At 57.1% G+C, this 115343-nt stretch carries 88 protein-coding genes and 18 pseudogenes (1 of these 106 cut by a window edge); 77 read left to right on the top strand and 29 right to left on the bottom strand.

The window, feature by feature from the left end; translation table 11 throughout:
- Nucleotides 1–63: 63 nt before the first annotated feature.
- Both tnpB (B0G81_RS42505) and B0G81_RS42500 read right to left on the bottom strand, forming a co-directional pair.
- Nucleotides 64–417, bottom strand: coding sequence for an IS66 family insertion sequence element accessory protein TnpB (tnpB, locus tag B0G81_RS42505; protein WP_106285458.1), 354 nt, complete (start codon nt 415–417; stop codon nt 64–66).
- Nucleotides 398–895, bottom strand: a complete 498-nt coding sequence (locus B0G81_RS42500) for a transposase (RefSeq protein ID WP_106285457.1) — start codon at nt 893–895, stop codon at nt 398–400. The genes tnpB (B0G81_RS42505) and B0G81_RS42500 overlap by 20 nt, the downstream gene beginning before the upstream one ends.
- 54 nt (nt 896–949) lie before the next feature.
- Between B0G81_RS42500 and B0G81_RS44095 the strand changes: the two genes are divergently transcribed.
- Nucleotides 950–1240 carry a hypothetical protein gene (locus B0G81_RS44095; RefSeq protein ID WP_166679217.1) on the top strand — a complete coding sequence of 97 codons (291 nt, stop codon included), beginning with the start codon at nt 950–952 and terminating at the stop codon, nt 1238–1240.
- A gap of 32 nt (nt 1241–1272) precedes the next feature.
- A pseudogene (locus tag B0G81_RS42485) lies at nt 1273–1880 on the top strand (IS3 family transposase); the annotation flags it as partial.
- On the opposite strand, the pseudogene B0G81_RS42480 reads toward B0G81_RS42485, so the two are convergent.
- From B0G81_RS42480 to B0G81_RS42450, 7 genes and pseudogenes are all read right to left on the bottom strand, one after another.
- Nucleotides 1872–2225 (bottom strand): annotated as a pseudogene (locus B0G81_RS42480) (IS3 family transposase); the annotation flags it as partial. The pseudogenes B0G81_RS42485 and B0G81_RS42480 overlap by 9 nt on opposite strands.
- Nucleotides 2226–2358: 133 nt before the next feature.
- Entirely contained in the window at nt 2359–3813 is a 1455-nt protein-coding gene (locus tag B0G81_RS42475) for an MmgE/PrpD family protein (RefSeq protein WP_106285456.1), read from the bottom strand.
- 77 nt (nt 3814–3890) lie between these two features.
- Nucleotides 3891–4745, bottom strand: a complete 855-nt coding sequence (ehuB, locus tag B0G81_RS42470) for an ectoine/hydroxyectoine ABC transporter substrate-binding protein EhuB (RefSeq protein WP_106285455.1) — start codon at nt 4743–4745, stop codon at nt 3891–3893.
- Between the two features lie 332 nt (nt 4746–5077).
- Entirely contained in the window at nt 5078–5779 is a 702-nt protein-coding gene (locus B0G81_RS42465) for a GntR family transcriptional regulator (RefSeq protein ID WP_243856931.1), read from the bottom strand.
- Nucleotides 5780–5967: 188 nt separating this feature from the next.
- On the bottom strand, nt 5968–7104 hold the full coding sequence (locus tag B0G81_RS42460; protein ID WP_106285516.1) for a pyridoxal-phosphate dependent enzyme: 1137 nt from the start codon (nt 7102–7104) through the stop codon (nt 5968–5970).
- 36 nt (nt 7105–7140) lie between these two features.
- The gene (locus tag B0G81_RS42455) at nt 7141–8169 is read right to left on the bottom strand and encodes a succinylglutamate desuccinylase/aspartoacylase family protein (protein ID WP_106285453.1); all 1029 of its coding nucleotides are present in this window, start codon (nt 8167–8169) and stop codon (nt 7141–7143) included.
- 20 nt (nt 8170–8189) lie between these two features.
- The gene (locus B0G81_RS42450; RefSeq protein ID WP_134143979.1) at nt 8190–9386 is read right to left on the bottom strand and encodes a M24 family metallopeptidase; all 1197 of its coding nucleotides are present in this window, start codon (nt 9384–9386) and stop codon (nt 8190–8192) included.
- A gap of 218 nt (nt 9387–9604) precedes the next feature.
- Between B0G81_RS42450 and B0G81_RS42445 the strand changes: the two genes are divergently transcribed.
- The 9 genes from B0G81_RS42445 to B0G81_RS42405 all read left to right on the top strand — a co-directional run bounded on the left by B0G81_RS42445 (nt 9605) and on the right by B0G81_RS42405 (nt 17827).
- A complete protein-coding gene (locus B0G81_RS42445) occupies nt 9605–10090 on the top strand; it encodes a transporter substrate-binding domain-containing protein (protein ID WP_106285451.1) in 486 nt (161 codons plus the stop codon).
- Entirely contained in the window at nt 10091–10495 is a 405-nt protein-coding gene (locus B0G81_RS42440; protein ID WP_106285450.1) for a hypothetical protein, read from the top strand.
- Nucleotides 10496–10523: 28 nt separating this feature from the next.
- Nucleotides 10524–11174 carry an amino acid ABC transporter permease gene (locus tag B0G81_RS42435; RefSeq protein ID WP_106285449.1) on the top strand — a complete coding sequence of 217 codons (651 nt, stop codon included), beginning with the start codon at nt 10524–10526 and terminating at the stop codon, nt 11172–11174.
- Nucleotides 11171–11836 (top strand): amino acid ABC transporter permease, encoded by a 666-nt coding sequence (locus tag B0G81_RS42430; protein WP_106285448.1) that lies wholly within the window; start codon nt 11171–11173, stop codon nt 11834–11836. Before B0G81_RS42435 ends, B0G81_RS42430 begins: the two co-directional genes overlap by 4 nt.
- A gap of 48 nt (nt 11837–11884) precedes the next feature.
- On the top strand, nt 11885–12676 hold the full coding sequence (locus B0G81_RS42425; protein ID WP_106285447.1) for an amino acid ABC transporter ATP-binding protein: 792 nt from the start codon (nt 11885–11887) through the stop codon (nt 12674–12676).
- A 217-nt stretch (nt 12677–12893) separates the two neighbouring features.
- Nucleotides 12894–14039: a porin gene (locus tag B0G81_RS42420; RefSeq protein WP_106285446.1), complete on the top strand. Its 1146-nt coding sequence runs from the start codon at nt 12894–12896 to the stop codon at nt 14037–14039.
- Nucleotides 14040–14479: 440 nt separating this feature from the next.
- Nucleotides 14480–15292, top strand: coding sequence for an Asp/Glu/hydantoin racemase (locus B0G81_RS42415; RefSeq protein ID WP_106285445.1), 813 nt, complete (start codon nt 14480–14482; stop codon nt 15290–15292).
- A 120-nt stretch (nt 15293–15412) separates the two neighbouring features.
- Complete coding sequence (gene ehuB / locus B0G81_RS42410; protein WP_106285444.1) at nt 15413–16300, top strand: ectoine/hydroxyectoine ABC transporter substrate-binding protein EhuB; 888 nt, start codon at nt 15413–15415, stop codon at nt 16298–16300.
- 345 nt (nt 16301–16645) lie between these two features.
- Nucleotides 16646–17827 carry an aminotransferase class I/II-fold pyridoxal phosphate-dependent enzyme gene (locus B0G81_RS42405; protein ID WP_208328657.1) on the top strand — a complete coding sequence of 394 codons (1182 nt, stop codon included), beginning with the start codon at nt 16646–16648 and terminating at the stop codon, nt 17825–17827.
- A gap of 358 nt (nt 17828–18185) precedes the next feature.
- On the opposite strand, the gene B0G81_RS42400 is transcribed toward B0G81_RS42405, so the two are convergent.
- Entirely contained in the window at nt 18186–19502 is a 1317-nt protein-coding gene (locus B0G81_RS42400; RefSeq protein WP_106285442.1) for an IS701 family transposase, read from the bottom strand.
- 169 nt (nt 19503–19671) lie between these two features.
- On the opposite strand from B0G81_RS42400, the pseudogene B0G81_RS42395 reads away from it, so the two are divergent.
- The 4 genes and pseudogenes from B0G81_RS42395 (at nt 19672) to B0G81_RS42380 (ending at nt 24367) form a co-directional block, all read left to right on the top strand.
- Nucleotides 19672–20360 (top strand): annotated as a pseudogene (locus tag B0G81_RS42395) (IS5 family transposase).
- 79 nt (nt 20361–20439) lie between these two features.
- A pseudogene (locus tag B0G81_RS42390) lies at nt 20440–21763 on the top strand (IS701 family transposase).
- A gap of 283 nt (nt 21764–22046) precedes the next feature.
- A complete protein-coding gene (locus B0G81_RS42385; RefSeq protein WP_106314846.1) occupies nt 22047–23465 on the top strand; it encodes an MmgE/PrpD family protein in 1419 nt (472 codons plus the stop codon).
- A 125-nt stretch (nt 23466–23590) separates the two neighbouring features.
- The gene (locus B0G81_RS42380; protein ID WP_243856930.1) at nt 23591–24367 is read left to right on the top strand and encodes a hypothetical protein; all 777 of its coding nucleotides are present in this window, start codon (nt 23591–23593) and stop codon (nt 24365–24367) included.
- 151 nt (nt 24368–24518) lie between these two features.
- On the opposite strand, the gene B0G81_RS42375 is transcribed toward B0G81_RS42380, so the two are convergent.
- Nucleotides 24519–25325 carry an IS5 family transposase gene (locus B0G81_RS42375; protein WP_116146006.1) on the bottom strand — a complete coding sequence of 269 codons (807 nt, stop codon included), beginning with the start codon at nt 25323–25325 and terminating at the stop codon, nt 24519–24521.
- 150 nt (nt 25326–25475) lie between these two features.
- Here B0G81_RS42375 and B0G81_RS42370 point away from each other — a divergent pair, with 150 nt between their 5' ends.
- The 10 genes and pseudogenes from B0G81_RS42370 to B0G81_RS42320 all read left to right on the top strand — a co-directional run.
- A complete protein-coding gene (locus B0G81_RS42370; RefSeq protein WP_106285440.1) occupies nt 25476–26243 on the top strand; it encodes an ABC transporter substrate-binding protein in 768 nt (255 codons plus the stop codon).
- Between the two features lie 310 nt (nt 26244–26553).
- Nucleotides 26554–26709 (top strand): annotated as a pseudogene (locus B0G81_RS42365) (transposase); the annotation flags it as partial.
- A gap of 725 nt (nt 26710–27434) precedes the next feature.
- On the top strand, nt 27435–28205 hold the full coding sequence (locus B0G81_RS42355; RefSeq protein WP_106285513.1) for an ABC transporter substrate-binding protein: 771 nt from the start codon (nt 27435–27437) through the stop codon (nt 28203–28205).
- A 1162-nt stretch (nt 28206–29367) separates the two neighbouring features.
- Nucleotides 29368–29796 (top strand): annotated as a pseudogene (locus tag B0G81_RS42350) (dihydrolipoyl dehydrogenase); the annotation flags it as partial.
- A 620-nt stretch (nt 29797–30416) separates the two neighbouring features.
- Nucleotides 30417–31763 carry an EAL domain-containing protein gene (locus B0G81_RS42340; RefSeq protein WP_106285437.1) on the top strand — a complete coding sequence of 449 codons (1347 nt, stop codon included), beginning with the start codon at nt 30417–30419 and terminating at the stop codon, nt 31761–31763.
- A 228-nt stretch (nt 31764–31991) separates the two neighbouring features.
- Nucleotides 31992–32525 (top strand): EAL domain-containing protein, encoded by a 534-nt coding sequence (locus B0G81_RS42335; protein WP_134143978.1) that lies wholly within the window; start codon nt 31992–31994, stop codon nt 32523–32525.
- A 117-nt stretch (nt 32526–32642) separates the two neighbouring features.
- Entirely contained in the window at nt 32643–33068 is a 426-nt protein-coding gene (locus tag B0G81_RS42330) for a transposase (protein ID WP_243856929.1), read from the top strand.
- Nucleotides 33065–33409 (top strand): IS66 family insertion sequence element accessory protein TnpB, encoded by a 345-nt coding sequence (gene tnpB / locus B0G81_RS42325; protein ID WP_106285434.1) that lies wholly within the window; start codon nt 33065–33067, stop codon nt 33407–33409. Before B0G81_RS42330 ends, tnpB (B0G81_RS42325) begins: the two co-directional genes overlap by 4 nt.
- 30 nt (nt 33410–33439) lie before the next feature.
- Nucleotides 33440–33871 carry a transposase gene (locus B0G81_RS45280; RefSeq protein ID WP_243856928.1) on the top strand — a complete coding sequence of 144 codons (432 nt, stop codon included), beginning with the start codon at nt 33440–33442 and terminating at the stop codon, nt 33869–33871.
- A pseudogene (locus tag B0G81_RS42320) lies at nt 33771–34727 on the top strand (IS66 family transposase); the annotation flags it as partial. The gene B0G81_RS45280 and the pseudogene B0G81_RS42320, both read left to right, overlap by 101 nt.
- Before the next feature lie 108 nt (nt 34728–34835).
- Here B0G81_RS42320 and B0G81_RS42315 read toward each other — a convergent pair.
- Both B0G81_RS42315 and B0G81_RS42310 read right to left on the bottom strand, forming a co-directional pair.
- The gene (locus B0G81_RS42315; protein ID WP_134144111.1) at nt 34836–35555 is read right to left on the bottom strand and encodes an IS6 family transposase; all 720 of its coding nucleotides are present in this window, start codon (nt 35553–35555) and stop codon (nt 34836–34838) included.
- Nucleotides 35556–35637: 82 nt separating this feature from the next.
- Nucleotides 35638–36570: a LysR substrate-binding domain-containing protein gene (locus B0G81_RS42310; RefSeq protein ID WP_134143977.1), complete on the bottom strand. Its 933-nt coding sequence runs from the start codon at nt 36568–36570 to the stop codon at nt 35638–35640.
- Between the two features lie 345 nt (nt 36571–36915).
- Between B0G81_RS42310 and B0G81_RS42305 the strand changes: the two genes are divergently transcribed.
- The 9 genes from B0G81_RS42305 to B0G81_RS42265 all read left to right on the top strand — a co-directional run bounded on the left by B0G81_RS42305 (nt 36916) and on the right by B0G81_RS42265 (nt 47083).
- Nucleotides 36916–38157 carry an aromatic ring-hydroxylating dioxygenase subunit alpha gene (locus B0G81_RS42305; protein ID WP_106286174.1) on the top strand — a complete coding sequence of 414 codons (1242 nt, stop codon included), beginning with the start codon at nt 36916–36918 and terminating at the stop codon, nt 38155–38157.
- Nucleotides 38158–38231: 74 nt separating this feature from the next.
- Nucleotides 38232–39218: an iron-sulfur cluster-binding domain-containing protein gene (locus B0G81_RS42300; protein WP_166679216.1), complete on the top strand. Its 987-nt coding sequence runs from the start codon at nt 38232–38234 to the stop codon at nt 39216–39218.
- A 242-nt stretch (nt 39219–39460) separates the two neighbouring features.
- Entirely contained in the window at nt 39461–41878 is a 2418-nt protein-coding gene (locus tag B0G81_RS42295) for an FAD-dependent oxidoreductase (RefSeq protein ID WP_134143975.1), read from the top strand.
- A gap of 61 nt (nt 41879–41939) precedes the next feature.
- Nucleotides 41940–42689, top strand: coding sequence for an electron transfer flavoprotein subunit beta/FixA family protein (locus B0G81_RS42290; RefSeq protein WP_106286177.1), 750 nt, complete (start codon nt 41940–41942; stop codon nt 42687–42689).
- 21 nt (nt 42690–42710) lie between these two features.
- Nucleotides 42711–43667: an FAD-binding protein gene (locus B0G81_RS42285; protein ID WP_134143974.1), complete on the top strand. Its 957-nt coding sequence runs from the start codon at nt 42711–42713 to the stop codon at nt 43665–43667.
- A 37-nt stretch (nt 43668–43704) separates the two neighbouring features.
- A complete protein-coding gene (locus B0G81_RS42280; protein WP_166679215.1) occupies nt 43705–44751 on the top strand; it encodes an ABC transporter substrate-binding protein in 1047 nt (348 codons plus the stop codon).
- A 162-nt stretch (nt 44752–44913) separates the two neighbouring features.
- Entirely contained in the window at nt 44914–45732 is an 819-nt protein-coding gene (locus B0G81_RS42275) for an ABC transporter permease subunit (protein WP_106286204.1), read from the top strand.
- Nucleotides 45729–46670 carry a betaine/proline/choline family ABC transporter ATP-binding protein gene (locus B0G81_RS42270; protein ID WP_243856927.1) on the top strand — a complete coding sequence of 314 codons (942 nt, stop codon included), beginning with the start codon at nt 45729–45731 and terminating at the stop codon, nt 46668–46670. Before B0G81_RS42275 ends, B0G81_RS42270 begins: the two co-directional genes overlap by 4 nt.
- Nucleotides 46667–47083 (top strand): hypothetical protein, encoded by a 417-nt coding sequence (locus B0G81_RS42265; protein WP_120298538.1) that lies wholly within the window; start codon nt 46667–46669, stop codon nt 47081–47083. The genes B0G81_RS42270 and B0G81_RS42265 overlap by 4 nt, the downstream gene beginning before the upstream one ends.
- Nucleotides 47084–47151: 68 nt before the next feature.
- On the opposite strand, the gene folD is transcribed toward B0G81_RS42265, so the two are convergent.
- The 6 genes from folD to purU form a co-directional block, all read right to left on the bottom strand.
- Nucleotides 47152–48051 carry a bifunctional methylenetetrahydrofolate dehydrogenase/methenyltetrahydrofolate cyclohydrolase FolD gene (gene folD / locus B0G81_RS42260; protein WP_120298539.1) on the bottom strand — a complete coding sequence of 300 codons (900 nt, stop codon included), beginning with the start codon at nt 48049–48051 and terminating at the stop codon, nt 47152–47154.
- Nucleotides 48052–48121: 70 nt separating this feature from the next.
- On the bottom strand, nt 48122–48715 hold the full coding sequence (locus B0G81_RS42255; RefSeq protein ID WP_120298540.1) for a sarcosine oxidase subunit gamma family protein: 594 nt from the start codon (nt 48713–48715) through the stop codon (nt 48122–48124).
- The gene (locus B0G81_RS42250) at nt 48708–51707 is read right to left on the bottom strand and encodes a sarcosine oxidase subunit alpha family protein (RefSeq protein WP_134143972.1); all 3000 of its coding nucleotides are present in this window, start codon (nt 51705–51707) and stop codon (nt 48708–48710) included. The genes B0G81_RS42255 and B0G81_RS42250 overlap by 8 nt, the downstream gene beginning before the upstream one ends.
- Complete coding sequence (locus B0G81_RS42245; protein WP_131240828.1) at nt 51694–52005, bottom strand: sarcosine oxidase subunit delta; 312 nt, start codon at nt 52003–52005, stop codon at nt 51694–51696. Before B0G81_RS42245 ends, B0G81_RS42250 begins: the two co-directional genes overlap by 14 nt.
- A gap of 12 nt (nt 52006–52017) precedes the next feature.
- The gene (locus tag B0G81_RS42240; protein WP_134143971.1) at nt 52018–53268 is read right to left on the bottom strand and encodes a sarcosine oxidase subunit beta family protein; all 1251 of its coding nucleotides are present in this window, start codon (nt 53266–53268) and stop codon (nt 52018–52020) included.
- 36 nt (nt 53269–53304) lie between these two features.
- Nucleotides 53305–54177, bottom strand: coding sequence for a formyltetrahydrofolate deformylase (purU, locus tag B0G81_RS42235; protein WP_106286186.1), 873 nt, complete (start codon nt 54175–54177; stop codon nt 53305–53307).
- 413 nt (nt 54178–54590) lie between these two features.
- Between purU and B0G81_RS42230 the strand changes: the two genes are divergently transcribed.
- Together B0G81_RS42230 and B0G81_RS42225 are read left to right on the top strand one after the other, a co-directional pair.
- Complete coding sequence (locus tag B0G81_RS42230) at nt 54591–55277, top strand: TetR/AcrR family transcriptional regulator (protein WP_243856926.1); 687 nt, start codon at nt 54591–54593, stop codon at nt 55275–55277.
- A 379-nt stretch (nt 55278–55656) separates the two neighbouring features.
- Nucleotides 55657–56706, top strand: coding sequence for a porin (locus B0G81_RS42225; RefSeq protein ID WP_134143970.1), 1050 nt, complete (start codon nt 55657–55659; stop codon nt 56704–56706).
- 682 nt (nt 56707–57388) lie between these two features.
- Here B0G81_RS42225 and B0G81_RS42220 read toward each other — a convergent pair.
- The 3 genes and pseudogenes from B0G81_RS42220 to B0G81_RS42210 all read right to left on the bottom strand — a co-directional run.
- Nucleotides 57389–57576, bottom strand: a pseudogene (locus tag B0G81_RS42220) (IS6 family transposase); the annotation flags it as partial.
- A gap of 40 nt (nt 57577–57616) precedes the next feature.
- Nucleotides 57617–59305 (bottom strand): tannase/feruloyl esterase family alpha/beta hydrolase, encoded by a 1689-nt coding sequence (locus B0G81_RS42215; protein ID WP_134143969.1) that lies wholly within the window; start codon nt 59303–59305, stop codon nt 57617–57619.
- Nucleotides 59306–60020: 715 nt separating this feature from the next.
- Nucleotides 60021–60701 carry a TetR/AcrR family transcriptional regulator gene (locus B0G81_RS42210; protein WP_120298546.1) on the bottom strand — a complete coding sequence of 227 codons (681 nt, stop codon included), beginning with the start codon at nt 60699–60701 and terminating at the stop codon, nt 60021–60023.
- 281 nt (nt 60702–60982) lie between these two features.
- Between B0G81_RS42210 and B0G81_RS42205 the strand changes: the two genes are divergently transcribed.
- The 3 genes and pseudogenes from B0G81_RS42205 to B0G81_RS42195 form a co-directional block, all read left to right on the top strand.
- Nucleotides 60983–62671 (top strand): AMP-binding protein, encoded by a 1689-nt coding sequence (locus tag B0G81_RS42205; protein ID WP_134143968.1) that lies wholly within the window; start codon nt 60983–60985, stop codon nt 62669–62671.
- Between the two features lie 26 nt (nt 62672–62697).
- Nucleotides 62698–63381 carry a nitroreductase gene (locus tag B0G81_RS42200; RefSeq protein WP_134143967.1) on the top strand — a complete coding sequence of 228 codons (684 nt, stop codon included), beginning with the start codon at nt 62698–62700 and terminating at the stop codon, nt 63379–63381.
- A gap of 75 nt (nt 63382–63456) precedes the next feature.
- Nucleotides 63457–64153, top strand: a pseudogene (locus tag B0G81_RS42195) (SDR family oxidoreductase); the annotation flags it as partial.
- Between the two features lie 262 nt (nt 64154–64415).
- Here B0G81_RS42195 and B0G81_RS42190 read toward each other — a convergent pair.
- Nucleotides 64416–64559, bottom strand: a pseudogene (locus B0G81_RS42190) (IS3 family transposase); the annotation flags it as partial.
- Between the two features lie 1652 nt (nt 64560–66211).
- Here B0G81_RS42190 and B0G81_RS42185 point away from each other — a divergent pair.
- The 16 genes and pseudogenes from B0G81_RS42185 to B0G81_RS44085 all read left to right on the top strand — a co-directional run bounded on the left by B0G81_RS42185 (nt 66212) and on the right by B0G81_RS44085 (nt 82529).
- Nucleotides 66212–67576 carry a DUF1329 domain-containing protein gene (locus B0G81_RS42185; RefSeq protein ID WP_120298549.1) on the top strand — a complete coding sequence of 455 codons (1365 nt, stop codon included), beginning with the start codon at nt 66212–66214 and terminating at the stop codon, nt 67574–67576.
- 84 nt (nt 67577–67660) lie between these two features.
- Nucleotides 67661–69496 carry a DUF1302 family protein gene (locus B0G81_RS42180; RefSeq protein ID WP_120298660.1) on the top strand — a complete coding sequence of 612 codons (1836 nt, stop codon included), beginning with the start codon at nt 67661–67663 and terminating at the stop codon, nt 69494–69496.
- Between the two features lie 69 nt (nt 69497–69565).
- On the top strand, nt 69566–71926 hold the full coding sequence (locus B0G81_RS42175; RefSeq protein WP_134143966.1) for an efflux RND transporter permease subunit: 2361 nt from the start codon (nt 69566–69568) through the stop codon (nt 71924–71926).
- A 32-nt stretch (nt 71927–71958) separates the two neighbouring features.
- Nucleotides 71959–72924: a YCF48-related protein gene (locus B0G81_RS42170; protein ID WP_120298551.1), complete on the top strand. Its 966-nt coding sequence runs from the start codon at nt 71959–71961 to the stop codon at nt 72922–72924.
- 368 nt (nt 72925–73292) lie between these two features.
- Nucleotides 73293–73364 carry a pyrroloquinoline quinone precursor peptide PqqA gene (gene pqqA, locus B0G81_RS42165; protein ID WP_082194460.1) on the top strand — a complete coding sequence of 24 codons (72 nt, stop codon included), beginning with the start codon at nt 73293–73295 and terminating at the stop codon, nt 73362–73364.
- An 81-nt stretch (nt 73365–73445) separates the two neighbouring features.
- Nucleotides 73446–74357 carry a pyrroloquinoline quinone biosynthesis protein PqqB gene (gene pqqB, locus B0G81_RS42160; RefSeq protein WP_120298552.1) on the top strand — a complete coding sequence of 304 codons (912 nt, stop codon included), beginning with the start codon at nt 73446–73448 and terminating at the stop codon, nt 74355–74357.
- 72 nt (nt 74358–74429) lie between these two features.
- The gene (pqqC, locus tag B0G81_RS42155) at nt 74430–75182 is read left to right on the top strand and encodes a pyrroloquinoline-quinone synthase PqqC (protein WP_134143965.1); all 753 of its coding nucleotides are present in this window, start codon (nt 74430–74432) and stop codon (nt 75180–75182) included.
- On the top strand, nt 75179–75454 hold the full coding sequence (gene pqqD, locus B0G81_RS42150) for a pyrroloquinoline quinone biosynthesis peptide chaperone PqqD (RefSeq protein ID WP_120298554.1): 276 nt from the start codon (nt 75179–75181) through the stop codon (nt 75452–75454). Before pqqC ends, pqqD begins: the two co-directional genes overlap by 4 nt.
- A gap of 22 nt (nt 75455–75476) precedes the next feature.
- Complete coding sequence (gene pqqE / locus B0G81_RS42145) at nt 75477–76625, top strand: pyrroloquinoline quinone biosynthesis protein PqqE (RefSeq protein ID WP_243856947.1); 1149 nt, start codon at nt 75477–75479, stop codon at nt 76623–76625.
- A gap of 226 nt (nt 76626–76851) precedes the next feature.
- Nucleotides 76852–78504, top strand: coding sequence for a S9 family peptidase (locus B0G81_RS42140; RefSeq protein WP_243856924.1), 1653 nt, complete (start codon nt 76852–76854; stop codon nt 78502–78504).
- Between the two features lie 122 nt (nt 78505–78626).
- Nucleotides 78627–78759: pseudogene (locus B0G81_RS44090) on the top strand (transposase); the annotation flags it as partial.
- A gap of 173 nt (nt 78760–78932) precedes the next feature.
- Nucleotides 78933–79823: an SDR family NAD(P)-dependent oxidoreductase gene (locus B0G81_RS42135; RefSeq protein WP_120298557.1), complete on the top strand. Its 891-nt coding sequence runs from the start codon at nt 78933–78935 to the stop codon at nt 79821–79823.
- Nucleotides 79824–79862: 39 nt separating this feature from the next.
- Complete coding sequence (locus B0G81_RS42130) at nt 79863–80165, top strand: Rieske 2Fe-2S domain-containing protein (RefSeq protein WP_120298558.1); 303 nt, start codon at nt 79863–79865, stop codon at nt 80163–80165.
- A 165-nt stretch (nt 80166–80330) separates the two neighbouring features.
- A complete protein-coding gene (locus B0G81_RS42125) occupies nt 80331–81257 on the top strand; it encodes a 3-hydroxyacyl-CoA dehydrogenase NAD-binding domain-containing protein (protein WP_120298559.1) in 927 nt (308 codons plus the stop codon).
- Nucleotides 81244–81942 (top strand): aspartate/glutamate racemase family protein, encoded by a 699-nt coding sequence (locus B0G81_RS42120; protein ID WP_134143964.1) that lies wholly within the window; start codon nt 81244–81246, stop codon nt 81940–81942. The genes B0G81_RS42125 and B0G81_RS42120 overlap by 14 nt, the downstream gene beginning before the upstream one ends.
- Nucleotides 81943–82343: 401 nt before the next feature.
- Nucleotides 82344–82529: a hypothetical protein gene (locus B0G81_RS44085; RefSeq protein ID WP_166679214.1), complete on the top strand. Its 186-nt coding sequence runs from the start codon at nt 82344–82346 to the stop codon at nt 82527–82529.
- 409 nt (nt 82530–82938) lie between these two features.
- Here B0G81_RS44085 and B0G81_RS42110 read toward each other — a convergent pair whose 3' ends face one another.
- On the bottom strand, nt 82939–83850 hold the full coding sequence (locus B0G81_RS42110; RefSeq protein ID WP_134143963.1) for a LysR substrate-binding domain-containing protein: 912 nt from the start codon (nt 83848–83850) through the stop codon (nt 82939–82941).
- Nucleotides 83851–83916: 66 nt separating this feature from the next.
- Between B0G81_RS42110 and glaH the strand changes: the two genes are divergently transcribed.
- From glaH to B0G81_RS42085, 5 genes and pseudogenes are all read left to right on the top strand, one after another.
- Nucleotides 83917–84876, top strand: a complete 960-nt coding sequence (gene glaH / locus B0G81_RS42105) for a glutarate dioxygenase GlaH (protein ID WP_243856923.1) — start codon at nt 83917–83919, stop codon at nt 84874–84876.
- A 59-nt stretch (nt 84877–84935) separates the two neighbouring features.
- Nucleotides 84936–86174: an alpha-hydroxy acid oxidase gene (locus B0G81_RS42100; protein ID WP_120298562.1), complete on the top strand. Its 1239-nt coding sequence runs from the start codon at nt 84936–84938 to the stop codon at nt 86172–86174.
- Between the two features lie 23 nt (nt 86175–86197).
- Nucleotides 86198–86386 (top strand): annotated as a pseudogene (locus B0G81_RS42095) (3-hydroxyacyl-CoA dehydrogenase family protein); the annotation flags it as partial.
- Between the two features lie 94 nt (nt 86387–86480).
- Nucleotides 86481–87472, top strand: a pseudogene (locus tag B0G81_RS42090) (IS3 family transposase); the annotation flags it as partial.
- A gap of 540 nt (nt 87473–88012) precedes the next feature.
- Nucleotides 88013–88960 (top strand): LysR family transcriptional regulator, encoded by a 948-nt coding sequence (locus B0G81_RS42085; RefSeq protein WP_120298563.1) that lies wholly within the window; start codon nt 88013–88015, stop codon nt 88958–88960.
- 290 nt (nt 88961–89250) lie between these two features.
- Here the strand turns inward: B0G81_RS42085 and B0G81_RS42080 are convergent.
- Both B0G81_RS42080 and B0G81_RS45275 read right to left on the bottom strand, forming a co-directional pair.
- Nucleotides 89251–90350 (bottom strand): annotated as a pseudogene (locus B0G81_RS42080) (IS5 family transposase).
- Between the two features lie 196 nt (nt 90351–90546).
- Nucleotides 90547–90747 (bottom strand): annotated as a pseudogene (locus B0G81_RS45275) (IS701 family transposase); the annotation flags it as partial.
- A gap of 125 nt (nt 90748–90872) precedes the next feature.
- Here B0G81_RS45275 and B0G81_RS42070 point away from each other — a divergent pair.
- Nucleotides 90873–92369, top strand: coding sequence for an IS5 family transposase (locus tag B0G81_RS42070; protein WP_243856640.1), 1497 nt, complete (start codon nt 90873–90875; stop codon nt 92367–92369).
- 18 nt (nt 92370–92387) lie between these two features.
- Here B0G81_RS42070 and B0G81_RS42065 read toward each other — a convergent pair.
- Together B0G81_RS42065 and B0G81_RS42060 are read right to left on the bottom strand one after the other, a co-directional pair.
- Nucleotides 92388–93506 (bottom strand): annotated as a pseudogene (locus B0G81_RS42065) (IS701 family transposase); the annotation flags it as partial.
- A 190-nt stretch (nt 93507–93696) separates the two neighbouring features.
- Nucleotides 93697–94251 carry a hypothetical protein gene (locus B0G81_RS42060; protein WP_134143962.1) on the bottom strand — a complete coding sequence of 185 codons (555 nt, stop codon included), beginning with the start codon at nt 94249–94251 and terminating at the stop codon, nt 93697–93699.
- 236 nt (nt 94252–94487) lie between these two features.
- Here B0G81_RS42060 and B0G81_RS42055 point away from each other — a divergent pair.
- The 16 genes and pseudogenes from B0G81_RS42055 (at nt 94488) to B0G81_RS41980 (ending at nt 114480) form a co-directional block, all read left to right on the top strand.
- A pseudogene (locus B0G81_RS42055) lies at nt 94488–95813 on the top strand (IS110 family transposase).
- A 12-nt stretch (nt 95814–95825) separates the two neighbouring features.
- A pseudogene (locus B0G81_RS42050) lies at nt 95826–96302 on the top strand (transposase); the annotation flags it as partial.
- Nucleotides 96303–96627: 325 nt separating this feature from the next.
- Nucleotides 96628–97533, top strand: a complete 906-nt coding sequence (locus B0G81_RS42045; protein WP_120298567.1) for a polysaccharide deacetylase — start codon at nt 96628–96630, stop codon at nt 97531–97533.
- A gap of 63 nt (nt 97534–97596) precedes the next feature.
- The gene (locus tag B0G81_RS42040; protein ID WP_120298568.1) at nt 97597–98781 is read left to right on the top strand and encodes an aromatic ring-hydroxylating dioxygenase subunit alpha; all 1185 of its coding nucleotides are present in this window, start codon (nt 97597–97599) and stop codon (nt 98779–98781) included.
- A gap of 108 nt (nt 98782–98889) precedes the next feature.
- Nucleotides 98890–100062 (top strand): serine hydrolase, encoded by a 1173-nt coding sequence (locus tag B0G81_RS42035; RefSeq protein WP_134143961.1) that lies wholly within the window; start codon nt 98890–98892, stop codon nt 100060–100062.
- A gap of 159 nt (nt 100063–100221) precedes the next feature.
- Nucleotides 100222–101004, top strand: a complete 783-nt coding sequence (locus B0G81_RS42030) for an SDR family NAD(P)-dependent oxidoreductase (protein WP_166679213.1) — start codon at nt 100222–100224, stop codon at nt 101002–101004.
- 143 nt (nt 101005–101147) lie between these two features.
- On the top strand, nt 101148–102593 hold the full coding sequence (locus tag B0G81_RS42025; RefSeq protein ID WP_134143960.1) for an aldehyde dehydrogenase family protein: 1446 nt from the start codon (nt 101148–101150) through the stop codon (nt 102591–102593).
- A gap of 114 nt (nt 102594–102707) precedes the next feature.
- Nucleotides 102708–103919, top strand: coding sequence for a hypothetical protein (locus B0G81_RS42020; protein WP_134143959.1), 1212 nt, complete (start codon nt 102708–102710; stop codon nt 103917–103919).
- 84 nt (nt 103920–104003) lie between these two features.
- Nucleotides 104004–105518, top strand: a complete 1515-nt coding sequence (locus B0G81_RS42015) for an APC family permease (RefSeq protein WP_208328655.1) — start codon at nt 104004–104006, stop codon at nt 105516–105518.
- A 179-nt stretch (nt 105519–105697) separates the two neighbouring features.
- Nucleotides 105698–107794, top strand: coding sequence for a PQQ-binding-like beta-propeller repeat protein (locus B0G81_RS42010; protein ID WP_134143958.1), 2097 nt, complete (start codon nt 105698–105700; stop codon nt 107792–107794).
- Between the two features lie 188 nt (nt 107795–107982).
- Entirely contained in the window at nt 107983–109308 is a 1326-nt protein-coding gene (gene gabT, locus B0G81_RS42005) for a 4-aminobutyrate--2-oxoglutarate transaminase (RefSeq protein ID WP_166679212.1), read from the top strand.
- 38 nt (nt 109309–109346) lie between these two features.
- Complete coding sequence (locus B0G81_RS42000; protein ID WP_134143957.1) at nt 109347–110774, top strand: aldehyde dehydrogenase family protein; 1428 nt, start codon at nt 109347–109349, stop codon at nt 110772–110774.
- A 49-nt stretch (nt 110775–110823) separates the two neighbouring features.
- Nucleotides 110824–111135: a high-potential iron-sulfur protein gene (locus B0G81_RS41995; RefSeq protein WP_120298577.1), complete on the top strand. Its 312-nt coding sequence runs from the start codon at nt 110824–110826 to the stop codon at nt 111133–111135.
- A 295-nt stretch (nt 111136–111430) separates the two neighbouring features.
- A complete protein-coding gene (locus B0G81_RS41990) occupies nt 111431–112768 on the top strand; it encodes an aspartate aminotransferase family protein (protein ID WP_120298578.1) in 1338 nt (445 codons plus the stop codon).
- A gap of 123 nt (nt 112769–112891) precedes the next feature.
- On the top strand, nt 112892–114142 hold the full coding sequence (locus tag B0G81_RS41985) for an FAD/NAD(P)-binding oxidoreductase (RefSeq protein ID WP_243856922.1): 1251 nt from the start codon (nt 112892–112894) through the stop codon (nt 114140–114142).
- A 17-nt stretch (nt 114143–114159) separates the two neighbouring features.
- Nucleotides 114160–114480 carry a 2Fe-2S iron-sulfur cluster-binding protein gene (locus B0G81_RS41980; protein WP_120298580.1) on the top strand — a complete coding sequence of 107 codons (321 nt, stop codon included), beginning with the start codon at nt 114160–114162 and terminating at the stop codon, nt 114478–114480.
- 268 nt (nt 114481–114748) lie between these two features.
- Here the strand turns inward: B0G81_RS41980 and B0G81_RS41975 are convergent, their stop codons facing one another.
- Nucleotides 114749–115343, bottom strand: the 3' portion of a protein-coding gene (locus B0G81_RS41975; RefSeq protein ID WP_120298581.1) for a TetR/AcrR family transcriptional regulator. Its footprint extends 77 nt past the window's final position; 595 of the gene's 672 nt are visible here — the last part of the coding sequence; its start codon lies off the right edge, out of view — the gene reads right to left on this strand; its stop codon occupies nt 114749–114751.

Here is a 115343-nt window from a genome sequence, read left to right as displayed (position 1 = left end):
TCAAAGTGTAACAACCACGCCGGGCGTCGCGCGCACCACGCCCGGCGCGCGGCTACTGAACGTTCAACTCACGTGTCGGTACTGCCTCGAAGGGTGACGACGCACCGCGTCGATGTCGATGCCGTCGAGTAACCAGTGAAGTTGCTCGCTCGTAAGTTCCATCACTGCCTGCTGTCGACGTGGCCAGACGAAACGGTCAGCCTCTAACCGTTTCATCATCAGCCAGAAACCCGAGCGCTCGTAAAACAGCAGTTTGATGCGGTTCGCACGCTTGTTACGGAAGGCGAAGACCGCACGGGCAAATGGGTCAAGCTGCATGGACTGCTCGACCAGGATAACGAGACCGTTAATCCCGTTCCTGAAATCGACCGCGTCGCGGTGCAGGTAGACCCGCAGTTCAGCGTCCAGCCGGAACATGGTAGCGCCCCAGCGTTTCGATCATCGCCGACACCAACGTCGTGTCCTGCCCGCTACACTCGAGCTTGAGCGTAATGCCATTGGGCATTTCCACCGTCAGCCGTGAGGGGGCCGGTGGGCGCAGTGAGCGGCGCACGGATTCGCCGCGCGCCGGCAGGAGTTCCGATTGCGCTCCGGATTGCCTCGACTGCGCGTCGGTGCGGCCAATCTCGACGACCGGCACGAACGCCGACGGCGTACCTTCGATTACGTCCATCGCGACGGTGCCGTCGCGCTTCTCCTGGTGCTTGCTGACCCACCGGCGCAGCAAGTTCGCGTTCACACCAGCCTTGAGCGCCATGCCAGCCAAAGACACGCCCGGCTGCAGGCAGGCCTCGACCAACTTCTGTTTGGCCTCTTCGTCATAGTAGCGCCGTCGGCCATCACTGCTTACGCCGACGGGCTCAAGCTTCAACGGATCTGAGGGATTCTGCGTCATATGTCCACCTGTCAATGAGTGGACATATGCTGCGCGATCAAGACTCAGGAAACCATGTGCGCTTATTTCACCGCTTACTTGGCCATCCGTGGTGCGCTACGCCAGTTCGAAAGCAGCTTGGGATCTTCACTGGATGCATTGGCGCAGAGCAGTCTGGCCGCGGCACATGTGTCCATCGTTGCAGTCCAGGCGCGCTATCCGGAGCGATCTCGCATGGCGGCTACCATGGTCGGCCTATTCATTGATCGCCTGCGGGGTCTGGCCCAATGGATCCATGCCGGCGACGGCCGCCTATATCGTTTTCGACGCGGTGAGCTTGCCCGGCAAAAATGGATCCCTTGCTGAGTGTGTAAAACTCACGCAAGGAGGTAGCAACGATGGGTAATCCAAGAGCACGGTATACGCAGGAATTCATGATAGAAGCCGTGCGCATGGTCCGCGGCGGCCAGAGCATGGCGGCGGTGGCAAAGATACTGGCCATCAGCCCGAAGACGCTGCACAACTGGGTGAAGGCCGATGCCGCTGGCAAGCTGAACGGCGCAGGCAAACAGACCTCTCCCGAACAGATGGAGATTGCGCGGCTACGTGCGGAGTTGGCACGCGTGAAGATGGAACGCGACATATTGGAAAAAGCCACGGCGTACTTCGCAAAGGTGTCGGGATGAAGTACGCCTGGATTGAGCTTCACAGCCGACAATGGCCGGTTTCCCTGACCTGCCAGGTGCTGGGCGTCAGCCCCAGCGGTTACCACGCCCGCAAGGCCCGGGACGTCGATACGAACCGTCCGCGCCGACGCATCAGCAATGACGCCCTGCTGGTCCACATCAAGGCCGTACACGCGCAATCCAAAGGCGAGTACGGCTGGCCGCGCGTGTGGAAGAAGCTGCTTGCGCAAGGCATTCGCGTCAGCAAGGATCGAGTCCAGCGACTCATGAAGCTGCACGGCATCAAGGCGAAAACCAAACGCCGCTTCAAGGCCTCGACGGCTCATCGAGCTGCGCATGCCGTAGCCCTTAAGCAGGTCCTGGAAGTCATGACTGCAATACTGGCTACCCCGGTCGCTATGGACGATCAGGCCCGCTTCCGGCCGGCGGCGAAACCATGCCATACGCAGCGCGTCCGACACCAGCTCCGTGCGCATGTGCGGCTGCATCGACCAACCCACCACCTGACGGCTGAACAGGTCGAGGATAACCGTCAGGTACAGCCAGCCCTCGTCAGTCCAGATATACGTGATGTCTGTGCTCCAGGCCTGATCGGGGCGAGCGGGCGAGAAGTCGCGTTGCAGCAGGTTCGGCGCGACCGGCAGGTTGTGGTTGCTGTCGGTGGTGTTCCTTGAAGATTTCCGGTCGGCGTTTCCGGAGGAATGACGCAATGCCTATCGTCGAGTTGATGGTTTGCGATCGTCCTACAAGCGTCAATCAACTGCTCGAGGAAAAACGCGAACAAAGATAGCTGGCGACCTATGAGGCGCGAAGCAGGTCGGTGAGGTCATTGAGCGCGTGCAGTTCATCGAGATGCATTATTTTCTCTACAACCTGTGATCCCCGTTGATCTAGCGACGTCCCCTTCACGTTACTAAGGAATTTTTCTACAACGTCTGCGTCGCTTAGAGGCCTCTGCCATTCGCCCGGCGCCCAACGAACGTTCGCCGAATAGGACTTACCGTTTTTCATATACGCGGTAACGGTCGACATGCATTGTTCTTTCTCGCCCCAGAACGCTTCTTCAGCCACCGGGTCAATTCCTACGTCCATCTTCGACATCGATGCAGTGATTTGAGCATCATTGAAGACGTCTGGCGAATACCAATCGCGGCCGGGTTCGATGGAGTGAAGTGCCATAGCAGCCACGTATTCCACCGAGAACTGAGCATCGAGCGCAGTTTTCGGCGCCCTGTCAGAGAACCACTCGACAATTCTTTCGAAGCAACGAATTTCAAGCTTTTCAACGTCATCTGGATCGATGTCATTGGCCTTTGTTATTTGAGACACCGCATCGATCGTCGTGTGAAGGAAAGCACAACTCGGAAACTTCTTCAGCATTACCTTTCTTGTCCGCCAATCCTCGCCCAGAGCCAAAGAAAACTGAGCTGGGTCGAATCGGTCCGATCCGATAACGCGTGCAAAGCCTCGCTCGGAATCGCTCAACATGGCGAACGGACCGATGATACCTTGACGGGCGCAGAGCGCGGCATCGACACCACCCAACGCCATCTGGCCGTAGTTAGCTTTCAAGGCGTGCGCCGGTCGACCGTATTGGACATACCAGAGTGGTATGTTAGTGTTCGCGGCAGCATGCCCCAAGGCAGAGCGGAACTGCTCTTCCGTTCCTCCGGAGACCACCATGGCGGCAGCACCAGCCGCCACCCCATGCCACGCGTGATAAACGGCAAACCGTCGGTACGCTTCCGGGCTCGCGCGCGTCGCATCATGAACGCGAAGGCCCGCTTCATAGCCAGCGACAATACCGGCGAGCAGCTGCCTGGGCGTCGCCTTCAGTCGCTCAGCTACGGCCAATGCCGCAGGAATGACCGTTGCACTCGGATGACCGCTCGCAGTGTCCTCGTAGTCAAGAACGTCGGAAAGCCACCCGTTAATCTTCGCGGCGAGCGACGGATGGAACTGCAAAGAGGTTCCGGGGACACAGCACCCGCCACCTGCACTTCCGCAGTCGTAGGCGGCCAATATCTCTCTGCCTAATGCGGTTTGGGTTCCAGCGATAATGCACCCGACCGTATCAAGCGTGATGAGTTTGGCCATGTGAACGACGTCGGCGGGAATTTCTTCGTAAGTCAATTCTGCGAGAAACCGCGCCAGTACACCGGCGTCGTGGTGAACCGGCTTGCTGGGAAAAAGGATGTGGTCGACGCGCGACGGGGATTCGCTTTGATGGGGCTGGCGGTCTGGCGCTTCCATAACTTGCCTTATAGATTGGAAGGGGAGGCCGTGGGCCAGCCTCCGAACGTTTGGATCAGGTGCTTGTTCGCCCACGCTTACTTGCACAGATCTGCCGCAGTCAGGTTCTCTGGCGGGAGATCCGTCTCCGAGAAGCCATACTGCTTGAGAATTTCCAGCATCTTGCCGCTTTTCCGAAGCTTCTTGAGTTCGGCGTTGTACGCATCACGGAAGTCGGCATCGGCCGGCCTGAAAGCAAGCGCCGGATAACCGTAGAGCGTTCTCCCGTCTGCGCTTACCGGCTGCGCGAATGGCAACGCACGCTCAATGTTGCCGGACGCTTTTGCCCAAACGCTGACGGTCGCTGCGGTTTCGACGACGGCGTCTGCACGGCCGGTCGTCAGCGCGGCAAGTTCGGTATCGTTGTCCGTGAAGGCACTTATTCGCTCTTTCGGGATGCCTGCGTCGATTGCATGCTGATACTCAACGTTTCCTCTGCCCGTTGACAGCGTTACGGACTTGTCCTTTGCAATGTCAGCGTAACTATGCAGGTATTTTGGATTCCCTTTGTGAACCAGCAAAGCGTCGCTCATCTGAATGTCGGGGTTTCCGAAAGCAACCAGCTTGCATCGCTCCGGCTTGATATACAGGCCGGCAGCAATGACGTCAAACCGCTTGGACAACAGGCCCGGTATGAGCGCCCCGAAGTCAGTCACGACCGCGTCGATCTTCGTGATTCCAAGCGGAGCAAATGCCGCCTTGAGGATATCGACGGTCTGTCCTTTCACGTCTCGATTTGCGTCAACGTATCCCCAAGGAGCCTGATTGAAGATGCCGACCCGTATCGTTCCTGTCTCCTTGGCCTTACTCAGAACTCCCTGAGCATGCACTGCTTGTGCGCCAAAAAGCGCCGCAACAACCGCGACCGTATTAAAAACCTTTCTCAGTCTCATGCCAGCGTCTCCTCAGTGTAGTCCTTGTGATAGTATATCAAGCATAGCTGGTATAACAGGTGTCGTCAAACGCAACGGGTTGTCGTTCGGCGGTCCTGCCAAGCCGTACGTAGCGCCTCTTTTTTGAACGTCCCAAACAGTGGGGATAGTGCTGTGGGCGTCGCATCCGGTTGCGAAGGAGGTCCTGAGTTCAAGCATCAGGTGTTCGCTGGTCTCTCGATAAGGCCCGTAACAGGCGCATTGAGAGGTGGATTAGACGCGACGCTAAGGGCTGAGTTTGCACCGCTTACAGCTCGGTCGGATTCACGGCGTGCGACCGTCGGTACGCCGTTTCAAGTGAATTCAATCCTGCACGCAAGCCGGTCAAACGGCGCCTGCAACACGCCATAGACCGTGACGTTGGGATCGCTCGTGACCATCTTGTAGAGCCGACGTAGTGTGGGGTAGCCATTAGGCACCGCGAATAATTCCTCGACGGCACCCGACGCCGGAGCGGCGTCGATGACGACGTGTGTCTTGACTACGTGGATCGAGTGCCGCTCCAATACGTCTACGACGAAGTGGCCAGCAAATTCTTCGATGATCTGGTCACTCAAATCGGTGGAAAGATAGGTAGTGTCGTAGACTAGCGGAGCGTCGTCCGCCCATATCGTCTTTCGAACGCACAGCATGACACGGTCGGACGGTTCCAACGAAGCCATGGTCGGGTCAAGTATCTTCTCTCGCGTCACTGATATTGGACGAATGCTTGTGTCGTCGAGAAAGGGCTGCTTTACATCAAGCTGCCGCATTAACCTACGCTGCTTCTTGACGTAAGTTCCTTTGCCTGGTATTGACACGATTGCGCCGGCGGCCTGGAGATCGCGCAACGCACGTTTGACCGTAATGGTGCTAACGCCGAACTCTTCACTGAACATTGCCGTCGAGGGGATTGGCACATCCGGGTCATACGTTCCCGCCGTGATGCGGCTGCGAATCTCCTCCCGAACCGTTTCGTGAAGAGACAGCGAGGACTGCAGTTGGGATTTGTTCACTTTTTCTCCGTTCTTGCCTTCGATCGCCGCGGCTAGAGCAGCCGCAGCGTATCCGGTATCCCTAGTATACATGCTTGATACGGAGTCGGCGCGTGCGCTCAGCTTGCGACGCGGCGGCGCGTGCATGTTCTGCAAGGCAGGTGTGGGCGAATGATCAGCATCGACTAGTCCTTGCTTTCTCGCTGGACCTAAACCGTGATGGGTCTCAGCGCAGTTGTAAAGCTGGCAGGTTCCTTATAGCCATGCGATGTAGAAACGAGAACAACACGCGAGCTCGCGCCAATGTTGCCGTTCTCAACGAGTTGACGCAGTCCAGATAGCGGTGCGACGCTCGACAGTTCAAGGTAAAGCCCTTCGCGCGCCAAGGCCCGCTGATCCTCCAGCGCGTCCTCGTCCCTGACTGAGATCGCGGACGAGCCGCTCTCGTCGAGCGCCCGTAGCGTTTGATGGGTAACCGTGTTGCCACCAATGGAGCCCATTGCTGTATCACCCGAATAATTGCTTATCACCATGCCGCGTCCATGGTGCGCATGCGCTACACGAGGGTATGGTTCAACCGCATGGACTTTGGGAGTTGCCGCAAGCAGTCCTGCAGTCTGCAGGTCGCGGTAGCCTTTGGTGATGCCCCACAGCAAGTCGCCACGAGATGTTGGCACGACAATGTCGGTGGGCGGCGCGTCGGATAGCTGCAGATAAAGTTCCAAAGCTATAGTCCTGTACCCGTCCACTCCGAACGGATTGCTGCCGACCGGTGGAGTCATGTAGTTCGTGGCCGGATACCAGTCTCCATTCCGGGCATGCCGTTTGATAAGCGTCCATCGGTCATCCGCGCTTTTCGTCGCGACGATTTCGGCGCCGTACATCTCGATTGCGCGGCGCCAATTCAAGCTGATGTCCGGTGTGGTTACCACAACGCACCGGAGGCCGGCCCGGCACGCGTAGGCGGCAACTGACGCCGCGGCGTTGCCGCTTGAAGCAACTGCGATGGTCTTGGCACCTATGTCGAGTGCGCGTTGCACGATCAACGCGGCCATCCGGTCCTTCTGGGAGCCCGTTGGATTGGTGAATTCGTTTTTCGAGTGCAGGGCGCGTATGTCCAGCTCCGCGGCGACTCGCGGCAACGACGACAAAGGGGTCACGCCCTCGCCAAGGCCGGACGTGCCGGAATAGCATAGCCAGTCCCCGAGAGTCTCGAACCTGACTTCACGCGGAAGCGTCGTGTACCGAGGTGCCACGCTCGCGGGATTGCCGCTCGCGAGGCAGGAGGGACAGCCCTCAAAGTAATCGGCCACTGGATGCAAAGCATCGCAACGTATGCATTGCATGCCTCCGATGTTCGCGTTGAGAATGCTCTCCACCGCTCACCGCCGGATATCTGGTGAGGGTTCGACGTCTTCCAGGAGGCCATAAAGGCAGTCTCCGCGAACCGTCAGAGCTAGGTGGCGCTTAAAGGCAACCATTCCGCGACGGACGAACACAATCTCTGTCGGCGGGCTATGCGGCGCTTCAATAGAGTGCAGCAAGCCTGCGAGCTGTCCTTCATCTACCTCGTCGCCAATGTCGACCATGGGCTCGAAGATCCCGTCGCTGTCCGCATAGAGAAACAGGTCCATGTTGTCCCCGTTCATCAACCTTACCGGTCCGGGGGCTGGCACCTCGCAAGAAGGCAACATGCCGAGGTGCTTCAAAAGACGCAAGACACCCTGTTCTGCAAGATCCGACCCAGCCCTTCTTAGCGTCGCGGCCCCTCCTAATTCCGCCGTGATCACGGGCACCCCTAGTTGCGCAGCAGCAGCTGGGAGGGTCGTATTGCCGCCGCCACCGGTGCCGTCAGTGAACTCGGCGAAGGGCACTCCAAAAACGTCGAGCAGATCATGCAGTTTCCTGTTTTCGGATAACGTCTTACCGCCTCGAACCAGGGCGCAGGGAACGTAGTCGAGCGAGCGCCCGCCCGAGTGCAAATCGACGACCAGGTCGGCCATCGGAAGTAAGACTTCGGTGACGTAGTGAGCGATCATCTCAGTCGCCGTCCCGTGCGCGTGCCCCGGATAAACGCGGTTTAGATTGCCTTCGTCGATCGGAGATACCCTTCGGCCGGCCCGTACGGCGGGGAAATTGAGGGAAGGCAGCATGATCACTCTGCCTCTCAGGTCATGCAGTTGCAGCTGTCGGGACAGTCGCATCAACGCAACCTGGCCTTCGTATTCGTCACCGTGGGTACCTGCTATGAGCACCGCGGTGGGGCCGTCCCCATTCTTAAGGACAATAATCGGGATTGGAATCCATCCGTAAGCGGACGTATCCGTCGATATAGGAAGGCGCAGGCAGTCGACCTGCTTTCCATCCTTGCTGTAGTCAACAGGAGACCAAATGCGTGTAGTACCAGACATATGCGACCTTCGGAAGGAGATCAACGGATCACCGGAAGATTTTCCGGCGACTGGGCGCAAATGAATTCGACACCGGATTCAGTCACGAAGACGACTTCCTCGAACTGGAAAACTGCGCCATCGCGCTCGAGCTTGGGTTCAATATGGAGAACCATGCCTGGTTGAATTAGAGTCGTATCCGCTCTGGATAACGAAGGTGGTTCGGTCACGTCCAGTCCGCCTCCGTGGCCGATACGGGAAACGGCGCTATAGACCGTTCCGAGATCTGCCTCGCTCCACATATTCTCGAACCGTTTATAAACGTCCGAGCACCTCATGCCGGGGCGGATTGAGTTAATAAGGTCGAGCGTGAGAGAACGCACCGCCGCATAGGTATTACGCTCCCAATCGGCCGGCTCACCGGCGCGCGCGATACGGTTGCGGTCGGCCGGGTATCCGCCATAGGTGGCGCGGAAATCGGTCCAAACGTAATGGCCTTCCTGAAGCTTGCGCTGTTTGGCCGTGCGCGTGTAGTCGAAGTCACCACGTGAAAAAAGCATCGCGATAGGGTCAGCGCTTTCTGCGCCATTCAGATAGATCTGCGCCTGCATCAGGTAATACAGCTCATACTCGGGCATACCGATGTACGCCTGCTGGATGATGTGGTCCCAAGCGGTATTAACGATCTCGTAAGCAACCCGATTCAGCTCCGCTTCGGACCTCGACTTGATGAGCCTGACCTTCCAGATCGCTCCTGTGGCGCTTGTAACAGTCCCGCTGGAATCCAGCGCGCTAAGCGCCTCAAGCAAACCGAGTGAACCCCGGCCAAACATGTCCTGTCCGTAGTCGACGGCGATGCGGACGTGCTTGCCATCGGTCGCTGCCTTTATCCAGTCCGAGACCGAGGCCACCGCCTCATCAAGGTAGCCGTTGTAATAGACGGCGCTAAAAACGCGCGGTCTCATCTCGACCGTCCTGGCTTCTCCGAGGCTGCCAAAGATGGCGATGTTCTGCATCGAGACCACAGCAAAGATGGGACGAGCCTTATGGTCCCAGGACAGCTCCTGGTAGTCCGTGAAGTAGTCCACGTTCTTTTTGTCCGTCAGAACGATGATGTCGAGATTTGCCTCGCTCATTTCACGTCGGATGTTGGCAAGTCGCTGACGAAGCTCGTCCATGGGCACTGCAGGGGCAGGGGTACGAAACACGCTGGGAATGTTTAGTTGCGGCGCGGTCATTCTTTGTCTCCGAAAAAAAGGCGGGCGGAAGCCCAGCTATCACATACGGCTCAGATCAAGTCTTCGTCCTGCCAGCCGGTAGCTGCGTCAAGGATGCACAACATATTGCTGCACATCGAGCTCTTCGGGAAAACACTGCCAGCGCGCGACTTTTGTTTGCTTGACGTACCTAGCATACCAAGTATACTTCATCCGTCAACTAGGAAGAAGAGGCAAGCATGAATCTAGGGGGGACTGGCAGAGGGACGGCGGTACGTCTGGCCGTTGCAATGGCGTTGACGTGCGACGGCGTCTCACGCGCAAACGCCCAGTCGATCGAACGAAAAGTGCTGCGGGACGGCAAAATTACGATTGGTATTCACAACCAGGCGCTGTGGGGCTATAAAAATACAGACGGCAGCGTTGCAGGTCTCGGCCCGGATATCATCCGCGCTGTGCTCGGCCCAATGGGGGTAAAGCAGATTGATTTCGTGGTCGTGGACTTCGACGCTCTTATCCCCAGCTTGCTGTCCGGGCGAATCGACGCCGTCGCCTCGGGTCTCGCAATCACGCCGCAGCGCTGTCAACAGGTCGTTTTTTCAAACCCAGACCTGGCGATTGGCGACGCGGTGTTGGTCAGAAAGGGCACTCTCCTAAATGTTCATAAATTCGCCGACGTCGCAAAGAATCCGGCGGTCTGCATGGCCGGCGGACGCGGGAGTTGAGTGACCGAGCAAGCCGTTTCAGCGGGCATTCCAAAAGATCGGATTGTCTTGCTCAAAGACCTGGAATCGTCGGTCGGTGCGTTGCTCGCTGGTCGAATCGATGCCGATGCCGAATTAAGTGCGACAGTGATCAACGTCCTCAGGGATCCCAAGGTGAGCGATAAGCTAGAGCGAGCTACGCCGTTCACAGGGCTGGTCGCAAATGGCCGTCCAGTGGCGAACTATGCCGCGATCGCATTTCGACCAGAAGACGTTCAACTCCGCGATGTCTACAACAGCGGACCTACGAAGCGAAGGGTCGATGGGACCGTCAAGCATGTATTTGCAAAATATGGTTTCAGTGAAGCTGAGGTCGCGCCGGAGGACGTGACGGCGAAACAGATCTGCGGCGCTAGCTATCGGTGAAACCGCACTTTTTTGACGGGAGGCCAGAATGACATTTCCAGAAGTTATGCTCGCGATTTACAAGGGCTTCGGCGTTACTGCGACGGTAACGATTTTCGCGCTCCTGTACGCCATTCCCTTTGCGCTTGTGGGTGGAGTCTTGCAGCATTTTTCCACGGGATTTCTTCGAAAGACTGTAACTGCGGTAATTGAATTATGGAGAAGCTCACCGGTGATCGTGCTTCTCTATGCGTTCTATTACTCATTGCCGGCTTTTGGCATCTTTTTATCGGGTATCACAGTGGGCGCACTTGTTCTAGGAATGAACTCTGGCGCCTACAGCAGCCAGGCTGTCAGAGCTGCGTTGCAGTCCCTGAGCCGGGGACAATGCGAAGCCGGTCTGGCTCTCGGATTGAACCGCTTCGATGTCCTGCGATTAGTCGAACTGCCTCAGGCTATCCGCGCAATGATTCCAACGTTCATCAACGACCTCATCCAATTGATGAAGGGCACTGCACTCGTATCCCTGATTACGCTGAGCGACATGACATTTCGCGCTAAGGAGATATCACAGTTGAGTTACAACCCACTGCTTATTTATTCGAGCCTGCTTTTAGCCTATCTGATCATTTGTTATCCGGTGACAATTTTCGGTCGCTACCTCGAAAGATTTTTTGGGACCGCACGGAGTCGGACATGACTTTCGATTTTGCCTTCGCTTTGCGGATCGTCCCGCTAGTATTAATGGGTATCGGCAATACGGTTTTGGTCGCCATTTTAAGCTTCATCGGCGCTCTTTTCCTCGGTTTTTTCTGGGAGATGCTGAGGCGATCGCATAAAGTGGTTCGGCCGGCAGCGCAATTTATCATTGATGCAATCCGATCAACGCCTGCGTTAGTTCAGCTCTATTTCCTTTTCTTCGTGCTCCCCTCGTATGGCATCGTGTTGCCAGCGATGTTTGTTGGCATCTTCGGGGTGAGTTTCTACTACTCAGGATATATGGCCGAGGTTTTCAAAGCGGGTATCGATGCGGTGCCAATCGGACAAAGCGAGGGAGCCAAGAGTCTCGGGCTTGCCTGGTTGGACGCGTTGTACTTCGTGATTGCGCCGCAGATGATCCGCAACGTCGCGGCACCGTTGGGGGCGTATGCCATTGCAATTCTCAAATCGACGCCTTACCTGGCTGTCATCGCCGTTCCAGAAATGCTCGGCAGTGCTATGGACGTCGCCTCGGACACATACCGATATGCCGAACCCATGCTTGTTGCTGGAATTCTCTTTTTGTTGCTTGCATTCATCGCAGTCTGGCTCGTTGCGAAGGTGGAGCGATATTTCGGGATTACCGTTCGGAACCACGGATAAAACCGGTCGCAGGCATATTGCCGGACCAGAGTCGTAATGGAGAGAGACATGGCATCTGAAGTGATGCAGCCGAAAACGCATTCTTTCGCACCAGAAAGAAGCGAAGGCGTAGCCGTACGTATGCAAGGCGTATCGAAGTGGTACGGAAGATTCCAGGTACTACGAGACGTCAATCTGGATGTGAGCTTCGGAGAAAAAATCGTCATTTGCGGCCCCTCAGGATCAGGCAAATCGACGCTGATACGCTGCATTAATCAGTTGGAGACGCACCAGCAAGGCCACATTTTCGTCGATTGCAACGAAATGCACGTGAAGATGCGGGGCCTGCCTAGCCTTCGACGCGAAGTCGGAATGGTATTTCAGCAGTTCAATCTGTTCCCGCATCTGACAGTTATCGATAATTGCACGCTGGCTTTGATGCGCACACGCAAGATGAAACGGTCGGAAGCGGAGGACGTCGCCATGATGAATCTCACGCGCGTTCGAATCGCCGACCAGGCGAAAAAGCATCCCAGCCAGCTGTCGGGAGGTCAGCAGCAGCGTGTGGCCATTGCCCGAGCACTGTGCATGAAACCCAGAATCATGCTTTTCGATGAGCCCACTTCGGCACTCGACCCCGAGATGATCAAGGAGGTTCTTGACGTCATGATCAACCTGGCCAACGATGGCATGACGATGATCTGCGTGACCCACGAAATGGGTTTCGCCCGGCAGGTCGCAGACCGGGTCGTCTTCATGGACAGTGGCCAGATTCTCGAATGCGCGGCGCCCGAGGCGTTCTTCGGCGCGCCCGAACATGCCAGAGCGCAGAAGTTTCTCAGCCAGTTGTCGCATGCATAAAGGAGCGTTCCAGTTTGTCCATGTTGTGTTGGTTCGAGAGCATGTGACATTTGGTCTGGAGTTGCATTAATCCTTGAGCACTGAAGAGCCTGCTATGGGCGCACTCGTGATGCGCCCAGGTAGGGAGGCTCGCTCCATGCGTCCTCGGCCGAACAATGTTTGCAGCGTTGTATGAGCTTAGAACTACTAAGAGGCGAAGTACTACTTTGGGGTCTAAATGAAAAAGAAACTTCTTGCGGCATCGATTTCGGCCGGTCTGGCGATATCAGCACATGCACAAAGCTCAGTCACCCTGTACGGGCTCGTCGACGAAGGGTTTGACTTCACCAACAACTCGTCCGGCAGCAAAGCGTATGAGTTGCAAAGTGGCTATGTCCAAGGTAGTCGCTGGGGCCTGAAAGGCGTCGAGGATCTGGGAGGACAACTGAAGGCGGTGTTTCAGATAGAGAACGGGTTCGACGTGAACACCGGCCGTCTGGGCCAGGGCGGCCTGATGTTTGGGCGACAAGCGTTCGTGGGGCTCTCCAGTCCAACGCTGGGTAAGCTGACGCTTGGGCGTCAATACGATTCTGTAGTCGACTATTTCGCCAACACCACAGCGAATGGTTCATGGGCGGGCTATCTTTTCTCCCACCCTTACGACAATGACAACGCCGATGGCACGTTCCGAGTGAACAACACGGTCAAGTACACTAGCCTGGTCTACGGCGGCTTCCAGTTCGGCGGAACATACAGCTTCTCGAATGACGTTAACTTCGCGAACAACCGTCAGTACAGTATCGGAGCCCAATATTCCACTGACAGCCTTCTGATCGCGGCTTCGTATTCCCAGGCGAACAATCCCTCAGCAACGGCATACGGCGCCGTCAATAACGGCGGAGACGAGAACTTCGTCGCAGACCGGGTTCGCATCTTCGGTGTCGGTATCAACTACACGATCGGCAGTGCAACGCTGGGGGTTGCTTACTCAAACACGGATGTCAAGAATCCGGTGTCGTCGGGTTACGTTGGCCCTATCGCCCCGACCGGCGGGAGCGCATCGAGCCTGCGGTTCCAAAACATTGAGCTGAACGCCAAGTATCAGTTCACGCCCGCATTCTATCTTGGAGCGTTGTACACCTATACCCGCGCGACACTGCACACGGCCGCCGGTGAGAGTAATCCCAACTACCAGACAATCGGTCTCATGGCTGATTACTTTCTTTCGAAGCGGACTGACGTCTACCTCCAGGGTGCCTACCAGCACGTCGGTGGTGATACGACCGGTTCTGTCTTAGACGTTGCATACGTACCGGGCGCGAATGGTGTCTCGTCGACTCAGAATCAGCTAGTGGTCCGCGCCGCAATACGCCATAAGTTCTAAAAGTCTTCGTGGCTCGATGTGGCGCATGCTCGACTGTTAGCCGCCGCGGCTGTTCTCGAACGCCTGCGGTGGCTAGTCGAAAATGAAGCTTTGTGCGGACATGCGCTAGCGGCCGAGTGCCGGGAAGCGCGTGAGCGACGGGAGGCGACTGCCCATGATGTGCTCGCTTTCTGAGGTTGACATTCTAGGTATGCCAGGTACACTTTACAGTGTATGCTCGGAGCACTCTGATAGTGCGAAGGAGTCGCAAGCCCGGCCAACGCACCGTGTTCGAGAAGGCACGAATCGGTGCGAGGCATCGTCGGGGCTGCTTGCACGATGCGCTACGGTACGACGGCGCGCTATGGATCCTTCGAAAACTCTTTCCACGCGGACGACGACGCGGAGCAAAGATCACTTGCGTCTTTCAGTTACATGGTTCTCTATTGTGAGCAGACGTCATGCTTGAAACACACGAAAAATCCGGCGGCATGTCTTGGACCGCTATTCCCTACCGGACGGACGCAGGATTCGGCGCACGGGCGCAGATTGGCATGGTTGTGATCGACTGCGATCAAACGCTGTCCCACGAAGCACGTGCCATGTTGGCAATCCCCGGTGTGGCGCTTTTTGAAAGCCGGATCTCGTCGTCGCCGGACGAGGAGAGTCAGCCGATATCGGAAGACCTTCTGGCGGACACGTTCGACGGCATCGAGGTGGCACTTCGCCAAATCAACTCTCGGCTCGCTTCAGATGTCGTGGCGCTTGGTTGTACGTCGGCAGCGGTGGTAATCGGTCCCGAGAACCTGAAGCGTTGCGTACGCGCTATTCACCCGAAGGCGGAGGTGACGGATCCTTTCACCGGGATCCTTTCAGGTCTGCGTGCTCTTGGCTCTGCTCGGGTTGGCTTTATATCGCCATACCCGAAAGAAGTCGCCAATATTGCGATTGAAAAAATTGAAGAGGCGGGATTTCAGGTGAGTGCCGTGGGCGAATTTGACAATGGCCATGGCACCGTCAGAGATGATGCACCGTTTATCTCGCCGGATAGCATTGCAGATGCGGTGCGGCAGATTGTCAGAAGTTCGGACGTGGACACTATCGTTATCTCGTGCACGCAGATGCGGGCAGCCACCATCATCGAGGATCTGGAAACGGAGACCGGCAAGGCGATTGTCACATCCAATCAGGCGCTATGTTGGCATGCGCTGCGTCTTTCGGGGTGTGAGGACCTTGTACCCGGCTGGGGACGCTTGTTCCGGACCGCCATTTGATGAAGGGCGACCGGGGTCGGGACGCCGCGGCCGGCAGTCCATGTCTGTCAGTAATTCGCGGACTTCAATAGATCATCCGAAGGTATTCCATTGTTTGGAATCGACAGGAGTTGGATAAGCATGAAGACGATAGACTTGAAGCGGCGCATGGTAATGCTCGGACTGGCATTCGCAGTTGCGACAACGACGATGGTGCCCGCTGCTAACGCGCAGACGCTGAAAAAAAAGGTATCTGAAGAGGGCGAGCTCACGATCGGGATTGCAAACACGTGGCCTTGGGGAGTGGACAGTAAGTCAGGTGAAGTTTCGGGCATCTATCCTGACGTGATTGAAGCAGTGGTCAGTACGATGGGGGTTAAGAAAGTTGATTTCGTCGTCATGGATTGGGGCGCTCTCATCCCCAGTCTTCTGGCAAGAAGGATCGACGTTGTCGCCGCAGGCCTATACATTACGCCGGCGCGGTGTGAGCAAGTTATCTTTTCCCATCCGGTCGACTCCAGTGGCGTCACTGCTATGGTGAAGAAGGACAGTCCCTTGGATATCCATGGGTTTGATGGAATCGCAAAGAATCCTCAGATTCGAGTAGGCGATATTCGTGGCGACTCCACAACGGCCGATGCAGTCGCGGCGGGTATTTCAAAAGAACGCATTCAGATGTATCAGGACAATACCGCTGGTATCGCCGCTCTGCAGGGAGGCCGGATTGATGCCTTGTTGCTGTCCAGCGGAACCGTGGCCGGGCTCCTCAGAGACCCCAACCTCGGTGGACTGGAGCGTGCTGTGCCATTCAAAGGACTCGTCGTGAATGGGCGAGAGAAGAAGGACTCTGGCGGGATTGCCTTTCGGCCTGAAGACACTGAGTTTCGCGACCTGTTCAACAAAAGCCTGGCACAGAACGAGTCCAACGGTACCATCAAAAAGATCATGCTGAGCTATGGCCTCACGGCGGAAGACGTGGCTCCGAAGGGCCTTACGGTGAAGGATTTCTGCGGGCAGTTCTACCGATAGTGTGGCCGGTTTCCGCCAGCTTTAGCAGTGGTCGATCTGCAAACGTTAGTAAGCAAGTTCGCCGGTTGCAGATCGAGACTAACGGCCGTCGCATCGTGATTGCGATCGCCCGCGAGTGCGGCAACCAGGCGCTGCACGCGGGCAACGCGACTACTCTTGAGAAGCCGGGTCCGCTGCGGGCGACAAATTTCGCGAATTGCGATTTCCTGGAGCGTGGACACGCCGTCAGAAACCGGTGCGCGACCTGCTCGATGTCTTCGCAAGGTGCCTGGTTTTTCGTCTAGTCTCCACAGTCCGCTCGAGGAGCGGTGCACTAATTTTCTCTTGACGCATGTAGGAAGTGAAATGACTGACCAGGTTTTTGAACCGTCGACAATGTGTGTGCATAGGGAACTGGCGCAGATAGAAGGCTTCCGGAGCTTTTCCACGCCAGTGTACCGCGCGTCAACGATTGTTTTCCCGGACGCACAAAGCTACCGTGAACGCGGCCTTCGATTCCCAGATGGATACAGCTACGGTCTCATGGGAACCCCGACAACTCGGGCGCTCGAGGGCCAGCTCACGCAACTCGCGGGCGGCGTTAGGTCCGTCCTGGTACCGTCTGGGCAGGCTGCAATAACCGTAGTGATGCTGACCCTGCTTTCCCAGGGCGACCATGTTCTTATTCCCGATAACATCTATCCGCCCGTCAAGCAGTTCGCGCAGGAGGTACTAGCGCGCTATGGTGTGGCGTTTGATGTTTACGATCCCATGAACTTGCAGTCGCTTTGTGATTTGGTAAAAAGCGGCCAGACCAAACTTATTTGGATGGAGGCACCCGGTTCCACCACGATGGAGGTCTGCGACATGCGGTCCATCGTGCGAGTTGCAAAGGAATGCGGCGCGTTGACAGCTTGCGACAACACATGGGCAACCTCGCTATTCTGCAAGCCTTTATCCTTTGGCGTCGACATCGTCGCTGAAGCGCTAACGAAGTATGTAGGCGGACATTCGGACTTGCTGCTTGGCGCGCTGAGTTTTGCATCGATGGATGTTTACGTGAAAGTGCGCGAGCAACTGGCGAACCTGGGGGTAGGCGTATCGCCAGATGACTGCTCTCTCGCCTTGCGCGGCATCGAAACCATGCCTGTGCGTCTGGCACATGTAGGGTCGATCGCGCTCGACTTTGCCCAACGGCTAAGCAGCCACCGCAGCGTCGCTCGCGTCATTCACCCCGCGTTTCCCGAGTCTCCGGGGCACGAGTTCTGGCGGCGAGACTTCCATGGAAGTACGGGCGTCTTTACGATTGAGCTCCGGTCGCGAGACGCCTCTCTTGTCGACCGCGCACTTGGTTCTCTTGAGCTGTTCGCCATTGGCGCCTCGTGGGGGGGGACTCGTAGCCTCCTGGCGCCAATGTCGCTTGATGGTCTACGCAACTACGGGTCTGACAATCCGGATGCGATCTACTTGCGCATCAGCATCGGACTAGAAAGCCCCGTGGACCTTTGGCGCGACATTGAGCGGATGTTGACATTCTTGTCGTCCTGATTAATCGAAAAAAATCACCCCGTACCCTACGGTAGTGGTTTGGACGAGCTAGGGGAGTTACCGACGCGCACCATCGCATAGCTTAAAGACGCAGATTTTGGTGGGGCCACGCAACGTTGCTACACGGCATGGGCTCCTGTAAACCACAGGGCAGCTTCCGCGCGCGTCGAATCAAGATGTGGGTTTCCCGGGACAAGGCGAAAAGAGCGCGAGCCGAGCGAAGCGGTGGGACAGTTCTCATTCGACATCTTAATACTACTGTGTCATATAAGTAGTTGCGCGGTCTGTTACCGTACAGGAAGAATGCCATCGTTGCATGAGCTTTAGTCCAAGCAGGATGCGCAACGTGGAAATGGAATCAGGAACGTGACGCTGAGCGCGCTGGACTGCCCCGGGGGATGTAATCCGGGGGAAGAGCAGGCAGCGCGCGTTCGGGGAAGTTTTTTTTATCGCGCTCATCCGAGCGCATTCTGAGTCGCTGAGCCATCAGAAACCCATATGCGGCGATACTCAGTGTGGCGTGGTGGTGAAAGCCACGCCAGCCTCGCCCTTCGTAATGACCGAGCCCGAACTCCTGTTTCAGGTCCTGATAGTCGCGCTCGATGCGCCAGCGCATTTTGGTCACGAACACAAGCTGCTCAAGTGTCGCCTCCCCGGGGGCAGTAGTGAGAAAATATTTGAGCGGCTCCGTATCGCCATCAGGCCATTCAACAAGCAACCATTCTTCGTCGCGAACGGTGCTTCGCCAATAGTCGCGATGTGCGGGACGAACCCGTACGGCGGCAAAGCGCGAGGAAAGTGCTGCGTTGCTGCCTTCCCGCCAGGTTACGGATTGCCAGGCGTTCATGGGTAATTGCATGGCTAGTTCCTTCACCACGAGCGGTTTATGGCCGGGCGCACGGCGCAACAATTTCGGTGGCTTGCCGCGCCCGCTCCAGGGCTTGGGCGGAAGCGGCGCCGTACCTGGCGCCCATACAGAGGTGCCCGGCCGGATCCCTACCGCGTACAACAAACCCAATTCAGTTACGCCATCCCGGAATGCGGTTTCGTCGCCATACCCGGCGTCGGCCAGTACGATGCCCGGCGCAACGCCGGATGCTACAGCCTCGCGAAGCTGGGCCAGCGCAATCTGTGGCTTGGTCTGAAAAGCCAGATCGTCGGGAATGCCAGCGCGACAGGCACGTTCCCGGTCCCCAATCCATTCCTTGGGGACATACAGTTGCCAGGCAACCGGCAGGCTGCCGCGTTGCGTCGCGATCGACAGGCTCACTGCAACCTGACATTTGTCTTGCTTTCCGAGCTGCCCACAGTACTGACGTGCCACCCCGACCGAATGACGCCCCTTCTTTGGAAAACCGGTGTCGTCAATAATCCAGTAATAACCGCTTTCTTCAGCAGCGTGTGTGTCTAATGCGGGCATCACCCATTCGCGTACCTGCTGCAGGACCGCACGGTCAGACCAGTCTGCCTTGGCCACAAAGTGGTGGAGTGACTGGTGCTTCGCACTCGCGTGAAGCGGGTCAATGTGCGCGGCCATCGGCTCGACGCTCTTGCGCGACAGCGGCAACACCAGACCTGAACAGTAACCCTTGAGGCCGGCATGACGATCGGCGTGCCCTAACGATTGCCCCAGATGATTCAGATACGCGTCAAATTCGTCGACATCTTCTCTCATCGCGATCGCCCGAAGTCTGTATTATTCAATACTACCAGGTATCGCTTCGCTGCAAATATTTCTTTGTGACACAGTAGTATTAAGAAGCTGTTGCGAAATTAAGTTCTGGGGCTGTTAACTTTTCTGGCTTGGTGTTAACTTTCTGTCTTGTTTTGCCTGACAGGAAGCGATGCCTAAAGAACTCATAGACGACGAACTGTGGTCACTCATCGAACCACTTCTGCCTGCGCGAGCACCTCGCAATCGGCAATATGCGGGGCGCAAGCCAACACCCGACCGCGCGGTACTGACAGGCATCGTGTTCGTACTGCGCTCAGGCATCGCGGGAATCTCCTGCCGCAGGAGATCGGGTGCGGCTCAGGCACTGCCTGTTGGCGACGGCTCGTCGCATGGCAGGAAGCAGGCGTCTGGATCCCACGGACCGGCGCAAGCTCGGCAGCAAACACCACCTCATCGTCGACGCGCAAGGCATCCCGCTCGCGGTCATCCTGAGTGCAGCGAACCGCCACGACATTACCCAACTCAATGCGCTGGTTGAGGCAATTCCGCACATCAGAGGCAAGCGGGGGCACCCCTTGCATAAACCACAAATCGTTCAGGGCGACCGGGGCTACAGTTCCGAACCACATCGGCAACGTTTGAGAGAACGCGGCATCACGCCGGTGCTCGCAAATTGGCTCGCCCCATGGAAGTGGTCTCGGCAAAACGCGCTGGCCAGTCGAGCGTTCGATTGCATGGCTTCACTCGTTTCGACGCCTGAAAATTCGCTACGAACGTTATGCCCATATCCATGAAGCCTTCCTGTCTCTGGCTTGTGCCTTAATTTGCTGGACACGTCTCAAGCCACTGTTTAACTAATTTCGCAACAGCTTCTAATACTACAGCCGTAGATTTTTCATTATACTTATATGAATAAGGACTACTACACGTTAAGGCTATGCATTCGACTGCAAAAGCGTGGGAGCGTGAACTGGAGGTACTGCACCAGCGGCTCGGGGAACTGTTCAGGCGTCCGGAGCCCCGACAGCGGTCGCTCGCATACCTGAAGGGCCTGCTGGGTACAGTCGAGCGCAAGAACGGCTGGCAACTCGCCGAATGGATCGGCGAAGCGACACCCGATGGCGTACAGCACCTGCTGGAGCGGGCGCAATGGGACGCGGATGCCGCTCGCGATGTGCTGCGTAGCTATGTAGTGGAAGAACTGGGCGAGCGTGACGCGGTGCTGATTGTGGACGAGACCGGCTTCCTCAAGAAGGGACAGCATTCGGCCGGTGTTCAACGCCAGTACAGTGGCACGGCAGGTCGTATCGAGAACAGCCAGATCGGCGTGTTCCTCTGCTATGCCGGTCGTGGCGGCAGTGCGTTCATCGACCGCGAACTGTATGTACCCAAGGTGTGGACCGATGACCGGGTGCGCTGCGAGGCAGCGGGCATTCCCGGGTCGGTGGAATTCGCAACGAAGCCACAGCTTGCGCGTCGTATGCTTGAGCGGGCGCTGGACGCAGGGGTGCCGTGCGGCTGGGTCACGGGGGATGAAGTCTACGGCGGTGACCGTCACCTGCGGCTGTGGCTCGAGTCGCGCGGCCAGTCTTTCGTGCTGGCCGTTGCGAAGAACGAACCCCTATGGTGGAAAGGTCCAGAGTACGTACGGGCAGACCGGATCGCCGAGGCCCTGCCGGCAAGGGCATGGCGCCGCCTGTCAGCGGGTGCCGGCGCCAAGGGCGAGCGCCTGTATGACTGGGCGCTGACTCCGCTGTAGCGCTTGCAGATCACCGAAGAGGAGCGTCGCTTCGGGCATTACCTGCTGGTGCGACGCAGCCTGGACGAGGAACGCGAACATGCGTATTACGTCGTATACGCGCCGCGCAGCAAGGCCACACGGCAAACCCTGGTGAACGTGGCGGGCCGCAGGTGGGAAATCGAGACCGGCTTCGAGGCGACCAAAGGCGAATGCGGACTCGATCAGTATGAGGTGCGCCGATGGCAGGGCTGGTATCGCCACATCACGCTGGCTCTGCTGGCCCATGCGGTACTCGTCACCCTGCGGGTGCACGGCAAAAAAAACACCTGAAGGTTTGGTGCCGCTCAGCGTGCAGGAGATCCGCCGGCTGCTCTGTCGCATCCTGTGGCGCGGCGCCCACTCTATCGCGTACGTGTTGTCCTGGTCGGCATGGCGGCGCCGACACCAGTACCGCGCCCAGCAGTGCCACTACCGAAGACGAGGATGTGTGCCTCCAGTTTACCCAGATCTACGGCTGTAGTACTAAGTATTTGCTGCACTCTGCGAATTACTGTAACTAGCCGATGTCGTCCTACCTCGCCGCTTCGATGTCTGGACTGGAAGCCATCTTCGAAACCAAAAAAGCGCGGTCCGGAACCTTCAACGCCCTTCCCGACGACGCGGGGTGGCTGTTTCATCGTCGGCCGCTTCACTAACTGGGCACCAACGCAGTTATTGACAGCAATATTGTCGATGATATAGTTGGCATACTAGGCATATTAAGAAAGCTCTTGCGCAGGCGTTATCAACGGAGAATCAACGAAATGTCCACAGCTTCAACCGCTTCAACGGTTTCGACAGTCGGCCTCCTGGCCCGCTATGTGTGCAACTTGAAGGCAGCCGACATTTCCGGCGCGGACAAGCACCGCGCCGCACTGTGTGTCCTCGACACCCTGGCCGCTGCTGCCGCCGCGCTCCATTCGCCGAGTGTGGTCGCGGCGCGTGAGGCCACCATCGATCTGTTCGGGAAGGGAGAAGTGGCCATCTGGTTTGACGGCAGACGTACAACCGCGGCCGGTGCGATTTTTGCCAACAGTTCTGCTGCGGCTTTCCTCGATATGGACGATGGGCAGATCGAGGCTTGGGGACATCCGGCCGCAGCGGTAATTCCCGTGGTCCTGGCTCTTGCCGCCGAGACCGGAGCGTCCGCAGACGACGTCCTCGCTGCAATCGTTGTCGGCTACGAGGTCGGAACCCGGATAAAGGCCGCACGTGGCAGTCACGGGCAGCCACTTGAGCACGGCCAGACCGGCGTCTGGACCGGCTTCTGTGTGGCCGCTGCGGCGGGCTGGCTACTCAAGCGTTCTCCTGAACAGCTGGCAAACGGCCTGGCGTTGTCGGGCGTTTATAGCCCTAATCTGATCGCTACGGGATACACCCGCCAATTCGGAGGAGATGTACAGGAAGGGCTCCCTTGGAGCACCGTGGCGGGCTATTCCTCGTTGATCTTGGGCAAGTTGGGGCATATCGGCTTTGCCGACATTTTCGATCACTTACCCTTTTACAACTCCCGGCGCATCCTCAGAGGGTTAGGTGAGGAGGAGATGAAGATTAACGGGAACTATTTCAAGCCGTACGCGACATGCCGACATTTCCACGGCGCGCTCAAGGCACTTGAAACGTTGGTCTCCCAACATGACATTAAGCCGGCTGAAATTACCGCAATCAGGGTCAACATATTCGAATATGCGCTGAAGCTGTCCAACAAGACGCGCCCAGAAAATCTCTCCGATATCCAGTACAGCATTCCCTTCTGCATCGCTGTCATGGCTATGTTGGGCGCCGAAGCGCTCATGCCAATCGACGAGTCGTTGATCGGTCGAGAAGATATTTGCGCGCTTGCCGAAAAGGTTGAAATCGTCCCGAACGCCGAATTCAGCGCCCAACATGCCTACGCGTATCAACACCTGCCGCAGCCGGACGAAGGATCACATCCGGACTTTGAGTTCAATAGCGTAGACGTTGTAACCACCAGAGGAACGTACTCGTCGCCCAGGGTAACGCCTCCCTATGGCCCGGACGCGCCGATGTCGGTGGATGAACTGAAGGGCAAGTTCCGGATGGCAACGCGCTATGTACTGGATCACAGGGAGCAAGAAGACTTGCTCCATGCTTTCGCAAGTCTCCTGAACGGCGAAATCGCGCCATTGCTCGAGGTGACGGCCAGACCGGTAGCCAAATAGGCCTTTAACGGCGTGGTCCGAAAGATAAGTGCGGCGGGTGCCATGGAGCTCGCCGCTCAATTTACTTTGAGATAGCTAGATTTCTGGCCATGAGAAAAATGGTTGTCGAATCAGCGACTCAGCGCATGGATCAAGTGAAAATGTCCAGACCCGAGCCCAATAACAGCGAGATGGAAACAGCGAATTCCGATGAGAAGAGGCCGTCTTTGGGGGTCATCATGCTGGATCCCGACGACTTACCCGATAAACGGTCGGACAACGCCTATAACGCCGTCGTGATGCCGTTCATGGTGGACGACCCGACATTGTGGCCAGTGCCGCTGCGCAAGACCGTCGCCGAGGGTGCGGATGCCGTATCCAACAAGGTTCCGACTCCCGAGGCCGCCCGTGGCATCCTTCAAGCGGCTCGGCGGCTCGATGGACACACCGACCTCATTATCGGCAATTGCGGCTATATGTGGGCCTCCCGCAAACACCTTTACGGACAGACGTCGACGCCCCTGCTAACCAGCGCGCTTGAGTTTCTCGATCTTGCCCTGCGCATAACCAATCAGCCGGTCGGAATTATCACTTGGGACGCCACGCCACTCGTGCCTCTACTCGCTGATCAGCCCGGCTTTGAACGTCTTCGCTGCGTGAGTATCTGCGACCTACCGGATTGGGCGAGCTGGGGCTTAGATCCATGGGCCAACCAAGAACCATGCAGATGGAGCAAGGAGCGCATGGCCCAACAGTTAGCTGAGCGTTTGATCAAGGCGTTCGGCAAAGACGGGGTCTTGAATGATGTCGGCGTTTTGCTGCTGGAATGCACATTGGTCCCGGACTTCCGGAAGACCATCCGTGCGGTGACTTCTATTCCAGTGCTCGACCTTCTGCATTTCGCCAAAGCAGCTCTCGAGTAGTCTCACACGGAGGATCTGGCGCAGTCGGCAGCGATCAGGTCCAGCTCGTCTGAGTCAGAGGCAGTTTGATCACAGCCGATATTGCAGTCAGCATCTTTTATTATAAATGGCGGAGACACTGATATGAGAAGTACCCCTGTTCTAGAGGGTGTTAGGCACTTTTGTTAAGGGCTGCAAAGTGGACAAGCATAAGCACGGAGAATACGACGAAGTGCAAACCAGCCAAGGTTTCGGGCAATCGCTCGTAGTCTCTGGCCAGCCGGCGGAAGCGGTTGAGCCAGCCGAAGCTGCGCTCGACCACCCAGCGGCGCGGCAACAGCACGAAGCCCTTTTTCGCCTCCGACAGCTTGATTACCTGAAGCTCGATTCCTTCGTCGAGTGCTGCCTGCGCAGGCTCTTCGCCGGTATATCCCTGATCGGCGAACGCCACCTTGACCGTCTGGCCCGTGGCCTGCTGAACCTGACGCGCCAGTTCTCCGACCTGCGCACGTTCCTGTTCGTTGGCCGGCGTAACATGCACAGCAAGCAATTGCCCCAACGTATCAACCGCCATGTGGACCTTGCTGCCACGTTTGCGTTTGTAGCCGTCGTAACCGGCGCGAGGTCCACTCTCGCAGGTCGACTGCAGGGTCCGCCCATCGAGAATGACCGCGCTGGGTTGACCACGACGCTCCTGGGCGATCCGGATGATCGAACGCAGGTCATTCACCATGGCCTCGAAACAGCCGGCCTGAATCCAGCGTTGCGTCTGCTGGTAGACCAGTTCCCACGGTGGAAAGTCATTGGGCAACAAACGCCACGGTGCACCCGCGCGTACGATCCAGCGAAGCGCGTTGAACATCTCACGCAGTTCGTAGCGGCGCTGCGGTGCGTCCTTGTTCATCAAGGTCAGGTACGGAGCGGCGAAGTACCACTCTTCATCCGATACATCCGTTGGGTAAGGCCTGCGTTTTTTCATCCCACCAGGATACCAGGTCCGACAAAAAGTGCCTAACACCCTCTAGTCCCTGCGCGGCTCACATTGCGCCAAAAGCACTTCCAAAACGCAGCCTGTTTTAAGTGAATCAGCTTAACCAAACCGTAAATATCGATCCATAAAGGAGCCGAGATGAAACATCTGGTGACCTCCGCCGTGCTTTGCTTGCTGGCGTCTTCTGCGTTTGCCACAGATACTCTGCGCTTCGGCATTGAGGCAGACTATCCGCCGTTTGAATATAAGCTACCAAGCGGGGAATTGACAGGCTTCGATATTGATATCGGCAATGCCGTTTGCGCGCGACTGCAGCTAAAATGCATGTGGGTTGAAAATTCGTTCGATGGGCTCATTCCGGCCTTGATGGCGAAGAAGTTCGACGCTATCAATTCGGGTATGTGGGATACCCCACAGCGCGAAAAAGCAATTGATTTTACATCCGTCATTTACGCGACCCCGATGCGTCTGGTGGCGCGCGCGGACAGTCATATCTTACCGAACGCAGAATCGCTCAAAGGCAAGCGCGTCGGGGTTCAGCAAGGCGGAACTCAGCAACTCTATGCAGAAGCGAAGTGGGCACCGAATGGCGCAATCATCGTCACATATCCGAGTCAAAGCGCGGTGTTCTCGGACTTGGCAGGTGGCCGAATTGATGCTGCTTTGCAATCACAGCAAAGCGCGGAGGATGGTTTCCTGAAAACGCCTGAAGGCAAAGGCTTTACCTTTGTTGGTCCAGGTCTGCTCGATGAGAAGATAAGTGGCCGTGGAGTGTCTTTCGGCGTCCGCAAGCAAGATCAGGTACTGAAAGTCCGTCTCAATGAGGCGATTGCCTCGTTGAAAAAGGATGGAACGCTCGATAAGATCGCAAAAAAGTACTTTCAATATCAGGTTGTCACGCCCTGACCGTCGTGCCATGGCTCGCGTGACTTCGCCCGGACTTCTCAAGTCTCCAAAGCACCGTTCTAAGAGCGAGATCTTACGGAAGCACGGGCGTGCCTGCGAGCAAACGTTAGACAGGTGAGGCGTCGGTCATTGATGATGCGTTGAGTTGAAATTTGTTTCGCCGGCTTCGCAGCGGGAGCTATCGCCACAGCCCAGCTGAAGTCGATCTTGCACGAATTCGGTGAAATGAATCAGTTAGAATAACGAAATATCCATCGGCGGATCAAGCTAGCCTGCTAGCGGCGCGGATGATCGGGCGCGTTTTGGCCACGTGAACTCCGGGTTGACTGGCTATTGTCGGGGGTTGATGCTCCCGATCCAGCGCAAGAGTGTCGACCCGCTGGCGGCGCATCCGGAACCTCAGCGCGTGAGCGCCCGGCATCAATCGCTTCATCACTTCGTCTCGAAGTCGGAATGCTCCGACGCGGAGTTATTTTGTTACGTCGCGCGCAGAATGGCAGGTCATTGCGCGATTGCCCCGTGTGCGACAAGGGCCACATGGTCCGCATCGAAGGCGGTGTGCCTGGCACCCTCTCTCCACCTGATCCCAGCCATGGACACTGGCCGGCATCAGCACCAGCCCCCAGCACGTTGGTCTTCCCCATGCAGCTGACGCAAACCGACTCGTTCTTTGCCGTCTTCGCACCATCACAATGTCGCGAAACTCCGCACTATCTGCTCGCTGACCCTCCCATTCTCACTGTCTTCGCGCGACCGGTTGTGTCAGACCACCCACATTTGGCGTGCGATGGCCACCCCTCGGGTACCGCAAATCACCGCGCCGTTCATTCAATGCCCACCATAGAAGTGAACGCTTGCGGAGCGGGTTAGCACAAGCGATTTTTATTTATCGCTCGCGGACCGATCTCGCCGGCTCCCAACATCCATCTGACGCCTCGACCGCTAAACAAAAAATCCTCTGCAACATGTGGCGCGATACCTATGACGCGTTGGAAATACGGTTGACGTGGGTTGACGAATGGTTGATATACCTAGTATTCTGCATTACACAAGCACGCGCAAGCTTTGACCTAGGTCGATTGGCGCACCATGCGATGCAATTCCAATGCGTCGGGTAAGACCGTCTGCCATTTGACCCGGAAGCTGGCTTGGAATGTCCTGATATCTGGCCTATTCAATTGTGAGGCGGTAATGAAAGCAGTTGTCCTGCTCCTGCTGGCGTCAGTGTTCTCGGTTTGTTCTTATGCAAATGATGTGTCAACCCTTCGATTCGGGGTGGATCCCACATATCCGCCATTCGAGTCCAAGGATGCAAGCGGCAAGCTGGCGGGGTTCGAGATCGACCTCGGTAACGAAATTTGCGCTCGCATCCACGCGAAGTGCGCCTGGGTTGAAAATGACTTCGATGGAATGATCCCTGGGCTCAAAGCACGAAAGTTCGATGCAATCATGTCGGGAATGACCGTAACCGCCCAACGCGCAGAACAGATTTCATTTAGCGATAAGCTTTGGAACTCCTCACTTCGCCTTGTGGCAAAAAAAGGTTCCACTGTATTGCCAACGCCCGAGGCACTGCGCGGAAAGTCGGTTGGCGTCCAGCAAGGTACAGTTGGAGAAACTTACGCGAAGAAGAATTGGGCGCCGAAAGGAGCGACAGTCGTCCCGTATCAGAATCAGAATCTCGTCTACGATGACTTGACGGTGGGGCGCCTTGACGGAGTGCTGATTGGCGACATCCAAGCGCAGCTCGGCTTCCTGGGAACGCCTCGTGGTGCTGGCTATGGATTTGTCGGCGACAAAATTGTCGATCCGTCCAGCTCGAAGGGGAATGCGATCGGTTTGCGCAAAGACGACGCAGCGCTCAGACAGAAAATCAACCAGGCGATCGCTGACGTGAGAAAGGACGGAACCTACGAGCGAATCGAGAAGAAATACTTTGCCTTCGATGTCTATGGAGATTGATGCAACCAGCGGCGATCGTGAATCTGCGACCGGAGTCATTTCGGTTCGAAGGCGATTCCGATTACCGCGCCACGGGGCGCTTTGAATTCCGCTGAGTGCGAAGACCAGCCGGTCAGAAAACCTATGCGCGTTCGTGGCTGATGTATGCGTTCGGCGGCCAGGATACCGGAGGCTAAGTTGTCGTTGAAATGTAGACATCTCAGGAGAGCCGTCGCCTAGGCGGCGGTGGGTTGAATCGGAGTTGGCACATGAATTGGCTGGGAATTCTTCATCTTGATACTGAGGACGCGGTATTGGAATCGTCAGCCGAACTTGAAGCGCGTCACGCTGTGATGCCGTTCAGCGTAGGGGATCCATCGTTTTGGAGGGTGCCATTCCTCAACGCGATAGCGACCGGTGCGGAGCCTCACGGAAACAAGCTGCCGACTGACGCGGCCAGCCGTGGGATCGTGGATGCAGTGCGGCGGCTCGACGGTAAGGTTCAACTAATCATCGGTAACTGCGGGTTCATGTGGGCGTCGCGCAACCTTCCTTACCGGACGGCGTCGGCGGCAACGATCACTAGCGGGCTCGAGTTCCTCGATCTCGCTCTGCGCATCACCGGGCGTTCCGTTGGAGTTATCACCTGGGGCGTTCGGGCACTCGATAGGTTGCTGAGTGGTCCCCCGAACTCGAACGTGTACGCCTTCTGGCTGTTGCCCAGCTACCAGAGTGGCAGAAGTCATGGACCAATCGGGAACCTGCCGATTGGACGCAGGAGCGCATGGCCGACGAACTCGCAGAGCGATTGTCGTAAGCGTTCGGCGAGGGCGGAGTGCTTAGTGACATAAACGTACTGATACTTGAATGCACGCTCGTACCGGACTTCCGCAACGTCATTCGTCGATTCACGGCCGTCCCCATTTTCGATCTTCTTCAATTAGCGAAGGCCGCCTTGGAGTAGGTCGACACAGTATTCCGGGAACGCTTGCCAAATGACCTACCTGACTCGGGCCAAAAACTGTCGCGTTCTCGGTGACTTCGGATTCACGATAAGGTTGTCTGTCTGAAAGCCTTGCTAGGTGCACTTCTGATGCTAGAAATGACTGTCTACGTAGATCTGAACTTGCGTTCGCTGCCCGCAGTCGCCGTGCAGCGCGGATTGACGTGCAGAAGCACCGCAAGCGCGCACGGTGAGAAGGCCTACTTCGACGCGCTCCAGATTCCGTCGGTGGCCGACACCGATCCGGAAGTCGCGTGGCCGGCAAGGCCGAAAAGCAGTGCAAGGCCGATGGCATCGAGTACGCCAAGGCCGTGTTCCCGGGGGCGGCATCGGGCCGCGCGATCTCGAATGGCCGCGACCAGGGTTTCACGAGGCTGATGCTCGACGAGTAACCCATCGCGTGATCGCGGCGGGATCACGGGCCTGGATGCGGGGGAGCTCATCAGCGAAGTGTGCCTCGCGGTCGGGATGGACCCGGACGTGGAAGACACCGGCAAGACGATCCATCCGCACCTGACGCTCGGCGAATCGATCGGGATGGCCGCCGAGCTGTACGAGGGCGTTTGTACCGATTTGCCGTGGAAGCGAAAAAGGGCAAGTCGGAAGTAAATCGAGGCCTGCGTGGATCTGTCGACTGCGCGTTGCAGCGAGCCGGTCACTACCTTCGATCGTCAGGATCGCCGTACCGTAACCTTCAAAAGCGATGAGGAAGCTATGACGATTGTGGGAATGTCGTTGAGAAATATGGTGGAGGACTGGTTGGCGCCCGACCCGAAGAGAGGGTTTCGGGTCAGCCACTACGGACGATCCAGCAGGGGACGATATGTGTGCGTCGTCGCAGACAACGGAAGCGGGTCTAAGGCGATGTTCTTTTTTCGACACCGAATCGGAAAATGGTGCATTTTCCCACCCGATCCAGAGAGACCTGCCATGCGCATCGCTGAAGTTTCGTATGCCCGAGACTCACGGTGAAACTAAACGTTAGGCCGAACGCTCGGAGCATGCTCGGCGCCACCGACGATGCGCCAGGGACTTTCTCCGTGTGCTGTGGGTGAGCGTCGTTGATGGCGATCAGTTTTTCCACGTCCTGATTCGTGGTTGCGTGGCCGGTTCGCTGCGATCATCGAACACGTGTCGATCGGGAACCGGTAAATGCGTGTTCCGCGCCACGCGTGGCTACGCGGCGTGCAGCGAAGGGTACTGTGGACGTTTAGCATACCGAGGTGATTATGGCATCCAAAAATCCTGCTTACGAGCTGAGCAGATCCGCGTCGATCCGGCCTACCGGGCAGGAGGGCGATGATAGTAAGTGCGACGCGTGCAAGGAGAGTTTCGATGATCAGCGACAGACGGAAGATCGTCCACGTTCTTACCAGTGGTCGATGCCCACACGAACCGACGCGCAGGCGGAGCCTGCCGGATCGGTCGGGGAGCTCTGCGTCGTCGCCACGATCGTAAATCTGCGCGAGATCGAGCAGGTGTATGGCGAGACGACTGCACTTGGCGTGCGGCATGCCGTCTATGAGCGGGCCCGGGCGCTCTCACGATCAGGGAGGGCTACCGTTGCAACAACCGGTGCGCATATCGTTTTTATCTTCGACCTGTCCTACCTGTCCTACAAGGGCGACGCGTCGGAGCAGTTATGCGGGCCCATCATCGAGCACCGGGTAGTCAAGGTACTTGGCGCGCACGTCGTACCACTGGGAGACGCGGCCATCATGCCTGTAGTACGCGCGTCAGCGATGCGCTCCGGGTACCAGCCATTTCAGGATTTCATCGATGCGGCAAACCTGGCGACCGCGGGCCATCACTGGTGTGAGCGGTACAAGGCCGATATGGTGGTGGCTGCTACCGTCTTCGTGGCACTGGAGGAGAAAAGGCTTGATTTCGATCGGGAACCCGTCTGCGCGGCAGGCGATTCGCAAGATGTGACGTACTACGAGGTACTGCTTTGCGAGATAAGGAATGGCCAGCGCATCCGTATCGGTAGTCTCGTGGGGGCCATTGAGCGCCTGGGGATGGTGAGGCGGCTCGACGAATGGGTCGTCGACTCGACGATCGCCGCATTGCGCCGCAATCCTGCGCTTCGACTCGGCTGCAATGTGTCCGCGCATAGCGCCACACTCGATGCGTGGTGGACGCCCATCGCCTCACAGTTGCATGCAGACAGGCACCTTGCTTCTAGGCTGACGATCGAGATTACGGAAACAGCCGCAATGACTTCGACAACAGAGGAGGCGCGGAATTTCGTCAGGACGTTCCAGGCGCTGGGCTGCCAGATGGCACTGGATGACCTGGGGAAAGGCCACAACAATCTGATCGCCCTGATCGGGCTTGGCGTCGATATCGTCAAGATCGACCTGCGTTGCCTCCGACAGGAGGAAGGCGGCACCCGAAGTCCCCTAGGTCTGCGTCCGCTTATCCAGTTCGCGAAGACTTACGCGGCGAGCGTCATCGTCGAAGGCATCGAGACGGAGGACGACGCGCAACAGGCGCGAGAGTGCGGGGCGACGTGCCTTCAGGGCTATCTCTATTCAGGCCCTTCCGCACCAGACATTGGCGCGGAAAAACGTTGATGAAACGGGCTCACCGTTGGTGTTCGGCGAGGGTGTTAGCGCAGAGCCGACTATTGTCGGAATCGGCGGCTGACGTTTCGATATGCGCGTACCCGGTTATGAAGATGGGCCTCCGGGAAGATTCGATGTCACGCACGGCCGGAGGAGGGCGTGCATGCGGCTTGTTATTCGGTATTCGCTTTGCTTCAGAGTCCTGTTACCGATGAACAGTCGATCCTGGTGACGACCGTGATCGATACGTTGCGTGCGCATCCGGGCATGTCGCTAGGCTGTAACGTGTCGATTCAGAGTGCAGCGCTCGGCGGCTGGCGGTCGAAGGTGATCGAAACCCTTGCCGGGGAGCCTCAGGTCGCGGCACGGCTCGTCATCGAGTTGACGGAAAGCGCGCCGCTGACCGACATCGACGCAGTCGCGGACTTCGTCCGGGCGCTGCAACAGCTCGGATGTCGCGTCGCTCTCGATGACATCGGTGCAGGCTACAGTTCCGTGAGGAGTCTTATGGAACTGGGCGTGGACATTGCAAAAATCGATGGTGGATATCTGCATCGGGCCCGCTCGAACGGGTGCGCACGAGTGCATTTGGGTGCGCTGATCCATCTGGCGCGAACAAGCGCTTCGCATGTGGTGGACGAACGTGTCGAGGACGAGGAAGACCTGCACGTATCCCAGGCCTGTGGCGCGCATTGGGTTCAGGGATATCTCTTCGAGCCCATCTTCGCCGCTGGTTTGGCACAATCCGCGTCTGAGCCGGAACGGGACTGATGCGCGAGATGGAAGGTCCTGCGGGAGAAAGGAGTAAGCGTCTCGCCGTGGCCGTTCTGGCGTGCTGATTGAGGTTTTGGGTAGTTTGGTATCCACCAAATTATGGTGGGTACCAAAGTGGACAAGACATGGGGCGATGGCGCCGCAGACGGCGCAAATAAGCGGCCGAACTTTCCGACCGAGTTCAAACGGCAACTGGTTGAACAATCTCTCGAGCCGGGCGCGTCGGTGGCGTTGATCGCGCGCAGCAACGATATCAATGCAAACCTGTTGTTCAAATGGCGACGGCTTTATCTGGCAGGAGAGTACGGTTTGCCGACGCTGCCTGAGGGCGCGACGCCAAAGCGGGCACAGGAGGTGCCGTCGCTGTTGCCTGTGAATGTCGTCGCTGAGGCGGCAGAACATACGTCACCGATGGCAGTTGATGCGACACGGTCGCCAGAGAATCTTTGCGAGATCGAGTTCGACCGGGCACGCTTGAGGGTTTGCGGCAATGTGTCACCGGATATGCTGCGGCTGCTGATCCGGGAGCTATCCCGATGATCGGCTTGCCGGCAGGCACTCGCATCTGGATCGCCGCAGGCGTGACCGACATGCGTAGTGGTTTCCCGGCTCTTGCCGCGAAGGTGCAATCGGCACTCGAAGACAATCCGCTCGGCGGCGACGTGTTCATTTTTCGGGGACGTCGCGGCGATCTCGTAAAAATTCTATGGGCAACAGATGACGGACTATGGCTTCTTGCGAAGCGGCTTTCGCATGGACGGTTTATTTGGCCCCAGGCGGAGGGCGGCAAGATCTTCCTGACGTCGGCACAGCTGTCGATGTTGCTGGAAGGCATCGATTGGCGACAGCCCCGTCGCACGGCGGCATTATCGATGTTGTAAACTGCATCGAAGGCTCGTAAACTGCGGCACATGCCCGATCACGCGCCGCTTCCGCAAACCGTTGCCGAGCTCCACGCCCTGGTGCTCGAGCAGCAGGCATCGATCGCAAAGATGCAGCAGGAGATCGCCGAACGCGACCGGGAGATTGTCGAACGCGACCAGCAAATCGAACGCCTGAAAGCGCAGATCGACAAGCTCAGGCGCATGCACTTCGGTCGTAAATCCGAGCAGTTGGAGCGGCAGATCGATCGGCTCGAAACCCAACTCGAGGATCTGGCAGCCGGCAGCGGCGTTGCCGATGTTCGCCGTGCGCGCGCTCGTGCATCGAGCTGGCGTATCTGCAGCATCTCCGAAGGAAGCCTTGGCGCCCCATCTGCCACGCGAAGAGCACGAGCTCGAGCCCGATTCCATCTGCCCGAAGTGCAACAACGCCATGGAGTTGCTCGGCGAGGATGTGTCTGAGCAGCTCGCGCGCGTCACGGCGATGTTCAAGGTCATCCGCACGATCCGTCGCAAGCGGATCTGCACCGGTTGCGGCCATATCGCGCAACCTCCCATGCCGGGGCTGCCGATCGAGCGCAGCATCGCGCATCCGAGTTTGCTGGCCGAGATCATCGTGGCGAAGTATGCAAACCACACCCCGCTGTATCGGCAATCCGAGATCGCGGCGCGCGACGGCGTACGTCTCGATCGGGCCACCATGGCGCGCTGGGTCGGACAATGCGAAGAACTCTGCCGGCTGCTGACTGAAGCACTGCGCCGCTACACGATGGCGACTGCCAAGCTCCACGCGGACGACACGCCGATCCCGGTGCTCGCGCCTGGGAACAAGAAGACCAAGACCGGTCGGTTGTGGGTCTACGTGCGCGACGATCGTCGCTCAGGTTCGAGCGATCCCGCTGCGGTCTGGTTCGCTTACTCACCGGACCGCAAAGGCATTCACCCCCAGACCCATCTTGCCGGATTCGAAGGCATCCTTCAGGCGGACGGCTATGCAGGCTTCAACGAGTTGAACGAAGGCGGCAAAGTTCGTCTGGCATTTTGCTGGGATCATGCGCGCCGATACGTATTCAACGTGCATGAGACAGCCCCGTCGGGCACCACGAAGCAATGGCTCGACATGATTGGCGAGTTTTACGCAATCGAGGCTGATATCCGCGGCAAACCGCCCGATGAGCGGCGACGCGTCAGGCAAGAAAAAAGCAGCCCGTTGCTCGCGGCTCTCGAGAAGTCGGTGAGGGAGAAACTCGCGACTCTTTGGCCGAAGGCACCGCTGGTCGAAGCGATCAACTACTCTCTGAACCGCTGGGATGGGCTCACGCTGTTTTGTGACGACGGCCGCGTCGAGATCAGCAACGTGCTTGCCGAAAAGGCTCTGGTGCAAATAATTGGTCAGAGCGACATTTTTCCTATCGATATGGATACCTTATCGATGAGACAGGACAGCATTCCAGGCAGCGAGGGCAGAGGTATCTTTGAGCCCGAGTATGGAGAAGTGGAACTGTCCCTTGCGAATGCGATGCATCAGTTCGATGCCGGAAATTGTGGTCACGGCATTCCTGAATCGTTTGAAGCCGAGCATTACGTTCGTTCTTGACGTGACGTTTCGATGGTCCTGCTCGATCAGATTGTTCAGGTACTTCGAGGACCGGATCTTCGTGTCATCTGGCAGCAGGCCATCGGTCTTCATCTCACGCACCGCCCGGTGTGAGGCGGCATATCCATCGAGCGTGATCGTCTCCGGCGGCTGGCCCTGATGTTTGATTGCGTTGCTGAAAAAGGCTTTGGCCGCGGCCACGTCGCGCTTCGCTCTGAGCATGAAGTCCACCGTCTGGCCGGCTCGATCTACCGCACGGTACAGATAAACCCATTTGCCACGAACCTTCAGGTAGGTTTCATCAACACGCCATGACCGCCCTGCGGGCATGCCAAAACGATTCCAGCGCTTGACGAACTCCGGCGTGAAGCGGTTCACCCAACGCATAATCGTGGTGTGCACCAACGACAAACCGCGCTCGGCCATCATCTCAACCAGATCACGCAGGCTGAGCTTGTAGCGCAGGTACCAGCGCACGCACTGAATGATCACCTCGCGGTTGAAGTGACGACCCGAGAACAGATCGTCCACGCTTTTCAGCTTGCGCATTATCGAAGGATGAGGTTGCGAAGGCCCCAGTCTAACCGAGTCAAATTCACTATTTGCACCAGAACCCACGGCGGGACCAGCGTCAGGCAGCGGATTGCTCACCCCAACTGCTATTGGTGCCGGCGGCGTAGTCCATCAGCGTATCGAGCACCTCCTTCGCCGCGTGGCTGAGTTCATAATTGTCGGCCGTCACGATGTACTCAGATAGTCGGGTACGCACGCTGATAGCGAGCGGTCTGACGAGGCGCCCGTCTTCGATCATTTCCGTGCAGCCGTAGGACCAGGCGAGCGCGACACCTTTTCCGGCACACGCCGCGCGGTAAGCCAGATCGAAATTGCTGACACGGATCGAGCTGTGATGATCGCGCGGCTCGACGCCCGCCAGTTCGAACCAGTCGTCCCAGCAGTTGCATATCGACAGACCGGCTTCAACGTCGATCAGCACTTCGTTCTGTAAATCGCATGCGCTCTGGATGGAGTGTTGCTCAAGGTAAGACGGGCTGCAGACCGGAAAAATTTCTTCATCGAACAGCTTGTATTTGGCGAGACCGGGCCAGTGGCCGTCTCCATAGTGGATAGCGAGATCGACGGCCTCACGGCGCGGATCGACCGGCTGATCGCTGGCGAGTACGCGGATGTCGATTTCCGGATGGCGTTCGCGGAACCGGATGATGGCCGGCATCAGCCAGAAGCTCGACATCGCCACGCTCGCAGCGATCGTCACGCTGGTCGATTCGAGATTCTCGATGATGGCCACCGCGCGGCGAATCGACATCAGGCTTTGCGCGATTGCCTGTTGAAAGACCATGCCGGCTTTGGTCAGCTCGATTTCGCGGTGCCGCCGATTGAAAAGCGGAACGCCAATCCTTTCTTCCAGCACCTGAATCTGCCGGCTCACCGCACCTTGCGACAGGTTTAGTTCTTCGGCCGCGCGCGTGAAGCTCAGGAGCCGTGCCGAGGCTTCGAACGCGCCAACTGCGTTGAGGGGAGGCAGACGTTTCCTCGGCTTGATCATCGTGCTTCCCTGTGAGAACGGCGGCGTTTGCGAGCGTTCCGCGTCCTGTCGGTCACGCTTTGTTCAGAATGCTGTCATGAAAAAACGTTAGTCAAAAAACAATTCGACTGGAATCCGGGTAAATCCTCACCAGACGGCCTGGTCAGGGCCCACATTTGTTTCGCCGTCCGTGCAAGCATTGTCGCGCGCGTCGCGCTCGCATGCAAAAATGCATGTCAGACTTCAGTAAAAATGGCTTGTCCCGTCAAAATTGGAGTCCTCTAATGACATCAAGCCCTGAGAGGGCCGTCGCTGCCGCATATCTCAGGGTGCACATGGGATTTTCTGGAAACATCAGGATGGGACATGTTCGACCATAAAAAACTCGACGCTTTGCTGGCGGCCTATACGCCGGGACGCCCTCTTGAGCAGGCGTTTTACAAGGACGCGGAACTATTCGAGGCGGATCTCGCACTCATCTGGCAGCGAAAGTGGCTGTTTGCCGGCTTGAGCTGCGAGATCAGGCAGACCGGCGAGTGGTTCACGGTGCAGATTGGCGAGACGTCGGTTATCGTCGTGCGGGATCGTGCAGGTGCCGTGCGCGCCTTCTTTAACACCTGCCGTCATCGAGGCTCGCGCATCTGTGCGGGTGAGAAGGGCAAGTCAGGCGCATTCGCCTGCCCGTACCACCAATGGACCTATGGCCTCGATGGCAAGCTGATGTTCGCGCGCAACATGGGCGAGTCGTTTGACCTGTCGGCCTTCTCCCTGAAGCCGGTTGCGTGCGAGGTCGTAGCGGGCTATGTGTTTATCTGCCTGTCCAGTACGCCCGACGATTTCAGCGGCTTTCGCCGCCGCGTTGAACCGTACCTCGCGCCGCACGGCATCGAAGATGCCAAGATCGCCTACGAATCCACGATGGTCGAGAAAGGCAACTGGAAACTGGTACTCGAAAATAATCGCGAGTGCTACCACTGCAGCGCCAATCATCCGGAATTGCTGCGCACGATTTCCGAGTTCGATGGTCCGACCGATCCGCGCTATGGCGGCGAGTTTGCGGCGAAGAGCGAACGCGACGAGGCGCGCTGGCGGCAGGTCGGCCTGCCGTACGCGCCCGTCGAAGAAGAACCGGTGTATCGGATGGTGCGAGCCGCGCTGGAGCGGGGCGTGTCTTTCACGATGACGGGTGAAGCGGCCTGCAGCAAGGTCATGGGAATGCTTCCCGAGCGGGACGTCGGCGCGTTGCGTCTGCTGCGTTTCCCCAATACGTGGAATCATGCGCTGGGTGATCACGCGCTGGCATTCCGTCTCTTGCCGCTCGGCCCGCGCGAGACACAAGTCACGACAAAATGGATCGTGCACAAGGACGCGGTCGAAGGCGTCGATTACGACCTCGACACGCTGACCGAAGTCTGGAAAGCGACCAACGCACAGGATCAGCGACTGGTCGAAACGAATCAGCTCGGCATCAATTCAATTGGCTACGAGCCAGGAGTCTATTCGGAACAGGTGGAGTCCGGCGTTATGGCATTCGTGGACTGGTACATCGATGCCCTCAGAGAAGGCCTCGCGCAGATGCCGAGGACCGTGCCGCTCAAGGTGTGTTGACAGTGGCCGCGAATCAGGCAGGCTCTTTACCGTCAACGCGCGATGATGGCTTCTTCCTGGTGGAGTGTGTGGCAGTGGCCGACGAATCCGTGAACGTGAAAACGTTCGAATTCGTCTCCGTTGACGGCAGGTCGCTCGACTATGCAGCGGGGCAGCACATCACAGTTGAAGCGCCGACCCTCAGCGGCATTCTGTACCGCTGCTACACGTTGTCGTCGACGCCGACGCGCGCGGGGCGCTTCGCGATAACGGCGAAAGCCGCGCCTCATGGTCCGGTGTCCGCATGGTTGCATCAGGAAATCGCGCCAGGCGCTCGCCTTCGGATCTCCCCACCTTCAGGCGCGTTCACCGCTCCTGAAGCAACCGGAGGCGCGTATTTATTCGTCGCTGGCGGTGTGGGCATTACACCGCTCCTGTCGATGACAAGGGCGTTATACGACGCGCGCGCCGAGATCGATCTTATCTTCCTGCAATGTGCGAGCACGCAGGAAGATCTTCTGTTTCGCAAGGAACTGGAGCAGATGGCGGCATCCTGGCCGAGTCTGCGAGTCAAGCTGACGGTATCGCGCGAGGCCGCTGTACCGCTTCTCGCTGGCCGGCTTGAACGCGCCAGATTGGCCCAATGGATTCCCGATATCGCGAAGCGCACGGTTTATTGCTGCGGCCCTGATGCATTCATGAAGACTGTCTACGAGGCTGCGGTGAGCCTTGGCGTTGCACCGCAACGGTATCACCAGGAGAGTTTCGTGCTGCCGCCCGCCGCGAGTGCGACCGCGTTTGAAGCCGTAGTGCCGACGGCGCAGGTCAGTGTGATGCTTGCAGCGTCCAGACTCGAGTGTGTCGCGTCAACGAACGATGTGCTGATAGACGCCGCCCAGTCCGTGGGCGTCGTGATCCCGAGTGCGTGCCGCGCCGGTATGTGCGGCACCTGCAAGACACGTGTGATTGCGGGCCAGGTCGAGATGGCGCACAACGGCGGCATCACCGATGAAGAGATAGCAGAGGGATGGATCCTGACCTGTTGTGCACGCCCGCTAACGGACATAGAACTGGACTGTTAGGCTGACAGGTTCGATTCTATGGTGGATGAATTCGTCAAACAATCAGTATGCCTAATGTCATTGCGGTGCGGTTTTTCACATGCGGAATTGCATGAAAACCATGTTCTAAATTCGTTTGAGAAAAGAATTAACGCTTCTTAGCATGCATGTCACACGCGCTGAAGCATTCAATCGCGACATGATGGACGAGATGCCGGTTCTGTCGCTTTTCGATACACGCACACACGAATGAAAGGGAATTCATGAAAAGTCATTGTCAGGTGGCGGTTATCGGCGGAGGTGTGGTTGGCGCCTCGGTGCTGTACCACTTAACGAAATTCGGCTGGACCGACGTCGTGATGCTTGAGCGCAAGGTTCTCACCGCCGGGTCGACATGGCATGCGGCCGCCGGCTTCCATGCGTTTAACGGCGATCCCAACGTCGTCAGGCTGCAGAGTTACACGATCTCGCTCTACAAGGAAATTGAGGAAGAGGGCGATCAGAATGTCGGCCTGCATGTGCCTGGCGGCATCACCATGGCGGCAACACCTGAGCGCTGGGAGTTTCTGCGCACCGAGTGGTCACGGCACCGTTTCATGGGTCTCGACACCGAGTTGATCACGCCGTCCGAGATCAAGGCAATGTGTCCGCTCGTCGACGTGAGCGAGGTGAAGGGAGGCCTGTGGGCGCCGAACGAAGGCCACCTGGACCCTTACGGATGTACTCAGGCCTATGCGCGCGCCGCGCGAAGACGCGGCGCGGATATCTATCAGCATACGCGGGTAGAGGCGCTCGAACCGCGCGCGGATGGCAGCTGGACGGTCATTACCGATCAGGGGGTGATTCATGCCGAGCATGTGGTCAACGCAGCGGGACTGTGGGCGCGGGAAGTCGGTGCCATGGCTGGCGTGAAGCTGCCGCTCATTCCGATGGAGCATCACTATCTCATCACGGAAGACATTCCGGAGCTCGTCACGCTCGGACGGGAGATACCGGTGATGGTCGACCTCGATGGCGAAATTTACATGCGCCAGGAACACCACGGTGTTCTGTTCGGTGTGTACGAGAAGCGCTCGACACCATGGTCGCTGGACGGCACACCGTGGGAATACGGCGAGACCGATCTGTTGCCGCCGCGGCTCGAGCGTATCGAAGACGAACTGATGCGCGGCTTCGAACGCTTTCCGAGCGTGGGAAACGCCGGTATCAAACGCGTCGTCAATGGGCCCTTCACATTTACGCCGGACGGCAATCCGCTCGTCGGCCCCGTGCGCGGTTTGCGCAACTACTGGGCGGCTTGTGGCTGCATGGCGGGCTTCAGTCAGGGCGGCGGCGTCGGCCTGGCACTGGCGCAGTGGATGATCGAGGGCGAACCGCAAGACAACGTGTTCGCGATGGATGTGGCGCGTTTTCCAGACCTCACACAGACCTACGTCGCGGCCAAAGCGCGGGAATTTTACGAGCACCGTTTCTACCTCGCGCGGCCGAATGAGCAGTGGCCCGCGGGCCGCCCACTCAAGACCACGCCGCTATACGACCTGCAGGAGCAGGCGAATGCCGTATTCGGTGTCAACTACGGACTTGAAACGCCGATGTGGTTTGCGCCGGCCGGTCAGCCCGCTCATGAAACGCCGACGTTTCGCCGGTCGAATGCCTTCGACACCGTAGCCGCGGAATGCCGCGCCATTCGCGAGCAGGTGGGTCTGTTCGATGCAAGTGGTTATGCGAAGTACGAAATCAGCGGACCTGGCGCAGAACTGTGGGTCGACCGGTTGTTCGCCAGCCGTTTGCCGGAAGTCGGCCGTGCCCGGCTTGCACCGCTCCTTTCGCCGTCGGGCCGTCTCAAGGGCGATCTGACGATTCTGCGGCTCGCGGCGCAGCGGTTCCTCGTGACGGGGTCCGGTTACCTGCAGGAGTGGCATCTGCGCTGGTTCGAGGACCATCTGCCGGCAGACGGAAGTGTGCGCATCGACAACCGCAGCGAGTCGCTGGCGATGCTCGCGATCGCGGGTCCAAATGCAAAGGCACTGGTTGGCGAAGTCTTCGGCACCGCGGCAATTGCTGCGGCCCAGCGCTTCATGTCGGTCGCCCGGATCGATGCGGGCTTTGCCCCGGCGTGGATCGCACGTCTGTCGCTGACCGGTGAACTGGGCTACGAGATCTACGTCGAGAATCACTATCTGCGCAGCGTCTACCAACGGTTACTCGCGGCGGGCGGCGCTTTCGGGCTGCATCAGTACGGCGTATGGGCGTTGCTGTCGACGCGCCTCGAAAAGGGCTTCGGCATCTGGTCACGTGAATTCGGCCCCGAATACACGCCGGCCATGGCGGATCTCGAACGCTTCATCGCCTTCGACAAGGGCGACTTCATCGGGCGCGAGGCCGTGCTCGCGCAACGCGGCGTGACGCCTGTGCACCGGCTCCTCACGTTCGAAATCGATGCTGTCGACGCAGACGCGAGCGGTTTCGAGCCGGTCTGGGTGGGCGACGCGGTTGCGGGCTACACCACATCGGGGGGCTATGGCCACACGACGGGCAAGAGTCTCGCCATGGGTTACGTGAAGAGTGAATACCTCGTCGGTGCGAACGCATTCGAGATCCAGATTCTCGGCGAGCGCCGGCCGGCAAGGATACTGACAGCGCCAGCATACGATCCGGATGGCGCGCGTATGCGCGGATAGTACGACGGCTTCGGCGCATGCCAGCCGTGGGGGCAGTGATCATTCAATGAGCAGGGTGACTATGAAAATCGTGGTGGCAGTCAAGCGCGTGATCGATTCGAACGTGAAGCCGCGGGTGCGCGCGGACCAGACGGGAGTCGATATGACGAACGTGAAGATGTCGATGAATCCGTTCGACGAAATCGCCGTCGAGGAAGCCGTGCGCCTGAAGGAAGCGGGTGTCGCGACCGAAGTGATTGCTGTGTCGGCCGGTGTTGCGCAGGCGCAGGAAACACTGCGTACGGCGCTGGCGATCGGCGCGGATCGGGCAATCCTGATCGAGTCGAATGAAGAAATTCAGCCGCTGGCGGTGGCCAGACTGCTGCATGCGGTCATCGAGCGCGAAAACCCGCGACTCGTGATTCTCGGCAAGCAGGCAATCGACGACGACTCGAACCAGACCGGCCAGATGCTCGCAGCGCTGACAGGCTGGCCGCAGGCCACCTTCGCGGCGAAGGTGGATCTGGTGGATGGCGCGGCGCTCGTTTGCCGTGAAGTGGACGGCGGTACCGAGACGGTGTCGCTCAGTTTGCCCGCCGTCATTACGACGGATCTGCGTCTGAACGAGCCGCGCTATGTAACCCTGCCGAGCATCATGAAGGCGAAGAAAAAGCCGCTGCAGACACTGACGCCCGGCGAGCTCGGCGTGGACGTGACGCCCCGGCTGAAAACGCTGAAGGTCGTGGAGCCGCCCAGGCGTGCCGCCGGTGTCAGGGTGCCGGACGTGCAGACTTTGCTCGACAAGCTTAAGACTGAAGCCAGAGTAATCTGAGCAGCACGAGGAGACAATGACATGACGATTCTGGTTATCGCCGAACACGCCGGCGGCGCGATCAAAACTTCAACGCTCAACGCAGTGACTGCGGCAGCGGTAATCGCCACGTTCACCGGCCAGCCGATTCATTTGCTGGTAGCGGGCTATAAGGCACAAGGCGTCGCTGACGCCGCGTCGAGGATCGCTGGTGTGAGCCGCGTATTGCTCGCCGACGCGCCGCAACTCGCGGCGGGACTGGCGGAGAACCTTGACGCGACGGCACTGGCGTTGCTGCGCCGCGAGAGCGGGATTTACTCGCATGTGCTGGTGGCCGCCACCGCCTACGGCAAGAACATCGCGCCCCGCCTTGCCGCCAGGCTCGATGTCGCGCAGATCAGCGACATCATCGCGATCGTGGGAGCCGATACTTTCGACCGGCCGATCTATGCTGGCAACGCTATCGCCACCGTGCAATCGTGCGATCCGGTCAAGGTCGTCACGGTGCGGACCACGGCGTTCGATCCCGCCGCCGAAGAGGGAGGCGGTGCGACCGTGGAGAGAATCGAAGCGGCACCGGATACCGGCATCTCACGGTTGGTCAGCCGCGAGTTGACCAGGCAGGACCGGCCTGAATTGACGTCCGCGGCTATCGTCGTGTCCGGCGGCCGGGGACTTGGCAGCGCGGAGAACTACGCGAAAGTACTCACGCCATTGGCGGACAAGCTCAACGCCGCACTCGGCGCCTCTCGCGCCGCGGTGGACGCAGGGTTTGTCCCGAATGACTATCAGGTTGGTCAGACGGGCAAGATTGTCGCGCCGCAACTGTATGTGGCCGTGGGTATTTCCGGCGCGATCCAGCATCTCGCAGGGATGAAAGATGCCAAGGTCATTGTTGCAATCAACAAAGACCCGGAGGCGCCGATTTTCGGCATCGCGGATTACGCGCTCGAAGCCGATCTGTTCGTCGCAGTGCCCGAGATGACAGCCGCGTTATAACAACCACTCGTAGTCCGCAAAGGGAATGGAGAAAAACATGTTCAACTGCATCGCAAGACGTATGGTCGTCGGACTCGTGTTGGGCGCGGCCGCTCTGGCGCAGAATGCCCATGCCGCAGCCACGGATTCTGCCTGGTGTGCATCTGGCAAGCCGGTGAAATTCGCTGAAATGGGCTGGGACAGTGCCAGATTCATGACCGAGGTGATTCGATATGTGCTCGAGAAGGGCTACGGCTGCAAGACCGATCAGACACCCGGCACCAACGCCATTGCCCTGCAAGGCGTGGTGATGAACGACCTGAACGTGATGGTCGAATACTGGTCCGGCCGCACGCCGGCATACGAAAGCGCGGCGCGTGAGGGCAAGGTCAGGATTCTCGGCTCGCTGATCTCTGGTGGCAGCGTGGAGGGCTATTACGTGCCGGAATACGTCATCAAGGGTGACCCTGCACGCGGTATCAAGCCGGTCGCTCCGGAGTTGCGGAGCATTACGGATCTGCCGAAATACAAGGATCTGTTCGCCGACGACGAGGACCCATCGAAAGGACGGCTCTATAACTGCCCGATTGGCTGGCAATGCGAGGCCGACACGGTGCAGAAGATGAAAGCCTACAAGCTTGACAACGCGTTCACCGACTTTCATCCTGGTTCCGGGCCAGCGCTCGATTCGGCCATTGAATCGGCGTACACGCGCGGCAAGCCGATCCTGTTCTACTATTGGGAGCCGTCGACGATCCTTGGGCGTTTCAAGGCCGTCCGTCTCGCCGAGCCCGCGTTCAACGAAGCATGCTGGAAAACCATCAACGGCAGCAAGGATGGGAATCCGTGCGGATCGGCCTCGCCGCCGACGGCGCTGCGCATTGTGGTGTCGAACGCGCTGTACTCAGCCGATCCGCAGATCGTCGGACTCTTCGAGAAAGTGCAGTTCCCGATGGAATCGATCAATGCGGTTCTTGCACGCATGGCAAGCGCAAAAACGCCGCCGCGCCAGGCCGCGATCGACTTCCTGAAGGCCAACCCCGACATGCTGTCGCACTGGGTGCCGGCCGATGTGTCGAGCAAGGTACGCAGCAGTCTGCAGTGACATTGCACGCGGTGCGCGCCGGAAACGGCCGCGCTCTTCCGTGTATCGCATCGGATGGATGCCGGCGCCGCCATGCTGCGCCGGCGCGACTCACAGTACAGGTGCCGTGTGAATGGAATATTCTTGCAACTCGATCTGGGCGACCCGATCAACCGCTTCTTCATGGGGCTCGTGGCGCAATATGGCGACCTGTTCCACCGCATCAGCGCGCTCCTGCTGGGTTATGCGCTCAATCCCGTCGAGACGATGCTCAAGGGTGCGCCGCCGCTTGTCGTGATCGGCGTGGTAGGCGCGATCACGTGGCTCGGTTCGCGCAAGATCGCGCTCACAGTGCTGCTCGCCGCGATGACGTACCTGATAGGCTGCCTCGGGCTATGGGACAAGCTGATGCAGACCTGCGCGATCATGCTGACCGCGATGATACTGACGGTGCTGATCGGCCTCCCGCTCGGTATCGCAATCTCGCGCAGCCGCTGGTTGGCTCGGGTGATCAATCCGATCCTCGACATGATGCAGACACTGCCTTCGTTCGTGTATCTGATTCCGGTCGTGATGCTGTTTGGCCTCGGCCGCGTACCGGCGATCTTCGCTACGATGATTTACGCGTTGCCACCCCTGGTCCGGCTGACCGACCTTGGCTTGCGGCAGGTGCCGGGCGACGTGCTGGAGGCCGCGAGGGCTTTCGGCGCGACACCGGGCCAGCAACTGCTTGCTGTGGAGCTGCCGCTCGCGTTGCCTTCCATTATGGCGGGCATTAACCAGGCCGTGATGATGTCGCTTGCAATGGTCGTCATTGCGTCGATGATCGGTGCGCGCGGACTCGGAGAGGATGTGCTCGCGGGCATCAACAATCTGGATATGGGACAGGGTGTAGTCGGCGGCGTAGCGATCGTGATTCTGGCGATCGTATTCGACCGCATCACCCAGTCGTTCGGCATCGGCAAGCGCGCGCGGCGCGGTCAAAGTGAGAGTCTTCGATGAACATTTCTTCACTGCGCAACATTGTGCGTGGTCTTGAATCTGGCACGGCGCCGCTGAAGAGCGCGGTGCCGTCGGCCATGGAAACCACAAACACGGCGGGGTTCGCTGCTATGGCCGAAACCTCGGCGCTGCTCGAACTGCGCGGGCTTTACAAGGTGTTCGGACCGCATTCACGGCAGATTCGCGAGGCACTTGAACAGGCCCGGGCAGGCATATCCAAGGAACAGATTCTTTCCGCGACCGGGTGCAACGTCGCGGTGCGCGATGTGTCGCTGTCGGTGTATCCGGGTGAGATCTTCGTCATCATGGGGCTTTCGGGTTCGGGCAAGTCGACACTCGTGCGGCACTTCAACCGTCTGGTCGAGCCGACCGCGGGACAACTGCTGTTTCGCGGCACCGACGTACTGAAGCTCAATGCCCGGCAGTTGCGCGAAATGCGGCGCTTCCACATGGGCATGGTCTTTCAGAGCTTTGCACTGCTGCCGCACAAGACCGTGCTGGAGAACGTGACCTTCGGGCGCTGGATTCGTGGCGACGACGCGGCGGCGTCGCGCGAGGCGGCACGCGCGTGGATCAATGGCCGGCTCGGTTTGCGGGGCTACGACGATCGCTATCCGGACGAGCTGTCGGGCGGCATGCGTCAACGTGTCGGGCTGGCCCGTGCGCTCGTTGCCGAACCTGACGTGCTATTGATGGACGAAGCCTTCAGCGCGCTCGATCCGCTGATTCGCGCGGAAATGCAGGACATCCTGCTCGAAATGCAGGCCGACCTGCGGCGCACGATTGTCTTCATCACGCACGATCTGGACGAAGCGATGAAGATCGGCTCGCGTATCGCCATCATGAAGGATGGCGCAGTCATTCAGGTCGGCACACCCGAGCAGATTCGCACGAATCCGGCGAACGACTACGTGCGGCGCTTTGTCGATGCCCGGTGACGCCTGGCTCGTTTCTACACGAATACGCCGCTGATGCGTTCGATGCGCTGTTGAATGCCACGTTGCTATGCGAATGCCGGCGCGTATTCGTGCGGGGCTGGCGCCCGGGTCCGGAAGCGGCAGCACCGCGTGCGGACGTCAGTTTGTATGTTCCGCTCGCGGATTCCCCGTCGACGTTCGACGATCTCGCCGATGTGGTCGATTACGAAGCGGTGTATCACATCCTGCATTTGCATCCTTTCGTAGCTGCGCGGGAATACAGCCGTGCAGTCGCGGCGCACCTGATGAAGGATCCCAGGATCGCTGCCGTGCGGATCGCGATACACTTGCCTTTCGTCGCGCCGGTCGACAGCTATTTTCTACGAGATGCAGATTCAGCGTTTGCGACAGCCGCGACGAGAACCGTGCCTTGACACGGACAAATGGCAGGGCAGGTCTACGAGACCAGGCGCCAGGCACGGCGCCACTTGCACGTACGGTTTTATCGGACCACCGTTTCTGGCACAAGCTGGCGATCGATGCCGTTCTGGTGACATGCGGCAAGCACGGTATTGCGAAGCAGGCAAGCGATCGTCATGGGGCCCACTCCGCCTGGGACCGGCGTAATCGCGCCGGCGCGCGAAGTGGCCGATTTGAAGTCGACATCGCCTACCAGCCGGAACCCTTGCTGTTCCGAACCGGTCCGGTTAATGCCGACGTCGATCACCGTCGCCCCTGGCTTGATCCAGTTCTCATTCACGAGTTCGGCGCGACCTACGGCAACAAACAGGATATCGGCCTGGCGGCAAATTGCTTCGATGTCACGCGTACGCGAGTGCGCGATCGTCACGGTGCAGTTTTCCTGTAATAACAAAACCGCCAGCGGTTTGCCGACAATGTTGGAGCGGCCTACGACCACCGCATGCAAGCCCGCGAGCGACTCGCCTAGCTGTTGTTTCGCGAGCATGACGCAACCCTGCGGCGTACAGGGCACGAGAGCGTGTGGCGCGCCGTTCAGCAGGCCACCGGCATTGAGCGCATGGAAGCCGTCCACGTCTTTTTCAGCCGCGATCGTCGCGATCACCCGTGCTTCGTCGATATGTGCGGGCAGCGGCAATTGCACGAGGATGCCGTGTACCGCGGGGTCGTCATTCAGCGTGCGAACGAGTGCGAGCAACACGTCGCTCGACGTGTCGGGCGGCAAGCGGTGCTCGACGCTGCGAATGCCCGCCTCGCCGGCCTGGCGAACCTTGTTGCGCACATAGACCTGGCTTGCCGGGTCCTCGCCGACCAGCACGACCGCGAGAGCGGGCTGAATGCGATGCAGCCCGGTCAAAGTCGTGACTGCTGCACGGGTGGCCGCATTGAGGCGCGCGGCGCATGCCTTTCCGTCGATGATCATGGGGATGAGGAGTCCAGAAGTAAAAGAGCTGACGCGGTTAGACGCAAGGCCGAATAACAGACCCACACCGTCATGCCTGGCCAGGCAAGAATTCGGACGCGGCGTCGATCAGCCAGTGCACCAGAAAGGCGGCGTAAGAGGCATCGACGTAGACCAGATAGTCGTTGTTGCCCTGATGCAGGAGCATCGTCGGCAAACCGGCGAAGCGTGTCGTCACCACGCGTCCGATGGGACAGGCCACGGAGGAAAAGTCGACTGCGCTGCCTTTGGCAAGCAGCGATGCCGAATCTGCGCCACTCACCAGGAACCCGGTGCGGCTGTCGGAGATGAGCGTGGCCGTCGCGAAGCGGCCGTCGCATGCTGCGCGCAGTGCGCGCAGATGCGCTTGTTCATCGTCGAGCGGGCAGAAATAGAGCCATTCGGTCGGTCCGGACCAGGCAAGACAGGTTTCGCCGCGCGTGGCGAAACGCTCTGGCGTGGGCAGCGCCAGACCCGTGGCGTCGCCAATGGCCTCGGCGAAATCGGCGTCATGAGCATCGCCTTGCAGTCGAACGATGCCGCCAAGCGGCTGTTCGTCGACGCAAAGCGTCGGGCCGCGGACGGGAAACCGCTCAGGTGGCGCCCATTGGCGTGTCACGTAGATTGCTGCTTCGAGCTTAGCCATGCAGACGCTCTCCCTGCGGATCAAAATGGGCGGGCGGCACGACGCGCGCGGTCGTCACTTTGCCCTTGGCATAGATGTGGACCTGCTCGCCGAGGCGAGCGGAGCCGTTGCGCAGAATGCCGAGCCCGATTGCCTTGCCAAGCATCGGACTGATGCAGGCGGCAGTTACGTAACCGTGGGATTTGACCGGCATGTGCGGCGTGGCTTCGTCGATAAAATGGCCGCCCACCGGCAGCGGCACGTCGGGCACTAGCGATTCGAGCCCCACGAACTGGAGGCGCGCGTCGCCACAATCGGCAGCCCGTTGCAACGAGCGGCGCCCAATGAAGTCGGTGGTCTTTTTGTCGATGATCTTGCCCCAGCCAATGTCGAGTGCGTTGGAGCTGCCGTCGGTATCGCTGCCGATATGCAGGTAGCCTTTCTCGGTACGCATGACTTCAAGCGCCTCGATGCCATAGGGTGTGATGCCAAACTCGGCGCCCGCGTTGCTTATGCATTGCCACAAGGACTGCGCGTAACGCGCGGGCACCGACACTTCGAATGTGACCTCGCCGGTAAAACTCGCCCGCAATATGCGGGCGGGCGCACCTGCAAAATGGCCGGAGCGGAACTGCATATGCACGAAGGCGTCTGCGTCGAAATCGATATCCGACTCGATCTTCTGCAGCACCTGGCGCGCCTTGGGACCCGAGACTGTGACGTTAGCCCATTGCGTCGTCACGTTGGTGACGTGTACGCGAAGTTCCGGCCACTCGCACTGCAGATACTCTTCGAAAAGCAGAAAGACCCGTGCGACCGCGCCGCTCGTGGCGTGCACGAGAAAATCATCGTCGGCGAGGCGAACGATAACACCGTCGTCGATGAGGACGCCGTTGTCGTTGCTCAGCATGGCATAGCGCGCAAAGCCCGGCTTGAGCGTTGCCAGATTATTGACGTAGACGCGGTTGAGAAACGCGGCGGCGTCTGGCCCCTTGAGTTCGATCTTGCCGAGCGGCGAGCCGTCGAACAGTCCGACGCCGTGACGCACGGCCAGCACCTCGCGCAGCGTTGCCGTGGCAATCCCTTCGTCTTCGCGCGGATAGTATTCCGGTCTGCGCCAGCCGTAGTCGCCGAAATGCGCCGCCTGTGCCGCGTGCCACGCGTGGGCGGGCAACGTCTGCCACGGCGCGTAACGTTCGCCGACGGTCGGCCCGGCAAACGTGCCGAGCGTGACAGGCTGATAAGGCGGGCGGAACCGGGTCGTGCCGACCTGCGGTATCGGCTTGCCGGTCAATTCCGCCATCACGGCGAGAATATTGAAGTTGCCCGACTTGCCCTGATCGATGCTCATGCCGCCGGTCGTATAGCGCTTCACGTGTTCCACCGACACGTAGTTCTCGCGAAGCGCGAGTTCCACGTCCGACACCTTGACGTCGTATTGAAAATCGAGCCACTGTTTGTCGGTGCGGGCGCCGCGTGTGTACCAGTACGGCTCGATGCGCAACGTCTCGTCGAGGCCGGTATCGACGACAGGCGCGCCGGTCGACAGGTCGTGGGCGCCGCCGGACGGCTCTGCCATTTCCCGGCCGGCGCGCGCTCCGTCGGCGAGGCAGCCGGCCAGTGTGAACTTCCCGTTTGCTGCGCCGACGACGCGCACCTGCTGCTCACAACCGTCCGGCACGAGGCACAGATTCGCTTCGTCGTAGCGCAGCTTGCCGCCGGCCTGGCTGAAAAGATGCACGGTCGGGGTCCAGCCACCCGACATCGCGAGCAGATCGCAGGGAAGGGTGACGATGGCGGCGCCCAGCTGCCCGCCACCGAGGTGTCGTGCGAGTCGTACAGCTGTGATCTTGCGACGGCCTTGAGTGGCGACGATGCCATGTGCCGGATAGTGAGCGATGCCTCGCTCGTGAAGACACTGCTGCAGCTTCTCGTCGACGTTCGCCCGCGTATCGACGACCGAAAGTTCGCGCACGCCGGCTTCGTGCAGATCGATCGCGGTGCGATATGCGTCGTCATGGTTCGTCACGATCACCACGCGCTGACCGCACACAACGCCGAAGCGGTTCACATAGGCCCGTACCGCTGCCGCGAGCATCACGCCGGGGCGGTCATTGTTCGGAAAGACGAGTGGCCGTTCAAGGGCGCCTGTGGCGAGAATGACCGCTGAGGCGCGGATCCGCCACAGGCGCTCACGCAGCGTGCCAGTGCGATCTTGCGCCCGCACGGGAGCGGCAATGCGCTCTGCGGCAGCCAGAAAATTGTTTTCGTAATAGCCGCTGACCGTGGTGCGAGTCAACAGTTGTACGTTCGGTAGTGCCCGCAGTTGCTCCACGACCCGTTCAACCCAACGGCCTGCCGATTCACCGTTGATCCGCATCTGCTCGTGCAGGAGCGCGCCGCCGGGTGCATCTCGATCGTCGACTAGCACCACGCGTACGCCGCGTTGCCCGGCCGCGAGCGCAGCCGAAAGGCCAGCCGGGCCGCCGCCGCAGATCAGCACATCGCAGTGGAGATTGCGCTTCTGATAGGTTTGCGCATCGCGGGAGGTCGGGGCCCTGCCGAGCCCTGCGATTCTGCGTACCACACGCTCATACATATGCCAGTTCGGCCAGATCATCGACTTGTAATAGAACGAAGCCGGCAAGACCCGTTGAAACAAATCGAGCAAGCCGAGCAGATCCCAGCGAACTGAAGGCCACGCGTTCTGGCTGGTGGCGCGCAGGCCTTCATAAAGCATGACCAGGGTGGCACGCGCGTTAGGTTCGTCCAGGCCGCCCGCTTCGAGTTGCACCAGTGCGTTGCATTCCTCGACGCCTGCGCTGAAGACGCCGCGCGGCCGGTGCAGTTTGAAACTGCGGCCCACGATGTCGATTCCGTTAGCCAGTAACGCTGAAGCCAGGGTGTCGCCTTCAAGGCCGACGTAGTGACGTCCGTCGAACGTAAATCCCAGTGGCTTGCGCGCGATTCCCGCTGGCGCATCGTACGGCGCAATGCGCTTACGCTGCTTCATGAATGCCTCCCTGCAAAGTCGTGTCCTGGGCGCTGGCGCGCGCTATCGGCAGGACGCGTGTGATCTTGTGACTGGCGGTATCGCGCTCGATGCCGAACCAGCGGCGGCAGCCGAACGTATGCCGCCAGCGTTCGGGCGCCGGGCCGCGCACGTTGTCGCGCGTGAACAGATAGTCGGCCCAGTCTTCATCACTCAATTGCTGCGGATCACCAGGGCGCGTGCGATCGAACGGACCGCCAAAGGTGAACTCTTCCTCGTCGCGGGTAGTGCCGCAGTAGGGACACGGAATGCGTAACATGCGTCTCTCCCTTCAATGGTCGACGCCAGCTGCGGCCGCTTCGTTGATGAAGCGGCCGCTGGCAAAGCGATCGAGTCCGAATGGTGCGATCAGGTGGTGAGGGCGATCGTTCGCGATGGTGTAAGCGAAGGTGTCGCCACCGGCCGGAATCGCCTTGAAGCCGCCGGTGCCCCAGCCCGTGCTGATGTAGAGGCCGGTCACCGGTGTCTTGCCGACGATGGGACTCGAATCAGGAGAAATGTCAACAATGCCGGCCCACTGGCGCATCAGCTTAAGGCGGCTGAACGAGGGAAAAAGGTTCAGCACCGCGCTCAGCGTATCCTCCAGGGCGGGGAGATTGCCGCGCTGGCCATACGAGGGGTAGCTGTCGGCGCGCCCGCCGATCAGGATTTCGCCGCGATCCGACTGGCTCACATAGGTGTGAACGACCGGCGACACCACCAGTCCGCCCAGTGCTGGCTTGACCGGCTCACTGACCATGGCCTGCAGCACACCGCTGGTGATCGGGAGCGTCATGCCGGCCATTCTCGCGAGCAGCGAAGAATGACCGGCTACTGCGATGGCTACTTTGTCCGCCGCGATCACACCACTTTTCGTCTCGACGCCGCGCACCCGGTTGCCGGAACGCACGATCCCCGTCACCTCGCAGTTCTGCACGATGTCCACGCCGAGCGCGTCGGCGGCACGCGCATAACCCCACGCGACAGCATCATGGCGCGCTACGCCGGCTCGGCGCTGAACGAATCCGCCGAGAATCGGGAAGCGGGCGCCGGCGCTGGTGTCGAGCAAGGGCATGAAGTCCTTGACCTGGCCGATATCCATCATCTGCGCGTCGATGCCCTGCAACTGGATCGAATTCGACCAGCGCTCCAGCATGTCCATCTGATGAGGACTGTGAGCAAGCGTCAGCGCGCCACGCTGGCTTAGCATCACGTTGTAGTTCAGTTCACGGCTCAGGCCTTCATAGAGGCGCAGTGAATGCTCGAAAAAATTGGTACTTTCGGGATAAAAGTAGTTCGAGCGGATCGCCGTTGTGTTGCGCCCCGTATTGCCGCCACCCAGCCAGCCCTTTTCGAGGATGGCGACATTCGTAATGCCATGCTTTTTGGCGAGGTAATAGGCCGTGGCAAGACCTTGCCCGCCGCCACCGATGATCACCACATCGTAGTGCGCCTTGGGCGGGCGGGTGTGCCACGCCGGTGCCCATTTGCGATGCCCCGACAGCGCATGTTTGGCGATAGCCCAGAATGAATATTTTTCCACGCAACACCTCAGGAGCGTGACGCCGGACGGCGTCGCTTACAGAATCACAGTACGATTGCCGTTCAGAAAGATGCGGCCTTCGCTGAACAGACGCACCGCGCTGGCGAGCGCCACCGCCTCCGTGTCCTGGCCAACGAGCACCATGTTTTCCGCCGTATAGGCGTGGTCGATCGGCTTGACTTCCTGCGCGATAATGGGGCCTTCGTCGAGGTCTTCAGTCACATAGTGTGCCGTTGCGCCGATTACCTTGACGCCGCGTTCGTGCGCCTGGTGATACGGCCGTGCCCCCTTGAAGCCAGGCAGGAACGAGTGATGGATATTGATTGCGCGGCCGGCGAGGCGGCGGCTCATGCCGTCGGACAGGATCTGCATGTAGCGGGCGAGTACCAGCAACTCCGCATGCTTTTCGTCGAAAAGATCGAGAATTTTCGCTTCCTGCTCCGCCTTGGTCGCCGGCGTGACCGGAAGATGATGGAAGGGGATGCCATACCATTGGACAAGGCCACGACAATCGTCGTGGTTCGAGACAACCCCGACAATTTCAACCTTGAGTGCGCCCGCCCGCCACTTTGTGAGTAGCAGGTTCAGGCAATGATCGTATCGCGACACGGCGATGAGCACTTTCGGCCGGTAATCCGCGCGCCGGATTGCGAAGCTCATGTCCAGGTCCGACGCGAGTTCAGTCAATGCATCATTCAAATGGTCGATCGAGGATTTCAGCAACTGGTCGTTGAACACCATCCGGGCAAAGAAAGTCCCGGTTTGCGGATCACCGTAATGAAATGACTCGGTGACGAAAGCGCCTTGCTCGAAAAGCAAACCCGAAACCTTCGAGAGGATGCCGAGCCGGTCCGGGCATCGGAAGGTAAACAGGTACTGCACGGAAGAGGAGTCGTTTGCATTGATCATGTTTGCGGTCCTGCCTGGTCCCATGCATATGGGCTGCGATGATTGATAAGCCGCATTGATCCCAAGGGAGCGGCGCTTCCTGGCAGTGACAGGGACGTGCTGGACAACCAGCGCGGTGCAAGACCGGTAACAATTAACAATAAAAAATTATTGTTAGTTGGCGAGGGAAGCGACCGGCGCCGTCTTCATGCGGACGGCATCGGTCGACTTCTCGCAGCCACACCGCAATGTCCCTGACTCTGCGTATGGCGGCAGTATAGGCATCGTGATTCGAATAAAACAATAAAAATTTAATGTTACTTGTTTGTGAATCGTGTCGGCGCCTTTCCTGGTGTGAGGTTTCGCGCGGTGTTACATGGTCCAGATGACAAGGTAGAATGGGCGGATCGCAATCCGAGCCCAGGAAACACAGCGTGCCAACACTTGCATCCCGACCGGCGTCTTCGCGTAGAACGCAGGAAGAGCGTAGTCATGCCACGCAAAGCCGGATCATCCGGTCAGCGCTCCGGTTGCTGGAAAAGAAGGGGATTCAGGGCGCCAATCTGCAGGACATTGCTCGCGGAGCCCGGGTGACACTCGGGGCGTTGCAGCATCACTTCGGCAGCCGGCAGGCACTGATGGAGCGTCTGATCGATGAGGTAATGGCGCCCCTTTCCGACGACAGCAGCGTGTGGCCGTCGCCGGCGCTTCCTCTGGAAGAGCGGGCAAAGGCATTCGTACAGGCGGCGTGGCATTCCATGTACGGCGCGCCGAGCTACGTCGCTGCGTGGAGCCTGTTCTTTGGCTGCAAAGCTTCGCCGGAACTGTTCGCCCGCATCGGGGTCGGCCGTGCACGCAATGACCCCGTATTTTTCGACCGTTTTGTCGAGCATTTCCCCGAAATCGTGGCTTCCTGTCCGGATCCGCGCCATTGTGCCGGCCTCGTATTCGCGAGCCTGCGCGGAATGGGCGTGCTGAACGTATTTACGGTGTCGACTGAAGAAATCGACGGTCAACTGCAAATGCTGAGCTGGATGATTATTCAGGCCGGCACGCCTGCAAAATCTGGCTGCGCGACTGCCCCGAAGCCCGCGCGCAAGTCGCGAAAGGCCGCCGCCTGAAGCCGCAGGTCAGCGGCGCCGATACTTTTGCCAGTCAAAATGACGGGCTCGCCGTCGGGGCGTGGCATGCAAAAACTGATGCAAGGCATTCGCTTTTTTCGATTGCCCCATTTGTTTTGGCTAACTCTAATTCGCTTGCGGGCTAAGCGGACGTCATATGCGACCGCGGGCCGGTTAGGTCATCGCGACATGTAACAGCCGGCGAACAATATCCGCTTGATGGGGGAGGGGCGGGTTAGTCCCGAAATCCGGAATTGATTCGAATCGCCCTTGTCAGGCTAGGTTATTCCGCAGGGACATGACCGAAGAATCCGGACGCCTGACGCATTAGGTTGTCGTAGCAAAAGCCCCGGTCTTGATTTTATAATAAGGATTACATATGAGTAAGAAAATCGCTTTGGCTTGCGCTCTTGTCTTCTGTGGTATGGCCCATGCGCAATCATCGGTGACGCTCTACGGTTTGATCGATGCAGGCATCACCTACACCAACAACCTGACCGGTTCCGTAGGCAACGGCAGCGCGCTGCAGTTTATCTCCGGCTCATCGCAAGGAGACCGCTGGGGACTGAAGGGAGCCGAGGATCTCGGCGGCGGAACCAGGCTGGACTTTGTGCTCGAAAACGGATTCGTGCTCGCCAACGGCAAGCTCGGGCAAGGTGGTCGCATGTTTGGTCTTCAGTCATACGTCGGCTTGTCAGGACCGTGGGGCGCGCTGACCATGGGACGCCAGTATGACCTGATCGGCTGGATCTTCCCGGCCTATGCCGTGGCATCGAATACGCCTGCCGGATTGCTTGCGTGGAGCCTGCCAACCAACGCGGCGGGCGGATACACGCTCGACAACCGCGTGTGGGGCGACGAAGTCGACAATTCGGTCAAGTACATGTCGCCGAATTTTGGTGGATTTTCATTTGGTGCGATGTACGGCTTCGGCAATATCGCTGGCTCGTTAGGGACCAACAGCAGCACCAATTTCTCTGTCAGCTACGATCATGGGCCGTTTAGCGCAACCCTGGCATACATGGCGATTCACAATGTCACGACCTCAGCAAATTCAGTGGAATACGCCGCGGGCACCGCGTATATGATCGGCAAAGTTCGAATATTCGGACTTGTCACCGACGTTCAACTTTCCAGCGGAGCAAAGCAGCGAGCGACAACGTTCGAAGGAGGCGCGGCCTATACGCTGCGACCCGATCTCTCGCTCGCCGCCGGCTATCAGTTCCAGAAGCGGAATAACGACGTGGGAAGCGCGAATCAATTGACGTTGAGCGCGGACTATTTTCTTTCAAAACAGACGGACGTCTATCTCGTTGGCGCGCTTGGCCACGATTACGGATATGGTGCTCAGGTTCAAGCCGGCTATGGGTCAGTATCGAGCACGTCGACTCAGGTTGCGGCGCGCGTAGGTCTGCGCCATAAGTTCTAGCGCCATGCTTTCAACAGGAGCAGTTCGTTGCACCTGGTTTCCGGAACTAGGGAGCGCATTGGAATCTCGTGAGAAACGTGCTGCGTCTGTCGAATCATGCTGTTATCCCATTCTGCTTCGGTGTCCGGCGTAGACCTTTCGTGCGTCCAATCTCGGTCAATCTTACGTTCGGCGACCCTTCCAGCAAGTCCCATAATATCTCGCCGCCTACTTCGGCCCTAGCCTGCATGGCGGCGCGATTTTCAAGGTAACTGAGAGCACAAGCGACGGCACATGCGCTGAGGGCCATGTGGCAAAGTCATGCGGTGGCGCGGTGGGCACTCCGCAGACCCAGCCAACATTTTCGCCTGATACGAGGATCGGTTGCGGCCGGATCCGTCGCCCCCCGAGAGAGGCGTGACGATTTGATGGGATTCATGCGATTCGTGGATGTGCTTCCCCCTCGCAGGGAATACCGACGCGATCGTTGAACTGACCGCGGTGCCGGTCAACGATTGGAGGTCGTCCGTCAAGATCGATGCCTCGGCGCACGCGTAGTGTCCAATAACGTAGACGATTCCGTCCAGACTTCCACCGGTCAGGAGTGTCTCTAGCATCGCCTGTCGAATCTCAGCCGACAGCCCAAAGGGTTTTGTTCCGATAAGGGAATCGAGATGGACGAAAGCGCAATGCCTGGTATTTCTTAAGTTGCAAGCAAGTGGAACTGCTGGGCAGCAGAAGCACGGCGTTCTCCGGCGCCTTTCATCTGCCCTTTCTTGATCATATGCATGACCTTGATGGCGCCCAGAAGAATGCGGGCGCAGCGAAAATTCTTGAGCCCCAGCATGGGTCGCGGCGACGCTTGATCGCTCGATGGTCTTGGTCGGGTAACCGCTCGGACCCATGGGTCGAGGTCACATTGACGACCGCACTAGTTTGAGCAAATGAAACTGGATGCAAGGTTCTGGTCGCCGCCGACGTATTTTGGCCACTGCGGATACTCGCACATTGGCCGAGTACGTCCGGCAGATGGCGGGCTAAGGTCGGTAATCGTCAGATTGCGCGGCTCCGTCCCGTTCGTGACCCAGTTGTCCAGGGCGGTCAGACCGTCGTACGAACCGTTGAACTGGCCGCCGGAACCGTGCGCCGCTCCTGGTACCAGGTAGAACTTAAGAAACTGACTGAGCGGACCCTGACCGAACCGCGATACCAGGCGGTTATAGTAATCAATCGTCAGCTGAGCCGGAATGAACTGATCGGCTTGCCCGTGCTGCAGAATTATCTTGCCGCCGCGACTTTGAAATTGTGTCAAGTCAGTGCTCGTGCTATCCATGAGCGCACTTATGGCCTGGACACGTGCTGTCAGTGGCCCAGGATCCGCAGGGTCGAACCCGAGAATGCTCAAGCTAGGATCGCGAGCAATTGCAAACCTGAGCATATCGTTAGAGAACGTATAGAAAAAAGAAGTTTTGCCGTTCACGCCGGGTTCGATCGTGGCATCGGCAGCCGAGGCGCCCCATGCACCGCTGGACCAGAAGTCCGACCCGGAGAAGACGTTGTATGCCGGGAAAGACCGGATTCCGTTTGCCAGATCAAAACTGGTGCTTAAGGGTGTTCCGGCAGTCGTCACCGTAGCAATCTGCGTGTCGGACAGGCAGGTGTCACCGGTGTCGGCTCCGCCCGGGCAGCGGATGATCTTCGGGTCAAAGACGCAAGCTGACGGGTTACTGATCAGACCATCGGTGGCGCCGTCCAGCGCATCACACTGCTTCATGACCGCTGCCCGAAGTACCGCCCCCTTGGCAGCGTTGACGTATCCGCCCGGGGACAGGAATGCTTTGGAAATTCTGCCCATCTGAAGCCATAGTCCCGTGATTCCGGACGCGGGGTACGTCGCAATAATGCCGTCGTAGTCCATTGGAAACCGCTGCGCAGCGATCAGAGCCTGGCGGCCGCCGCCTGATCCCCCGATGAAATAACTATGGGCAAACGCCGAGCCGTACCGTGCCTTCGCGACGTAGGCTGCAAAGTCGTGCGTTTTCTTAATGTGGTCCACGGAGTAGTTGGCGAGTGCCTCATCATTTGCTGCAAAGGAACCATCGAAGGAGTTTCCGACGTGGCCACCGTCGCTCCCGAAAGTCACATAACCTCTGCGCAATGGGGTTGTAACACCTGCGGGTTCGGCTGAGCGAGAGAACCCATCGACGGGCGCGCCCGCTGTAGCCGGAATGGACCCGTCAAAGCCCCCGCCTCCGAAGTGAACGGACTTGCCGTTAAAGTTGGTCGGCAGGTCGATCTCCACGCGAATATCGGGCGCCTGGAAATCCACCGGATGTATATTGCCGAGCACTTTGCAGTACTCGCCGCTCGTATTACCGGAGGCCGTTGCTGATACGAATGTCGCGGACGAGATGGTCGCTCCGGTCGTGGGCAACCCGATCGAGGCCGGTGGAACGGTCATGCCAGCCAACTCACTGCACATCGATGCGGGCGTTTTTACAGCCGTGCTAGCCAAGCTGGAGTCATTGCCGCCGCCGCAGCCCGCTGTAATCACAGCTGATACCACTGCCAGGGCACTAACAATCGCCCAGGTACGGTCGATTCCTAACCGAGTTTTCATTCACGTCTCCAAATAGTTCTAACCGTGACTTTCCTGCCACGGGTTTATTAATTTTTCGCCTGTTCGAGCCAGTGAATGCAGAAGCAGTGTCAGTCATTTCACGCTCTTAAGCGAGCCTGCGTTCATTTAAGGTACGAGGCGACTCGTTAAGTGTCAAGAAAATCCGAGTTGGGGCAAACCCGTGACTGGCCACCGACTTTCTGCTTCTGATACGCATGGACGCGCCAGAATATGAGTCATCCGCCTGCATGGGAGAGATTCAGCGGGGTTTCGGTCCACATCGAGCGAGGATGCGCTATTTGATTGCGTCCGCGCTGAACTCGCCTGATGTCCGGAGGGATCTGTTTAACGGCGAGCCGCAAAGAAACAGGGTGCGGACGCAAGGCCGATGGGTGCATCCTTTGGAGGGGAGCAGGAGAGAGAAAACGCAGGTGCGACGGCTCGTTTCACTGAGTCTGGAAGCGATATGCTCGCGGAACGTCAGGCGCAAACGATGACGCGCCGACCGCAGGGCACGTATGGGTTGCCTATTTAGGGCTGCCGTACCCGATAACCTCGCTGGAGGCTCAGTCATTTTCGCGCTCACCGACCATTCGGTGCGCTGGCTTGACTTCCCCGGGCCTCCACTGCGCGCGCGGATCGTCGCGAACCGTTGCTCGAGCGTGCCCGAGGACCGCCGTCGCCAAGCCAGCAGAACGGCGGGATTCAGGTTCGCCTAAGGGCGGCTGGAACGCGGAACGAGGGCGATCGTATCGTCCACAGGCTCGAAAGCTAACGGACTGCCGGAGACGCCCCGCAGGCAGAAGCTAATGATCGCAGTTGCATGAGTGGTCATCTCCTGACCATCGTTGGGCGGGTTATTGGTCAGCGGTACCACCAGGCCCTCAAACAGACAGCCGACGATGCAGTCCGCTGACGATCCCGCGCTTTGGAGGGGGAATTCTCCGGCCGATATTCCCTGTTCGATGATGGTCTTGAAGACCCGTGACAATGCACGGTGATAGATCAGACGGGCTGCTTCGACATCCGGTTCGACCGGCTCGGCTACCAATGCGTAGGCGAGGCGTCGACCACGCAAAGCTCTAGAGGCGAACGTCCACGCTGCAGCGCCAAGTCGTTCACGCGCGGTGCCGTCACGCATCGCAATTCCAGCCACAACGTCCACCTCCCGTTGCGCGGTTGTTTTCACGATCTCGACCATCAACTCGGTCTTCGAAGGAAAGTAGCGATACAGAGTCCCAATTGCTATCCCTGCCGCGTCGGCGATGGACGACATCTGAGCTTCGCGGAACCCAGCTTCGGCAACAAGCCCTCGCGCCGCTTTGAGGATCAACGGATATTTGTCTGCTCCGCGACGACGGATGCGCACGCGCGGCACGCCAGCTAAGTGTTGCATTCCAGTTCCGCAGTTTTTCTCTATCTCGGGCTTTCCGGCGTTGGACCGCGACAAAGCGGCACGACCCTATGACGGGCGGGAGTCGCCTGCGCATTATGTCATGACGGGTCGCCCGATCCCGAAAACGACTTCGGCTTTGCGGGAGTCTTCGCTCGGTGTTAATACTGATGCCGGTTCAATTGACAGTTTCCCCACCGACACATATCGTTAACTGTAATTGTGATTCGCTTAATAGCAAACACCGCTATCACGAATGTCGGGGCAAACGTCAGGAGATAGAGATGGATCTAAGCGCGTCGCACACGGACACAGCAAAACGAATACATGAACTGCGTGGCACCTACGGCGATGGGAACGCGAGCCTTGCCTGGTTACTGTGCGACCGACACGATCCTGAAAGTGTCGCGTATGAGATTGTCGACGCAAACCTCACGGTGGAACGATTGACGTACAACGATCTGAAACGGGAGTCGCAAGCGTTCGCTGCGGGACTCGCATCGCTTGGCGTGAGCCCCGGGGATCGTGTCGCAACACTTGCCGGGAAAAGCAGGGAATACCTTATCGCTTTGATGGGTATCTGGAGAATCGGCGCAGTACATGTTCCGCTCTTCACCGCGTTTGCCACCCCTGCCATCGCTCTGCGGTTGTCGGGCAGCAACACGAAGGTAGTTATTTGCGACGCAACGCAGCTATCCAAACTGCTGCCAGATGAGAACGTTCCGGAAACCCCGGCCTATCGGGTGATTGTAATTGGCGGTTCAGACGGGGATATAACGAACGGACTCTTCTGCAGCTTCCAGTCAGTAGTCGAGGCTGACAGTCCGCAGGTAACGCCGGCTGCGCTCGGCGGAGATGCTCCGTTCATTCATATCTATACATCAGGCACGACCGGTCGCCCAAAGGGCGTGGTCGTTCCAACCCGCGCGCTTGCATCGTTTCACGCCTATGTCGAGTTCGGCATAGGCCTGCGGCACGACGATGTCTATTGGTGCGCCGCCGACCCGGGTTGGGCATACGGGCTCTATTTTGGCATTCTGGGTTCGCTTTGCACCGGCGTCCAGAGCGTTCTTCTTAAGGCTGGTTTTGATGCGCAGACCACCTATCGAGTCCTTACCGAGCGGAATGTCACCAACTTCGCTGCAGCGCCGACGGTCTACCGGTCTCTGCTCTGTTCCGAACATCAACCGCCCGCTGGCCTGAAATTGCGGTGCGCCTCCAGCGCAGGAGAACCGCTCACTCCGGACGTGAACGGATGGGCAGTGGGTGCACTTGGTGTGCAGGTCTTCGATCATTACGGGCAGACGGAGGCAGGCATGCTCATCAATAACCATCATGACGAACGCCTGGCTGGCCCGGTCAAGGAGGGGTCCATGGGCATTCCACTTCCAGGGTGGAAGGCGGTTGTGCTTGACCGGGATGAAGACACCGAGATTGCAACTGGTGAGGTCGGCCGCGTTGCCTTCGTCGTGGAGGATAGTCCCCTGGCATGGTTTCGAGGTTATGAAAAAGACCCTTCGAAGAGCGCCGAGAAGTTCACCGGCGATGGCAAATGGTACCTGTCGGGCGACCTGGGCCGTGCAGACGAGGACGGCTACTTTTTCTTCTCCTCGCGCGAGGACGACGTCATCATCATGGCGGGATATCGGATTGGTCCGTTTGAAGTGGAGTCCGTCATTGCGGCGCATCCGGCCGTTGGAGAGTGCGCCGTGATCGCGGTACCTGACAAGGTTCGGGGAGAAGTCCTCGAGGTTTATGTCGTCCTGCGCCATTCGTACACGCCGGCGCCTGTCATTGAGGCGGAAATCCAGCAATGGGTAAAGACGCACTATGCAGCTCACGCCTATCCTCGCCGCGTTCATTTTGTAGAGCAACTCCCAAAAACACCGAGCGGGAAGGTCCAGCGATTTGTATTGCGCGAGGCACGCAAGAAGGAGATCGCAGACGCTCGGTCCGGTACGACGCTGGTCTGACAATCCCAACACGGTATATAGCGACGATGAATGCAGCGCCCTCGTTTAATGCAGCCGACGCAATCGCGCGACGTCGCTCCGTTAGGAGATTCCTCGACACGAGTGTTGCTGACGCGGACGTGGAAGCCATCCTTAACCTGGCCGCCAGGGCACCATCCGGCACCAATATCCAGCCGTGGCATGTGCATGTAGTGACAGGTAACGCGAAGACCCGACTCTCCAATGCTGTGACTGCCGCAGCTCGGGAAGGCAAGCGTTGTGATGAGTATGCGTACATGCCCGAAACATTGAAGGACATCCACCTTGCACGTCGGCGCAAGGTGGGCCTCGATCTCTACGGACTTTACGGCATCGACCAAGGCGATCGTGCAGCCAGGAAAGAAGCGATGCTTAGGAATTTCGCCTTTTTCGGTGCGCCAGTCGGTCTGTTTTTCACGATGGATCGATACCTTCTTGCCGGCTCCTGGCTTGATAGCGGTATGTTCATGCAAAACGTCATGATTGCGGCGCAATCCATCGGACTCGCTTCATGCCCACAGCAGGCATGGTGCGAGTACGGCAGCATTGTCCACAGGGTCCTCGGTATCCCAGAGGAGCAGATCCTGCTTTCGGGCATGGCCCTCGGCTACGAGGACTGTTCGGCCAATGAAAACAGACTGCGAACGGAACGCGTTCCTGCCGCCGAATTCACGACATACCACAGGAACTGACACATGGCCTGCGGGCGCATTGACTCAGGATTTCTGCTACCAAGCTGCGGCTGTTGCCGCATGTAATTGCTACCCGCCAGCACCTTGGCGCACGAAGGCGCTCGTGTGATCGTAGACGTCGCTCCCGGTCATCTATGGACGACCTGGTCGGGCAGCAGGATTTTGCCGGCGATCTCAGTGCGGCCGCTTCAGCAGAAGAGCTAGCGCGACGCTATCCGGACGTGGAAATTCTGGTCAACAACCTGGGCATCTCCGAGCCCAAGCCGTTTGAAGAGATCCCCGACGCGGCCCGGCATCGGTTCTTCGACGTCAATGTCTTGAGTGGGGTACGCCTAGCCCGCCTGTTTTTGCGTGCGATGAGGCAGGCAAACTGGGGGCGCATCATTTTCATTTCGAGCGAAAGCGCGGTGCAGATTCCAGCTGAAGTGATCCACTACGGGATGACGAAACCCGCGCCGCTGGTGGTCTCGGGCGGGCTCACTGAAGCCGTTGCCGGCACGAGCATTACAGTCAATAGCGTGCTGCCGGGTCCAACGAAATCGCGGGGAGTGGGTGAATTCGTGGAGACCCTTGCAAAGGCAAACGGCAAATCGTTTGAAGCGCTAAAAAAAAGGGGTTCTTCAAGAAGATCCGCCCCACATCGCTCATCAAGCGATTTGGTTCGCCTCCGCAAATCGCGCCGCTCGTGGCCTATATCGTCAGCCCGCTTTTGCCGGCCACGACGGGAGCTGCGTTGCGGGCCGACGGGGGCGCTATAAAAAGCGCCATCTAGACCCACGCCGGCATTGGCCCGGCTTCTCCACATGTTTCCTCGATCAATGTTCCGACGCGACCCGCCCGGCTGAACTGCTCCTTTCGTGTGCCACGTGACGATCGGGCATGGGTCGGGCAAGAGGCATTGAGGCGGATCGTTGAAACGCAACACCCCGGGAATTTCAAAAGCAACAGCCCCTTGACACATCCTTGCTGGACGAGCCTTTGAACGGCAACACACCGCGAGGTGCCTACTTGAACTCGACGTTCGCGTTCCGACGTGTCACGCCATCGCGCTCGCGGTTATCGACCTCATCTCGTTTGAGCCACCCCAGCAATATCTGGCTCGTGCAGCCGATCTTGGGGGCGATGGATTCGATCGCTGCCCACTGTGACGGATACTCGCCCCGATGCTCTTCCACCATGCGCCCTGCACTTTCCCGGACTTCAGCAGAAAATTTGTTCGACTTGTTATGGCCCCATTTTCTCAAGAGTTGGAGCCTCCACCAAATCCGGGGCAGTTCAATCGTATGAGAATTTGACCCTTGAGTCGAAAACTTATTTTGACGCATTGACTTCGGTGCAAGCGCGGCATAAAAATAGGCCAAAGAGTCAAAAATTAGTCCTTCGAGGAGAAAATCGATTAACCCTGTTCCGCATCGAGAGGCTGGAGCGCCGCCCTCACGTGCTATACCAACGAGGGTTGGCGCGCAGGTATGGACGACGTCGGTGGCCGCTACCGCGATCTTCGGACTTATTGTTCCTGATCGTTCAACTTCCTCGACGCTTCTGCAACCAATTCGGTATGCGTTCGAACTTATTGGACACGGGAGTAGCGATTCTGGATTTTGCGATTGGACCGATGTTGCTGCTCTTCGGGATTTCTGCCGGAAATCTCACTGAGCGGTTCAGCCGACGCGTCGTTCTCGGTGTGCGTGCAACGCAGTTTGCCGCAATCGGTTAGCGAGGACTAGATTGGGGCGATAGAGCAATTTACGCCGCCTCTGTCCTGAGAATAGCGCCAAGACGCCGTTGTAGGGCCTCGTCCGCTCGAAACCTCATTAAGAAAAGACTTGCATGAGAGGGAGGCGGGGCGCTGTCGGTGAAGTAGTCACACGTACCACAGACAGGTTCTGCTTTCTGCAATTGAAGTTAGCAAAAGACATATTGTTACAGCGCTGAGTTGGAACCTAGTATCGCCTAAAGGCTAGGGATCGCTTGCTACTGTAGTAGCAACTGGGTTGATTACTAAAACTTAGAGACGGGTTCATCAAGCTGCTCAGGACGTAGCAGAGCGTTCCAGTTGAACGAACAGAAGCGGAGGTCGAAGAACGGTGCACGGATGTCGGCGCGACGTTCGGACGGGTGGAGACAGTGGAAGTAATGCAACCAGGCATAAATGCGCTCTCCGGTCCAGCGGGAATTTCCCGGACCGCCTGCGGCGACGTTGTGAGCAGCAACTCATGCAGCCGGACCGGCGCGACTGTAGCCACCCGCCGGTCTTGCAGACGTCGTCAGCAGGCTGTATCGGAACCGCATCCCATGTCGATGGCCAGGTCGCCCCAACGGAATTGTGTCTTGAAGACAAACAGCACTCCGGTAGGCGCTGCAAGATTGGTTGCCGTAAGCGGTCGCTGGTTCTACTCGCACCGAAGTCAGGTAGCGATAACAGCGGTTCGATCAAAGCACTTGTTTCGTCGCGGAGGTCCGACTTTCCTCTTGCCTATTGTTTTAGACTCCGCTGCTCAGCTGTCAAAAGGTAGTGGCTCGACGCAAAAGAAAACCAACTATCAGGCATTTGAAAATGTTATTAGTAGTGCGAGGTATCTAATTTTGGTCTATCGGTGCGGGGGCAAGTCGCTACAAATATTAACGTGAAGTCGACGATGACCGCGTGCGATTTCGAAGTTGCGCTCGACGCTACGGAGCAACCGTGCGAAGAGAAGTTTTGTGAACTGAAATGACGTTAAGCATAGATGTTGCCAATGACCTGAGTTGATAGGCCGACCGAGACACGTTGTGATCTCGAGCAGCAAGGAGACGGGCGAGTAAAGCACGAATCGAAAGGAGAATTGTGATGAAGAAGTGCAGAGTTAAAGTTGTGTCCGCTATCGCAGCCGCTGTATTGCTCGCGGTCGGGACTGCTGTCGCAGCGGAAGATCTCACGCCCGAGGGCGCTGAACGCGCAGCGAGCACGGACGGTGCCGTGCCGGCCTATGCAGGAAAGCAGTCGCCGGCACCCGGCTGGGAGTGGGGGAAAGTCCGCGGGGATTTCTGGAAGCACAAGGATGAGAAGCCGCTTTATTCGATTGACGCGTCGAATGTCGACAAGTACGCCAATATGCTTTCGACAGGTCAGATCCAGCTGATCAAGCAGAAGAAGGGCTATCGGATGGACGTCTATCCGTCACACCGCGAATGCCAGTTACCGGAGGTCGCAGCCGAAAATTCCAAGGCAAATCTCACGACGGCAAAACTCGCTGCGGATGGCGAGACGATTCAGACAGCAACCTTTCCCGGCGTCGCGTTTCCGCAGCCGAAGAACGGCGCCGAGGCGATCTTGAACTTTACGTCGCGGTATCGGGGCGAGGGCATGGAATGGCCGATGGATTACACGGCTACTTCTCCGCGCCCGGGCGGCAGCGAATGGATCGAGGAAACCGGTCCTCAAACCATGTATTTCCCGTCAGGAAAGCTTGGCAAGACGACGCCGCAGGAAGTCGATCAGCTGAATACGGGGCAGTACGGTGTGGTTGTTACGCCGGCGGCATTGGCGGGCGAGGCGTTGGTTCAGCGCCAGTATTTCGACAAGGATGCAGAATCATATTACTACTTCACCGGACAGCGTCGCGTGAGGCGGATGCCGGCCTATACGCACGATGCGCCGATTATCGGTTTCGAAAATCAGTATCTGATGGATGAATTCAACATGTTCCAGGGTTCGATCGACCGGTTTAACTGGAAGCTCGTCGGGAAGCGGGAGATGATTGTCCCCTACAACGACTTCGGAATGTACAGATTCAACGACAAGCCGCGCGACGTCGCTACGCTGGACGGTATCGCGGCCGATCATCGGCGCTACGAAGCGCATCGCGTCTGGGTCGTCGAAGCGACGCTCAAGCCGAGCGCCCGCCACGTCGATTCGAAAAAAGTCTTCTATCTGGACGAGGACAGCTGGTTGGCGCTCGTCGGTGAGGACTACGACGCGCAAGGCAAGCTGTGGAAGGTACGTGAAAGCTACCCGATCCCTGTGTGGGAATTGGGTGGCGCCTGCGATAACCAACCGATGGTGCAATACGACTTGATCGATGGGCGTTACGTATTCGATTCATCCACCACGGGTCAAGGTAAAGACCTTCACTGGTATCAGCAGATCAACGATCCACGTTTCAAGGCGAGCTTCTACACCGCGGAATCGCTGCGGTCAGTCAGCGAGCGCTGAAAGTCGTTGCGTTAATTAAAAAAGTGAGTCGACGCGCCCGATACGCGCGTCGGCGCGCACGGCGGATGAGGAGGGGAGGCAATGATGAAGCGGAGTTTCAAACTGAGCACAATGTCGCTTGCTGTCGTTGCAGCGGCAACGTCAAATGCGTACGGCTACGATTTCACGACAGGAGTTAGCGATCTGACCGGATCGTGGGTGAGTAACGTCACGGCAGGCATGGGGATCCGAACGAAAAACCCGGCCTGTTTTCTCACAGGTGACCCGAACGCCTTCGATTGCGGCGCGGGGGCGAACATCAATCAATGGGCCGGCAATGACGGCGATCTGAATTACCGCAAGGGGCAGCCGTACAGCGCGTCCTTGAGCCTAACTAGCGAACTGCTGCTGAAGATGCCGAGCCAAGGGCTGAAGTTCATGATCCGCGGCACGGGGATGTATGACTTTGCAGCTGGACATACCGACCGAACGGCTTTGAGCAGCACCGCTGCGGCACAGGTCGTCTACAACGCTGAACTGCTCGACCTGTGGGGTGAAAAAGACTTCACTATAGACGGGCGCGGCGCTCACGTACGACTGGGTAACCAGGTGATCAATTGGGGTGAAAGCATATATGCATCAGGTGGTATCAACGCCACCAACTCACTTGACATCCAGAAGTTGTTGGTTCCCGGCACTCAACTAAAGCAGGCGCTGCTGCCCGCGCCGATGGTGAGTTTTGCTGCGGATCTCTCACATGGGCTCAGCACAGAAGCCTACTACCAGTTTCAATGGAACGGAAACCGTTACCCCCCTGTGGGGTCGTTCTGGGCGACCTCGAACAGTTTTGGCCGTGGCGCGGGCCCGGCGACGGCCAACACGAACAATTACAACGTAGGCGGGCCCAGTGCGGGCACGATTGCGAGTACGATCGGCGGCCCGAGTGCAGCGGGCAATCAGGATACAGTCAATTCGATCAACGGTGGTCTTGTTAATGGTGTGTATGCCGGGGCACCGTTTTTCTCTCAAGGCTATCCTACTGATTGGCAGGCGCCATCGAAGTACAAGCCGCAATTCGGCTTCAAATTCAACTTCGCGCCAAGTTCGTTCGGCGCGAACTTTGCGTTCTATTACCTGAACTATACCGATAAGTCGCCCGTAGTGTCGTCGTCTGCGGATGGGACTACGCACTACTCGTATCTCGATAACCGCCAGCTTTTCGGTCTGAGTTCGAACTTCGGGATTGGCGACTGGGCGATTGGTACAGAAGCGTCGTATCGGCCGCGTGACGCCGTCTCACTGTCGGCCTGTTATGGCGCTGGTGGACCACTCGATCTGAACACCAACGGCGTGTCGGGCATCAATTGCCAGCAGTGGATCGACAAGAAGAAATTCCAGTTCGACGTCAACGGCATCCTCTCACTATCGCGTAGCGACTACCCGTTCCTCAAGCTGTTCGGAGCTGATGCGGCCGCGCTGACGTGGGAACTGACTTGGATCTATTACCCGGGAGTGACCGGAAGCAGCTTTACGCGGACGATGAACGGCCAAACCGTCATGCAGGTTCCGTCGGCGGCCTATTGGCCGTGGCTGAATAATGGCTCAAGCCTGGGGTACCCGATCGGAATGGCGCAGGGCACATCCAGTTCAGTGGGCGCGACGATCGATTTCAACTGGACCTACGACGGGACGTTGATCCCCGGCTGGCAGGTGACGCCGGGTGTGACTTTCACGGACGGCCTTTATGGGTACACGCCTTCGTGGAGCGCAAACTATTCGCAGGGCGCCAAATCTGTGAACCTTTACGTCCTATTTAATCAGAATCCCACGGTGTGGCAGGCGGGCGTTAATTTCACCGCGTTCTTCGGTGGCCACAACAACGTTGGTCAACCATACACAGACCGAAATTTCGTCGGGATATTCGCCACTCGGAACTTTTGACCGATGGACTGGTGAAGGACGGCGAACCGCGTACGTTGTACGCCGTTGTGTTACTTAAGGGGTAATGTCGTGTTAAATCGTCTAGTCAGCGGGTTGGAAAGATATTTTTTCGGCCATCGTGCGGTCGTGCTCGGCGTGGTCGCGGTCTTTACCGTGGTGATGGCGGTGTTTGCGGTGCAGTTGCGAATGGACGCTGGCTTCGAGAAGCAGATGCCAATCGGCCACGAATATATCCGGACGTTTCAGAAGTACCGGGCGGACTTGTTTGGTGCAAACCGAATTACCGTCGTCGTACGAGCACGGAAGGGAACGATCTGGACAAAGGACGGGTTGACGCGTCTCTACAACGTGACGCGGGCTGTCACCTACTTGCCGAACGTTGATCGCAGTGGTGTCAGGTCGCTCTGGACGCCGAACTCGTACGTCAACGAGGTGACGGATGAGGGCTTTCGTGCTGAGCCGATCATTTCGGGAACCATCACGCCGGATCAACTGACACCTGACAATATCGCCAATATTCGCAGAGCAACCGCCGGAGGTGGCTATGTGGGGACGCTGGTCTCGCATGACGAAGACAGTGCGATGATCACAGCCGAATTGAACGAGCGAGACGCGTCAGGCAAGATGCTCGACTATATAGCGTTCAATCATCTGCTCGATTCCAGCGTACGCAAGCCCTTCGAGGACGCTGGGTATGAAATCCAGATTATTGGTTTCGCGAAGCAGATCGGCGACATTGCCGACGGGGCAAAAGCCGTGCTCAGCTTTTGCGCAATTGCACTGCTACTGACCGCCCTTGCAGTGTACTGGTACTGCCATTCTGTTCGTTTCACGATGTTGCTGATCTGCTGCTCGCTGACCTCCCTTGTCTGGCAGTTTGGAACGTTAAAGCTGTTGGGTTTCGGACTGGATCCGCTAGGGGTGCTCGTGCCGTTTTTGGTATTTGCGATCGGAGTGTCGCACGGAGTGCAGCAGGTCAACTCAATCGTGCGGGAGATTGCGCATGGCAATAGTTCATTCGCTGCTGCACGCCACAGTTTCAGTGGCTTGCTGATTCCGGGTGTGCTCGCACTCATCACGGCGTTCGTTTCATTCATCACGCTGCTGTCGATCCCAATTCCGATGGTACGCGAACTTTCGATCACCGCGTCGCTCGGTGTTGCGTACAAGATCGTGACGAACCTGATTCTCTTGCCTGTTGCGGCGTCGTGCTTCAACTTTAGTAAGCTCTACGCCGATAAAGCGCTGAAGCGCAGTCAGCAGCGCGCCAGGCCGTTGCGCTTGCTCGCACGGGTGGCGGAGCCGAAGTATGCGATGCTGACGCTTGCAGTGACGGCGATGGTGCTAGGTTTGGCGGTGTGGCAAAGCCGGGATCGCGTAATCGGCACACTGCAGCCTGGCGCCCCGGAGCTTCGCGCGGACGCACGCTTCAACCTCGATGCCACGTCAATCACAAACAACTATGACATGGGTCTCGATTGGCTTACAGTCGTGGTGGAATCGGATAGCGGAGCGTGCAACAATCCCGCAGTCGGATTATATGAAGACGATTTCTCCACGGCAATGCGGACTGAACCGGGAGTGGTGTCGGTGAAGTCCTATACCACGTTGCTGCGAGCGTACAACCAAGGATACAACGAAGACTATCCAAAAATGAACGTCGTACCGATTGACCCGGAGAACTACGGGGCTATTTCGGTTGACGTGAATCGTGTGAAGGGCTTCATGAAGGTCGACTGCAGTATGACCGCAGTCCATCTGTTTCTGAAAGATCACAAGGCCACGACGATCAACCGGGTGCTTGATGATGTGAAGGCATACCGCCTATCGCATCCGTTCCCGGGCATCACGGTTCGCCTTGCCGCCGGCAATGCGGGCGTTATCGCGGCGACCAACGACGAAGTGGCGAAGAGCGAGTTGCCAATGATGCTCTACGTCTATGCCGCGATTCTGATCTTGGTTTTCCTTGCGTACCGCGATTGGCGCGCAATGCTGGCCTGTTGCGTGCCCTTGTCGGTCGCGACCTTCATCGGCTACTGGTTCATGAAGGAATTGAAGATCGGGCTCACGGTAGCGACGCTGCCGGTAATGGTTTTGGCGGTGGGTATCGGCGTCGACTACGCGTTCTATATCTACAACCGCCTTCAACTTCACCTTGCGAGCGGTCAACACATTGTGAAAGCGGTGCAGCACGCGATCCTGGAAGTCGGCGTTGCTACGATCTTCACGGCGATCACTCTGGCGATCGGCGTGGCAACGTGGAGCTTCTCGGCGCTCAAGTTTCAAGCGGACATGGGCAAGCTGCTGGCCTTCATGTTCATCGTCAACCTGGTGATGGCGATGACGGCGTTGCCAGCATTGGCGTCGGCGCTCGAACGGTGGTTCCCGCGCAGCAAGCCGGCGCGTGCGCCCGGCCTCTTCAGCCATTAGGTTTTGACGACCACGACTAAAGGAAGACAGTCATGATCAAGCTACTTGTTGTGTGCGCCGCGCTGTGCAATGCCGCAGTCGCATTCGCAGCGTCGCCGGGCGCGGTCGCAATCTGGAGTGCGAACTCGGCTCATGCATGGGCAGACCCAACGCACATGATGATGATGGATGCCACTCGGGCCGGCAAGCGAATCGTCGCAGTGGGCGAGCAAGGCCTCGTTGTGCTGTCGGACGACGATGGAAAGAGCTGGCGACAGGCACGTCAGGTGCCGTTGTCGGCGACGCTCTCCGCCGTCACCTTCGTGGATGCGCAGCATGGTTGGGCGGTGGGCCAGTGGGGCGCGATACTCGCGACGAGCGACGGCGGTGAGACATGGAAGAAGCAGCGCATGGACGTTTCGGTGGACCAGCCGCTGTTCTCGGTGTACTTCAGAAGTGAAAAGGACGGGTTGGCCGTGGGCCTTTGGTCGCTGATGCTCGCAACGCACGATGGAGGAGCGACGTGGAGCAAGGTGGCCGTGCCGAAGCCGCCGGGCGGCGCGCATGGGGATCGCAATCTGTATCACGTCTTTGCGGATCGCCAAGGTGCACTGTATATCGACTCGGAGCAAGGCATGGTGCTCAAGTCGACGGATGGCGGTATGAACTGGAGCTATCTGGCCACGGGCGGCAAGGGCACCCTGTGGAGCGGGGTGGCGATGCCGGACGGACGCATCGTCGTCGGCGGACTGCTCGGCAGCCTGTTCGAAAGCAGCGATGGCGGGGCGACCTGGTCGTCGGTAGCCACGGGTACAAAGAATTCAATCACAGATCTCGTTGTAACCGCTGACGGTCTGATGGGCGTCGGGCTTGACGGGATGCTGATGTTGCGGAAATCCGGCGCGACGACATTCGAGGTTTCTCAGCGCCCGGATCGCGCGACGCTGACCGCGGCCCTCTTGGGCGCGGGCGGAAATCCGATTCTGTTTTCACACGAAGGCGTGCTGCGGACGCCCTAAGCAAGCGATTCGTCATTCTGGTTGGATAACTTGACGTATACGCCGGTGGCGCAGCGAGCGTGGCTGACTGATTCGTGTGCCGTCCGATTTTCTAAGGATAAGCGGTCCCACACAGCGTCATTCGCCGCTAGGTAGTCAAACCCTCGCATGAATGGAATGAAACATTTAGTATAGTAGGATTGCTAACTATATAGCTCGAACGATTTTAGATGTGGTACTGTCAAGTCGGGACGAATTGTGCATGCTGAGCGTTGTCTGGACCACGTCCAACGGCTGCACGATGCGCTTCGTGTTTGCTTTTTTGTTGTCTGTGGTTTGTGCATTTCACGGTACTTCCGTTCTTTCCATCTACTTAGAGGAGTTCAACCATGTGGACCAAGCCCGCATTTACCGATCTGCGTCTCGGCTTTGAAGTCACGATGTACATTTCGAACCGTTGATCCGTAGCATCGAAGGTTGCGAGAGCCCCGCTATGCCGGGGCTTTCCTCTGATTCACGCCGTGCGCAGTTTCTGGGCAAGCATGCATATTCAAATTCTCGGCTCCGCGGCAGGCGGCGGCTTTCCTCAATGGAACTGCAATTGCGTGAATTGCGCGGGCTTTCGTGAAGGCCGCATACGCGCCTCTGCGCGTACCCAGTCGTCGATCGCTATTTCGGACGAAGGCGTGGCATGGGTACTGTGCAACGCCTCGCCAGACATCCGAGCACAGCTGTCAGGCTTCGCGCCGATGCAGCCAGGCCGCGCGCCGCGCGATACAGGCATCGGCGCTATCGTGCTGATGGACAGCCAGATCGATCATACGACCGGCCTGCTAAGCCTGCGTGAAGGCTGCCCACACGAGGTCTGGTGCACCAACACGGTTCACGAGGATCTGAGCACTGGTTTTCCGCTCTTTCCAATGCTCTCACACTGGAACGGCGGCCTGCGCTGGAACCCGATCGTCTCGGGCACAGCATTCGTCATTCCCGTATGCCCCAACCTGCGCTTCATGCCGTTTGCGCTGCGCAGTGCGGCCCCGCCGTTTTCGCCGCATCGCAACGACCCGCATCCGGGCGACAACATCGGCCTCGTGATCGAGGACTTGCGCACAGGCGGCAAGCTGTTCTATGCGCCCGGACTTGGCGAGGTGGACGACGCCCTGCTCGGCCGCATGCGTGGTACCGATTGCCTGCTGATCGATGGCACGCTCTGGACCGACGACGAAATGCGGGGCTGCGGCGTAGGCGCACGCACGGGCCGCGAAATGGGACATCTCGCGCAAATCGGCGCCGGTGGCATGCTCGAGGTGCTCGATCAGTTTCCACACGTGCGCAAGATTCTCACGCACATCAACAACACGAATCCGATTCTTGACGAGGACTCGTCCGAGCGCGCGGAACTCGTACGACGCAACGTGGAAGTCGCTTTCGACGGCATGAGCATCGTGCTATAGATATTTGCTGCAAACGCGTGCGGCGTATTACCAGGCTGCCGCAATTCTGTCGCAAAGCCACAAGAGAGATTCATGACAAAACCCGCCCTCACAACCGAACAGTTCGAACTGGCCCTGCGCGCGAAAGGCACGTACTATCACATTCACCATCCTTATCACGTGGCGATGTACGAAGGTCGCGCGACCCGGGAGCAAATCCAAGGGTGGGTGGCTAACCGCTTCTACTATCAGGTCAATATTCCTGCGAAAGACGCGGCGATTCTCGCCAATTGTCCCGATCGCGAAGTGCGCCGGTTGTGGATCCAGCGTCTCCTCGACCACGATGGCGTACCCGGCCAAGATGGCGGTATCGACGCATGGCTCCATCTGGGGAAGGCCGTCGGGCTCGATCCCGACCAGTTGCGCGCGCAGGAGCTGGTGTTGCCCGGCGTGCGCTTCGCGGTGGACGCCTATGTCAACTTCGCACGGCGTGCGAACTGGCAGGAAGCGGCCAGCAGTTCGCTCACGGAACTGTTTGCACCGCAGATTCACCAGTCGCGCCTCGACACCTGGCCCCAGCACTACCCGTGGATTGATCCACGCGGCTACGAATATTTCCGCTCGCGACTGAACCAGGCGCGGCGCGACGTCGACCACGGCCTGCAAATCACGCTGCAGCATTGCACGACCTATGAAAGCCAGCAGCGCATGCTCGAAATCCTTCAGTTCAAACTCGACATTCTCTGGACCATGCTCGACGCGATGTCGATGGCATACGAACTCGGCCGCCCACCTTATCATACGGTGACAGACAAACGTGCCTGGCACAAAGGAATTGCACTGTGACCTTTCACCGCAAATTAACGCCAGCTTGGCGGCGGGGCTACCGCTTTCAGTTTGAAATCGCCCAAAATGCCTACGTGGTGCTCTATCCCGAGGGCATGATCAAGCTGAATGAAAGCGCAGGCGCGATTGGTGGGCTAATCGACGGAGCGCTCAGCATAGCCGCCATCATCGACTGTCTGAGCATGCAGTATCCCGGCGCGCTGGAGCTTGGCGAGGATGTTGAACAGTTCATGTTGGTCGCGCGCGACAAGCACTGGATCGATCTTGTCTGACGAAGACACCACGCGCGCCGACTTGCATGCATCCACAGGGGCGGCCGATAAAACCAAGGTCGGGCTGCCGCTCTGGCTCCTTGCAGAACTCACGTACCGCTGCCCGCTTCAGTGTCCGTACTGCTCAAATCCCATCGACTTTGCGCGACAAGGCGAGGAACTTACCACAGAGCAATGGATTCGCGTGATGACCGAGGCGCGTGCGATGGGGGCGGCGCAGATCGGCTTTTCGGGGGGCGAGCCACTGGTGCGCAGCGATATCGCGCAATTGATCGGTGAGGCGCGCAGGCTCGGCTACTACACGAACCTGATTACGTCAGGCATCGGCCTGACCGAGCAGAAGGTCGCCGATCTCCAGCACGCCGGACTTGATCACATACAGATCAGCTTCCAGGCGAGCGACGAAGATATGAATAACATGCTCGCGGGTTCGGGCAAAGCGTACGCTCATAAGCTCGCGATGGCACGGGCAGTGAAGGCGCACGGTTATCCGATGGTGCTGAACTTCGTCATGCACCGCTACAACATCGATGACGTGGGCCGCATTATCGAGATGTGCATCGAGCTCGAGGCGGATTTCGTCGAACTCGCCACCTGCCAGTTCTATGGTTGGGCCAAACTCAACAGTGCGCTACTGCTGCCCACACGCGCTCAGCTCGAAAAGGCTGAGCGCATCACCAACGAGTACCGAACCAAGATGGAGGCGATCGGCAGTCCGTGCAAGCTCATTTTCGTGGCGCCTGATTACTACGAGGAACGCCCTAAGCCATGCATGGCCGGCTGGGGCGCTATCTTTCTCCTCGTCACGCCCGACGGCACCGCATTGCCGTGCCACAGCGCTCGCCAGTTGCCGATCGAGTTTCCGAACGTGCGCGTTCACGATCTGCGCCACATTTGGTACGACTCGTTCGGCTTTAACCGCTTTCGCGGCGACAGGTGGATGCCTGAGCCATGCCGTTCCTGCGAGGAAAAGGAAAAGGACTTCGGCGGCTGTCGCTGCCAAGCCTTCATGCTGACTGGCGACGCAGCCAACGCTGACCCGGTATGCGGGAAGTCGCCTGAGCACCGTATCATAGTGCAAGCCCGCAACGAGTCCTCACAGCCTGTCCAACCAATAAACCGACTGATCTTCCGCAATGACCGAAACTCGCGAAAGCTCGACAAGTCCTGACTGCATGTCGGCCGAACAGGCGGTCGCGGCATGCAAAAATTTCGTGGAACTCGTGGCGGGGTTGAGCGGCGTGTTCTGGAGTACATACGATCCGAATGATGCCGCTTGCAGTGTTTGGCAATGGCAACAGGGGTCCCCGCCGCGCTGCGTCACACCGAAGGGCTTCAGTGTGCGCGGCCGTGTTTACGAGTACGGTGGGGGTTCGTTTTGCATTGCGGATCATCAGGTGGTGTTCGTAAACGAAAAGGACCAGCAGCTTTATCGCCAGCGAATCCACGATGATACCGACGTTGCGAGCGGCGAGCCCGTCGAACTCACGCACGGGGATCGCCGCTATGGCGACCTTCGCCATAGCCACGGCTTGATCGTCGCGGTGGAAGAAGAGTGCAGCACACATCGCATTGTCTCGATCGCACTCGCCGACGGTGCGCGAGAGGTGCTCGCGCAAGGGGCAGACTTCTACGCGGCGCCCTGCCTGAGTTTCAATGGTTCGCGGCTTGCATGGATCGAATGGTACCGCCCGCATCAGCCGTGGACCTCTACGCTATTGCGTAGCTGCGAGCGAGACGCGGATGGGGTCTGGTCCGCGCCCCGTACGCTGGCCGGCGGCGATCGCGTGGAGGCGTTACAGCAACCGCATTTCGATGCATGGGGCGCACTCCATTACCTGAGCGACCGCAGCGGCTTTTGGCGACCTTGGCAGCTGCAGGACGACGTGCTCGAAGCGCTGCCCGCGGCAGAAGCCGATCATGCTTCTGCACCGTGGCAGCTTGGCGAGCATAGCTGGATCGCACTTGACGACGGCTCTTTTCTTGGCGCGTGGATAAAGGATGGCTGGGGCATGCTCGCTCACATCGACGCTGACGGCACACGTCGCCCACTTGCCTCGAAATTTAGCCGCTTCCGCAGTCTCGCCGCCGGCAAGGAGTGCTTCTACTGCATCGCGGCTTCGCCTACTTGCCCCGCCGCCGTGCTGGCAATCGAACGCCGCGGGCATCAAGTGAAAGTGCTAGCCGAAGTCTCGCCGATGATGCCCGAAGAACGCATTCCGCAGCCAGAAGTCCTGCGGTTTCCGAGTGGCAGCAGTGAGGCGCATGCGTACTTCTACGCGTCGGAGTTTGCTCAAAGGTTGCCGCCAGTCATCGTATTCATTCACGGTGGCCCTACCTCCGCCTGCTATCCGGTGTTCGACTCCCGCATTGCGTACTGGACGCAACGAGGGTTTGCAGTCGTCAATCTGAACTATCGCGGGAGCACCGGATATGGCCGCGACTTTCGGGAGTCGCTCCGGGGGAGTTGGGGCATAATCGATGTCGACGACGCGTGCGAATCCGTCGCCCATCTCGCTGCGCAGCAGCGCATTGACCCCGCGCGTGCGTTCATCCGCGGCAGTAGTGCGGGTGGCTACACAGCGCTTTGTGCGCTCGCGTTTCGCAGAGTGTTCTGCGGCGGGGGTAGCCTGTACGGCGTCAGCGATCCACTCACGCTCGGCCGTCGGACGCACAAGTTCGAAGCCGATTATCTGGCCTGGCTGATCGGCGATGCGGTTGCTGACCGCGAGCGCTATCTGGCGCGCACGCCATTGCTGCATGCGCATCGGATCGAGGTGCCGGTGATCTTCTTTCAGGGCGAACTCGATGCCGTCGTGACGCCCGACCAGACGCGCAGCATGGTGGCTGCGTTAAAGGCGAACGGTGTGACCGTCCAGGCGCACTATTATGTCGATGAGCGCCACGGATTTCGAAAGGAAGTGAATCTCGCGCACGCGCTCCAGGCAGAATACGCGTTCTACCGTGGGATTCTCGGGCAAGCTGCGGAATTAACGGAATCTGTGCAGTCAAACCCTCAGGCCGGATCGTTCCAGCTTGGCAAGAGCTGAAGGTAACTGCAGGCTTTGTTGCGCAGCTTGTAGCGTCTAGACGGGGTCGCTGATGCGCGTGAACAGCACCCGGTAGCACCCGGTAGGCCTTGGGTTTCGTGTAATGAGGGTTGTCCTGCACTTATTCGGCCAAGTATCCAAAGGCGACGGGAAACTCACGAAAGACAGCGATGAACTGCTTGCCTTCTATGACTCCCTGCCGAACACCGGCAGCATTTGCGAACGACCAATCCCATTGAGTCGATCTTTGCCACCGCAGATGCTAGATCCAGTCCTGATGCGGGTCGCAGACGAATTTAGCCCCATCAGAGAACCCGCAACCAGTTGCAGTAGTCGAATGTCTACATTGGCAGATGCAAAACCAACAACAACGATAATTTTGCTTTCATAAGAATAAGCCCACCTCAGGGCAATCAAGGAGACAGTTGATGTTCGATTTTAAAGGCAAAGTTGCATTTATCACCGGGGGTGCATCGGGCATTGGTCTGGGCCAAGCTAAAGTCTTGGCGGAGCAGGCCGGTATGAAAGTGGTAATCGCCGACGTTCAAGCCAAGCATCTCGAAGAGGCAGCCGCTTATTTCAAGGACAAGGATGTACAGGTGCACATCATGCATCTCGATGTGACCGATCGCACAGCTTACGCCGCTGCCGCCCTGGAAGTGGAAAAGAAGTTTGGCCCGGTGCAGGTGCTGATGAACACCGCCGGCGTCAGCGCCCGTGGCCCGCTAGAGCTGGCCACCGCGGACGACTGGGACTGGCACATCGACGTCAATTTGCGCGGCGTGATCAACGGCATTCAGGCGTTTTTGCCACACATGATCGAGCACGGCGACGGCGGCCATATCGTCAATACGGCCTCGATCTCGTCGTTCTTTGTGATTCCCACCGCAGCCCTTTATAGCACCACCAAGTTTGCCATCCGTGGGCTGTCGGAGTCGCTGCGAATCGAACTAAGCCAGTTCGATATCGGAGTCTCCTGCCTTTGCCCGGGCTCGGTTAACACCAATTTCATGGAGGTGGGTGTCACCCGCACACAGAAATACGCGCAATCAGGCTTTGTCGAGGATGCTGAGGCTGTTGCCCGAGTCAAGGTTCACCTCGAGGCTGGTTTTGACCCTCTGGACCTGGCCGAGCGTACGCTGATGGGCATGAAGCGCAATGACCTGTGGATCTTCCCGTACCCGGAATACATCCCTTCGCTTGAGGCCAAGCACAAGCTGTTGATCGATTCCATTAACCAGTGGAAAGATGATCCGGCTTACGCCGTGCGCTTGCAGAAACGTGAGGAAATGGGTTTGGGCAAGCCTAAGCTGGACTAAAGGCTGTGGTGACTCGATCATTCCAAAAATAAGAGTGTGATGATGATGGGTAATGATGCTGACTTGAACTTTCCTGAAATGGGCTCGGATGGCTTCCCATTGACCTCATTGCCTCAGGAATTTTACATCTCTGAAAAATGGTTCGAACGAAATATCGCGCTGGTCTTCAGGCGTCGCAGGCTCTTTGCATGTCATATTTCCGAGATCGCCGAACCTGGCGACTTCACCACGTTCGAGCTGGCCAAGGATAGCGTCGTGGTTGCGCGTGATCGGCGCAGCCAGATCAATGCCTTTCCCAACGTCTGCCGACACCGGGGTAGCCGCCTATGTGAAACAGGCTAGGTTCATACCAGGTTGTTTGCGTGTCCATTCCATAATGAACTTACCCCAAGAAGTTGGACATCCTTTTTGGGGCGTTTTAGTGAAATACAGTGAGAGGAAGAAACTGTCGGCGATCATCTGTGCCAGGCGCGGGACAGGTTCGAAAATACTAAGGAGACACTGGTGATGAGAAGTTATACCTCAGTAGCAGTACTGGGATGCGGCTTGATTGGCGAGAGCTGGGCAGCGCTCTTTCTTGCACATGGTTACGACGTGCAGGCCTGGGACCCTTCGAAGGCAGTACTCGACGGTTTTCTTGGGCGGCTCGAACGGCCCTTGGCACAACTTGCTTCGCTTGGGTGTGACCCGGCCAGGCAGGGCCGTTTGTCGCTTACGCAGACGTTGGGCGAGGCGGTGCAGGGAGCCTGCCTGGTGCAAGAAAATGCACCTGAAAACATTGCGCTTAAGCGCGCCCTGTATGCCGATATTGAGGCCATCGTCGCGGTTGAAACAATCATTGCCTCGAGCACTTCGGCGCTTACTTGGTCGGACCTCTCTCCCGGGATGCGCCATCCCGAACGGTTGATTACCGCGCATCCGTTCAACCCGCCGCATCTGGTGCCATTAGTGGAGCTGTTCGGTATTGCAACAGTGGTGCTGGACAGCGCCGAGGCGATTTATCGCAGCGTCGGTCGCCGTCCGGTCCGGCTCAAGAAAGATGCGGTAGGGCATATTGCCAACCGGCTGGCCTCTGCGCTCTGGCGTGAGGCGGTGCATATTGTTGCCGAAGGCATTGCTGATGTCGCAGAGGTAGACGCTGCACTGGTCAGCGGTCCGGGGCTGCGCTGGTCAGTCACGGGTGCGCACATGACTTATCATTTAGGCGGAGGTCAGGGAGGCATCTCGCATTATCTGCATCACCTTGGGCCGAGCCAGGAGCGCCGCTGGGCGTCACTCGGTACGCCGGTGCTCAGCGAGACGGTTTGCCAATCGCTGATCAAGGGCGTGGAAGAGGCCGCCGCTGGCCGTTCAGTCAATGAGTTGGAGTCTCTGCGCGACAGTCTGTTGATCAAAGCCCTGCAGGGGCGAGGAGTGGCTGATGGCATCCACTGAGCCGGTACGTATTGCTCTGGTCCATGCCCTGGAGGAGTCGATTGGGCCTGCGCGCGAGGCTTTCGCGGAGGGCTGGCCGGAGGCCTTCTATTTCGATCTACTGGATACTTCGCTGGCGATCGACCTTGCGGTTGCAGGGCGGCTTGAACATTCAATGGTAACTCGTTTCGAAACCTTGGCCCTGTATTGCCTGGCGTATGCAGGGAAAGCCGGCAGTACGCAGGCCATTCTGTTTACCTGCTCGGCGTTTGGTCCGGCGATTGATGCGCTCAAGGCGGCGCTGCCGATTCCGGTGCTGCGTCCTAATGAAGCGGCTTTCGAGGCGGCGCTTGAATGGGGTGACCGAATTGGCTTGCTGGTCACTTATGCACCTTCTCTGGCCGCCCTGCGAGATGAATTGGTCAGTATGGGCAGGGCGCGAGGTCGCAGTATTGAGGTCACGGCGATTCTGGCGCAGGGTGCGCTCGACGCTCTCAAACGTGGGAAGGGTGAACTTCACGATCAACTCGCAGCCAGAGCGTGCGAAGGTTTGACAGCAGTCGATGCGTTGGTGCTGGGCCAGTTCTCGCTGGCGCGTGCTGCCAGCGCTGTGCGAGCAATGGTTTCGGTTCCGGTGCTGACCACGCCGGGGTGCGCCGTTCAGGCGTTGCGCGCGCGGGTAGAAGTTGCTCACGACAGCGCCTGAGTTGTCAGCCTTGTCCGTCAGCCCTGAGTGCGTGCACGGCCTGATGCTTGCTCAGCCGGTGCGAGCCGGTTAGTCGGTTGCTGGCTGGGTCGGCACCGATAGGGATCGCAGAGGTGGCGGCGGGGGACGGTCATTGCAGACGTTGACGCTGCGTTTGGTGTTGACGAATAAAAAGTCGTCGATCAACTTGCCTTCCTTTGACACGACCTGAGCGCGAACGCCTGCTGGGTATGGCCGCCGCAGATCTTCCTTATTGATGCTCGGCAGTATTTTTGCACCTGTTTCAGGTAGCCACCTTTGAACAGGGAGTTTCTCATTTCGATCAAACCCGGTTTGAGGTTGGCCTTCAGAACTTTCATTCAACTGGTTGCGCGTTTCAGTCCAGTGCAAGCCGGTGGTTAGTGAGCAACATCGGCAAACACGCGAAACTGAATGGATGGTTGCGGAAACTGATGGGTATTGATATGTCGATGTCTGCATTATTATCAGGAATGCAGATTGAAACGACGTGGCCGCTCATGACGCGATGCGCCATCGGACAACAGCCTGTACCCGCGATGACACCTAGCAGTATTGCCGCAGGTTGATCATCGTATATCACGCATCGGTACGATGCGCATCGCTTCGCAAAACCAGCGCGAGGATTTGCTCGCCTTCGCGTGCGTGCTGGACAGAAGCTCGATGCCATCCCACGCGCCACCGCTATCCCAGAGCATTTCGTGCGACAGATGTGTCTTTTACACCGCAAGCGAGAAACCTCCCTCGCGTTCCGGCAAGCGTGGAACCGGTTGCATGCCGCCATCGGCCGCGAGGAGTCCACGCTACTCGAACTCGGCCCGCTGCAGCCTAAGCAAATCTGATGCAAGGGGGCGTAGAAGGCCTCTTTTTGCTTCGCATTCCCATTCCGCAGCTGTGTGGGCAGGGTGATTCAGCTTGGCTGCGTAACGCAAAAAAACGTGGATTTTGAATCACACCAAGGAAATCGCTAATGCTAACCTACGCACGACTCGCACTAATTTTGACGTTCGCCAGCGCAGAATCCAAGAGCGCACGGGTCGCAGGGGAATACTCTCGGCTTCGTCTTGCAAGTGCCAGATACACATTCTCTTCCAATCCACTTACCGGACGGTATCGCAGAGCGCGTGACATGAGAAATTGCATCGACTCGGGCACAAGCACAAGCCCATATCCAGCGGATGCCATCGTGAGCGCACTGATGAAATCCTGAACACGAATCTCGGTCGCCACTGAAAACCCACCGGAAACGGCAAGTCGTTCTAATGTCAAGCTGAAGCCCTCGTCTTCCCTCAATTGTGGGGTAATGAACGTCTCATTCGCCAGATCACTGACATTTAGCTTAACTTTTGAGTTCAACGGATGATCCTCGGCGATCGCTACCATCAGTCGCTCATTATGAATGATGGTAGCACTCAGGCCGGATGGATATTTGCGTCTCGGTCTGAGGATCGCTAGGTCAATTTCCCCTGCAGCAAGTGCCTCTAGTTGACGCGGCGTGTCCATTCCCACCAGTTCGACCACGACGTCTGGATGTGTCGATCGAAAATCCTTCAGCATCCGGTTGACCAGACCACTACTTACGCCGGACGCGACCGAACCTATCCTGACGAAACCTAACTGACCGCGCGCCGCAAGGCGGCCGACCTGACCCACCCGCGTGACATGTTGCAACGCGGCCGTGGCTTCTTCGTACACCATGCGCCCCACTTCGGTCAAAGACACCGGCTGCCGCTTATTGCGATTCAGCAGCCGCGCCCCGACTTCCTTTTCAAGTTTTAGGACTTGCACGCTAAGGGCCGACTGCGCGATGCCCAGTTCGTCCGCGGCCTTGGCAAAGTGCAAATGATCCGCCAGCGCAACAAAGTATCGGAGCTGACGCGTGTCAGTCATTTAATCACCCTGATGCATTAAAGATTCGGTTTTTGAAGCTTTATCATATCAAACTATTCGTGTCCAATGAAGTCTTTCCAGACGCTGGGTGCCACCATGAACGCTCCTCTTTCCGCAACAGCCTTCGCGACCACAGTCGACAACTTCGAAGTTCGTAGGCACGAGACACATCATCGTATCCAGGTGATCGATATCGACGATAAGGCACTTCGCCTCTTTCTGGACGAAGCCCGTCACGTCGACGTTCAGAACCTCGACTACGTTCCCTTCATGCGGTTTTACCTGGGAGGGCTTCTCGCTAGACATGCAGGCGACACCTTCGCATCAACACTTCTCACTCTTGTCCGTGATCGACGGTTCGGAGGATTCACCGTAGGACTGAAGAATTTGACAGAAGATCCTGATGATTTCGTCCGGTTTGGCTCGGCCATCGGGCACCTTTTGGGACCGGCTAATCACGATGCGATGTCGGGAAATTATTACGCCCGCTTCCTCGTCAAACATACCGACGATAGCGACTCGTACCTCCGGCAGGCATACCGCCTCTTCACTCTTCATACTGACGGGACATTTGTTTCAGACGCCACTGACTGGCTGCTGATGATGAAGTTTGAAGAAAAAAACGCTGTCGGTGGGGAATCACGCTTCCTGCATCTCGACGACTGGAATGAGGTTGATCAGTTTGCCTATCATCGCCTCGGCTCCAAGCCGTTTCTCTATAAATCCCCTGGGTCGAAGAATGTCTCCGAAGTTATCGAGCGTCCTCTCTTCTTCCATGGAGAATTTGGTCTTTCAATGTCCTTCATCGATCAGTTTGTGCAGCCGACGAATCTCGAAGAAGCCCTCTTCTTGCGCGAACTGTCTAACTCGATGGAAGCGTCTGGAGGAACAAAGGAAGTCGCTTTGCCCGTCGGTGAACTTGTCGTTTTGAACAACTATTTTTATCTGCACGGTCGTGCACCATTTGAGCGTAATGAATCCCTTCACCGTGAGCTCATGCGGATACGCGGGATGCTGGTCTCTTAATACTTCAGCTTTGCTGCGCCGACGCTTGCGCGCCGTCGCGTATTTTTGGCAGGATCCCCATGAAGAGTACTGTTAAAGCTATCAACCCTCACGAGGCTGCAGATGCAAAAGCGCTCGCAAAAGCGGCCTATGAGGTACGAGCCGACCTTCCAAAACGTCTCCGCAGGGTTCTATCATTAAACGACTTCGAAAACGAAGCACGATCGCTTCTCCCGCGGCCGCTCTTTGGATACATTGCAGGTGCGGCGGAGGACTCCACGTCACTTACGGCAAACCGTCTCGCTTTCGCGCGCCATGAGTTTTGCCCGAAAGTGATGATCAATGTGTCACGGCGGTCGCAAAGTACGGATCTGTTCGGTCACAAGTACTCGTGCCCTTTTGGAATCGCTCCTGTTGGCATTAGTGCGATCTCGGCCTATCGTGGTGACATCGTTCTCGCAAGCGCGGCTCAAAAGTTGAACATCCCGGCCATCATGAGCGGATCTTCTCTCATTCGAATGGAGGAGGTTCATGATGCCGCGCCCGCGACGTGGTTTCAAGCGTATCTTCCCGGTGACAGCGGGCGTATCGATGCACTGATTGACCGCGTTGAGAGCGCGAAATTCTCAACACTCGTGATCACCGTTGACATTCCCGTGTGGGCGAACCGGGAGAACAACATCCGCACCGGATTTTCATTGCCGTTGCGCCCTAGCGTGCGTTTGGCGTTTGATGGCATCACTCATCCACGCTGGCTGTTCGGGACTTTCCTTCAGACCATGCTACGGCATGGGATGCCTCACTTCGAAAACTCCTTCTCGACGCGCGGAGCGCCAATGTTGTCAGCATCGGCGGTCCGCGATACAACCGGGCGTGATCACCTTTGCTGGGACAACATCGAGCGTATAAGGCGCCGATGGAAAGGAAGGTTAGTCCTTAAAGGCATCCTTCACCCGGATGATGCCAAAAGAGCGGCACTGTCGGGCGTCGACGGGATAATCGTATCGAATCACGGTGGTCGACAACTCGATGGTGCAGTTTCTCCACTGACCGTTCTGCCCCTCATCAAAGAAGCCGTTCAGGACAGCATCGTAGTGATGATGGACAGCGGTATCCGTCGCGGAAGTGATGTCTTGAAAGCGTTAGCGCTCGGCGCTGCGTTTGTGTTCCTCGGGCGGCCCTTCATGTATGCCGCCGCTGTCGCTGGTGAATCAGGTGTCAGACACGCGATCACGCTACTTCGCGACGAGGTCGATAGAAACATGGCGATGGTTGGTGCAACTTCCGTTGAAGACCTCACGGCTTCGATCCTCGTATGACCGGATGCAGACGGATGTTCGGTGCGACCGTCGAATTTGCGAGGCGCTTGGGCAAGACACCGATCACCGTGAGAAATTCCCCGGGTTTCGTGGTGAACCGGATTCTGGTGCCCACGATTAACGAAGCGATTTTTGCACTGCACGAAGGTCTGGCCGGTGTACAGGAGATCGACGCCGGAATGAAACTGGGTGCGAATCATCCTATCGGGCCGTGGAGTAGCCCCTTGATTCTCAGGACACACGGCATCTCTTAAAATAGGAGATAGTCTTGTGACTAGTTTCAAGCCTAGGCAAATCGTGGAAAGCATTGAAGTTCTGACCGAACCGGAGCGCCGTCGTCGGCGTTCGGTACAAGAGAAAGTGGCCATCGTGCAGGAAACCTTGGAGCCGGGAGCAACGGTTTCAGCGGTAGCCCGACGACACGAGGTGAACCCAAACCAGGTGCTTGCGTGGCGCAAGCAATATCAGGACGGCAGCCTGGCGGCGGTGAAAGCTGGAGAAACCGTGGTGCCAGCCTCGCAGTTAGCCACAGCGATGAAGGAAATCCGCGAACTGCAGCGTCTCTTGGCAAGAAGACGCAGGAGGTGGAAATCCTGAAAGAAGCAGCCGAATATGGCCGCTCAAAAAAACTGGATTGCGCGCTCGCCCTTACTGCCCGGGGACGACCGATGAAAACGGTCTGCGATGTTCTCGGCGTGGCGCGCTCTGCTTTGGCAGTCAGAAGAGCCCGCTTCCCGGACTGGGAGGATGGTCGCCGCGCCCGGCATACCGACGACGCCGAACTGGTCGCTGCAATCCACTAGCATGTGGCAGTCTTGCCGACGAATGGGTATCGGAGAGTCTGGCCACTGCTGGGACGTAGTCACGAAATGGCTGGCGCGCCATGCGTGAACGCCAAGCGGATCTATCGCGTCATGCGCGACCATCAGTTGCTGCTGCGACGTCCTGGCCAGCGTCGCGATTCCCGCCGGCATGATGGCGCATAGCCGTTTGTTCGCTGGTGCTCAGACGGCTTCCAGTTCCGTTGTGACGATGGCTCGCCGTTGCGCGTGACGTTCGCGTTGGATTGCCATGACCGGGAAGCCATCAGTTGGGCCGCAACTACTGGCGGCCATAACGGCGACGTTGTGCGTGATGTGATGCTCGCAGCAGTCGAGCAACGCTTCGGCACGACTCGGACAGATGCGCCCATCAAATGGCTCTCGGACAACGGCTCGGCTCACATCGACCATCGCACGCGCAGCTTTGCTCGCGAGTTGGGTCTGGAGCCGTTGACTACGCCTGTTCGTTCGCCGCAAATTAAGGCGTACGTTTCATATTGCACCTTGTCCTGTTCATTGCGCATCGATAAGCCTCGGCGGCGTCGAACGATAGCGCCCTGCGGCTTGCGACCAGAAGGTGCCGGCAGGAAACCCGCTGAACGATTATCGAAATACGAACAAACGCCGACCGACTCCGACAGAATTGCGATCGCTAGGAACTGCCGCCCGGCGCCAAGCGTACCCTTTCGCCGATTGCTGTACATCTTCTCATTCGAGCATGGCTCGAGCATCTTTCGCCGAAACGTCTGAATGTCGCCTGACAACTGGGGAGCGAGGCTAGGCTATTTCAATTGTATAGGCCCTCGACTAGCGTCTCTACCAATTGACGGTTTTTTTTTGTTGGCTTACTGTTCTAAAAATGTAAGTGTTCCCGCTTCGGACATTTTTGTGTATGAAAAGCTGGTGACGCCAAATACTGTATAGGCTATAGAAGGATGGTCAGCGCTGAGACATTTTTCATGCTCTGATAATTAATTAGAATTAATCGACTAAATATTGGATTACGAAGTACATGCCATGTCACAACAAGATAGGCTGTTAAATCTCTCTGAGAAAGATATTCTCCTGTTGAAAATTTTTGAATCTGTTGTACGAGCTGGCGGGTACACGGCGGCAGAAGCTTGTCTTAACAAAAGCAAATCGGCAATTAGCATACATATCTCAACGCTCGAAGCGCGGCTTGGAAAAACACTTTGCCACCGAGGGCGTTCGGGTTTTTCATTAACCCCGGAGGGCGAGCAGATATATAAGATCTGCCAAGATTTATTTTCGGATCTTAACGGGTATCGCGAACGTCTCAATCACGTGTCGTCGCTTGTCGGCGGAGTTCTCAGGGTTGCCTTGGACGATACCATCTATGGTCATTTCCCGGTACTCGAAAATGTTTTTGAGAAGATTAATAATGGGGCGACTACTAAATTTCTTGAAGTATATTTCACCTCGCCGGAGCGGGTCCTGAAGATGCTTGCGGATGGAGAGGCGGATATTGGTATAGGTGCGGTGCCACGGGAGATTCCGGAAACTAAAGCTTATTTGTTATACGAAGAGTCTTTGGCCCTATATTGTGGTGCAAAGCATCCTCTTTTTCATAAAAACGAGGATGAAATTACTGACAGTGAACTCGCGAAATGCGAAGGGGTCGATTTCTGGGCTTATCAGGATTCAGAATTTGAAGCGGCGATGAATTCATTCAGCGTGACGGCTAGATCTGGACAGGCTATGGCTAGGCTTCTGTTGGTGCTTTCGGGAAAGTGGGTCACGCTGCTGCCAAGAGATTTTGCTGCGGAATGGGTGGCCTCTGGACGCCTGAGGGAAATTCGTCGAGTCAAAATTGCTTCCAAGCAGAAATATTATGCAGTGGTTCGGAGCGAGATAGCTTCGAATACTTTGTGTAAGCAGATGGTGCACGAGCTAAAGCGAGCTTTTGTCACTGACGTTCATTGTCGTGTGCTAGCCTCCTCCTAGCGTGCATTACTTGGCCTGCTGATATTGTTGTTGGGCAAGCAAATCACAGGCGATCAGGTCCATTGTCGTCGCTATCTCGGGTGACAAAGTGGTGTGCACCACTCGTTTGTTGGGGCTACTGTGTCCAGTTTGGCCTTATCGGTCTAGCAGGCTGCGGAAATACAGGCCGACTTTACTGAGCCATGAGCTTGATCAGAATTTTCAGCGGGGGATTTCTCATAGTTTGGAATATGAACCGGTTGATTTCAGTTTTTGGACCTGTTTATGACGTTCTCTTGCGCGTTTTTGGTTCACTGCGGCTGCAACGGACGGAGTTGTCGCAAGGTGCGCATGCGCACGAGGTTGTACGCGGCCATCGTCAGCACGAACATCTGATCGACCTTCTTCACGCCGCGCACCATCACCTGGCGCATACCGCCGATGCTCTTGGCCTAGCCGAAACCCTGTTCGATGAGCTTGCGCTTTTGCTGGGAAACCGCGTAGCCCGCACTCTGGGCGATTGATTCAGGCACCGCCGACTGGCGACCTGACTTGTTTTGCGCCACGTGAGGGGTGACTTTCATGGCCTTGCAGGCCTCGATGAACTCTGCCGCGTCATAGCCTTTGTCTGCCCCCAGCGTGATCTCGCGTGTCGGGTCGCCAAGCGCTTGACGGGCATCGTCGATCATCACTTTGGCCGCTTCGCGCTCGGCATAGCCATCGGCCAGCGTCACCACGGCGCTGGCGATCAGCCCATGGCGGTTGTCACTCAACGTGTGGCCCATGTAGCGTAGCTCGCTTGCCGTTTTGCCCTTACGATACAGCCGCGAATCCGGGTCGCTCGTCGATTCATGCGTCTCATTGCTGCGCGTCTCGCCCTTGAAGCTCCCACCGTCTTCGGGGTCCTGATCATCGTCGCGGCGCACAAAGCTTTTATGGCCGGCCCATGCTTGAATTAACGTGCCATCGACGCTGAAGTGCTCACCGGAAAGCCAGCACTTCTTCTCGGCAATGCCCACAACCTCGTTGAAGACTCGATGACCGCGTCATGCTTGATCAGGCGCTCGCGGTTCTTGGTGAAGACGGTGGGCACCCATACGGCATCGTCCATCGACAGCCCGATAAACCAACGAAACAGCAGGTTATATTGAACCTGCTCCATCAACTGGCGCTCCGAGCGAACGCTATAGAGCACCTGCAACAGCATCGCGCGCAGCAGCTTCTCCGGGGCAATGCTGGGCCGCCCACCTTTGATATCAGCCTCGTACATGCCGGCAAACAAGCGATCCATCTTGGCCAAAGCTGCGTTGGCCATCTTGCGAATCGAGCGCAGCGGATGATCGGCTGGAACAAAGTCCTCCAGCTTACGCAATGTGAACAAGTTCTCGGTAAAGGTATCGGCGCCGCGCATCGCTTCTCACAGTTGTGGGGTCTTTACTAACAACGTTTGAACTGACCTTTTGGGTGACTTCGGGGTGAGGTATTTCGGCAGCCTGCTAGTCATACTGTGTCATATAATTGGTTGCGCGCTCTATTGCCGTGCAGGAAGAGAGAGCCATCGTTGCATGAGCCTTAGTCCAAGCAGGATGCGCAACGTAGTTATGGAATCAGGAACGTGACGTTGAGCGCGCTGGACTGCCCCGGGGGATGTAATCCGGGGGAAGGGAAGGCAGCGCGCGTTCAACGAAGTTTTTTTTATCGCGTCCGTCTGATTGCATTCTGAGTCGCTGAGCCATCAGAAACCCATACGCAGCGATACTCAGTGTGGCGTGGTGGTGAAAGCCGCGCCAGCCACGCCCTTCGTAATGAGTCGGCCTTGCAGAAGTTCATGAGGCCTCGCCTGGCTTGGCGATGCAGCTAGTTGGCGGGTAATAGAACTCCCAGAACGAATATCGATCTGATAAAAATTCTGGGAGTTTTGGAGTGGTCGCCAATGAGCACGCCTGATTTCTTTCGTAGCCGTCTGGACGCGATGATTGATTTACGTCACCCGCTTGCCGTGTTGGCAACGAAGATGTCGTGGGCTTCAATCGAAGCGACGCTTGGTCCCCTGTTCGAGCGGCGCTCACGCGATGGACGGGTAAGCGAAGGGCTTGACCTGTTTGGCTCGAACTCGCTGGAATTTGCCGGTGGCGTCAGTGCGGCTGGACGTCCGCGCTTGCCTATGCGGCTGATGGTGGGTCTGCTGTACCTGAAGCACGCCTACAACGAGAGTGACGAAACCGTGTGCGAGCGCTGGGCGCAGGACGTGTACTTCCAGTTCTTCTGTGGCGAGGAGTATTTCCAGCCGCGTCTGCCGTGCGACCCGACCAACCTGGTGCGCTTTCGGCAGGCGCTGGGCGAAGCCGGTGTCGAGGAGCTGCTCGCGGCGACGATCGCGGCTGCGGTGCAGATGAAGGCGGTGACGCCGGTCGAATTCGAGCGCGTGATTGTCGACACCACGGTGCAAGAGAAGGCGATTGCGTATCCGACCGACAGCCGTCTGCTGGAGGTGGCGCGGGCCAGACTCGTTCAGTTGGCGCAACGCGCCGGGTTGGCGTTGAAGCAAACTTACGAGCGTGAGGGCAAGCGGCTGCGGCGCCGCGCAGGCGGCTATGCCCATGCGAAGCAGTTCAAGCGCCTGCGTCGTGTACTCAAACGTCAGCGCACAGTATTGGGACGGTTGCTGCGCGATATCGAACGCAAGCTCTCCGGAGCTTCGGACGAACGGCAGGCACAACTGCGCGTCTGGCTTGAGCGGGCCTGGCGCATTTGCCGCCAACGTCCAAAGGACAAGAACAAGCTCTACGCACTGCATGCGCCTGAAGTTGAATGCATTGGGAAAGGAAAGGCACGCCAGCCCTACGAGTTCGGCGTCAAGGTGAGCCTCGCGATCACGGAGAAACACGGGTTGATCGTCGGTGCCCGGGCGTTCCCCGGCAACCCCTATGACGGCCATACGCTTGCCGAGCAACTCGAACAGAGCTCCATTCTGCTGCAGGATCTGCCCGGTACACCGCAGCCGAAGACCATATTGGTCGATCTCGGGTTTCGCGGCGTCGACGCGGAATTATCGTCAGTACACCTGATTCATCGCGGCAAACACAAGACGCTGACCAGCACGCAGCGTCGCTGGCTCAAGCGACGACAGGCGATTGAACCGATCATCGGCCATGTGAAGCACGACCACGGTATGCGTCGTTGCTGGCTCAAAGGGCAAACCGGCGATGCGCTGCATGCCGTGCTGTGCGCCACGGGCTACAATCTGCGCTGGCTGTTGCGTGCGATTGTTCGCCTGGGTCTGCGGCCCATCTTTTTTATCCTCGCCTGGCTCCATTGGATCGTCAAAGTCCCGTCGCATCCGCTGCTTGCGCACCGGCAATGCTTCCGGCCGCTTAGCCTGCCCGCTCCGACAAAATGTCCCATCGGCGTCGTGCATCAAGCAAACTGAATTTTGCAGGTCCGACTAATGACCCAGTCCGAACTCCTGCTTCAGATCCTGGTAGTCGCGCTCGATGCGCCAGCGCATCTTGGTTACGAACACAAGCTGTTCAAGTGTCGCCTCCCCGGGGGCAGTCGTGAGAAAGTACTTGAGCGGCTCCGTATCGCCATCGGGCCATTCAACGAGCAGCCATTCTTCGTCACGAACGGTACTTCGCTCATTGTCGCGATGTGCGGGACGAACCCGTACGGCGGCAAAGCGGGAGGAAAGTGCTGCGTTGCTGCCTTCCCGCCAGGTGACGGTGTGCCAGGCGTTCACGGGTAATTGCATGGCCAGCTCCTTTACCGCGATCGGTTCGTGGCCGGGCCCACGGCGCAACAATGTCGGTGGCTTGCCGCGCCCGCTCCAGGGCCCGGGCGGAAGCGGCGCCGTACCTGGCGCCCACACAGAGGTGCCCGGCCGGATCCCTACCGCGTACAACAAACCCAGTTCAGTTACGCCCTCCCGGAAGGCGGTTTCGTCGCCGTAACCAGCATCGGCCAGCACGATGCCCGGCGCAACGCCGGATGCTATCGCCTCGCGAAGTTGGGCCAGCGCAATCTGGGGCTTCGTCTGAAAAGCCAGATCGTCGGGAATGCCGGCGCGACAGGCACGCTCCCGGTCGTCAATCCATTCCTTGGGGACATACAGCTGCGAGGCAATCGGCAGGCTGCCGCGTTGCGTCGCGATCGACAGGCTCACTGCGACCTGACAGTTGTCCTGTTTGCCGAGCTGGCCACAATACTGACGTGCCACCCCGACCGAATGACGTCCCTGCTTTGGAAAACCGGTGTCGTCAATAATCCAGTAATAGCCGCTTTCTTCAGCGGCGTGCGCGTCTAACGCGGGCATCACCCATTCGCGTATCCGCTGCAGGACCGCACGGTCTGACCAGTCAGCCTTGGCCACAAAATGATGGAGTGACTGGTGCTTTGCACTCGCGTGAAGCGGGTCAATATGCGCGGCCATTGGCTCGACGCTCTTGCGTGACAACGGCAACACCAGACCTGAACAGTAACCCTTGAGGCCGGCATGACGATCGGCGTGACCCAGCACTTGCGTCAGATGGTTAAGATACGAATCAAATTCGTCGACATCTTCTCTCATCGCGATCACCCGGGGTTTGTATTATTCAATAGTACCAGGTATCATTCCATCGCCAATATTGTTTATGATACAGTCAGACTAGGCGGTACGCGAGCAACGCTTACGTTGAAGCGAGCCCTTGTAACTGCGTGGACTTTTGCGCGATCAGCTTCTTCTCTCGGCACTGGGCCCCGTGTTGTCGTATGGACGGTCATAGACCGTCAGGCCCGTTCCCGCCGGTATAGCCGGGTTCAGACTCGAGGCCTGTACAATAACTATCCCAGCGCTCGATTTGTCCATTTGTAATCAGATAGGACGCGGCCATAGGTCGTTCGATGTGGTAACCAAGCTGTTTTGACTGGGCAATCCAAATCCAAGTATGAAATATGATGGGCCCTTTCGCCACTACCACCGGAAACCGGAAATCTGAAATCTCGCCATGGGCAGTTTGGCGCTCGATTTCCTGAGCATACATATCCAGGACCTGCTCTCGCCCGTGTACGACGTGCTCACCGCGCCAACCTGTGCGAACGGTAACGTCAGGGGCAAAGAAATGGCCAAGTCTGTTAATGTCGAAAGGAAGTGTTTTCCAACACAGCCAGAAATTATTTAGCATCGCCAAATTACTACGCTCTTGCTCGGTCAACTCGTCGTTTACCCAAATTTGCTTCTCGCTGGAATCACTCGGGGTGGTAAGGTTTGTAACGGTATCCTCCAGATCCTGGCGCTGTACCATGGATATTTGATGTGGAGTCCTTACTTGCATGTTGAATCTCCGCGGTAGATTTCATATGACATGGTGCCGAATTCTGTACGTGAGCGAGTCGAGGATCGTTACCAGTTGAGTAAAATACAGTTTTGAAAATATACAGCTATAGGCTGTTGTCACTCTCTATATACTTCCGTTTTCGTTACTTGCAGTATATCTTCGCGCATCAAATTTTTGTTGCGCGATGTAGCATCCCATGACGCTGCCATCCATCAACCATAGCGAGACAAACCATGGCGATGCGTAAGCGGGAAGACTGTCCCGAAGTGTTTCCAAACGCAGCGGGCATCGATATAGGTGGTTCGAGCCACTGGGTAGCGGTACCCAGGACCGCGGACGATAAGCCGGTGCGGGAATTCGGCACGATGACCGACGATCTGAACGCGATGGCCGACTGGCTGCTGGCGTGCGGTGTCGATACGGTGGCACTCGAATCGACCGGAGCCTACGGGACCGGTATACGAGGTGCTGGAGCGGCGCGGGCTGGCGGTGTGGCTGGTCGACGCGCGGCAGATGAAGTACGTGCCTGGCCGCAAAAGCGATGTGCTCGACTGCCAGTGGCTGCAGAAGCTGATGAGCCTAGGGCTGCTGCGGGCGGCCTGGCGCCCCGGCGACGAGGTCTGCGTGGTGCGTGCGGTGGCGCGCCAGCGCGAGGTGCTGCTTACCGAGCAGGGCAGCTGGGTACAGCGCATGCAGAAGACGCTGGTGCAGATGAATATCCAGCTCAGCGAGGTGCTGAGCGACATCATGGGGGCGACGGGACAGGCGATCATCCGCGCGATCGTCGCGGGCGAACGCGATCCGAAGGTTCTGGCCCGCTACCGTCACGGCCGGATCAGGCGCAGTGCCGACGATATCGCCCGCGCATTGACAGGCAACTGGCGCGAAGAGCACCTGTTCGTGCTGAAGCAGGCGCTATAGATGTACGACGACATCGCCCGTCACCTTGGCGAATGCGATGCCCGCCTGCAGACGCTCGTGGACGAGAGTGGCCGCCACCACGTTGACATGGGTACCGGGCCGAGGGCCGGCACCAGGCTGCGAGGCAACTTCGACCAGCGGCAGCGACTCGCCGAGTGGGCGGGTGTCGATCTCACGCGCATCAACGGCCTGGGTGTGTCCACCGTCCTGACACTGCTGTCCGAGATCGGCCCGGACCTGAGCCGCTTTGCCAGCGTGAAGCATTTCTGTTCCTGGCTGGGGCTGACGCCAGGCACGAAGATCAGCGGCGGCAAGGTATTGTCCTCAGGCACGAAACGCTCGGCCAACCGGGCGCGGCAAGCGCTCAAGATGGCGGCCATGACCCTTTCCCATAGCGACTCTGCGCTGGGCGCTTTTTACCGCCGGCTGTGTGCCCGGATGGACAAGCCACGCGCCAACACCGCAGTGGCGCACAAGCTCGCGCGCATGGTGTATTCATGCTGACACGCGGCGAGGCCTTCGTCGACCAGGGACAGCAGCGTTACGAGGAGCAGCAACGCCAACGAAGTATCGCTGCCCTCAAACGTCGCGCCGCCAGGCTGGGGTTCCGCATTGGATCTGTTCCGGCGACAACGTAAGAGCTACCCGACATTGGAGCCGATGCTGAATCGGGCTTGGTGCACAGCACTCACTACACCGCGGCCAACGAGTCTGATGTGGCGCACACCCATGAGGTGCTGCACGGGCAGGAGGATGACGTCTTTCTCGATGCGGGCTACACCGGCGTACACAAGCGCGGAGAGATTCTAAAGGCGCAGGCAGAGGGTGCCGTCAAGACGGATGTGCGGTGGTCGGTGGCCATGAAGCGCTCCAGGCTCAAGGGCATTGCCGAAGGGCCGCTGAAGCAATTGACGCAGGCTTTGGAAAAGGTCAAGGCGCAAGTCCGTGCCCGGGTTGAACATCCGTATCACGTGGTGAAGAATCTGTTCAGGCACAAGAAGGCTCGCTACCGTGGATTGGCCAAAAATGGTGCGCAGTGCGGCACGTTGTTTGCGCTGGCCGATCTGGTGATTGCAAAGAAAGCGTTGCTGCAATCAATGGATAACTCCGTCTGCAAGGCGGCATGAGGCACGAACACCGGGGTAAAAGCGCCGGAAAATGAAAATATCGAGCTGGCAAGTCGTCAAATCTGCCGTTGGATGACGAAAAAAATCGGCATCACTCCGGCAACGCTGCGCGCTGACGCTTTGTTCAGCGGTTCCTTAGCGGTCACGGTTTCAGTGTGGCAAGAGCGATTGGATCTGGCGCAGTCGATGCGGGAAAGCCCTTATCCTAGGTCGTCGCGTTGCTAAATTCAACATTCGAATTTGCATAACGAAGTCTCCGAGGATCGCGCGTAGCCTAAACAAATATAACGTAGGTCCGTTTTCAACGTGACAGGAGCGGAACACAATGGCAAACGTCAGTACTGAGCTGCGAGCTGGATGTCTTTTTACGGAAGATTCCGAGGATGCGATTCGGGATGCCATCTCGGTCGTCCGAGCAGGCGATTCTCTGAATCCATCTGCATGGCCAAATGGTGCTCGAGTAGCGGTCGCTATCACGTTCGACGTGGATCACGAATTTCCGGTATCCAAATTGGATCCCGCGATACTTTCGTTGGGCCAGTACGGCGCGACAACCGCGTTACCGAGAATCCTGACGCTGCTGAAGAAGCACGAAGTTCCCGCGACCTTTTTTGTTCCGGGAATGGTGCAGAGGATCCATCCCACGACTGTGCCCGAGATTCTGTCTGACGGTCGTCATGAGGTCGGTCTCCATGGCTGGGTTCATGAGCGGGCTCCCGATCTTCGAGACCGGGAAGAAGAGTCTAGGATGATCTCTCGAGCTATCGAGGTGCTGACCGAAGCGGCGGGCGGGGTCAGGCCTGTCGGTTATCGCGCGCCTAATGCGGCTATCAGTGAGCACACGCTGGAATTGCTCGAAGAACATGGTGTGCACTACGACAGCACTTTATCCGGGCGGGACGAGCCTCACGAGCTTGTTCTGCGGGGCAGGAAGTCTTCGCTTGTGGAGATCCCGATGTCTTGGGAAGGCACCGATTATCTTTTCCTGCACAACGACGAATTTTGGCAAGGTTCTCTGCCTTGGCCGACGGCTGTATTGGATGTTTATAAGAGCGATTTTGATGTTGCATACAATGAGGGCACGATTTTCAATCTTGTATTGCACCCCCAAGTCATCGGGCGGCGATCGAGGCTTGTCATTTTGGATCAATTGATTAGTTATATAAAATCAAGGAATGATGTCTGGTTCGCGACGCTTGGTCAAGTGGCTGAGTACGTGAGCAATAAATGATCTGATCTGTATGAGTCTATCTGATCTGCGATAGCGTGATGATAAATTTGATTGAGGCTTGGAATGAATGTTAAAGCAGAGATGGATGCTGTTCTGTATCCGGAGACTGGACCCGATGGGTTACCGTTGACGCCATTAACGCAAGAATTCTACAGCTCGGAATTGTGGTATGAGCGGGATATTGAACGAGTGTTTAGTCGCAGATGGCTCTTTGTGTGTCATATTTCGGAGTTGCCAAATTCCGGAGATTACACGACTTTCGAGTTGGGAAAAATCAGCATCATCGTATCCCGCGGGCAGACCGGTGAAGTCCATGCCTTCCACAACGTGTGTCGGCATAAGGGAACGCGTCTGCGTGAATCGGGTAAAGGTAATGCGCGTGTATTTACATGCCAATTTCATGCGTGGTCATACAACACTGACGGCACACTTCGCCTAGCTCCCCACATGCCTGATCTTGATAAGGCATGTTATAACGCGAAGAGTGTTTGGAGCGAAGTTTGGAATGGCATGATTTTCATTAATCTTCAAACCGAAAAGCCGAAATCGGTCGCTGATTACCTTCAGAATGCTGATTTCCGTGGACACCGCTTGGAGAGCGCCAAGGTTATTGCCGAAAAGGATTATGTAACCAAGGCTAACTGGAAGATAAATGGCGAAACTTTCCAGGAGTGCTATCACTGCGCAATTGTTCACAAGGCCACGCTCGGGAACATTATCAATCCCATTACGACTTATACGGCTTATGACGATGTGGCGCCGGGGGTCGGGAACGATAGGGAGTATATGATTTTTTCGGACAACTTGACCGACGGGCAATTTGCTCCGGGTGTTAAGACCGAGACCATGGATGGTCAATTCGTGACGAAGCGGCTGATGGGTGATGGCCCGGAGCCGCAGGCGGCCAAATTATTGTCTTGGTTCCCGAATTTTTCCGTTGGTGCTTGGCCGGACTTTGCTGTTGTTGTTGACTGGATTCCGGTCTCGGCGCAGGAGACGCTTTTCAGGACCCGATGGCTGGTTCATGCCGATGCCGTTGAGGGGGTCGATTATGACGTTGATACGGTCATTGAGCTTACTGATCTGACCAATATTGAAGACAAGAAAATCGTTGAGCTTCAACAGCAGGGCGTGAATTCGCCCGCTTATGTTCCCGGCCCTTATCAAATCCCTCTCGAGGATGATGCGCGAAAATATATTGCGCATTATCTCACCATGGTAAAAGAGGTTAGCACGTGGTCACGATGACGCTCTTTGATAATGGTACTATCAGGGCTCGAATTGATTCTGATGGGGCCAAATAGCATCTGTGGCATTGCGGTCCCATGTAAATTTTATTTTGCGTACTTTTAATTTATGAAACCACTGAATCACCTTGGTAAAGCAATTACATCGGCGGACTGGCTTGATGTACCGACGAACCGGATTGCGTTTCGTAAAATTGAAGACGTGTTGCCGATCGCGAAAATTGATAATGGGCTGTCGTCGCAAAAGAATTTTGAGCAACGCTTGATCCCGTCGGAATTCTTGAGTTTTCAAGATTCCACGGGCGTGTTTAGTATTGAGAAATTCCTCGAAGATACTTATACCGATGGTTTTTTGATTTTGCATAGCGGAAAAATCGCATACGAATGGTATACCCCGACACAATCCAATAGCGATAGGCATATAGTATTTTCGGTGACCAAATCGGTGGTGGGGTCGCTAGTTGGGGTCCTTATTGATCAGGGAAAGATCGATCCGTCGGAATTTGTGCCTCACTACGTGCCGGAGTTGCGGGGCACGGCATTTGATCAAGTCCGTGTTCAGCATCTGCTTGACATGACTGTGAGCCTTGACTTCACGGAGTCTTATCTCGACCCGAGTGGCGCGTATGCCCGTTACCGGCGTTCGGTTGGTTGGAGCGGTTCTGAGATCGATTCGACGCATTCGGGTATGCACGCATTTTTGACAGAAATTCCGCTAAAAAACCAGCCTCATGGAAGCTGCTTTGATTATCTTTCGCCAAACTCGGATGTTTTAGGCTGGGTTTGCGAACGAGCAGCTAATGGCTCATTGGCCGCTTTGTTGTCTTCGCACATCTGGCAGCCTCTTCAGGCTGAGTCTAGTGCTTACATTACGGTAGATAGCCTTGGAGCGCCTCGAGCGGCGGGTGGTTTTGGATGCACTCTGCGGGATATGGCACGATTCGGCGAGTGTATGCGTAATGACGGAAACATTGATGGGCGCCAGATCATTCCCGCTTCGTGGATTGAGCGCACCATACAACGAACCGACAGTCAGGCTTGGAAGGCTGGCGCCATGGCGGATTGGATTCCGGGTGGTGGGTATAAAAATCAGTGGTGGCTGACCAATAATAAAAATAATGCCTATTTCGCAGCGGGAATTTACGGACACTGGATCTATATTGACCCGACGCGAGGCGTTGTAATAGTAAAGCAGACGTCGCGGCCCGAAGGGCCAGCAACTAAGGAAATGTTTCAGTACGAGCTTGGGCTTTACGGAAAATTGGCTGAGATCTTTCGCTAATCACACATGTCGTCAGATTACTTTGGCCGGTTGCAATGAAATCGAGTAAGTAATTCGGTTTTTATTTAGATTGGTTACGTGCGATTAAGAAAATTACTTTCTCGCTAGATAAGTAATCCTAAAGTTACCTGAAGTCTAATATTTTAATGGATGTGGCTGATGACTGAATTCAAAGCTAAAAGTGCAGTGATTATCGGCGGGGAAACTGGCATTGGTCGTGCATCCGCTGAAGCCCTGGCGAAGTCTGGTCTGTCAGTAACTATCGCTGGGATCATCGCTGCAAAAGGTCATGAAACTGCTGAGGTAATCAATGCTCGTGGCGGTGACGCGATTTTCGTGCATCTGGATGTTCGCGATTCCAAAAAGGTCACAGAGGTGGTGCAGCAAGGGCGAGCGGAAGGGCACGATATTCTGGTCTATTCTGCAGGGGTTTTTGATAATCTTGCTGGTTGCACTGATACTTCCGAAGAGCTTTGGAATCAACTGATGGATATTAATCTAAAGGGTTGTTTCCTTGCCAATAAGGCTGCGCTTGAAATCATGGTCAAGCGTGGCTGGGGACGAATCGTCAATATTGGATCTATTGCTTCATTCAATGCAAGTGCTGATGGATTTCCGTATACCGTGTCCAAGCACGGCATGGTCGGGCTGACTAAGCACATTGCGCGCCGATATGGAAAGGATGGCATCACTGCAAATTGCGTATGCCCCGGCATCATTGAAACGGATATCGTTTCCAATACGAAAAATATTATTGGGAACTGTGTTCCCGCGCTGTCGCAGGACATCATGAATGGAGATGGATGGAAAAAATGGGTTCCGGTTGGTCGCCAGGGCACGGTCGGCGAAGTTGGTGATCTGGTGGCCTACCTCGCAGGAGGAAGTGCTGGATACATAACCGGCCAATCACTTGTAATTGATGGCGGCTGGTTGACGGCATAAATGATTCGACCATTGACTTGTCATTTGCTGGATTGTCTTTAATAAAGCAAATATTTAAAAATTTGACTGGTCAAGTAGTAAATCGATATTTATAGCGCAATTTATTCGAAAATCAACTGTGGTTGATCTGGGAGCAGATTTAAATGCGTAAGTTATCCCGTTTCTACATTGACGGTCACTGGGTCACCCCTCTGACCGGGTCGGAATCGAAAGTGTTCGATGTCTACAGTCCAGTAACGGAGCAGCTTTCTGGGCAAGTATTGCTTGGCAGTTCGGGCGATGTCGACAACGCTGTTCGTGCTGCCAAAAAGGCGCTTGAGAGTTTTTCCGCCACTTCGAAGCTTGAGCGGATCGAATTGTTGCGGCGAATTGCAGAAGAGTATCGGAGACGACATGACGACTTTAGCGAAGCAGTGGCGGAAGAAATCGGATGTCCGCCTTGGCTGGCCAAGGATGGGCAATTTACTTTGCCAGAAATGCACCTGAAAGCAGGCATTGATTTACTGGATTCCTATCAGTTCGAGCACACGCAAGGTACCACTTTAATCCGGCAACAACCGGTTGGTGTATGCGGTCTGATTACGCCGTGGAACTGGCCGATTCTGCAAATCATGATCAAGCTCGCGCCGGCTCTTGCGACGGGCTGTACAGTGGTATGGAAGCCCTCGGAGTACTCGCCTTTTTCGGCGCAGATTCTGGCGGAGGTTCTGGACGCGGCTGCTGTTCCGCCTGGTGTCTTCAATATGGTATTCGGTGACGGTAGCTGCGTGGGCCACGCCATCAGCTCGCATGCGGACGTGGCGATGGTGTCTGTCACGGGTTCTACCAGGGCCGGTATTGAAGTTGCCCGTCAGGCTGCCCTTACGGTCAAGCGAGTTCATCAAGAACTGGGCGGAAAGGGGCCAAACATCCTCCTGGAAGACGCTGATTTCGAGACGGCAATTACGTCGGGTGTGCAATATGTCATGCTGAACTCGGGACAGAATTGCACGTCGCCAACGAGGCTGCTGGTTCCTAGAAGTCGCCTGGACGAGGCGGAAGCCATCGCAATGAAAGTGGCTAAGGGAATGAAGGTTGGGCCTCCGGAGGCTGAGGCAATGATTGGTCCTGTGGCGAACAAGCAGCAGTGGGAGCGTGTGCAGCATATGATCCAGCGAGGAATCGACGAGGGAGCGAGGCTGGTATTAGGCGGCACTGGGCGGCCGGAAGGCGTGGAGCGGGGGTATTTCGTTAGGCCAACAATTTTTAGTGATGTGAGCAATCAGATGGCCATCGCTCAGGAGGAAATTTTTGGCCCGGTGCTATCCATCATTCCATATGACTCGGTTGAGGACGCAATCTCGATGGCTAATGATAGTGAATTCGGGCTTGCTGCGTATGTGCATTCCGCGCGCCATGATGCTGCGATGCAGGTCGCGAGCCGAATTGTGTCCGGCCAGATCTACATTAACGGAGATATGAATCTGTTGGACGTCACGGTACCGTTTGGGGGCCGGAAGATGTCGGGGAATGGCAAGGAATTTGGTGCAGCGGGATTTGAGGCCTTTACGGAAAGTGTTGCATACCTCGGATTTCGCACCGCAAGTTGAACAGCCTATCGCTGTTCTCGTGAAGTAGAAAGCGTTGGAGGATTGATCTGCCGGTGGTCAATTATTTGCCGCTGTCGCGGATCGATTTCCGCTAATGAACGCAAGGTAAACAGCATGTCTTCTGACAACCAGGTCAGTGCTTCATCAAGTAAGCGGGAGATCGGCAGAACGCTAGCTGCTGGTCTGTTGTTTGTGGCGGGTTACATGAGCAACTCGATTTATCCGAGTTTTGTGGATGCCATTGCCAATACTGCCCGGCTACGTGATGTGAGTATTGGGGATTTTGCTACAGCAGAATTTCTGGCTTTTGGCGCCGCGCTCTTGTTGGCGGGGCGATATTTGCCACAACGTAAGCTCAGGTTGACGGCAGGTATTTGCCTCGTCATCCATTTGTTGATGGCATATGCCATGACAAAATTTCCACCGGGGATGCTGATTATTTGCCGCTTGCTTTATGGCACAGCTAGTGGAGTACTGGTGTCAATTGCATATATTCACTTGGCTCAGTCGGCACTTCCGGGGCGGACAGTGGCAGTGTACACGACAAGTTTAATGGTCACGGGAGTGGTCTGGTCGCTGGTTTTGCCTAAAGTCGTAGTGCCGTTTTTTGGGTATTCAGAAATTTTCCTTTTTCTCACTTTCTTTTCATTTGTTGCACTTATTTTCTTAAGGTTTTGTCCCGACGAAAGTATTGTCAAAGACTCGACTGACGCCAGGTTAATCGCTTCAAAAAATGAGAAGCTTGCGTTATCGTCGGTATTGATTCTTTGCAGTGTGGGGATGTGGTCATTTTTCATGATGACTTTTTGGGTTTATGCTGATCCAATTGCGAAAAATATTCCTGGATCGGTGGCCAAAAATTGGCTAACCATTTCGCTTGTCTGCCAGATTTTCGGTGCTGCATTATCGGCATTGTTCGTCGAAAAAATTCCCGCGATTCTGGTGCTGAGTATTGGTCTTTGCATTTCTATCATTCAGATTGTTGCGATTCTTGCTGGTGTGGATGGTATCGGTTTTGTGATGTGGACAGGGATTTATGGATTCCTCGGATATTTCCTCGTTGCTTTTTATATCAAGGTTCTCAACAAAGCAGATCCGACTAACCGTGCGGTAATTTTATTTCCGGGTGTGCAGATGCTGACGTCGAGTATTGGTCCAATGCTTGTCTCCAAGTTGGTATCTGAAACCAATATATCGGGTGTATTGAAAATTGATTTGATAGCGATTGTTACTTCACCTATTTGTCTCTGGTTGGCGATGGTTGTATATAAACGAGCTGCCGGACGTGTGCAGCATGTTGGACTCGCCGGTGGTGAAAGCCATTAGATTCTGATTAAGCGGTTCTGCTGGAGATAATTGCCTGATGGGTATCTACTTCATCGAGGGCCACTTATAAAATTCGGAGTATTTGTGGATAACGTTACGAACAGTCAGGCTCTCGAGGATGCGGTAGGCAACTCTAGTAAACAAGCGCGACTTTCCGGCCGCATGGGCACGACATCACTTATGTTGACCGTGCTTGCTTTTGCTGCACCAATGGCCGTGGTCGCAGGATATCTGCCATTTACGATTGTCGCCGATGGACCCGGTGCAAGTCTGGCTTTGTGTTTGACAACCGCAATTCTGCTCTTGTTTACAGTGGGCTATGTAACCATGACGCGGCACGTTCCGAAGCCCGGGGACTTTTATGCGTTCATTAGCTCGGGCTTGGGCAACGTATCCGGATTGGGAGCCGCATTTCTGGCTGTTATATCCTATGTGGCACTTTTGCTCGGGGGCTACGTCTTTTTCGGAATTAGCGTGAGTTCGGCAATTGTTAGTGTGGGCGGAGTCCAAGCGGAATGGTGGGAATGGTCGCTGCTCGGTTGGATTGCCGTCAGTGCGTTGGGGTATTTGCACATTGAATTGTCTGCCAAGGTTCTGTCAGTTTCTATGATGATAGAAATTGCCATCGTGATGATTTTCAATGTGGCCGTGATTCACTCCGGGGGCGCGGATGGACTGTCGGTCGAACCATTTACGCCGTCAGCCTTTATTCGGGGAGATGTCGGCGTCACTTTGCTGTACGCGATTCTGCTGTTTGTCGGATTCGAGGCAACTGCGCTGTTCAGGGATGAACTGGTCGAGCCGGATCGGACTATCCCACGTGCTACATATGGCGCGGTAATTTTGGTCGGACTTTTGTATACACTTTCGTGCTATGCGCTCGTGTCGGCTTACGGCCAGCATGTATGGGATATCGCGAAAAATGATCCGGCTTCGATGTTTGCCCATGCGATCGGCATCTATGCTGGTCGGACCATGGCGCAAGTGACTCAAGTGTTCGTGATCATGTCTGTGCTCGCTTCGTTGATCTCGATCCACAATGTGCTTTCCCGCTATGTTTTCAATTTGGCCGCAGACCGGGCATTTCCGAAATACTTTTCAAGTGTGCACTCCCAACATCGCTCGCCGCATGCAGCTTCCAATCTGATTGCGTTCGTTGCGTTACTGCTCATTGGATCGCTCGTATTTACCCATGCCAATAGTGCGGAGACGTATGGGATGGCTGCGGGTATTGGTGGGCTCGGTGTTGTCGTGCTGATGGCAATGGTGAGTTATTCCGCCGTCGCGTGGTTTGTCAGAAATGGCATGCCGAAAGAAGAAAATGCCTTCAAGACATTAATTGCACCCGGAATATCCGCCATTCTTCTTACGCTGACCGCGATTTTCGGAGTTATCCATCTTGATCTGGTAGTCGGCGGAAAACCAGGGGAATATGAGTGGGTTACGTATTTCCTGCTTGCGGCATTCGCGCTCGGAAGCCTCGTTGCGTTCTATTTCCGCTGCGCAATGCCGGAGGTATATCAAAATCTTGGGCGTGCAGAGCGTGTTTTTGAGTTTTTGGCAAATCGACAGGAGCGGACCGATCAATTATCGGATTGAGCTTCGGGTCTGGCCAAGGCCTGAGCTTGCCAGCGGCGGCGCCGGATTTTGATGAGATTTGGCATTTTGCGAGGCGCGCCCTCAACGGTTCTGCCGCTTTCAATTGAACTTGGAAAAAAATATATCGTTTTGGTGTTTGTGCGCAGCCTAGTATCGCTGCATTACATTGGGGATGTTTTATGGGCATGAGAGTAAGGAAGGTTGCTGTCGCATTCGTGGCCTTGGCGACGCTGCAGGGTGTGTCGATGTTGGCGAAAGCGGGCGAGACCGATGCAGCCGCAGACTGGCGCTTGCTTGGCGGCGGTAATGATCAGCAGTTCCATAGCTCCGCAGCTCAAATTGATCAGGGAAATGTTGGCAAGCTCGGGTTGGCCTGGTATGTAAACATGGATGCGGGTGATGGTCTCGTCGGTCAGCCGCTGATCGCGGACGGCGTTATCTATCAAAGCGGGCCGCCCGGCCGAATTTACGCCAACGATCTGAAAACCGGGAAGTCGCTCTGGACGTTCACGCCGCAGACTTCCTATCCGGCAAATAGTAGCTGGACCGCATATTGGGCCTCCCATGTCAATCGCGGTCTGGCGATGGATGGGGACAATCTGTATGTTGGTGCCTACTGCAATCTTTTGGCGGTCAGCCGCACTACACACAAGCTGGTGTGGTCCGTTCCGTCCTGCGATATGACAAAGATGCAGGGCATTACCGGCGCTCCGCGTGTCGGTGGCGGCAAGGTGTTCATCGGCAATGCGTCGGGCGATATGGGGACTGACCGAGGTTTTCTGGATGCCTTTGATGGAAAAACCGGCAAGCATCTGTGGCGCTTTTACACGCAGCCTGGCGATCCTTCTAAGCCGTTCGAAAGCGAGATCATGGCGAAGGCGGCCAAAACTTGGGGTACGAATTATTGGAAATATACCCAAGGTGGTACGAGCCCCTGGGATGCCATTACTTACGACGACAAATCCAATACTGTTTATTTCGGGACGGATGGTCCTGCTCCTTGGTCGCCGAAGGATCGTGCGCCGGATGCTGGCGACGAATTGTTTACTGACTCGATTCTTGCCGTCGATGCAACGACCGGGGAGTACAAATGGCATTTCCAAACGGTCCAGCACGATGGTTGGAACTTGGCTGCGACCATGCACATCATGCTGGCTGATTTGCCTTCTGCGGATGGCGGTAGTCGCCGTGTGGTGATGACTGCGCCCAAGAACGGCTTCTTTTATGTGCTGGACGCCAAGACGGGTCAATTCATCAGCGCCAAGAACTATGTGCCAGTGAATTGGACCAAGGGCCTTGATCCGAAGACCGGCCGGGCGATCCCGTCTGATGAAGGGAATTACTGGGACGGCAGGACAGGTAATGTGATTCCTTTGCCTGGTGATGTAGGCGCGCATAGCTGGGAGCCGATGGCTTACGACCCCAAGAATCATCTCGTTTTCATCCCGGCCTCGATCGTGCCAGTTTCCATGTATCCAAGTAAGGATTCTTTCGGTGGTGTTGCTGCTGACTACTATTACGGTTTCCGGGCTGATGCCAAGATGAAGACTCATGGCGAGTTGATTGCTTGGGATCCGCAAACTCAAACAGCGCGGTGGAAGGCCGATCGACCGTTGCCGGTGAATGGTGGTGTGTTGGCTACCGCGAGTGGTCTGGTTTTTGAGGGGACGGGCGACGGTAAGGTGCAGGCTTTTGCTGCCGATTCAGGGAAGTTGCTCTGGACATACGATGTCGGTGGGTGCGTGCTTGCTGCACCAACCGTGGTGACGGTGGATGGTACGGAATACCTGATCATCGCCAGCGGCAATGGAGGTGCGTCGGGCATGCGTGGAATTCCCCGCCTGATGAATACCTTGCGCAGCCAAGGTCCGGCGCGCCTGCTTGCCTTCAGGCTGGGCGGTGCTTTGAGGTTGCCGATTGCATCTCCTGCCGCGTTCCCCAAGCCAAGCTTGCCGAAACCGGCCGATGAGCTTGCGGCAGCCCGCGGTGGGCTGGTCTTTTCGAAAAATAGTTGTTCCGCATGCCACGGCTTAAACGCAGTGGGTCCGGGTGCCAGCATCATTCCCGATCTTCGCATGATGTCGGCCGGTACGGAGTCAGCTATGCACCAGATCGTGATTGATGGCGCTTTCAAGCAGGCCGGTATGCCAGCCTTCTCGGATATGACTGCCCAGGAACTCTCGGATCTGAAGGTTTACATCGAATCCCAGGCATGGAAGGGATATGCGGCAGATCAGGCTCGTCGACACGGCGGCGCTTCGGATCCTGTGAACTGAACGATACTTCACGTGAAGGGGCGCGTACCTTAGGTTCGCGCTTCTCGCGTCGATGAATAATTTTCTGAAACAGTGCCCCGTTACCGGAGGGGGCAGAAGATGTTCGGCGTCCGATTTTCTTCGTTAATCGAGGGTGATGGAAGCACATTGCAAGTTAAGCCAAGATCAATATCTTTTAGGACTAGAAAATGTCGAGTAAAGAGCAAACTAACAATGCCCTGATGGCACGACGAGCGAAAGCAGTGCCCAGAGGGATTGGAAATGCTCACCCCGTTTTTGCGGAGCGTGCCAGGAACGGTGAAATCTGGGACGTTGAAGGTAATCGCTATATCGATTTTTGCGCGGGGATTGCTGTTCTGAACACGGGCCACCGTCATCCCAAAATCTCGGCGGCTGTCGCCCAGCAGGCGGAAAAGTTTTCGCATACCTGCTTCCAGGTGGTCGCGTATGAATCGTACGTCGAGCTTGCAGAGCGACTGTCGGCCCTCGCGCCCGGGAATTTCGAGAAGAAGGCGTTCTTCATGACCACGGGTGCGGAAGCCGTGGAAAACGCTATCAAGGTCGCACGCCATCATACAAAGCGTTCCGCTGTCATTTCGTTCGACGGCGCGTTCCACGGTCGCACTTTCATGGCGATGGCGCTGACCGGGAAAGTCGCCCCATACAAGGCCGGCTTTGGCCCGATGGCCGCCGAAGTGTATCAGGCGCTTTACCCGTCGGAGCTCGAAGGGGTCTCGACGGAATGCGCGCTTCATAGTGTCGAACGTCTGTTCAAGTACACGGTGGATCCGCATCGCGTAGCCGCAATCATCGTAGAGCCTGTACAGGGCGAAGGCGGCTATACGCCCGCACCCGCTGCGTTCCTGAAAGGCCTACGCGAAATTTGCGACAAGCACGAAATCGTGCTGATTGCCGATGAGATTCAGACCGGCGTGGGTCGAACCGGGCGTATGTTCGCGATGGAGCATCACGGCGTGGTGCCGGACCTGACGACGATGGCCAAGGGTCTCGGTGGCGGTATGACCATTTCGGCTGTTGTGGGCCGCGCAGATATTCTGGATTCGGTGCCGGCAGGTGGTCTTGGCAGCACATATGCGGGCCATCCGATGGCCTGTGTTGCTGCACTGGCTGTCCTGGACGTGATGAAGGAAGAGCAGCTTTGTGCTCGCAGTGAAGCTATCGGCGAGCGTATGCGCGGACGGCTCAATGGGCTGCGCTCACGCGTGCCCGAGATTGCCGATGTCCGCGGACTGGGTGCCATGACCGGCATCGAGTTCATGAAGAGCAATCAGCCCGCTCCGGAACTTGCCAATGCGTTGAAGGCGGAAGCATTCAATCGCGGCCTGCTTCTGCTGACGTGCGGCTCGTACGGCAATGTCCTGCGGATCATGCTGCCATTGACGGTGTCCGACGCAATTGTTGACGAGGGAATCGACATCATCGAAGGGATTTTGCTTGAGCTAACTGCCGGAGCTCCGGCTTCAACGTCCGTGTTGATGTCTGAGCGTCCCTGATTGAGTGACTGCAAAGTAGAGAGTTTTAAGGTGCTGGCATGAAAACTAGTTTCATTGGTGGAGAGTGGCGCCAAGGCACCGATATATATCGGAACATCAATCCTTCGGATACGACGGATGTCGTCGATGAATTTTCACAGGCGGACCAGACGCTCGCGGAATCGGCAATCGATAGTGCGCACGAGGCCTTCGGAAGCCGGAAAGTGCTCGGCATCCAGGCGCGCGCAGAGGCGCTTGATAAGGTTGGAAACGAGCTGCTTGCGCGTAGAAATGAGCTTGGTGAGCTTCTGTCACGTGAAGAGGGAAAAACAAGGCCGGAAGGAATCGGTGAGGTCACACGTGCGGGGCAGATTTTCAAATTCTTTGCCGGAGAAGTCGTTCGCCAGCGAGGGGAGCATCTGGACTCGGTGCGGCCTGGCGTGACCGTAGATATAGCGCGTGAGGCAGTGGGAGTCGTCGGCATTATCACACCTTGGAACTTTCCGATTGCCATTCCGGCATGGAAGATTGCCCCTGCTCTGGCGTACGGTAACTGCGTTGTCTTTAAACCGGCCGAAGGCGTGCCATCTTCCGCGTGGGCACTGAGCGAGATCATTAGCCGGGCTGGGTTCGGCGATGGCGTGTTCAATCTTCTGATCGGCCGAGGCAGTGTTGTCGGCAAGACTATGTTGGAAAGTCCCAAGGTAGATGCCATCACCTTTACTGGTTCCACGATCACCGGTGCACGAGTGATGGCGACGGCGGGCGCCCGCTTTGCAAAGCTACAGTTGGAAATGGGCGGGAAAAATCCGCTCGTTATTACTGACGACGCAGATCTTGAGACCGCCCTCAATTGCACCATCCAGGGCTCCTATTACTCGACGGGACAGCGCTGCACAGCTTCGAGCCGAATTATCGTCACAGAGGGGATCTACTCAAAATTTCGTGACGCGCTTATCGATCGACTCGGTAGCCTGCAGGTCGGACACGCGCTGGCTCCCGACACCGACATCGGGCCGGTCGTCGACGCTAACCAACTTGAGACAGATCTGAAGTACGTCGGCATAGGTAAGAACGAGGGCGCAACACTTGCATATGGTGGTGAGCATTTGACGCGCGACACAAACGGCTATTTCATGGCGCCGGCATTGCTCACCGATGTAGACAACACAATGCGCGTCGCTCGGGAAGAGATTTTTGGCCCGGTGGCATGTCTGATTGCAGCCCGCGACTTCGACGACGCCTTGCAGAAGGCAAATGATTCTGAATTTGGTCTTTCCGCAGGTATCTGCACGACTTCGCTCAAGCTTGCCAGTCATTTCAAGCGCGAGATTCAGGCAGGAATGGTGATGGTCAATGTGCCTACTGCCGGAGTCGATTATCACGTACCGTTTGGAGGTAGAAAAGCGTCTAGTTATGGTTCACGAGAACAAGGGAGCTACGCCGCGGAGTTCTATACCACGGTGAAGACCTCATATAACGGCTAGGCGCCTAGTGCGTTTGCCCAATGGTATTTTTTGTAAGTGGAGAATCTGCGTGGAAACACCTCGTCGTACCTTTTTGATCGGGACCATTGGCTTCGCTTCGGGCCTTGCAATGTCGCGGTTCGCTTTTGCTGACGCAGCCTCAGTGTCGGAAGCCGACCCCATGGCAGGAGCGCTTGGCTATAAGACCAACGCGGCCAAGGTTGATAAAACAAAATACTCGAGGTATGCCGTCGGTCAAGCTTGTGGCAATTGCGGCTTATTTCAGGGCACACCGAATAGTACATCCGCACCATGCTCTGTATTTACCGGCAAGCAGGTTGCCGCCAAGGGATGGTGCAGCGCCTATAGCAAAAGGGCGTGAAGCTGATCCAAGCCGGAGAGGGCCCTCACCGGTTTTACTAAGTGCTCGCGGGGGCATCCGCCAATTGATCTGGTTAAGGTTTTATTTTTCGAAAACAAAGTTCGATAAATAGATAAAGCTCGTTATTAAATCGAGTGTACCATTGGTCTATAAGAGGCGCGCTAATTTTATATTTTTTTGGAATTCATAGCTGTTTATATAATTAAATTTCGAAAAATGTAACTTCTCAATTGTCACGGTGCCCAATTTTCCCGAATTTCAGTCAAGTAACGATCTATATTGAATGAGGTAGCATATGAACTACGCGCAAGATTTGCTCGCAACAGATCATCGTCACCTGATTCATCCATTTTTGCCTAAAGACAAGCTTGAACGTACGATTTTTACGCGCGGCAAGGGTTGCAAACTCTGGGATGTGCAGGGGCGGGAATATCTGGATGGAACGGGTGGGCTATGGCTGGCTCAAATCGGTCACGGACGTGAAGAAATCGCCGAAGCAGCTGCGCGTCAGATCAAGCAGCTTGAGTACTTTACTTGCTTCTGGGATTATTCCCACGAACGTGCAATTGAGCTTGCCGAAGTGCTTGCAGTGCTTGCACCTGACGAGCTACAGATGAGCTTTTTTACTAGCGGTGGATCCGAAGGCGACGATGCCGCCATCAAAACCGCTCGCTTTTATCATGCTCAAAAGGGCCAGCCCAGCCGTACCTGGATTCTTTCACGGAACTCCGCCTATCATGGTGCCGCTTACGGTGGAGGAACAGCTACCGGCTTCGAAGCAATGCGCGAAGGCACCGGACCCGGGTTGCCGCACGTAGCCTACCTGACAGCGCCGAATGCATATCGCAATTACTACTTCGATGGTCAGGACCCTACTGATTTCTGCGTCGCGGAACTTGAGAAGACTATCGCGTCTATCGGGGCTGAAAACATTGCGGCAATGATCGCCGAGCCAATCATGGGTGTCGGTGGCATGGTCATTCCCCCGGCCAATTACTGGACCCGAATGTCTGCTGTGCTGAAAAAACACGGAATCCTTCTGATTTTTGATGAAGTGGTCACCGCTTTCGGACGCACCGGCACCTGGTTTGCGTCCGAAAGGTTTGGCGTTACACCGGATATTGTGGTCACTGCTAAAGGGATCTCGAGCGGTTATATCCCTTTGGGTGCGGTATTGATGACCCGTGAGGTGGCCGATATTGTTCGAGAAGGGTATGGAATCCCTTTCGGCTATACCTATTCGGGACATCCCGTTGCGTGCGCGGTGGCCTTGGAAAATCTTCGGATTATTAAGGATGAAGACCTGATTGCTCGTTCTAACGAGATGGGGGCATATTTCGCAGAGCAGTTCACCGCGCTGCGTGACAATCCTTGTGTCGGTGAAGTGCGGCAAATAGGCATGGCTATCGGGATCGAATTGGTCACGGACAAGAAATCACGTCAACCCATCCCCGAGGCCGCATTAACTATTCCGGACGTTATCCGAGAGGAAACGGGCGTGATTGTCCGAATCAGCAATTATAACAATATCTGCATGTCACCGCCGTTGACGATAACCAGAGAAGAAGCGGATAGAGCGGTCGAAGCGGTGTGCGGTGTTTTAAAACGACTGAAGCCGGACGGTACTGTTTGATGCAGGTTAGGGTTGAAGCGCTGTGCCCGTTTCGGGCCCGTGTTTCAGCTACCGTGAATGCATCGTACCAAAGCCTGAGTATGTTTGGGAGTTTGGTGATGAGCCAGTTGAGCGGACGCTGGCTTGCATCATAAATCGGGTACTGTTATGAGCGATGAGCGAGTTGTAATTATTGGCGGGAGCCACGGCGCGGCCCAGCTTGCTGCGAGTCTTAGGCAGGAAGGGTGGGCAGGGAAAATTTCACTTGTTAGTGCCGAGGCGGTCATACCGTATCATCGTCCACCACTTTCGAAAGCCTACCTGGCGGGTGCACAACATCCCGACGAAATTCTCATTCGACCGGCAAATTTTTACGACACGGCGAATGTGGAGTTGGTCTTGGGAAGGCGCGTGGTCGCAATCGACCGGAACGAAAAGTCAATTAAACTGACCAATGGTGCCCGGATTTCTTATGACAAGCTTGCTCTAACCACCGGGGCATCCGCCAGGAAGCTGACGCTTCCTGGCGTTCATTTGCCGGGCGTTTTGTATCTCCGGGAAATAAAAGATGTGGATCAGATCCGTGAGTTCGCTGGACGAGGCAAGCGCGCGGTCGTTATAGGGGGTGGCTATATTGGATTGGAAGCGGCGGCATCGCTACGAAATCTGGGCATGCATGTAACGATAGTCGAAGCTTCTTCAAGGGTATTGCAACGTGTTACCGTGCCAGAAATTTCAGAGTTCTACACGCGAATCCATCGAGAGGAAGGCGTAGAGATTCTGACCGGGATGACGGCGAGTTCTATCAACGGCAACCTTCAGGTCGAGAGTGTTTCGTGTGGTGACGGATTGCAATTGAAGGCTGATCTGGTAATTATTGGTATCGGCGTGCGACCGGAAATCAGTCTCGCAGAAGACGCCGGGCTCGAGATTAATGATGGCATTCGAGTAGACGAATTTGCCAGGACAAGCGATCACGACATTTTGGCAGCGGGCGATTGCACAAGCCATTGCAATCCGATCTATCAAAGATTTATTCGCCTTGAATCGGTCCAGAATGCGACTGATCAAGCCAAAACGGCAGCCAAAACAATTTGCGGAAAGCTTGAGCCTTACAGGGCGCTACCTTGGTTTTGGTCGGATCAATATGACGTAAAGTTGCAAATCGCAGGTCTGTCGCAGGGCTATGATCACATTGTGATTCGTGGGGAATGGAAGGCGGCCCGGAGCTTTGCCGTGTTCTATTTCAAGGAACGCAAATTTCTCGCAGTGGATGCGATCAATCGTCCTAAAGAGTTCATGCTGTCGCGCCGCCTGCTGACGGACGGTCATTCGCCGGATCGGGAGCGGCTTCACGACGAAGCTCTACCTATCCAAGATCTACTTATAGCGTAACGGGTTAGGGGAAAGTTGTGCCTGTAATCGAATTTATCTGCCACGATGGTGCGATCCATCGTGTTAACGTCACATCCGGGACAAGCGTCATGCAAGCGGCGGTGCGTCAGGGGCTAGATGCCGTGCTGGCCGAGTGCGGGGGGTGCAGCAGCTGCGGGACGTGCCATGTGTATATAGATGAGGCTTGGACGGACAAATTGAACGCGCCAAGCGAAACCGAGCGAAGTATGCTTGACTGCCTAATAAATCCTGCGCCCAATAGCCGGCTCAGCTGTCAGATACAGATGTCAGACGAACTCGACGGTCTTGTAGTTCGTCTTCCCGAATCGCAATTCTGATTCAACGTACGCCATCCGTTCATGGCGGTTCGGCGCTTCCTCGGCACCAATCTACGGCGCAGTCAAGTTTTTCGAACGCGCATCCAGACTATCAGTCCAACTGTGCTTGCAGCCGCCCGCATTTTTGCAGGGGAACGCGGTAGCTTGGCATACGGCATGCCCCGTGTGTGAGGCAGCAGTCTGGCAAACGGATGGTCGCTTGTGACCTGATCAGCTCTAGCGCGATCCTGCGCTGGCGCCTGGCCTCCTTCTCAGGGAGTCGACCGCTTTATGCCTGCGGCCGTTTAAAAATGCCATTCATAAAAAGTGAAACATAAGTGTCGGCGATTTTTTCAATATTCTGCTGATGCTTAGGTGAGATCCAGTTCACCATCCAGTTGCAGGCTCCGAGCACAGCATTGGCCACGATGTCAGGCGCGAGCGGATGCATGCTCCCATTCGTTACACCTTCCGATACTGCCTGCCTGAAAATTGCGTCATATTTAACGATGATGCCGCGGACCTCTTTTTGTCGCTGCTCAGATAAGGCCTGGATGTCGCGGTAAAAGACGGTGGCCCACTCACGGTGCTCCGCAAGGAAGCGTACGTGCATGCGAATCAAGCTCGTCAAGCGATCGGCGGGGTCGGGAACTGACTCAGCAATGCGTTCGGCTCCCCCAACAAAGTGCCCCGAGATATAGTTGAACACAGCCCACAACAACTCATCCTTACTCTCGAAGTAGTAGTACACACTCGACTTTGTGTAGCCAAGCGTGCTGGCGACTTCGTCAAGAGCTACGGACCGTACACCACGTTCGGCAAACAAAGTTGCGGCACTTTTAATAATTTCCTCGCGCACGAGCAACCGCTTCAGCGATCTGACG

The organism is Paraburkholderia sp. BL6665CI2N2 (assembly GCF_004366535.1).
GTDB lineage: Bacteria > Pseudomonadota > Gammaproteobacteria > Burkholderiales > Burkholderiaceae > Paraburkholderia.
The sequence above is the reverse complement of the archived record's forward strand: the minus strand, read 5'-3'. Positions and strand labels throughout refer to the sequence as shown.

Coding starts and splice junctions, on each gene's coding strand:
- B0G81_RS42010 (WP_134143958.1), top strand. CDS start 105,698: ATGGGCATGAGAGTAAGGAAGGTTGCTGTCGCATTCGTGGCCTTGGCG.
- B0G81_RS42380 (WP_243856930.1), top strand. CDS start 23,591: ATGGATCAAGTGAAAATGTCCAGACCCGAGCCCAATAACAGCGAGATG.
- B0G81_RS42475 (WP_106285456.1), bottom strand. CDS start 3,813: ATGGAAGCGCCAGACCGCCAGCCCCATCAAAGCGAATCCCCGTCGCGC.
- pqqC (WP_134143965.1), top strand. CDS start 74,430: ATGACAAAACCCGCCCTCACAACCGAACAGTTCGAACTGGCCCTGCGC.
- B0G81_RS42315 (WP_134144111.1), bottom strand. CDS start 35,555: ATGCGCAAGCTGAAAAGCGTGGACGATCTGTTCTCGGGTCGTCACTTC.
- B0G81_RS42020 (WP_134143959.1), top strand. CDS start 102,708: ATGTCTTCTGACAACCAGGTCAGTGCTTCATCAAGTAAGCGGGAGATC.
- B0G81_RS42450 (WP_134143979.1), bottom strand. CDS start 9,386: ATGACCGCGCCGCAACTAAACATTCCCAGCGTGTTTCGTACCCCTGCC.
- B0G81_RS42305 (WP_106286174.1), top strand. CDS start 36,916: ATGTTCGACCATAAAAAACTCGACGCTTTGCTGGCGGCCTATACGCCG.
- B0G81_RS42370 (WP_106285440.1), top strand. CDS start 25,476: ATGAAACATCTGGTGACCTCCGCCGTGCTTTGCTTGCTGGCGTCTTCT.
- B0G81_RS42025 (WP_134143960.1), top strand. CDS start 101,148: ATGCGTAAGTTATCCCGTTTCTACATTGACGGTCACTGGGTCACCCCT.
- B0G81_RS41990 (WP_120298578.1), top strand. CDS start 111,431: ATGAACTACGCGCAAGATTTGCTCGCAACAGATCATCGTCACCTGATT.
- B0G81_RS42250 (WP_134143972.1), bottom strand. CDS start 51,707: ATGAAGCAGCGTAAGCGCATTGCGCCGTACGATGCGCCAGCGGGAATC.
- B0G81_RS44095 (WP_166679217.1), top strand. CDS start 950: ATGTGCGCTTATTTCACCGCTTACTTGGCCATCCGTGGTGCGCTACGC.
- B0G81_RS42210 (WP_120298546.1), bottom strand. CDS start 60,701: ATGCAACACTTAGCTGGCGTGCCGCGCGTGCGCATCCGTCGTCGCGGA.
- B0G81_RS42085 (WP_120298563.1), top strand. CDS start 88,013: ATGTCACAACAAGATAGGCTGTTAAATCTCTCTGAGAAAGATATTCTC.
- B0G81_RS42310 (WP_134143977.1), bottom strand. CDS start 36,570: ATGATCAAGCCGAGGAAACGTCTGCCTCCCCTCAACGCAGTTGGCGCG.
- B0G81_RS42430 (WP_106285448.1), top strand. CDS start 11,171: ATGACTTTCGATTTTGCCTTCGCTTTGCGGATCGTCCCGCTAGTATTA.
- B0G81_RS42435 (WP_106285449.1), top strand. CDS start 10,524: ATGACATTTCCAGAAGTTATGCTCGCGATTTACAAGGGCTTCGGCGTT.
- B0G81_RS42285 (WP_134143974.1), top strand. CDS start 42,711: ATGACGATTCTGGTTATCGCCGAACACGCCGGCGGCGCGATCAAAACT.
- purU (WP_106286186.1), bottom strand. CDS start 54,177: ATGATCAATGCAAACGACTCCTCTTCCGTGCAGTACCTGTTTACCTTC.
- B0G81_RS45280 (WP_243856928.1), top strand. CDS start 33,440: ATGCCCGATCACGCGCCGCTTCCGCAAACCGTTGCCGAGCTCCACGCC.
- B0G81_RS42405 (WP_208328657.1), top strand. CDS start 16,646: ATGACTGACCAGGTTTTTGAACCGTCGACAATGTGTGTGCATAGGGAA.
- B0G81_RS42110 (WP_134143963.1), bottom strand. CDS start 83,850: ATGACTGACACGCGTCAGCTCCGATACTTTGTTGCGCTGGCGGATCAT.
- B0G81_RS42035 (WP_134143961.1), top strand. CDS start 98,890: ATGAAACCACTGAATCACCTTGGTAAAGCAATTACATCGGCGGACTGG.
- B0G81_RS42030 (WP_166679213.1), top strand. CDS start 100,222: ATGACTGAATTCAAAGCTAAAAGTGCAGTGATTATCGGCGGGGAAACT.
- B0G81_RS42415 (WP_106285445.1), top strand. CDS start 14,480: ATGCTTGAAACACACGAAAAATCCGGCGGCATGTCTTGGACCGCTATT.
- glaH (WP_243856923.1), top strand. CDS start 83,917: ATGAAGTCTTTCCAGACGCTGGGTGCCACCATGAACGCTCCTCTTTCC.
- B0G81_RS42445 (WP_106285451.1), top strand. CDS start 9,605: ATGAATCTAGGGGGGACTGGCAGAGGGACGGCGGTACGTCTGGCCGTT.
- folD (WP_120298539.1), bottom strand. CDS start 48,051: ATGATCATCGACGGAAAGGCATGCGCCGCGCGCCTCAATGCGGCCACC.
- B0G81_RS42400 (WP_106285442.1), bottom strand. CDS start 19,502: ATGAGAGAAGATGTCGACGAATTTGACGCGTATCTGAATCATCTGGGG.
- B0G81_RS42180 (WP_120298660.1), top strand. CDS start 67,661: ATGAAGCGGAGTTTCAAACTGAGCACAATGTCGCTTGCTGTCGTTGCA.
- B0G81_RS42275 (WP_106286204.1), top strand. CDS start 44,914: ATGGGGCTCGTGGCGCAATATGGCGACCTGTTCCACCGCATCAGCGCG.
- B0G81_RS42100 (WP_120298562.1), top strand. CDS start 84,936: ATGAAGAGTACTGTTAAAGCTATCAACCCTCACGAGGCTGCAGATGCA.
- B0G81_RS42425 (WP_106285447.1), top strand. CDS start 11,885: ATGGCATCTGAAGTGATGCAGCCGAAAACGCATTCTTTCGCACCAGAA.
- B0G81_RS42455 (WP_106285453.1), bottom strand. CDS start 8,169: ATGTCTGGTACTACACGCATTTGGTCTCCTGTTGACTACAGCAAGGAT.
- pqqB (WP_120298552.1), top strand. CDS start 73,446: ATGCATATTCAAATTCTCGGCTCCGCGGCAGGCGGCGGCTTTCCTCAA.
- B0G81_RS42205 (WP_134143968.1), top strand. CDS start 60,983: ATGGATCTAAGCGCGTCGCACACGGACACAGCAAAACGAATACATGAA.
- B0G81_RS42200 (WP_134143967.1), top strand. CDS start 62,698: ATGAATGCAGCGCCCTCGTTTAATGCAGCCGACGCAATCGCGCGACGT.
- B0G81_RS42295 (WP_134143975.1), top strand. CDS start 39,461: ATGAAAAGTCATTGTCAGGTGGCGGTTATCGGCGGAGGTGTGGTTGGC.
- B0G81_RS42280 (WP_166679215.1), top strand. CDS start 43,705: ATGTTCAACTGCATCGCAAGACGTATGGTCGTCGGACTCGTGTTGGGC.
- gabT (WP_166679212.1), top strand. CDS start 107,983: ATGTCGAGTAAAGAGCAAACTAACAATGCCCTGATGGCACGACGAGCG.
- B0G81_RS42120 (WP_134143964.1), top strand. CDS start 81,244: ATGGCATCCACTGAGCCGGTACGTATTGCTCTGGTCCATGCCCTGGAG.
- B0G81_RS42070 (WP_243856640.1), top strand. CDS start 90,873: ATGAGCACGCCTGATTTCTTTCGTAGCCGTCTGGACGCGATGATTGAT.
- B0G81_RS42255 (WP_120298540.1), bottom strand. CDS start 48,715: ATGGCTAAGCTCGAAGCAGCAATCTACGTGACACGCCAATGGGCGCCA.
- B0G81_RS42355 (WP_106285513.1), top strand. CDS start 27,435: ATGAAAGCAGTTGTCCTGCTCCTGCTGGCGTCAGTGTTCTCGGTTTGT.
- B0G81_RS42375 (WP_116146006.1), bottom strand. CDS start 25,325: ATGAAAAAACGCAGGCCTTACCCAACGGATGTATCGGATGAAGAGTGG.
- tnpB (WP_106285434.1), top strand. CDS start 33,065: ATGATCGGCTTGCCGGCAGGCACTCGCATCTGGATCGCCGCAGGCGTG.
- B0G81_RS42245 (WP_131240828.1), bottom strand. CDS start 52,005: ATGTTACGCATTCCGTGTCCCTACTGCGGCACTACCCGCGACGAGGAA.
- B0G81_RS42215 (WP_134143969.1), bottom strand. CDS start 59,305: ATGAAAACTCGGTTAGGAATCGACCGTACCTGGGCGATTGTTAGTGCC.
- B0G81_RS42420 (WP_106285446.1), top strand. CDS start 12,894: ATGAAAAAGAAACTTCTTGCGGCATCGATTTCGGCCGGTCTGGCGATA.
- B0G81_RS42385 (WP_106314846.1), top strand. CDS start 22,047: ATGTCCACAGCTTCAACCGCTTCAACGGTTTCGACAGTCGGCCTCCTG.
- ehuB (WP_106285444.1), top strand. CDS start 15,413: ATGAAGACGATAGACTTGAAGCGGCGCATGGTAATGCTCGGACTGGCA.
- B0G81_RS42060 (WP_134143962.1), bottom strand. CDS start 94,251: ATGCAAGTAAGGACTCCACATCAAATATCCATGGTACAGCGCCAGGAT.
- tnpB (WP_106285458.1), bottom strand. CDS start 417: ATGTTCCGGCTGGACGCTGAACTGCGGGTCTACCTGCACCGCGACGCG.
- B0G81_RS42290 (WP_106286177.1), top strand. CDS start 41,940: ATGAAAATCGTGGTGGCAGTCAAGCGCGTGATCGATTCGAACGTGAAG.
- B0G81_RS42225 (WP_134143970.1), top strand. CDS start 55,657: ATGAGTAAGAAAATCGCTTTGGCTTGCGCTCTTGTCTTCTGTGGTATG.
- B0G81_RS42460 (WP_106285516.1), bottom strand. CDS start 7,104: ATGCAATGCATACGTTGCGATGCTTTGCATCCAGTGGCCGATTACTTT.
- ehuB (WP_106285455.1), bottom strand. CDS start 4,745: ATGAGACTGAGAAAGGTTTTTAATACGGTCGCGGTTGTTGCGGCGCTT.
- B0G81_RS42270 (WP_243856927.1), top strand. CDS start 45,729: ATGAACATTTCTTCACTGCGCAACATTGTGCGTGGTCTTGAATCTGGC.
- B0G81_RS42130 (WP_120298558.1), top strand. CDS start 79,863: ATGATGATGGGTAATGATGCTGACTTGAACTTTCCTGAAATGGGCTCG.
- B0G81_RS42125 (WP_120298559.1), top strand. CDS start 80,331: ATGAGAAGTTATACCTCAGTAGCAGTACTGGGATGCGGCTTGATTGGC.
- B0G81_RS42170 (WP_120298551.1), top strand. CDS start 71,959: ATGATCAAGCTACTTGTTGTGTGCGCCGCGCTGTGCAATGCCGCAGTC.
- B0G81_RS42040 (WP_120298568.1), top strand. CDS start 97,597: ATGAATGTTAAAGCAGAGATGGATGCTGTTCTGTATCCGGAGACTGGA.
- B0G81_RS42000 (WP_134143957.1), top strand. CDS start 109,347: ATGAAAACTAGTTTCATTGGTGGAGAGTGGCGCCAAGGCACCGATATA.
- B0G81_RS42135 (WP_120298557.1), top strand. CDS start 78,933: ATGTTCGATTTTAAAGGCAAAGTTGCATTTATCACCGGGGGTGCATCG.
- B0G81_RS42500 (WP_106285457.1), bottom strand. CDS start 895: ATGACGCAGAATCCCTCAGATCCGTTGAAGCTTGAGCCCGTCGGCGTA.
- B0G81_RS42185 (WP_120298549.1), top strand. CDS start 66,212: ATGAAGAAGTGCAGAGTTAAAGTTGTGTCCGCTATCGCAGCCGCTGTA.
- B0G81_RS42340 (WP_106285437.1), top strand. CDS start 30,417: ATGGCATCCAAAAATCCTGCTTACGAGCTGAGCAGATCCGCGTCGATC.
- B0G81_RS42045 (WP_120298567.1), top strand. CDS start 96,628: ATGGCAAACGTCAGTACTGAGCTGCGAGCTGGATGTCTTTTTACGGAA.